Origin of the sequence: Mycolicibacterium holsaticum DSM 44478 = JCM 12374, from assembly GCF_019645835.1 — a bacterium.
Taxonomy (GTDB): Bacteria; Actinomycetota; Actinomycetes; order Mycobacteriales; family Mycobacteriaceae; genus Mycobacterium; species Mycobacterium holsaticum.
Genome location: NZ_CP080998.1, coordinates 1249724 through 1361540, shown reverse-complemented (window position 1 = coordinate 1361540; position 111817 = coordinate 1249724). Strand labels below are relative to the sequence as shown.

Sequence of the window (111817 nt, the reverse complement as noted above, 5' to 3'; positions counted from 1 at the left end):
CCGCCGCGCGTTACCTGTGCAGCGGCGGGATGAACCTGCGCGACCAGTCCCACGTGATGGCCGCGATCCTGCGCTACAACAACTCGGTGGCCTACGCCCGCAACGTGCTGGGCTGGGCCGCGGCCTACGCCACCGGCGTCGTCCCGATGGATCTGCCGCCGATCACCGGTTCGGTGCCCGCGCTGGGCGATAAGCACCTCGAGCACCTGGAAAACTACGAAGGGCTGGGGCCGGGGCTGCCGATCAACGCGCTGGCGCTGCCCGAGGGCGACCCGATGGCGCTGATGTCGCTGCTGCAGCGTGACGGCGTGGCCAACCAGATCTCCGGCGTGCCGGGCTTCGCTCCCGGCCAGCGGCTCGGACCGCTGCCGGGGCCGGTGCCCCAACTCGCCCCGACACCGCAGGCGCCCGCGCCGCCACCATGGGTGCCGCCGTGGATGCAGCAGAAGCCTGAGCCCGAGTGCGCGGTGTTCTGCATCGAGGACAACGTTCCGCCGCCTCCGTTGCAGCCCGCGCTCGGTGCGCCCGCCCAGGCGCAGCCGATGCTGCCGCCCGGACCGCCACTGCTGGGCCCGCCGCCACCGCCGGGCCCGCCGGCACCGATCGGTCCGCTGCCGCCCGCGCCGGGACCGCCGCCTGGGCCGGCTCCCGGACCCGTCGGCGCGCCTGCCGGGCCTGCGCCGGGGCCGGTGGCTTAAGCACCGTTTTCGGGTCGGCCTAGACTCGAAGGCGATGTCGGAATCTGAGCGTGAAACTGCGGTCCGTGCCGCGCTGACCAAGGTGATCGACCCCGAACTTCGGCGGCCGATCACCGAGCTCGGCATGGTGAAGAACGTCACCGTCGAAGCCGACGGCGGCGTACACGTCGAGGTGTATCTGACGACGGCCGCGTGTCCGAAGAAAACCGAGATCTCCGAAGAGGTCCGTCGCGCGGTCTCCGACGTCCCCGGCACCGGCGCAGTCAAGGTCAGCCTCGACGTGATGAGCGACGAGCAGCGCAGCGAACTGCGCAAGCAACTGCGCGGCGATTCGCGCGAGCCCGTCATCCCGTTCGCGCAGCCGGGCTCGCTGACCCGGGTCTACGCCGTGGCCTCCGGTAAGGGCGGGGTCGGCAAGTCCAGCGTCACGGTCAACATCGCCGCGGCCATGGCCGCGCGCGGGCTCTCGGTCGGTGTGCTCGACGCCGACATCTACGGCCACTCCGTACCGCGGATGATGGGCACCACCGACCGCCCGACCCAGGTCGAGTCGATGATCCTGCCGCCGGTGGCCCACGACGTCCGGGTGATCTCGATCGCGATGTTCACCCAGGGCAACACCCCGGTGGTGTGGCGCGGGCCGATGCTGCACCGTGCGCTGCAGCAGTTCCTGGCTGACGTCTACTGGGGCGATCTGGATGTGCTGCTGCTCGACCTGCCCCCGGGCACCGGGGACGTGGCCATCTCGGTGGCCCAGCTGATTCCGGGCGCGGAGATCCTGGTGGTCACCACCCCGCAGCTGGCGGCCGCCGAGGTCGCCGAGCGCGCCGGGGCGATCGCGCTACAGACCCGGCAGCGCATCGTCGGCGTCGTGGAGAACATGTCCGGGCTGTTGCTGCCCGACGGCACCACCATGCAGCTCTTCGGCGAGGGCGGCGGCAAGCAGGTGGCCGAGCGGCTGTCGCGGGCTGTCGGCGCCGATGTGCCGCTGCTGGGTCAGGTGCCGCTGGACCCCGCGCTGGTGACCGCGGGCGACTCCGGTGTGCCGCTGGTGCTTTCGGCGCCGGACTCCGCTGCCGGCAAGGAGCTGCGCAACGTCGCCGACGCGCTGTCGAGCCGCAAACGCGGCCTGGCCGGCATGTCGCTGGGTCTTGATCCCGCCGGCCGACAATAACGGTCGCGTGTCCGATGGCGAAGATCGCCACGGGCCGTTGAATGCGGCGTTACAGTGCTGTTCGTGCGTGAAGACCGGTTAGCCAGCGGCCGTGGCCGGTGGTTGGCGCTGGTCGCCTCTATCGCCCTGGCCGCCGGCCTGTTCTACGCCCAGACCGCCGAGCCCGCGCCGAAACCCCCGGCAGCACCCGTCCCGGCCGGGCAGGTGGCCAAACCCGCCGATGCGCCGCCGATCCGCACCCCCACCGAGGCCGAGCTGATGGCGGCAAGCGCGCCGGTGGCCACCGCCGCGGTCCCGTTCCAGTTGCCGCCGGGCGTCGCGCCCGAAAACGGCCTGCAGGTCAACACCATCCGGGTGGCCCGCGCGCTGAGCGTGCTGTTCCCGGAGATCACCACGATCGGCGGATACCGCCAGGATCCGCTGAAGTGGCATCCCAACGGGTTGGCCATCGACGTGATGATCCCCAACCACGGCAGCGAGAAGGGCATCGAGCTCGGCAACCAGATCGCCGGGTTCGCGTTGGCGAACGCGCAACGATGGGGCGTCATCCACGTGATCTGGCGGCAGGGCTTCTACCCGGGCGTCGGCGCGCCGAGCTGGACCGCGGACTACGGCAACGAAACCGCCAACCACTTCGACCACGTCCACATCGCCACCAACGGTGGTGGATATCCGACCGGGGACGAGAACTACGTCATCTGACGCGCGCTCAGGTGGCGTCGGTGTCGAACGGCGTCACCGCGGGCGGTTGCGGTGGGGCGCCGGCCGAGGGGGGCGCCACCTGCGGGGTGGGCGCCGGTGAGCTCACCGGCTTGTCGACCCGGGGGCCGTCGAATCTGCCCGTGAAGATCGAATCATCGCCGTCGAGCAGGTGTTTGGTGAGCGCGGCGCGCGGCGTCATACCGCGCAGCTTGTTCAGCTCGCCCAGCGGCTCGCGCAGATCGTCGAACTCCGGCCCGAGGTCTTCGCGCAACTGGCTGGTGGCGCCGCTGATGTAGTCGCGCGCCTGGCGCAGCGCCGTCGACGTCCAGCGGATCGCGCCGGGCAGCCGTTCGGGCCCGAGGATCACCAGACCGGCGATGACCAGGATCAGCATCTCGCCCCAGCCGACGTTGGCGAACATGTCAGACGGTGTTGTCGGGGATCGGCGTGATCGTCAGCGTGACGGGGCGACCGTCGCGCAGCACCTCGATCGGGGCGGGCTGGTCGACCTTGAGCTGGCGGACGGCGACGACGAACTCGTCGGCGTCGGCCACCTTGCGGTTACCCACCTTGACGACGACGTCGTTCTCCAGGATGCCTGCCCGCTCCGCGGGGCTGCCGGCTTTGACGTTGGCCACCTGCGCTCCGGACGCCAGCTCGTTGCTGACCGAGCGGGCCGTCAGCCCCAGCGTCGGATGCGCGATCTTGCCGTCGCGGATCAACGCCTCCACCACGGATTTCACTTCGTTGACCGGGATGGCGAACCCGAGCCCGCTGGCGCTCTCCGACAGCGACTTGCCCGCGGTGTTGATACCGATGACGTTGCCGTCCATGTCGATCAGCGGCCCGCCGGAGTTGCCGTGGTTGATCGGTGCGTCGGTCTGCAGACCGTCGATGACGGTGTCGGTGTCCGAACCGTCGCCCGACAGCGGCACCGGCCGGTTCAGCGCGCTGATGATGCCCGCGGTCACCGTGCTGCGCAGCCCCAGCGGGGCGCCGGCGGCGATCACCTCGTCACCGACGTTCAACTTGTCCGAATCGCCCATCCGGGCCACGCTGAGATTGTCGGCGTTGTCGACCTTCAACACGGCCAGGTCGGTCTTGGGGTCGCGCCCGACCAGGTTGGCGGGCACTTCCTTACCGTCGTTGAACACCACGGTCATCTTGTACTTGCTGGGGTTGTTGGCGGCCTCAGAGATGACGTGGTTGTTGGTGACGATGTAACCGCGGGGGTCGACGACGACCCCTGAGCCCTGCGAACCCTCCTGGTCGCTTTTCGCCTCGATCGTGACGACCGAATCAGCCACGGTGGCAGCGACTTTGGCGAACCGGCCCTCCGGCGGCTGCTCGGTGTCGCTGGTTTCCAGCGTCACCTTCGACGTCGTGAACGCTTCGACCACCTCGGCGGTGGTGCGGCCCACCCAGCCGCCGGCGAACCCGATGACGATGGCGGCGATCCCCAGGACCGCCAGCGCCACATAGGAGACCCTGCCGCCGAACAGCACGTCGCGCACGCTGAGCTTGCCGGTGCTGACGTTGACGGGCGCGCGCGGCGACTCGCGCAGCGCAGGTGTGCCCAACGCGACCGGGGCGCCCGGATCGCGCCACGGATCGGCGGCCGCGTCGGCGCCCTGTCCGTCGCGTTCGGCTTCCAGCGCGCCGGCGTCGGCGGGGTGACGTTGCAGCGAGTCCACCCCCGGGTGCGGTCTGGCGAACGCCTCGGCAAGCACCGGGTCCGGGGTGTGATCCCTGGGGGTGTACTCGGACTGATTGCGGTAGCGATCCAGGCCGACAAACGAGCCGTTGACCCCGTCGGGGCGGCCGAACGCGCGCCGCGCCGCCGGATCGACCGGCGGGCGCGAGACAGGGCGCGGTTCGAGGCGCTCACGGCCGGACTGGTCCAGATTGGTCACCCGTTTATCACCCTCTGTGGAAGCGCCCACGATCGCCGACGCAGGCCGCTGCTCATATCCGCACTACCCTACCGGCGTTTACGCCGTGATCGCGTCACGCCCTCAGCAAACTCTGGTGGGTCCGCCTCGGCGGGCGGCTGCGGCGACGCATGGTGGGGGATCTCCGATAACAGGCCCAACAACTCCGTCGGGACGACGATGGGGCACGACTCCCGCAACGCCGCGCGGGCCTGACGCTGGGCGTCGATCTCGGCCGCGCACTGCGGACACATCGACATGTGGCTGGCCGCGCGCAGGTGGGCGTTCATCCGCAGTTCCCCGTCGACGAAGGCCGCGATGGCCTCGGTGGAGAGGTGCTCGGTGGAGCTGAACTGGCGCGGGCCGACCGGTGCGTCGCTCTGCGAGGCGAACTGAGAAGGCAGCCAGGAAAACGCCCGACGGAACACATGTCCCCGGTCGACCATCACCGAGCTCCTCTCGTTTCGCACTGTCGCTGCTTACTGCCGGTGCTTACTCGAATGTAGCGCGGCGCGTGCGCCAAGACCTGCAAAGGTCAGGCTGTTTTTGCCGTCTCGTCGCTGTGCTTGGCCAAATACTCGCGCAATGCCTGGCGACCGCGGTGGATGCGGCTGCGGACGGTGCCCAGCTTGACGTCGAGCGTCGCGCCGATCTCCTCGTAGGACAGGCCCTCGATATCGCACAGGACGACCGCGGCGCGGAACTCCGGCGGCAGCGAGTCCAGCGCGGCCTGCAGGTCAGGACCCAACCGTGAGTCGTGGTAGATCTGCTCGGGGTTGGGGTCCTCGGCGGGCACCCGGTCGTAGTCCTCGGGCAGCGCTTCCATCCGGATGCGGCCGCGCCTGCGGACCATGTCGAGAAACAGGTTCGTGGTGATGCGGTGCAGCCAGCCCTCGAACGTGCCGGGCTGGTAGTTCTGCACGGACCGGAAGACGCGGATGAAGGTCTCCTGGGTCAGGTCCTCGGCGTCGTGCTGGTTGCCCGAGAGCCGGTAGGCCAGGCGGTACACCCGGTCGGCGTGCTGACGCACCAACTCGTCCCACGACGGCATGGTCGACTTGTCACCGGTGGCGTCGAACACCGCGGTGCCGGTCAACTCGTCGGACGGCTCAACCCAGGTCCCATCCGTGTACTGCTCGAGGTGGGCCATCGAAACCGGGGCGCTAGGGGCAGTTGAAATCGTCAGATCCTCCTGGTCACAGCCGCCATCACGGATCGACGGCTCGATGTCGGCGGAAACGCGAAAATCGCCGTCGTTATTCCCGGAATGCCAGCGTGTGCCGTCGTCCATGGGCAATACGGTCTCCGACCCTGGTGTGGTTGGCATATGAGCAAACTGAACATTTCCTGAGAATGCTGTCTACCCGTTTTCCACCTGCAGAAACTGCCCCACTTCCGGCCGATCCTGGCACACCGGCCCGGGCGTGTCGGGCTGTCGGGCTACGCGGGTTAGCTCTACGCTGCGGGCATGGCACGGTCCGATGACAGCAGCGGTCAGCAAAGCCGCGCTGAATCGATCGTCGGGCACGCCGAGCAGTCGATCTCCGAGGACGCGATCGTCGCCGCCGCCCGGGAACGCGCCGACGACATCGGCGCGGGCGCGGTCACCCCAGCGGTCGGTGCGTTGCTGTGCGTGTTGGCAAAGCTGACCGGCGCCAAGGCCGTCGTCGAGGTGGGCACCGGCGCCGGGGTCAGCGGGCTGTGGCTGTTGTCGGGCATGCGGGAGGACGGCGTGCTCACCACCATCGACGTCGAGCCCGAACATCAGCGCATCGCCAAGCAGGCGTTCACCGAGGCCGGCATCGGGCCCGGCCGCACGCGGCTGATCAGCGGCCGGGCGCAGGATGTGCTCACCCGGTTGGCCGATGAGTCCTACGACCTGGTGTTCATCGACGCCGACCCGGTCGATCAGCCGCAGTTCGTCGTCGAGGGCGTGCGGCTGCTGCGGTCCGGCGGCGCGATCGTCGTGCACCGGGCCGCGCTGGACGGCCGCGCCGGCGATGCCCGCGCCAACGACCCCGAGGTGACGGCGGTGCGCGAAGCCGCGCGGCTGATCGCCGAAGACGAGCGGCTCACGCCGGTGCTGATTCCGCTGGGCGACGGCCTGCTGGCCGCCGCCCGCGACTGATCCCCCTCCTCCTCGCGCGATCTGTGTGCGTTTTGTTGCGCTCAGCGCGCCTGAACGCACACAAACCTTGACCATCGGCTAAACGGGCGTTTAGTGTATTGAACATGCGTTCAGCTCCTGATGATCGCACCGCCATCGCCCGAATCCGCGATGCCGCGATCGACCAATGGGGCCAGCACGGGTTTCACGTCGGCCTTCGGACGGTCGCCGAGGCGGCCGGCGTCTCCGCGGGGCTGGTGATCCACCACTTCGGGTCCAAGGTGGGGCTGCGCAAAGCGTGTGACGACTACATCGCCGAACAGATCCGCAGCGGCAAGCTCGAGTCGATGCGAGCCAACGACCCGGCGACGTGGTTCGCGCAGATGGCCGAGATCGAGTCCTACGCCCCGCTGATGGCCTACCTCGTGCGCAGCATGCAGTCCGGCAGCGAGTTGGCCAAGACGTTGTGGCGCAAGATGATCGCCAACACCGAGGAGTACCTGGCCGAGGGTGTGCGCAACGGCGTCCTCAAACCCAGCCGCGACCCCGCGGCCCGGGCCAAATACATGGCGCTCACCGGCGGTGGCGGGTTCCTGCTGTACCTGCAGATGCACGACAACCCCACCGATCTGCGTGCGGTGCTGCGCGACTACAGCGATGAGATGGTGCTGCCCACCCTCGAGGTGTTCACCGAAGGACTGATGGTCGACTCCACCATGTACGACGCGTTTCTCGGTCAGCGCGAAGCCCAGCAAGCACCCGAGCAAGGAGAGACAGACATATGACGACGACGTCGCGGCCACGAGTTGACACCGTCCCTGCTGTCGAAATACGGGGGCTGAGAAAACGATTCGGGCACACCAAGGCGCTCGACGGACTGGACATGGTCGTCGAACCCGGCAGCATCGCGGGGTTCCTCGGACCGAACGGCGCGGGCAAATCGACCACCATCCGCGTCCTGCTCGGGTTGCTGCGCGCCGACGGCGGCACCGTGAAGCTGCTTGGCGCGGACCCGTGGCACGACGCGGTGGCACTGCACCGGCGGATCGCCTACGTGCCCGGCGATGTGACGTTGTGGCCCAACCTGACCGGCGGGCAGGCGATCGACTTTCTGGCCGGTCTGCGCGACGCCTTCGACACCAACCGGCGCGACGAGTTGATCGAGCGCTTCGAGCTGGACCCCGACAAGAAGGCGCGCACCTACTCCAAGGGCAACCGGCAGAAGGTCGCGCTGATCGCAGCGTTCAGCACCAACGCCGAACTCTACATACTCGACGAACCCACCTCGGGACTGGACCCGTTGATGGACAAGGCGTTTCAGCGGTGCGTACAGGAAGCTGCCGATAACGGCTCGTCGGTGCTGCTGTCCAGCCACATCCTCGCCGAGGTGGAGCGCCTCTGCGATTCGGTGACGATCATCCGCGCCGGCCGTACTGTGCGCGCCGGGCGCCTCGCTGAGTTGCGGCATCTGATGCGCACGACGGTGAAGGTGCGCACCCGGTCAACCATGGACGGGATGCGCTCGGCTCCGTTCGTGCACGACTTCGCCGCCGAAGACGGCGTGTGCACGTTCGCGGTCGACCGGGACGATCTCGACCGCGCCATGAGCCAGTTGAGCGCGCTGGGCATCGATGAACTGTCGGTGTCCCCGGCCTCCCTCGAGGACATGTTCCTTCGGGAATACCAAGGGGCCCAACGATGACCGCCACCACAACCAGCGTCACCGCGCGCCATACGCGTCAACCGGACTCCTCGATGACCGGCACGGGCCGGTTGATCGCGTTGGCTCTGCGCCGCGACCGTATCCGGCTGCCGGTCTGGATCGCGGCGTTGACGCTCACCATGTGGTACACGCCCACCGCGTTCGAACTGGCGTATCCAGAGGAGGCCGACCGCGTCGCGCGGGCGAACCTGATCAAGACGCCGGCCGGCATCATGTTCAGCGGTCCGATGTTCGGCCGCAACGAAACCGACATCGGCGCGATGTTCGCCAACGAGGTGATGCTCAGCGTCATCATCGCCGCCTCGATTCTGGCCATACTCACCGTGGTGCGACATACCCGCGCCGAAGAAGAGCGCGGCGCAGCCGAATTGGTGTTGGCAGCGCCGGTGGGCCGGTATGCACCCACCGGTGCGGCGATCGTCGTCGTGGCCGGGCTCAACGCCGTGCTCGCGGTCACGATGACCGTCGCGACCGCGGCGACCGGGCTGGACGTGATCGATTCGGCGGCGGTGAGCGTCGGGATCGCCGGTGTGGCAATGGTGTTCGGTGCTGTCGCCGCGGTGACCGCACAGTTGTGGCGCACGGCACGCCTTGCCACCGGGATGGCGATGGCGGTGCTGGGCGCCGCGGTGGTGGTGCGCGGGGTCGGCGATGTGATCGACCATTCGGGCAGCGCACTGAGCTGGTGCTCCCCCATCGCGTGGGCACAGCAGATGCGGGCCTTCGTCGATCTGCGGTGGTGGCCGTTGGCCATGCTCGTCGCGCTGGCCGCCGCGCTTCTGGTGACCACCGCCGTGCTGCAGCGTTCCCGCGAGTACGACGCGGGCAGGCTGCCGTCCGGAGGTGAGCATCCCGACGCTCCACCCATCCGCGGCGTGTTGGGGCTGTACCTGATCCAACAGCGCGGTCAGATCATCGGCTGGTCGGTCGGGCTGTTCCTGGCCGGCCTGTCGTTCGGGTCGCTGACCCAGTCGCTGTTGGACATGGCCGAAGAGAACGAGTTGGTCGCCCGCATGCTCTCCGCGCAGGGCAACGACGGCATCTACACCTCGATGACCCAGTTTCTGGCCGCCGCGGCCACCGCGTTCGTCGCGATCGCCGTGTTGCGGCTCAACGCTGACGAACAGTCCGGCATCGCCGAGGCGGTGCTGGCCGGCGCCGTATCGCGGTGGCGCTGGCTGCTTTCGGCGGTCGGGGCATCGCTGGTCGGGGCGTTGGTGCTGCTGTTCAGCGCGGGCCTGGGCAACGGCATCGGCGCCGCTGTCACCCTCGGTGAACCCGAGACCGTCATTCGTCTGACGCTCGCCGCGCTGGCGCACCTTCCGGCGATGGCGGTGATCGCGGGCATCGCAGCGGTCGCGTTCGCGCTGCGGCAGACCTGGATCGCCTGGCTTGTCGTCACGTTCGTGGTCGTGTCGCTGTATCTCGGTGCCCTGCTGCGACTTCCGCAGTGGCTGCTCGACCTCTCGCCGGTCGGCCGGACCACGGTGCCGTTGGATGTGCCCGTGACCGCGATGGGCGTGATGGTCGTCGTCGCCGCCGGACTGACGACGCTCGCGGGACTGGTGTTCCGGCGGCGCGACGCGATGTAGGAAGCCGGAGGTAACCATGAAGATCGCGTTACAGGTGATGGCATCTGCCGTCTTCGGGTTCGTGTTTTTCGGCCTGGCGTTGTTCTGGCCCGCCGGCACGTTCGACTACTGGCAGGCTTGGGTTTTCATCGCGGTGTTCATCGTGGGGACATTGGGTCCGACCGTCTATCTCGCGGTGCGGATGCCGGACGCGCTGCGCCGCCGCATGCGCGCGGGTCCGTTCGCCGAAAGCCGTGCGGTGCAGAAGCTCGCCATCGCCGGGACGGTCCTTGCCGTGGTGGCCGTTTTGGTGGTCAGCGCATTCGACCACCGGTTCGGCTGGTCCACCGTGCCGACCGCGGTGGTCATCCTCGGCAATGTGCTCGTGTGGTCAGGGCTCACCATGGCCCAAGCCGTGGTCATCCAGAACAACTACGCCGGGGCCACCATCACGGTGGAAGCCGAGCAGAAGCTCGTCTCGACGGGTCTGTACGCCCTGGTGCGCCATCCGATGTACCTCGGCACGACGATCATGATGATCGGCACCCCGCTTGCGCTCGACTCGTATTGGGGGCTGTTGCCGATCGCGCCGTCGCTGCTGATCCTCGCGGTCCGCGTGCTCGACGAGGAGTCGATGCTGCGTGCGGAGTTGGCCGGCTACCGGGAGTACACCGAGCAGGTGCGTTACCGGTTGGTGCCCGGCGTGTGGTGACGCGGTTGGCCTGTCGGCCCCCATACTGATCGCATGGAAGTGCTGACCGGCTTCGGGTTGGCCACCGCGGCGGGCCTCAACGCCTACATCCCCCTGCTGGCGCTCGGCCTGTTGTCGCGGTTCACGGATCTGGTGGCGCTGCCGCACGGCTGGGCATGGCTGGAGAACGGCTGGGTCATGCTGATCGTCGCGGTGCTGCTGGTCGTCGAGGTCGTCGCCGACAAGGTGCCCGCGCTCGACACCGTCAACGACGCCATCCAGACCTTCGTCCGCCCGACCGCGGGCGGCATCGTGTTCGGGTCGGGCACCGCGGCCCAGACCGCCGCGGTCACCGATCCCGGTGCGTTCGCCCAGTCCGGGCAATGGATACCGGTGGTCATCGGGGTCGTCGTCGCGTTGGTGGTGTCGCTGACCAAGTCGACGGTGCGTCCGGCCGCCAACGTTGCCACCGCCGGGGTGGCCGCACCCGTGCTCAGCACCGTCGAGGACGGCGTCAGCATCGGCCTGGTCTTCGTGGCGATCCTGGTTCCAGTGCTGGTGCTGGTGGCGGTCGCCGCGCTGGTGTGGGGGGCGCTGCGGTTACGGCGCCGACGCCGCCGAGTCGCGCCGAGATAGCACCTACGGCAGTCCACCCGGGCGATTTGCGACCCGGAATGCTATTTCGCGGCAAGCTGCGGTTAGATCCAGACGCCCTTGCCGACCGCGACCACACCGCCCGCGCTGATCGCGAACCGCTCCCGGTCCTTGTCCAGATCGACCCCCACCATCTCGCCCGGGCCGACCACGACGTTCTTGTCGAGGATCGCGTGGCGCACCACCGCGCCGCGGCCCACCCGGGTTCCCGGCATGATCACGCTGCCCTCCACGATGGCCCCGTCGTCGACGACGACGTTGGATGACAGCACCGAATTACGCACGGACGCAGCCGAAACGATGCTGCCCGCACCGACCACCGACTCCTGCGCCGAGCCACCGTTGACGAACTTCGCCGGCGCCAGCATCTCCATCTCGCCGCGGATCGGCCAGCGCTTGTTGTACAGGTTGAACACCGGGTGCACCGACACCAGATCCATGTGCGCGTCGTAGAACGCATCGAGGGTTCCCACATCACGCCAGTAGCCGTGATCGCGTTCTGTCGCGCCGGGAACCTCGTTGTTGTTGAAGTCGTACACGGCGGCCATCCCGTCGGCGACCAAGCGCGGGATGATGTCACCGCCCATGTCGTGGTCGGAGTGGTCGTCGTCGGCGTCGGCGCGGATCGCGTCGATGAGCACCTTGGTGGTGAAGATGTAGTTGCCCATCGACACGAACGCCTCGTCGGGATTGTCCGGCGTGCCCGGCGGATCGGCCGGCTTCTCGATGAAGCTGCGGATACGCCCCGACTCGTCGGCGTCGATCACCCCGAACGCGGTGGCCTCCGCGCGCGGGACCCGGATGCCCGCGACCGTCGCGCCCGCACCGCTTTCGATGTGGAACTGGACCATCTGCTCGGGGTCCATCCGGTAGACGTGGTCGGCACCGAACACGACGATGTAGTCGGGATCCTCGTCGTAGATGAGGTTCATCGACTGGTAGATGGCGTCGGCCGAACCGGTGTACCACCGCGGGCCGAGCCGCTGCTGGGCCGGCACCGGGGTGATGTATTCACCGGCCAGACCCGAGAGCCGCCAGTTCTGCGAGATATGGCGGTCAAGCGAATGCGATTTGTACTGGGTGAGCACGCAGATGCGCAGGTATCGGGCGTTGACCAGATTCGACAGCACGAAATCGATCAGCCGGTAGGCGCCGCCGAAGGGAACCGCCGGTTTCGCTCGGTCAGCGGTCAGCGGATACAACCGCTTGCCCTCCCCGCCGGCCAGGACGATGCCCAGCACGTGTGGCAATTCCCTCATATTTCAAACCTATCGGCCGGTTCTCCCGGCTGCCAGCCATTGACACCATCGTTTCGGCGGTCTCGCCCGCACGGAGGCTGCGACGGTCGGCGGTCGTCACTATCGTCGTGTCCATGCGGGTGGCGATGATGACCCGGGAATACCCACCCGAGGTTTACGGCGGCGCGGGGGTGCACGTCACTGAACTCGTCGCGCAACTGCGCCACCTGTGCGACGTCGACGTGCACTGTATGGGCGCGCCGCGTACGGATGCCTTCGTCGCGCAACCGGATCCGGCCCTGTTGGGCGCCAACCCGGCGCTGACGATGCTGTCGGCGGACCTGGCCATGGTCAACGCCGCCGCGCAGGCCACCGTCGCGCATTCGCACACCTGGTACACCGGGCTGGCCGGCCATCTGGCGGCGCTGCTGTACGGCGTCCCGCATGTGCTGACCGCGCATTCACTCGAGCCGATGCGGCCGTGGAAGGCCGAACAGCTCGGCGGCGGTTACCGGGTGTCATCGTGGGTGGAGAAGACCGCGGTGGAGGCTGCTGATGCCGTGATCGCGGTGAGCTCGGGCATGCGCGACGATGTCCTGCGCACCTATCCCGTCCTGGATCCCAACCGGGTGCATGTGGTGCGCAACGGCATCGACACCGAGGTGTGGTACCCGGCTGCGCCCGAACCGGATGAGTCGGTGCTGGCCGAGCTCGGCGTGGACCTGTCGCGTCCGATCGTGGCGTTCGTCGGGCGCATCACCCGGCAGAAAGGCGTCGCGCATCTGGTCGCCGCGGCGCACCGGTTCGCACCCGACGTCCAACTGGTGCTGTGTGCCGGTGCGCCCGACACCCCCGAGATCGCCGCCGAGGTGACCGAGGCCGTGCAGCAGCTGGCCCGCGCCCGCAGCGGCGTGTTCTGGGTCCGGGAAATGCTGCCGGTCGGCAAGATTCGCGAAATAGTCTCTGCTGCAATGGTTTTCGTGTGCCCATCGGTGTATGAACCGCTGGGGATCGTCAACCTGGAAGCGATGGCATGCGCGACGGCGGTGGTGGCCTCCGACGTCGGCGGGATCCCCGAGGTGGTGGCCGACGGCCAGACCGGCCTGCTGGTGGGCTATGCCCCGGAGGACCCAGCGGGGTTCGAGGAGCGGCTGGCTCAGGCGGTCAACGAGTTGATCGCCGATCCCGACACGGCACGGCGCTACGGTCAGGCGGGTCGGCAGCGGTGCATCCAGGAATTCGCCTGGTCGCACATCGCCGAGCAGACCCTGGAGATCTACCGCAAGGTGTGTTCGTAGCTCGCTGGTCTAGCTGGTGACGTTTTTGAGTTCGTCGCCCAGCGCCGCGGCTTCGTCAGGAGTCAATTCGACGACGAGACGCCCACCGCCCTCCAGTGGTACTCGCATCACGATGCCGCGCCCCTCCTTTGTCGCTTCCAGTGGACCGTCGCCGGTCCGGGGCTTCATCGCCGCCATCGAGTGCTCCCTCCACAATGAGCCGCCCGCCGGGGACTAGCCAGCGGGCTCGGTCGGGGCCGAGAGTGCCCACCGGTCGGCAGCTCCCGACGCTGAACTGCTACTGAACTCCCCCTATTCTTCCCTATCGCAGCCGGTCGGTGTGCAAAGACCCGGCTTAAGGCCGTACCGGCGGCCCCGCAGAGGTCGCCGGAACCCAGCAGTCGGCAGTGTGGTCGTCGACCATTCCGGTGGCCTGCATCAACGCGTATGCGGTCGTCGGGCCCACGAAGCGGAAGCCGCGACGCTTGAGTTCCTTGGCCATCGCGGTCGATTCCGGGGTCACCGCCGGGACGTGCGCGAGGTCGACCGGCCGGGCCCGCCGGGCAGGCGCGAACGACCACAGCAGCTCGGCCAGGTCCACCCCGTCATCGCCGAGATCGGCGACCGCGCGCGCGTTGGCGATGGTGGCCTCGATCTTCGCGCGGTTGCGCACGATTCCGGTGTCCGCCATCAACCTCTCGATGTCACGGTCGGTGTAGCGGGCGATGCGCGCCGCGTCGAAACCGTGGAAGGCACGCCGGAAGTTGTCCCGCTTGCGCAGGATGATCAGCCAGGACAGCCCGCTCTGGAACGCTTCGAGGCTGACGCGTTCGAACAACGCCGCCGGGTCGCGCAGCGGCCGGCCCCACTCGATGTCGTGGTAGTCGCGGTACAGCACGTAGTCGGCAGGTGCCAGGCGGGACTGGTCGATCCAGCCGCACCGGATTCGGCCGTCGTCAGTGGTCACGTTTCGTCCTGCGATGACGGCGCCGCATGCACGCCGCCGGCCTCGACGTCGTCATCTTGCGCACCGACGCCGTCGTCGTCGACCCCGTACGCCGCGCGCACGGCCGCCAACTGGCCGCGCACCAGATCCAGCTCCTGACCCAACCGGTCCAGCACCCAGTCCACTTCGCTGGTCTTGTAGCCGCGCAAGGTCTGGGTGAACTTGATCGCGTCGACGTCGGCGCCGGTGACCCCGGAGGCGGGCAACACGGTGGCCGTCGTGCCGCGCGGCAACGGCGGCAGCGGCTCACCGCGCCCGAACAGGACGCTGCCCAGCGCGAACAGCACAATCGCGATCAGAACCAGCACGAGCAGGTACACCAAAACGAGCGTCACGCTGTCGATACTGCCTGAACGCCCCGACAATCAGCCCTGCGGGCGCAACGTGGCCATCGGCGGCCGGTCGGTCAGCGAAACCGCGGACGTCCGCGACGTGTAGTCGTCGCCGTCGGCGAAGAACTGGGTCAGCCCCACCCCGGAATCCAGCACCCCGCAGCGCGACAGCAGGGTGGCGATGACCTGGCGGCTCATCGTGGCCAGCTCGGTCAGCGGCCGGTTGCGGTGGCTGCGCACCCCAAGGTTGACCTGCGCGATGGCGTCCAGCCCGAGCCGGTCGTAGGTGTCGATGAGCAGACCGATCTCCACGCCGTAGCCGGGTGCGAACGGCACCGACATCAGCAGTTCCCGGGTGGCGGCGTACTCCCCGCCCAACGGCTGGCACAGGCAGCTGAGCTCCGGGCGCAGCGCGGCCAGCAGCGGCCGTGCCACCAGTTCGGTGACGCGGCCTCCGCCGTTGGCGTCCTCGCTGCCGCTGACCTTGAGCGGGCGCCGGTAGAAGCCCTTCACCAGGTGCACGCCGTCGGCGGTGAGCAGCGGTCCCAGCAGCTTGGGCACGAACATCGGGTCGGGATCGATCAGGTCGGAGTCGACGAACACCAGGACATCGCCGGTGGCGGCGGCAAGCGAGCGCCACAGCACCTCGCCCTTGCCGGGCTGCGGTTCGACCTCGGGCAGCGCGGCCTCGCGGGTGATCACCCGGGCGCCCGCGGCGAGCGCGCGGATCTCGGTGTCGTCGGTGGACCCGGAGTCCAGCACGATCAGCTCGTCGACAAGCCCGCCGAGCAGCGGTGCGATGGTCTCGATGACGCCGCCGACGGTCTCCTCCTCGTTGAGCGCAGGCAGCACCACGGACACGGTGCGCTCGCCCTTGGCGGCCTCGAGGTCGGCGATGCTCCACGATGGCCGGTTCCAGCTGCGGTCGGCCAGCCACTGCGCGGTGCTGTCAGTCCCGGCCGTGTCCGGTGTCAACTGCGAGAGCAATGTCATGCCAATCCCCTCACCGTGCGCGTCGGTGGACGCGAGCCCTGAATCGACGCGACCATTTCGAGTACGCGTCGCGTGGGTCCCACCTCGTGCACTCGGAACATGGCAGCGCCTTCGGCGGCGGCAAGTGCCGTCGCGGCAAGCGTGCCCTCCAGGCGGTCGGTCAAACCCACACCCAGAGTCTCCCCGACGAAATCCTTGTTGCTCAGCGCCATCAGGACCGGCCACCCAGTGTTTACAAGGTCTTTTACATGGCGCAACAAACTAAGACCGTGGTAAGTGTTCTTGCCGAAATCGTGGGTCGGATCGATCAACACCGCGTCGCGTGCCACGCCCAGCTTCACCGCATGTTCGGCGGCGGCGGTCACCTCGGCGATGACGTCGTCGACGACGCCGCGCGCGGTGGTGCCGTAGTTGACCCGGAACGGGCGGGTCCGCGGCGCCGCGCCGCCGGTGTGCGAGCAGACCAGCCCCGCCCCGAATTCGGCGGCGACCTCCGGGAGCGCCGCGTCATGGCCGGCCCAGGTGTCGTTGATCAGATCGGCGCCGGCGGCGCAGGCCTGCTTGGCCACCGTCGAACGCCAGGTGTCGACGCTGATCAGCTGGTCGGGGTAGGCGCCGCGCAGCCATTCGATGAACGGCACCACCCGGGCGATTTCCTCGTCGGTGTCGACGGGTCCGCCCGGACCGGCTTTGACGCCGCCCACGTCGATGACGTCGGCGCCGTCGTTGATCGCGGCGTGCACGGCGGCCTTGGCCGCCTCGTCGGCGAAGGTGGCGCCGCGGTCGTAGAACGAGTCGGGCGTCCGGTTGACGATCGCCATGATCAGCGCTCGATCACCGGCGACCGGGCGGCCCAGAAACGTCGACTGCACCCTTCCAGGCTACGGTCCTGCGATTACTTGGGGCGCTTGCCGGCCTTCACGTGGTCGGGGTACTCCTCGTAGAACTCGATGTAGCCCTCTTCGCGGCTGGACAGCACGTAGATGGGGTCCTCGACGTCGGGGCCGTAGCCCTCCTTGCGCAGATCGACCTTCTGACTCTTGAACGTCGAGGTGTAGGCGAGCTCGGAGACCACCCGCACGAACAGCGGCACCGCGTAGCCGGGCAGCTTGTCGTAGACCGCCTTGGCCAACGCCTTACCGTCGAACTCCTGGCCGTCCTTGAGCTGGATCGCGGCCATGCCCGCCCGGCCGCCGGTACCGGGCACCTCGACGCCGAACACCGTGGCCTCCTCGACCTGCGGGTCGGTGGAGATGGCCGACTCCACCTCGGTGGTCGCGACGTTCTCCCCCTTCCAGCGGAAGGTGTCGCCGAGCCGGTCGATGAACGCCGCGTGGCCGAAACCCTGCGAGCGCATCAGGTCGCCGGTGTTGAACCACACGTCGCCGTCGCGAAATACGTTGCGCACCAACTTCTTTTCGCTGGCTTCCTTGTCGGTGTAGCCGTCGAACGGCTGGAAGCTGCTGATCTTCGACAGCAGCAGGCCCGGTTCGCCCTTGCGTACCTTGCGCACCCGGCCGTCGGCGCCGCGCGCGGGTTCGCCGGTGTCGGCGTCGTACTCGACGAACGCGACCGGCGACGGGCAGATCCCGGTGGTCTTGTCGATGTTGAACACGTTGACGAACGCGGTGTTGCCCTCGCTGGCCGCGTAGAACTCGCAGACCCGCGCGATGCCGAACCGTTCCGTGAACTGGTCCCAGATCGCCGGACGCAACCCGTTGCCGCAGATCACCCGGACCTTGTGCTGGCGGTCGACGGCGCGCGGCGGCTGGTTGAGCAGATAGGTGCAGATCTCACCGATGTAGACGAACGCGGTGGCGTCGAAGCGGATCACCTCGTCCCAGAACTTCGATGCCGAAAACGAGCGGCCCAGCGCCAGCGTCGCACCCGAGCTGAGCACCGAGGACAACGCCACCGTCAACGCGTTGTTGTGGTACAGCGGCAGACAGCAGTACAGGGTGTCGCGGCCGTGCAGCCGCATACCCAGCGCGCCGAACCCGGCCAGTGCGCGCAGCCACCGGTAGTGCGTCATCACACTGGCCTTGGGCATGCCGGTGGTGCCCGAGGTGAAGATGTAGAACGCCTTGTCCTTGGCGAGCACGGCCGCGGTGGTCGCCGGGTTGGTCGTCGGCGCGGTGGCAGCCAGACGCTTGAGCTCGTCGTCGGTCATCAGACCGCCGGTGTCGGCGCCGCTTTCGGTGATCGGGTCGACGAAGTCGGTCTCGGCGACGACGGCCTTGGCGCCCAGCAGCCCGAGGCTGTGCTTGAGGACGTCGCCGCGCTGGTGGTAGTTCAGCATTCCCGCGATCGCACCGCACTTGACGGCGGCCAGCATCACCAGCACGGCCTCCGGCGAGTTGCGCAGCATCATCCCGACGACGTCGCCGTGCCCCACCCCGCGCGCGGCCAGCACCGCCGCGTAGCGGTTGGCGGTCTCGTTGGCCTCGCGGTAGCTGATCTGCTCATCGCCGAACTTGATGAACACCTTGTCGCCGTACTTGGCCGCGCGGTCCTGAAACACCTTGCCGATCGACGTCTTGGCCGACGGACGGGCTCCGAAGCCGGTGATCACCCCGCGAAGGATCGTCGGCGCGTCGAGCAGCATGCTCGGCAACCGCCCGGCGATGTCCAGCAACCCGACGCTGGTGCGTGTTCCCGACGTGTCGTCAGTCATGCTCGACTCCCCTCACTTCCTGGTGTGCGCATCACCCTAGTTACCGGCACGTACCCTCACCCGCGGGGTGCGCACGCATCCAACGCCGCCTCGACGTCGTCGACGAACACCAGCCGATCCATCGCCTCCTGGGCGACGTATCCGCTGTCGACCAAGCCGTGCAGCCACGCGATCAGGCCGGCGTAGTGTCCGACGGGATCCAGCATCACCACCGGTTTTTCATGCATACCCAAATATCCCGCGGTCCAGGCAGCGAAGAACTCCTCGAGCGTGCCGATGCCGCCGGGCAACGCGATGAACGCGTCGGCGCGATCCTCCATGACCTGTTTGCGCTCACGCATGGTGTCGGTGACGATGAGCTCGTCGGCGTCGACGTCGGCTACCTCCCGGTGCACCAGCGCCTTGGGGATGACACCGACGGTGCAGCCGCCGCGCGCCCTGGCCCCGTTGGCCAGCGCCCCCATCGCCGACACGTTTCCGCCGCCGGACACCACGGTCCAGCCGCGCATGGCGATCGCCGCACCGACGCGCGCGGCCAGGTCGAGCAGTTCTGGATGCATCGGCCCTGCCGCGCAGTAGACACATACCGCCCATTGGCGGTCGGGTTCTGCGGACATGCGGACAAGCTGACCATATGATCCGGCCGTGCCAGTTGAGTGGGTCACCGCGCCGCCCGAGCCGATTCTGGACGCCGTCGACACCGGCGTGTCCGAGCGCGCCGGCGCGGTGTTGATCGGGCCCGCAGGGGTGGGTAAGACGACGCTGGCCCGCGCGGCCGCCGACCGGTTCGGTGCACGGTTCGACCGCGTCGACTGGGTCACCGCGACGACACCGATGTCGGCGGTTCCGTTCGCCGCGGTCAGCCATCTGATCGACATCCCCAGCGCGGGCAAGACCGCGGAGGTGCTGCGCACCGGCCGCGAAACGTTGGGCGACGGCCGGCTGCTGGTGGTCGACGACGCGCATCTGTTGGACCGGCTGTCCGCGGCGCTGATCTACCAGTTGGCGGTCAGCGCCGCCGCTACGCTGATCGTGACCGTCGCACCGAACGGTGTTGTCGCCGAGCAGATTTCGACGCTGTGGCAGGACGGGCTGCTCGAGCACGTCGAGTTGCAGCCGCCGGGCCACGACGAGCGCAGGCTGGCGACCGTGGTCGACGACTTCGTGCGTTCGTTGCCAGACGCCGGGCAACGGGCGCTGCGGTTCCTGGCCGTGGACGATCCGCTGCCGCTGACCTCGGTCGTGGCGCTGCTGGGCCGCGATGCGCTGGACGAGGCGCAGTCCTGCGGCGCGATCGTGATCGACCAGGACCGGGTGCGGCCGGCTCATCCGCTTTTCGTCGACGCGGTGCGCGACGCGTTGGGCGGGCCCGAACTGCGCCGGTTGCGCACCGAGGTGATCGACCGGTTGGCCGCCGCGCCGGATGACGGTGTGGTCGCCCGGTTGCGGCGCGCGGTGTTGGCGCTGGACTGCGACAGTCCACAGCCGCCCGCCGAGGTGGTCACCGCGGCCGAGGAGGCGCTGCGGCTCGGCGACCTGGTGCTGTCCGAACGGCTCGGCCGGGCCGCGCTGCGGCGTGCACCCGATCTGCGCACCCGCCTGACGCTGGGCTACGCGCTGGCGTGGCAGGGCAGGGGCCGCGACGCCGACGCGGTGTTGGACGAGGTGGATCCGTCGGCGCTGTCGGAGACCGAGTTGATGGCGTGGGCGTTGCCGCGGGCGGCCAACCAGTTCTGGATGCTGTCCGAACCGGAGCGGGCCACCGCGTTCCTGCAGGCCACCCGCAACCGGGTGACCTCCCCGTCGGCCAGGACCACGCTGGACGCGCTGTCGGCGACGTTCGCGATGAACGCGGGCAGCCCCGCGCGGGCCAAGCAGATCGCCGACGAGGTGCTGTCGTCGCAGGCGGCCGACGACACCGCCGTCGGCTGGGCGGCGGCCGCTGCCGCGTTGAGCGCCGCGCGGATGGGACGTTTCGGCGAGGTCGACACGCTGGCCGAACGCGCCATCGCCGCCGGACATCCCGGGTTGCTGCGGTTCACCAGCGGCTTCGGGCAAACCACTGCGCTGGCGATGACCGCCGCGCTGGACGACGCGCAGGCGCTGGGCCAACGGCTCGCCGACTTCGCGCAGTTGCAGCAGCCGGGCCGCGCGATCGGCGACGTACTGGTCGCCGATGTGCTGATCGCCAAGGGCGAGCTGGAGGAGGCGGTACGGCTGTTGCGTCCTGCCGCCGCCGCGCTGGCGCCGACCGGGTACTCCTGGGGCCCGCTGGCGTGGATGCTGCTTGCGCAAGCGTTGGGGCAGCTGGGCGCGACGGTCGAAGCGGGAAAGGCGTTGTCGCGCGCAGAATCCCGGCACGGGCTGAAGTCGATGCTGTTTGCGCCCGAACTCGCGCTTGCCCGGGCGTGGACGACGGCGGCCCGCCGCGACCAGCACGGCGCGGTGGCGGCGGCGCGCGATGCGGTGCGCAGCGCCGAACGTGGCGGACAGTGGGCGGTAGCGCTGCGGGCCCTGCTCGACGCGGTGCGCCTCGGCGACATGCGCGCCGTCGACGCGCTGACCCGGATCGGCGCCGAATGCGATTGCGCGGTGGCTCAGTTGGCGCTGGAGCATGCGCGCGCGCTGGTGGCCCGGAACGCGAACGCCTTGGCCGACGTGTCGGCGCGATACGCCACGATCGGGATGAAGCGGGCGGCCGAGGACGCATCGGCGCAGAGTCGCGCCCAGCGCTGAATCGGTGTCAGGGTAGGTGCCGCGACGGCTCTAGAATTTCAGGCATGAGCGGCGACCTGTACGTACAAACCGACGGTGTGCGGTCCTATGCCCAGATCCACGACCGCGTCGTCGAGGGGTTGTCGCAGTTGATGGGCTCGGGCGCGACCGAGGCCACCGGTGTGCAGACCACCCACGGGGCCATCGCGTCCGCGGTGAGCACCGCGCTGTCCGGGGTGCTCGGCACCCGCCACGGCACCATGCAGACGACGGCCACCTCCGGCAGCACCATCGCCGAACTTCTGCAGAAGGCTGCCCAGATGTACGACCAGGGCGACCAGAAGGGCGCCGAACGGCTCAGGGCGGCGACCGAGGCGCTGAACAGCTCCGCCGACTGATACCAAGTCTCGGAATTTTGCGCGGAGGGCTGCCGATCGCGGCCGGCGACGACCCTGAACGCAAAAACGCCGACGGTTACAGCCTGCGCGCGACGTCGTCGTCGCCGGTGTTGCCGGTGTCCGGGCGCTCCGGCGGTGTCACGGGCGCCGGGCCCGAACCCGCGCGGCTCTCGCCGGGCCCTGCGGCGTCGTCCTCGGCGCGCTGCAACGGTTCGCGCTGCAACGGTTCGCGTTCCTCGGCGGCGTTCTCGCGCGGTGGCGGCGGCGCACCCGCGCCCTGGCCTGCGCCCGTCGCGCCTGTGCCGCCGGTGCCTTGGCCTCCCTGCATGGCTTGCTGCATCAGCGACCCGAACATGCCGGTCTGCCCGCCGAGCGCCTGTACGGGCGCGCCCGCGGACTGCCCCATCTGGCCGGCCTGTTGGCCGAGTTGGCCCAGCATCCCGACGACCTGACCCACCGACTGCGAACCGGCGTCATCGGAGTTCGCATATGCCGCCTGGGCGGCCCCGACCTTGCCGGAGAACGTGTTCTCCTTGGCCGACAGCGCCGCCACGTTGGCGGCCAGCTGGGCGCCCAGCGTCGGCAGCACGGCGGCGATGGTCGAGCTCATCGCATCCTGTCCCGCGGGAATCGTTGGTACTTGCGGTAATTCGATCCCGGCCGCGTTCCAGCTGATGCCCTCGGGCTTTCTCAGCGGACTAGACATCGCGTATCTCCCCTACCGTCACCAGTCGTCGTCGACGTCGTCTTCGTCGAGGTCGTGTTCGAGCGGCGCGGGCGCCGACAACCCTGCCACGGTGCCACCGCTCGCGCCGCGCTGGCCCATCATCGGCGCCATCCCGCCCATTCCGCCTGCCCCAGCGGCCATCGGCGCAACGCCCCCTGCCACCGTGGATCCGGCCGCCGCACCCTCGGCAGGCGCGGTGCTCACCGGCTTGCTGCCGACCAGGTTGGCCATCTGTGGGGTCTGCAGCGGGACGCCGCCGGATCCCGGCAGCCCTGCCGCACGCACCATGCCCGAGCCCCCGCCGGCGCCGGAGCCACCCGCCAGCGGATGGTTGGAGAACGACGAGAACGGCAGCCCCGCCGCGCCCAGCGAGTCGGCCTTGCCGCCCTGCCCGAACATCGACATCAGCTGCTGCAACGGCTGCGACAGCTGCTGGCCCATCTGCTGCGGCACCGCCATCACGGCCTGACCGATCTGCATGGGCAGCTGGGCGGCCATCGAGCCCATCTGGCTGGCCATCTGCATCGCCTGCTGAGGGCCTTGACCGGCCTGTTTGGCGGCCTCGTCCGTGCTGTCTTGGGCTTCCTTGGCGCCGGGCACCGGCGGAGCGCCGATGAACGGGATGCTCGGCGGCACCGCCAGCGTGTTAGCCAGCTCCGTGGTGTTCGTCGTCACGTTGGCGATGTTCTGGGAGAGCCCCATCTTGACCCGGCTCTGCACCAGTTCCTGGGCGTTGCTGAACGGCATCGCCGCGATGGCCTCGCATTCGTGCTGAACCTCTTGGGCGATCGTGTTGGCCAGCATCTTGGTCTTGACGACGGTGGCCTCCATCGCGCGGAGTTTGGCCGCGATCGCCGCGGCCTGCGCGGCGTTGGCCTCGTGACCGCCGATGATCGTGCTGGCCTCCCCGGCCGCCGCCAGCGATCCGGCGCCCTCCCATGAGTCGGACAGCTGCATCAGCTGGCCCTGCTGTTGGGGCACCACGGTCCCGGTCAATTTCGCGGCAAACGCCTCATAGGCCGCCGCGGCCGCCGCCAGCACCGCTTCGTCGACGTTCGGCCAGCCAGGGCCGGTCACCGTCTGCGACCCGTAGGGGCTGACATCGGGCATGATCCCCATGACGTTCAAATTTACCGTGCCGGCGGTAGCTGTCGATCCGCGTAATTCCGCACCGAGCAGGGCCGACTATGCCGGCTGCACGCGGCCGCCGGACAGCCGAAACCAGCGCTGAACACCGATTTCGGCCAGGAATCGTTCGTCGTGGCTGACGACGATGAACGCCCCGCGGTAGGCGGTGAGCGCGGATTGAAGTTGCCCGACGCTGACCAGATCGAGGTTGTTGGTGGGTTCGTCGAGCAGCAGCAGGTGCGGGGCGGGTTCGCGGTGAAGCACACAGGCCAGCGTGGCGCGCAGCCGCTCGCCGCCGGAGAGCGCCCCGATCGGCAGGTGGATCCGGTCACCGCGGAACAGGAACTGTGCGAGCAGATGCCGACGCCGGGTGTCCGAGAGGCCGGGCGCGAACGTGGCGAGGCTCTCGGCGACCGAGTGCCGCGGATCGAGCAGGTCCAGACGCTGTGACAGGTAGGCCACCCGGACGTCGGCCCGGCGAACAGCGCCGGCGTCGGGAGCCTGCGTGCCGTCGATGACCCGCAGCAGGGTGGATTTACCGGCGCCGTTGTGCCCGGTGAGTGCGATGCGTTCGGGGCCGCGCACGCTCAGGTCGACGTCGGCGAACAGGGTGCGCCCGCCGCGACGCACAGCCACGCCCTCCAGCGTCAGCAGCGTGCGCCCGGCGGGCACGTCGGTCTGCGGGAGGTCCAGCACGATGGCGTCGTCGCTGCGCAGGCTGCGCTCGGCGTCGTCGAGGCGTGCCCTGGCGTCGCCGACCCGCGCGGCGTGCACGTCGTCGGCCCGCCCCGCCGACTCCTGGGCCCGGCGCTTCCTGGCGCCTGCGACGATCTTCGGCAGCCCGGCGTCCTTGAGGTTGCGTGCGGCGGTGGAGGCGCGTCGCGCCGCGCGTTCGCGGGCCACCTGCATGTCGCGCTTTTCGCGTTTGAGTTGTTGTTCAGCGCTGCGCAGGGTGCTCTCGGCGACCCGCTGCGCCTCGTTCACTGCCTCGGTGTACATCGTGAAATTGCCGCCGTACAAGAGTATTTCGCCGCGGCGCAGCTCGGCGATGCGGTCCATCCGGTCCAGCAGCACCCGGTCGTGGCTGACCAGCAGCAGGCATCCGGTGTAGTCGTCGAGCGCGTCGTAGAGCTTGTGGCGCGCGTCGGCGTCGAGGTTGTTGGTCGGCTCGTCGAGCAGCAGCACGTCGGGGCGCTTCAGCAGTTCACCGGCCAGCCCGACCGAAACCACCTCGCCGCCCGACAGCGAACCAAGCGCGCGGTCCAACGCGATGTGGCCCAGCCCGAGCCGGTCGAGTTGTGCCCTGGTGCGCTCCTCGATGTCCCAGTCCTCGCCGATCGCGGCGAACACGTCGTCGCCGGCCTCACCGGCGGCCAGGGCGTTCAGCGCGGCGATGATCGGGGCGACACCCAGCACTTCGGCCACGGTGCGGTCGGCGACGAACGGCAGCGTCTGCGGCAGGTAACCCAGCGTGCCGTCCACGGTGACCGTCCCGCTGGTGGGCCGGTATTCACCTGCGACGAGCTTGAGCAGCGTGCTCTTGCCCGCACCGTTGGGTGCGACGAGGCCGGTGCGGCCCGGCCCGACGGTGACCGACAGGTCGTCGAACAGCGGGGTGTCGTCCGGCCAGGCGAACGACAGGCGGGAACAGACGATGGAAGACATGCGAGAGAGCTCTCTGGACTGAGACGACTGGGGGCACCGGAGTCGTTGTCTCACCGCATACTTTCAGCGTACGGATCCGGTCAACCGGTTAAATACCGCCGCAGCGTCTCGGTGGCGGCGGTGATGGCCGCGGTGTCCACCCGTTCGTCGGCGCGGTGCGCCAGGTTCGGGTCGCCGGGTCCGTAGTTGACCGCCGGGATGCCCAGCGCGGCGAACCGTGCGACGTCGGTCCACCCGTATTTGGCCCGCACCTGTCCGCCTGCGGCCGCCACCAGCGCCGCGGCCGCCGGCTTGGTCAGGCCGGGCAGCGCGCCCGCCGCCGAGTCGGTCAGCGTGATCTGCACCTCGAGGCCGTCGAGCACCTCGTGCACATGATCGAGTGCCTGCCGCGGGCTGCGGTCGGGCGCGAAGCGGAAATTCACCGTCACCGACGCCGCGTCGGGGATGACGTTACCCGCGATCCCACCGTCGATGCCGACCGCCGAGAGCCCTTCGCGGTAGACGCAGCCGTCGATGTCGACGCTGCGGGCCCGATAGGTTTCCAGTCGCTCCAGCACAGCCCCGAGCTTGTGAATGGCGTTGTCGCCCAACCAGGATCGCGCGGAGTGCGCGCGGGTTCCCGCGGCGGTGACGACGACGCGCAGCGTGCCCTGGCAGCCGGCCTCGATGTATCCGCCCGACGGTTCGCCGAGCACCGCGACGTCGGCGGCCAGCCAGTCGGGCAGTTCGCGCTCGATGCGGCCCAAACCGTTTGCGCTCGCTTCGATTTCCTCGCAGTCATACATCACCAGCGTGATGTCGTGGCGCGGTTCGGGGACCGTCGCGGCCAGGTGCAGAAAGACCGCGTCGCCGGATTTCATGTCGGAGGTACCGCAACCGTAGAGATGCGGGCCTTCCCGCCGGCTGGGCAGGTTGTCGGCGGCGGGCACGGTGTCGGTGTGGCCGGCGAGCAGCACCCGCGACGGTCGGCCGTAGTCGGTGCGGGCCAGAACGGCGTTGCCGTTGCGGACGATCTCGAAGCCGGTGGTCTGCTCGCGCAGCGCGGCCTCGATCTCGTCGGCGATGCGTTGCTCGTTGCGCGACTCGCTGGGAATGTCCACCAGCGCCGCGGTCAACGCGATCGGATCAGCGTGTAAGTCCAGGCCCACACCGCTTGAGGCTAGTCGAGTAGCCTCTTGCCACGTGACTGCTGCTTCTGGCGTCGGCCTTGCGACCATCGCCGCCGACGGATCCGTCCTGGATACCTGGTTCCCGGCCCCCGAACTCAGCGGGGACGGCCCCGCCGGCACCACCCGGCTCTCGACGGCCGAGGTGCCCGAGGACCTCGGCGCGCTCACCGGCCGCGACACCGACCGCGGGGTGGAGACGGTCGCCGTGCGCACCGACATCGTGTCGCTGGACGACAAGGCGGTCGACGCCTACGACGTATATCTGCGGCTGCACCTGCTCTCGCACCGGCTGGTGGCCCCGCACGGGCTCAACGCCGACGGCTTCTTCGGGCTGCTGACCAACGTGGTGTGGACCAACCACGGCCCGTGCGCGGTGGAGGGGTTCGAGACGGTGCGGGCCCGGCTGCGCCGACGCGGGCCGGTCACCGTCTACGGCGTCGACAAGTTCCCGCGGATGGTCGACTACGTGCTGCCCTCCGGGGTGCGGGTGGCCGACGCCGACCGGGTGCGGCTGGGCGCACATCTGGCATCCGGCACTACCGTCATGCACGAGGGGTTCGTCAACTTCAACGCCGGCACGCTGGGCAGTTCAATGGTGGAGGGCCGGATCTCGGCGGGCGTGGTCGTGGACGACGGCTCCGACGTGGGCGGGGGCGCGTCGATCATGGGCACGCTGTCCGGCGGCGGCACCGAGGTGATCTCGGTGGGCAAGCGCTGCCTGCTGGGCGCCAATGCGGGCCTGGGTATCTCGCTGGGCGACGACTGTGTGGTCGAGGCGGGTCTGTACGTCACCGCGGGCACCAAGGTGCAGACCGGCGACGGCCAGACGGTCAAGGCGCGTGACCTGTCCGGCGCCAACAACCTGCTGTTCCGGCGCAATTCGGTCACCGGCGCGGTGGAGGTGGTCAACCGCGACGGCAGCGGCATCACGCTCAACGAAGCGCTGCACCAGAACTAGCTCACCTTTGCGCGAGCGTGCGTGTTCCCCGCGCTACGCGGTGGGCCCGGAGCGCGACACGCCGTCGAAAACCCGGAGTTCACGCACGCTCGCGAACCTTAACTTGCCGCGTTGGGCTTCAGCGGAGGGCAGCGCCCGTCGACCGCCGCGAGTTCGAAATGCCAAATCTCGTTGGCGTAGGTCTGGCACAGCCCGAACCGAGACCCGTTGTGGATCAACCACATGTCGGCCTGCACCGGTGAGATGTCGACGGCTTCACCGGTGACATGCTTCGACACCTCCGGTGCGGCGACGAACTCCCGGGCGGCCTCGACGCTTCCGTACTTCTGCACGCCGATCTCGAACAGGCGCTGCTGAAAGCCTGGTGTTCGCCAGCCGGAGGTGATCCGCATGTCGATGCGGTCGGCCGCGGCCGCACGGGCGGCGTCTTGAACGGCTTTGAGCAGCAACGGGTCGAGCCATCCCACGATCGGGTCGGATACGTCGAACGGGGACAGTGTCCTACCCGCGGGCAGCCAGCCGCCCACCGTGTCGGAGGCGGCGGCGCCGATGTGTAGCGGTTCGATGACGGGCGCAGGCCGCGGCGCAGGCGCGGGCGTGCCGCACGCGCACAGCAATATCGCCGCGACTGCCGCCGTCGCCAGAGTGGCGAGCGTGCGTAAACTCCCGACGTTCGGCGGGGTGTCGCCCTCTGGGCCCACCGCGTAGCGCGGGGAACACGCACGTCCCCAGCTTGCGCGTGGGCCCACGCGGGAGAAAAGGGGCGGGGTCAATCTTCGGCGGCCAGGATGCAGAACTCGTTGCCCTCCGGGTCGGCGAGCACCACCCAACTGGAGTCGCCCTGGCCGATGTCGACGTGCCGGGCACCCAAACCGATCACGCGCAGCACCTCGGCCCGCTGGTCGTCGGGCCGGAAGTCAAAGTGGATGCGGTTCTTGACCACCTTGGCGTCGGGCACCGCAAGGAACAACCAGTTCGGGCCCGCGCCGGGCGGGGCATCGAGCACGACGTCGCCGTCGTCGTCGACGTGGTGCGGCCAGCCCAACACCTTCGACCACCAGGACCCGAGCATGGTGGCGTCGTGCGCGTCGATACAGATCTCGTCGAACCTCAAACTCATTGCGCCAACTCTTTTTTCAATACCTTACCCATCGCGTTGCGCGGCAGCGCATCGACCAGTCGCACCTCACGCGGCCGCTTGTGCGCCGAAAGTTGCTGTGCCACATAGTCGGTCAGCGTCGACGGGTCGGCATCGCCGACGACGAACGCCACGATACGCTGACCCAGGTCGTCGTCGGGCACCCCGACGACGGCGGCCTCCCGCACTCCGGGATGCCCTAACAGCGCGGTCTCGATCTCGCCTGCGCCGACCCGGAACCCGCCGGTTTTGATCAGATCGACGGATTCGCGGCCGACGATGCGGTGCATCCCGGCTGCGTCGATCACCGCGACGTCGCCGGTCCGATACCAGCCGTCGTCGCCGAGCACCTCGGCGGTGGCATCCGGCCGGTTGAGGTACCCGTCGAACAGGGTGGGTCCTCGAACCTGCAATCGCCCAATGGTTTCGCCGTCGTGTGGCACGTCCGCACCGTGCTCGTCGACCAGCCGTGTCTGGATGCCTGCCAACGGCAACCCCACCCATCCGGGCCGACGCTCGCCGTCGACACGCGTGCTCAACGTGATCAACGACTCGGTGGCGCCGTACCGCTCGATCGCGCGGTGCCCGGTGACGGCGGCCAGCTTGTCGAACACCGGAACCGGTAGCGGTGCGCTGCCCGACACCAGCAGGCGCGCCGAGGCCAGCGCGCTCGCAGCGGCGTGGTCGTCGGCCACCCGCGACCACACCGTGGGCACCCCGAAGTACAGCGACCCGCCGGCCGCGGCATAGGACTGCGGCTTGGGTTTTCCGGTGTGTACGAAGCGGTTACCGATCCGCAACGAGCCCAGCAGACCCAGCACCAGCCCGTGCACGTGGTACAGCGGAAGGCCGTGCACCAGCGTGTCGTCCGGAGTCCACTGCCAGGCCTCGGCCAGCGCGTCGATGTCGGCGGCGACGGCGCGCCGGCTCACGATCACGCCCTTGGGCGGCCCGGTCGTGCCCGACGTGTAGATGATCAGCGCGGGTGCGTCGGCGGGCGGTTCGGCGTAGCGGTGCCACGACCGCGCGTGCATCCGCACCGGAACATGCTGCAGGCCGTCGTCGTCGGCCGGCTTCTCCCCCAGCCAGGCCTGCGCGCCCGAATCGGTGAGGATGTGTCGGCGTTCGGCGGCGCCGACGTCGGCGGGCACGGGGACGACGGGCACGCCGGCGATCAGGCATCCGGTGACCGCCAGCACGGTGGACGCGGTCGGGGCGGCCAGCACCGCGACGCGCTGCGCCCCCGCGATCCGTTCGGCCACCGAGGTCGCCGCACCGACCAGATCGCTGCGGCTCAGCACCGCACCGTCGATGCGGACGGCGTCACCGACATCGTGTCCGGCGGCGACGGCGGCGGGGTTCAGGGAGGCGAGCAACACGTGCGTGAGGATACTGGGCGCGTGACTTCCATCCAGACGATCTCGTCACGCGAGGTGTACCGCAACCACTGGCTGACGATGCGCGAGGACGCGATCCGCCACCCCGACGGCAGCGACGGCATCTACGCCGTCGTGGACAAGCCGTCATATGCGCTGGTGATGGCGTGCGACGATGACCGGTTCCATCTCGTCGAGCAGTTCCGCTATCCAATCGGGCTCCGACGCTGGGAGTTTCCTCAGGGCACCGCGCCCGACGCCGCAGAACTGCCGCCGGCCGAACTCGCTGCGCTGGAGTTGCGCCAGGAGACCGGGCTGCGGGCCGCCGATATGAGGGTGCTCGGTCAGCTCGACGTCGCTCCGGGCATGAGCAGCCAGCGCGGCTGGGTGTTCCTGGCGACGGGTATCACCGAGGGTGAACACGAGCGCGAGCACGAAGAGCAGGACATGCACAGCGAGTGGTTCACCCGCGCCGACGTGGAGCGGATGATCCGCGACGGAGAAATCACCGACGCGCAGTCGGTAGCGGCGTGGGCATTGCTGTTGCTCGCCGAGCAGACACCCGCTGACCGGACCGCAGGGTGACGCTGGATCGTCGCACACCAGCACCGCGGTTTCCTGCGGTGCGACCCGGTCGAGTCCGCACCGAGACGAACACGTGATCCTTTCGTCGCCAGTGTCATCCGTGTCTTGCCGGAGAGCTGGCGACGCGGCCAATTAGTCTGCCTGGCATGTCTGCCAGTCGGAAGTGGAGCGTGCTGGTTGCCGCTACTTCCGCGGTGGCCGCGTGTATTTCGGCGATGCCGAGCGCGTTGGCCGCCGACGCGCAGTGGAACGGGCGCTACCAGATCGTCACCTTCGCATCCAACAAGATCGGCACCAGTGTGGCCGCATCACAATCGGAACCGGACTTCGGCGCCCAGTACCTGCTGTCCACCGACTGTTCGAGCGGGTTGTGCGTGGCCACGGTCGTGGACGGTCCGGCGCCGAGCAATCCGAGTATCCCGCAACCGATCCGGTACACCTGGGACGGTGCGCGCTGGCACTACTCCTACAACTGGCAATGGGAGTGTTTCCGCGGAGAGGGGCTGCCCAAACAGTACGCACCCGCGCAGTCGCGCGTGTTCTACGCTCCCGACATCGACGGCTCGCTGTTCGGCACGTGGCGCACCGACATCCTGTCCGGCCCCTGCCGGGGCTTCGTCAGCATGCCGGTCGCCGCGTACCCGGTTTAGTGGCCCCGGTCGGCCAGCGCGCGCAGGAAGAACGTCAGGTTGGCCGGGCGTTCGGCGAGGCGACGCACGAAGTAGGCGTACCACTGCGTGCCGAACGGCACGTAGACCCGGACCGTGTTGTCGTCGTCGGTGAGCCGACGCTGTTCGATGTCCCGGATCCCGTAGAGCATCTGGTACTCGAAATCATCTCTGCCCCGGCCGTTGCGGGTGGCAAGGTCGGGTGCCGCGGCGATGATCGCCGGATCGTGTGAGGCGACCATGGGATAGCCGGCGCCGGCCATCAGTATCTGTAGGCAGCGCAGGTAGGAGGCGGTCACGTCGTCGCGGTCGCGGTACGCCACGGATGCGGGTTCGTCATAGGCGCCCTTGCACAACCGGATACGTGCACCGGCCACTGCGAAGTCGCGACAATCGCCCTCCGTGCGTTTGAGGTAGGCCTGTAACGCCGTGCCGAGCCAGTCGAATTCCACGCGCAGGTCTGCCACGATGGACAACGTCGAGTCGGTGGTGCGGTGGTCCTCGGCGTCCACGGTCACCCACGCCCCGACCTGCTGGGCGCGCAGGCAGACGATGCGGGCGTTCTCCAACGCGATCTTGTCGCCGTCGCGCGGCAGCGCCTGCCCGAGCGCCGACAACTTCACCGACACCTCCAGCGGCCGGACCGTGCCGTCGGGCTCGGTGCGGCCGCCGAGCGCGTCGAGCAGCGTGAGGTAAGCCCGGACCGTCTCGTCGGCCGTTTCGATCGCGGTGACGTCCTCACCCAGATAGTCGACCGACACCATGCGCCCCGAGTTACGCAGTTGCCCAACGGCATCAAGTGCGTGCCAGACCGTCTCGCCGGGGATGAAGCGGTGTACGACGTCCCGGGTGACGGGCAGCCGTTCGGCCGAGCGGCGCAGTCGCTCAGATCGGCTGACCGCCAGGATCGCCGGGCGAGCGACGCGGGTGAAGACGCCCATCAGCGGTCCATGTGCGGATAGCGGTGGTCGGTCGGCGGCACGAACGTCTCTTTGATCGACCTGGCCGATGTCCAGCGCAGCAGGTTCAGCATCGAGCCGGCCTTGTCGTTGGTGCCCGACGCTCGCGCACCGCCGAACGGTTGCTGGCCGACGACCGCCCCGGTCGGCTTGTCGTTGACGTAGAAGTTGCCCGCGGCATGGCGCAACCGATGCTCGGCCCGCAGCACCGCAGACCGGTCGTCGGCGATCACCGCGCCGGTCAGCGCGTATTTGGCGCCGGCATCGACGACGTCGAGGATGCGGTCGTACTCGTCGTCGGGATAGACGTGCACGGCCAGAATCGGCCCGAAGTACTCGGTGCTGAACGCCTCGTCGGTGGGGTCGTCGGACAGCAGCACGGTCGGGCGGACGAAATACCCGACGCTGTCGCCGTATTCGCCGCCGACCGCAATCGTGACGTTGGCGGCGCCCTTGGCTCGTTCGATCGCCTTGACGCTCTTGGCGAAGGCCCGCTCATCGATCAGCGCCCCGCCGAAGTTGCTCAGATCCGTCACGTCCCCGTACCGCAGATCTTCGGTGGCCGACAGGAAGTCGTCGCCCATCTGCTGCCACACCGAACGGGCGATGAAGGCCCGCGACGCCGCCGAACACTTCTGCCCTTGGTAGTCGAACGCGCCGCGAATCAGGGCCGTGCGCAACACGTCGGGACGGGCGCTGGAATGGGCGACGACGAAGTCCTTGCCGCCGGTTTCCCCGACCAGCCGCGGGTAGCTGCGGTACTGGCCGATGTTGGCGCCCACCGCACGCCACAGATGCTGAAACGTCGCCGTCGAACCGGTGAAATGGATACCGGCCAGCCGCGGATCAGCCAGCGCCACATCGGAAACCGCGATCCCACTTCCGGTCAGCAGGTTGATCACGCCCGGCGGCAAGCCAGCGGCCTCGAGCAACTGCATGGTCAGATACGCCGCGAACGTCTGCGTGGGCGAGGGCTTCCACACCACGGTGTTGCCCATCAGCGCGGGCGCCGTCGGCAGGTTGCCCGCGATCGCGGTGAAGTTGAACGGCGTGATCGCGTAGACGAAACCTTCCAGCGGACGGTAGTCGGTGCGGTTCCACACCCCGGTGACGCTGATCGGCTGTTGCGCGAGGATCTTTCGCGCGAACGCCACGTTGAACCGCCAGAAGTCGATCAGCTCGCACGCGGCGTCGATCTCGGCCTGGTAGGCCGATTTGGACTGGCCGAGCATGGTGGCCGCGCACAGCTTGGCCCGCCACGGTCCGGCCAGCAGGTCGGCAGCACGCAGGAACACCGCGGCGCGCTCGTCGAACGGGGTGGCCTCCCAGCCGGGTTGGGCGCCCGACGCGGCATCGATGGCGGCGACGGCATCGGCATGCGTGGCCTCGGAGAAGGTGCCCAGCCGGGCCGCATGCCGGTGCGGCTGCACCACATCGATTCGGTCGCCCTCGCCCATCCGGTGCGCGCCGCCGATCACATGCGGCAACTCGATCGGTTCGGTGGTGACCGTTCGCAGGGTTTCGGTGAGCCGGATGCGCTCCCCGGACCCGGGCGCGTAGTCGCGGACCGCCTCGTTGACCGGCAGGGGCACCTCGGTGATCGCATCCATGCGCCAAGGATGGTCGAAACCGGCGCGACATGGCTTAGCCGATCGGACAAACTGCATGCGCCTGACTAGTACGATCGACCAATATGCAGGCCATCGGTGTCAGTCTCGGCCAGCTGCTGCTCGCGCTGGACGCGACGGTGGTCCAGTTGGTCCGGGCCCCGCGCGGTTTGGACCTTCCGGTGGCTTCGGCGGCGCTGATCGATTCCGACGACGTGGCGCTGGGCCTGGCGGCCGGTGCCGGTGCCGCCGACGTCTTCTTTCTGCTGGGTATTCACGACGCCGACGCGGTGCGCTGGATCGACCGGCACGGCGCAGCGCCGACGGCGATCTTCCTCAAGGATCCGTCCGAGGCCGTCATCGCGCGCGCGGCCGCATCGGGCATCGCGGTGGTCCAGGTCGACCCGCAGGCCCGCTGGGAGCGGTTGTACCGGTTGGTCGACCACGTCCTCGAGCATCACGGCCGCCGCGCCGACTCCTGGTACGACTCGGGCACCGATCTGTTCGGGTTGGCGCAGGCGGTCGCCGACCGGGTGCACGGCATGGTGAGCATCGAGGACGCGCAGTCGCACGTGTTGGCCTACTCGGCAGCCAACGACGAGGCCGACGAACTGCGCAGGCTGTCGATCCTGGGCCGCGCCGGTCCGCCCGAGCACCTCCAATGGCTGAGCCAGTGGGGCATCTTCGACGCGTTGCGCACCGACGAGGGCGTGGTGTCGGTGGCCGCTCGCCCCGAACTGGGCCTGCGACCGCGGTTGGCGATCGGGATCCGTTCCGTCGCCGTCGACCAGCGCAGGCCCGCGGAGTTCGCAGGCACCATCTGGGTGCAACAAGGCTCCCGGCCGCTGTCTGAGGATGCCGAGGAGGTGCTGCGCGGGGCGGCGGTGTTGGCCGCCCGGATCATGTCCCGGCTGGCGGCGCGGCCGTCGACACATACGCTGCGCGTGCAAGAACTGCTGGGCCTGACCGAAACCGACGTCGACGTCGGGGCGCTCGCGCGCGAACTCGGCGTCGTCGCCGACGGCCGGGTCGCGGTGATCGGCTTCGACACCGCGTCCCATCACGGCAGGCTCACCGACGTTCTGGCGTTGAGCGCCAGCGCTTTCCGCAGCGACGCCTTGGTGGCGTCGAGCGGCTCACGCGTGTATGTGCTGTTGCCGCAGACCAGCCGCACCACGTCGGTGACCTCGTGGTTGCGCGGGACGGTCGCGGCCCTGCACGACGAGTCGGGGCTTTCGCTTCGGGCGGTGATTGCCGCTCCGGTGGCGGGTCTGGGCGCGGCGGCGTCGGCACGCGCCGAAGTGGACCGGGTGCTCGACAGCGCTGAACGCCACCCCGTCGCGTTCGGTGAAGTGACCTCGCTGGCGCAGGCGCGCACCGCGGTGCTGCTCGACGAGATCGTCACCATGATCAGCGCCGACGACCGCCTCTCCGATCCGCGGGTGCGCGAATTACGCGACCATGAGCCCGTTCTCGCCGAAACGCTGCATGCCTACCTGGACGGGTTCGGTGACGTCGCCGCGGTGGCGGCGCGATTACACGTACATCCCAACACCGTGCGGTACCGGGTGCGCCGCGCCGAGCAGTTGCTGTCGACGTCGCTGTCAGATCCCGATGTGCGGCTGCTGTTGTCGCTGAACCTGCGGGCCACCGCTCAACTGGCGGTCACGGACGCTGGACTGAAAGCCGCTGTGCGGCAGCGCTGATTCGTTCGTCGGAGGCGGTCAGGGCCACCCGCACATGGTGGGAGCCGCGCGCGCCGTAGAACTCGCCCGGGGCCACCAGGATCCCGCGCTGCGCCAGCCATGCGACGGTGTCTCGGCACGGCTCGCCGCGCGTCGCCCACAGGTACAGCCCGGCTTCCGAGTCGTCGACGGTGAACCCCGCCGCGCGCAACGCGGGCAGCAGCGCATCCCGTCGCCGCGCGTAGCGGGCGCGCTGTTCGCGTTCGTGCTCGTCGTCGTCGAGCGCGGCGACCATCGCGGCCTGCACCGGCGTGGGCACCATCATCCCGGCATGCTTGCGCACCGCCAACAACTCGGCGACGACCGCCGGATCCCCCGCCACGAAACCGGCCCGGTACCCGGCGAGCGACGAGGACTTGGACAACGAGTGCACCGCCAGCAGCCCGGTGTGGTCGCCCTCGCTGACCGACGGGTGCAGCACCGAAAGCGGTTCGGCGTCCCAGGCCAACCCCAGATAGCACTCGTCGGACGCGATCAGCACACCGCGCTCGCGTGCCCAGCCGACCACCTTGCGCAGATGATCGACGCCCAGCACCTTGCCGGTCGGATTGCTCGGCGAGTTGAGGTAGACGAGGGCCGGTGACTGCGGACCCAGCTGCGTCAGCGAGTCAGCCCGCAGCACCTGGGCACCCGCCAGTCGCGCGCCCACATCGTAAGTCGGGTATGCCAATTCGGGCACCACGACGGTGTCCTGCGGTCCGAGCCCCAGCAGTGTCGGCAGCCAGGCGATCAGCTCCTTGGTGCCGATCACCGGCAGCACCGCCGACTCCGGCAGTGCGGTGACGCCGTAGCGCCGCGCCAACGCCGCGACGGCCGATTCGCGCAACGCCGGGGTGCCGGCCGTCGCCGGATAACCGGGCGAGGCGCTGGCATCCGCCAACGCCTGCCGGATCACCGGCGCGACCGGGTCGATCGGGGTGCCGACCGACAAGTCGACGATGCCGTCAGGATGCGACCGGGCCAGCGCGGTGACGTCGGCCAGGGTGTCCCACGGGAACAGCGGCAGCGACGCCGAGCGGAGATTTCGCGCCGCCCCGCGCTGCTGCGCGGACATCATCTGCCCGCCCCGCTGACGAACCGTTATCAGTCCTCGCCTTGGGGCGGCAGATCCTTGACGACCTGCGGGTCGTTCTCGGTCATACCGACTTTGGACGCGCCGCCGGGCGATCCCAGCTCGACGAAGAAGTCGGCGTTGATCTGGGTGTACTCGCTCCACTGGTCGGGCACATCATCTTCGTAGTAGATGGCCTCGACCGGGCAGACCGGCTCGCATGCGCCGCAGTCGACGCATTCGTCCGGATGGATGTACAGCATGCGTGCGCCCTCGTAGATGCAGTCGACAGGGCATTCCTCGATGCACGCCTTGTCTTTGACGTCGACGCAGGGTTCGGCAATCGTGTACGTCACAGGTTGCTCCTCGATCTCCTGTCCAGCGGGGCTGTGTTTCTAGGACGGTTGTCTCAGTGTGCCCTATGGGCGCGCTCGCCCTTGGCTAAGGGTGGCCGCGCGGTTACTGATACTAAACGTTGCACATACAGGCCGCCTAGCGCGGCTCCCCTATGCACCCATCCTGGTGGCGCTCTGCGAGCTCGGCGAGCTCGCCGAAGTGGCCGCCTGATGTGATTTGTGTGCGTTTCAGAGCGCCCAGCGCAACAAAACGCACACAAATCGCGGGGCCTTGCTATACCTGCAAAATGACGCAGCGTTGCGCACCCATCCACAAACACGCCGTCGTGCACGTCCGTCAACTCACGGCCGACGAGTTGGACACGTTGCGCGCGGCGAAGAAGATCTTCAAGGAGAGCGCCTGGGACGAGTGGCGCACCACCCAGCCCCTGACCTTCGACGGCTTCAACCAAGACTTCGAGGTGCCGCAGGACTTCGCCACCGATCTGGTATCGGTGCCGGGCGTGGTCGCCTGGTTCATCCCGCGCGCCGGCCGCTATGCACGTGCGGCCGTCCTCCACGACTACCTGTGGCGCCATCCCGAGCGCACCGGCTGCGACCGCAGGCACGCCGACTACCGGTTCCGCCGTCAGATGCAACGCGACGGGGTCAGCCTGCTGCGGCGCTGGATCATGTGGGCCGCGGTGCGGATGTCGGCGATCCTGCAGGGCAAGGGCGGCGCCGGGTGGGGCAAGGACGTGCCGGGCGCGCTGGCACTGCTGGTGCTCGTCGCATTGCCCGTCGTCCTGCTCCCCGGCGCCGCGATCCTGACGTCGACCATCGTGTTCTGGGTTCTGGAGACGATCGTCGCCCTGGTGGTTCCCGACGAGAGCCCACCGCCGATGCAGCTGAAAACGTGACCCGCGGGCCGCGTTACTGCTGTTTGGTCGCCTCGATCTCCAGGGTGACGGTGACCTTGTCGCCGACCACCGCGCCACCGGTCTCGAGCGGCAGGTCGATGTCGATACCGAAGTCGCGGCGGTTCAAGACCACCACCGCCTCGAACCCGGCGACCTCGCCCTGGCCCATACCCGGGTTGACACCGTTGAACTCCAGCGCGAAGCTGACCGGCCGGGTGATGCCCTTGATCGTCAGGTCGCCGTCGAGGACGTAGTCGTCGCCGTCGCGGCGCACCCCGGTCGAGGTGAACGTCGCGGTCGGATACTTCTCGACGTCGAAGAAATCGGCCGCCCTCACGTGTGTGTCGCGCTGCTCGTTGCCGGTGTCCACCGACGCGGTGGAAACATCCGCGCTCACCGAAGGGGTGCCGTCGGCCGCGACGGTGATGGCGCCGCTGAAGTCCGCGAATCGGCCCCGCACCTTGCTCACCATCAGGTGGCGTACCGAAAAGCCCACGGTCGAGTGCACGGGGTCGATGGCCCAGGTGCCGGTGCTCAGGCCGGTGTTCACTGCAGTCGTCATGCTCAGGTTCTCCTTCGTCCGTATTGGCGGTAACGGGCACTGTCGCCCGCCCCGACCAGGTAAACGGACTACGGTCCGCTAGTATTCCCGACGAGCCGACGGCGCGAGGTGGCGCCGTGGCGTGTGCTCGCGAGAGGTGCGGACTAGGCCGCCAGCGGGTCGTAGGTCGTCGAGCGCTGCCGCGCCGGGCGGCCGATACCCTCGGCGATCGCCGTCAGTTCCGCGACGGTCTTGGCCGAGCCGAACTCCGAGCCGGCCATCCTCGAGATGGTTTCCTCCATCAGCGTGCCGCCGAGGTCGTTGGCCCCGCCGCGCAGCATCACCTGGGTCCGCTCGGTGCCGAGCTTGACCCAGCTGGTCTGGATGTTGGATATCCGGCCGTGCAGCATGATTCGGGCGAGCGCATGAACCGCGCGGTTGTCGCGGTGCGTCGGCCCCGGCCGTGCACCACCAGCCAGGTACAACGGCGAACTCTGGTGCACGAACGGCAGCGGTACGAACTCGGTGAATCCGCCGGTGCGGTCCTGGATCTCACGCAGCACCCGCAGATGGCCGACCCAGTGCCGCGGGGTGTCGACGTGGCCGTACATCATCGTCGAACTCGACTGCAGTCCGACTTCGTGTGCGGTGGAGACGATCTCGATCCACATCGACGTCGGCAGCTTGCCTTTGGTCAGAACCCAGCGCACCTCGTCGTCGAGGATCTCCGCGGCGGTCCCCGGGATACTTCCCAGACCGGCTTCCCGCAACGAGATCAGCCACTCGCGTATCGAAAGCCCGCTTCTGGTCACACCGTTGGCGATCTCCATCGGCGAAAAGGCGTGCACGTGCATCGACGGCACCCGGGCTTTGACGGCCCGTACGAGGTCGGCGTAGCCCGTCACCGGCAGTTCGGGGTCGATGCCGCCCTGCATGCAGACCTCGGTGGCACCGGCCACGTGCGCCTCCCACGCCCGGTCGGCGACCTCGTCGACGGACAGCGAGTACGCGTCGGCGTCGCCCTTGCGCTGGGCGAACGCGCAGAACCGGCACCCGGTGTAGCAGATGTTGGTGAAGTTGATGTTGCGGTTGACGACGAACGTGACGTCGTCGCCGACGGTATCTCGCCGCAGCGAATCCGCCAGGGCGGCAACGGCGTCCAGCGCCGGACCGTCGGCCATCGCGAGTGCCAGGTATTCGTCGTCGGACAGGCCTGCCGGATCCTGCTCGGCTGAGCGCAGCGCGGCCAGCACGTCGGTGTCGATGCGTTCCGGCGCACGCGCGGCGAGTTCGTTCACCTTCTCCCGGATCGACTCCCAGTCCCCGAAGGCGCTGCCCAGGTCGCTGCGGGTCTCGGTCAACCGGCCCGTGGAATCGATCGCTGAGTGGAGGTCGGTGCGGCCCAACGACTCCCATGCTTCATCGGGCTCCTGCCACGGCCGCCCGACCGGGTTGACATCCAGCGCCAACCCGGTGTCGGGATCGGCGAGCGCGTCGACGTGGCCGCGCACCCGCGGGTCGATCCACGCCGCGCCCGCCTGCACGTACTGCGGTTGCGCGGTCAGTCGCTGCACCAGGTCGTAGCCGGCCTCGGCGGTGACGGTGGACAACTCGTCCAACGCCGGCCACGGCCGCTCCGGGTTGACGTGATCGGGTGTCAGCGGCGACACGCCGCCCCAGTCGTCGACACCGGCGCCGACCAGTGCCAGACACTGCGGGCGCGACACCAGGTTCGGCGGCGCCTGAATGCGCATCTTGGGCCCCATCACCAGGCGGGTGACCGCCACGGTGGCGATGAAATCGTCGAAGGTCGCGTCCGGCGTCGACGCCATCGCGGTGTGGTCCTTGGCGCGGAAGTTCTGCACGATGACTTCCTGCACGTGCCCGAACTCTTTGTGGGAGCGCCGGATCGCGTGGATGGTTTCGGCGCGCTCGGTCAGGTTCTCGCCGATGCCGACGAGCAGACCGGTGGTGAACGGGATGGACAGCCGGCCGGCGTCGGCCAGCGTGCGCAGCCGAACCTCCGGATCCTTGTCCGGGCTGCCGTAGTGGGCCAGGCCCTTGGTTTCGAACAGTCGCCGCGACGTAGTCTCCAGCATCATGCCCATGGACGGGGCCACCGGCTTGAGCCGCGACAACTCCGACCAGCTCATCACGCCGGGGTTCAGGTGCGGCAGCAGGCCGGTCTCCTCCAGGACCCGGATCGCCATCGCCCGCACATAGTCCAGCGTCGAGTCGTAACCCCGTTCGTCGAGCCACTGCCGAGCTTCGTCCCAGCGCGTCTCCGGTCGGTCACCGAGGGTGAACAACGCTTCCTTACAGCCCAATTCGGCTCCGCGCCGTGCCACGTCGAGGATTTCGTCGGGTTCCATGTACATGCCCATGCCTGCGGCGCGCAGCTTGCCCGGAACGGTGACGAACGTGCAGTAGTGACAGGTGTCCCGGCACAGGTGCGTGACCGGGATGAACACTTTGCGGGAATAGGTCACCGGCAGGCGTCCGTCCGGCCCGCGCCGACCGGCGGCTTCGAGCCCGGCGTCACGCACACGCGCGGCGCTGGCGCACAGGTCGGCCAGATCGTCCCCGCGGGCGGTCATCGCGATCGCGGCCTCGTCGACGTTCAGCGCCACCCCGTCGCGGGCGCGCCGCAACACCCGTCGCAGGGCGGCAGAACTTGGGGCGTCTGGCTTGGGTGGGGCCACCGGGTCGGGCAGGTCGTCGGCCCCGCGCTGAGGGTTCAAAGCCACTTGCGTGTAACTCCGGCGATGGCGGGAATCATCCGCGTGTCTCACATACTGAAACGACTACGCCTGACATACCGGTCACAGTAGTCCGCTCGCTACGCCGTGGCGTGCACACCGTCTGCGCGCTGCGCCCCGTACATTGACAGCTACGTAAGTTCGGCCGACCATCGCGTCAAAGCACCAGAGGAGCTGCAATGGCTGTATCCGTCCGATCACTGCTGATGTCGGGGGTTTCCGTGGTCGGGGCCACCGCCATCGCGATAGCTCCCGTGCAGGCACCGCCACCGCAAATCACGGCGCACAGCAACGTCGCGCCGGTCCGTGTGGTCTCCGACGAATTCGTCCAATTACTCGCGTCGGTGCGACCGGCGGCCGAGCCCGGAGACCCGGTAGCGCTGAACTCCGCAGGCGACGCCGTGATCAACGCCTGGAACCGGGCGCTGCCCTGGATCGACTACTGGGTCGAACTCGCCGCGTACGTGGTCGACTTCATTCCGTTCGGATACTTCATTCCGATCGGCTTCGACCTCAGCGCGCAGATCGACATGTTCTATTTCACCCTGATCCGTCCCATCGCCAACAGCTTCGTGGTCGATCTGGTCGCGCCGGTGGTCGATGACCCGCTCAACCTCGACAGCTATATCACCGGGTTGCGGACGCTCGGGTCGGTGACGTGGAACTCGCTGCAGAACTTCGCCATCCAGGAGTTCAACTTCTTCTTCGGCTGGCTCATCCCGCCGCTTCCGCCGATTCCGCCGCTGCAATCGGCCGTCGAAGGACCCACGATGGCCAAGTCGCTGTCGGCCGGCCAGGACGAGGCCACGACGGTGCTTTCTGAAGGTGCCGGAGACACCGACGAAGCCGGGCAGGGTGAGGACACCGGGAAGACCGGGGAGGCGGCCCCGCAGGGCACCGAGAACACCGAAGGCACCGAGACATCCGAACAGATCGACGGGACCGCACCCACCGAGGAGGTCGACGAGACAGAGCAATTCGAGGAGACCGCAGAGGTCGACGAGACAGAAGAAGTCGACGAGGCCCCCGAGGTCGAGCCGACCAAGTCGACCAACGGCACGGTGGCCGCCCAAGGTGAGGTCCGCGGTTCGGGCGTCGAGGCTACCGATCCCACCGGCGAGACGACGGCGGGCGCCGATGACACGTCAACGGGCGACAACCAGGCTCAAGCCCCCGCCGACACTGCCGATACGCAAGCCCCGGCAGACAACGACGCCGATTCGGGCGACGACGGCGGCGCGGACGCCGGTGGCGGTGACCAGACCTAGGAGTTCACGTGGCGCCACAGCACCAGCGCGGGCGGCACCGCACCGAGCACGAGGAGCAGAAACACCGCGTACTCCATGGCCCCGGCGCCCCCGAAGACGATGTCGTCACCGGGTCCGCCCAGGGTCAGCACGGCCACCGTGGCCAGCCAGGTCCACAGTGGCAGCGCGGCAACCCGCGGCGCTGACGTCCAGTGCAGCGCTGCCCACACCAGCGCCGCGTTGACCAGGCCGGCGATGAGTGCGCTGACGGGAAACGGAATCGAGCCGATCCGAACGGGCAGGAAGAACGCCGCAGCGATCGCGCAGAGCACGCCGTCGAGCGCAAGCAACGTCAGAACCACCACCCGCAGAAAACCGGTGGTGGTGGTTGGTGCGGTCAGGTCGGAATGCTGTCGAGCAGCGAGACCATGGAACCCAGCACCCATTGGAAGTTGTCGAACCGGTCCTGCCAGTGCTGCAGGTTGGGATCGAGGTCCTGGTCCATGTGCCGTCCCTTTCACGCGCCGCCGATGTTGGCAGCGTACTCCCCCAGCTATCGAACGTTGAGCCCCGCGAGCAGATCGGTTTCCCAGCCCCGGGCGTCGCGCGCTCCGGCGGTGCCCGCGGCAAGGATGTAGTGCTCGATCGCGCCGATCGGCAGCGCGACGTTGTTCGACAGCGCGAACGATCGGCCGTCGGGTGCGACCGTGACCTGGGTGGTGTGCGCGCGCAGCGCGGCGACCTTGGCGGCCAGTTGTTCCTCGACATCGATGACCGCGTGGATGTCCTCGTCAGGGAATCCGAACCCGAGGTCGTCGGCGGACACCCGGATCCAGTCCGGCGGCGCGTCGCCCAGCGCGGCCAGGCCCTCGGTCATCGCGGACTTCGCGAACACCGACCAGTAGACCTTCGGCACGCTCCACGGTTCGCCCGGATAGTCGGAGCCCGCTGACGCGGCGACGGCGGCCATCGTCACCTCGTGGGTGTGGATGTGGTCGGGGTGGCCGTATCCGCCTTGGGGGTCGTAGGTGACGACGACGTGCGGGCGCAGCTCACGGATGTGCGCCACCAACTCGCCGACGGCCTCGCGCGGATCCGCGTCGATGAACCGCTGCCGGTGTCGCCGCGGCGTGCCCGCCATGCCGGAATCGCGCCACCGGCCCGCACCGCCGAGGTAGACGGGTTCGTCGAGGCCGAGCGCGCGCAGCGCCGCGGTCAGTTCGGCGACGCGGAATCCGCCGAGTTGGTCGGCCTGGTCGACGGCGAGCTGCGCCCACCGCTGGCCGATCACCTCGCCTTCCTCTCCCAGCGTGCACGTCACGACCCTGACCTGTGCTCCGCGGGCGACGTAGTGGGCGATCGTCGCGCCGGTGGCGATGGTCTCGTCGTCGGGATGGGCGTGGACGAACAGCAGCCGCGGAGTCTCCATTCCCACTAGCTTGCCCGGTGGCTCCGTGATCGGGCCAGCATCGTGGGTCGGATCAACGGTTCGGCCGGTCGCGGCCGCCGAGCCTGGCGCCCGTCGGCAAACCGAGCCGGCACCTGTCGCGGCGGCCCGAGTCGGGTGCCGGCGCCGCGTTTCATGCTTGCCGCCGCAACGGAGCGGTCCGTCGCGTTTGTCTCGGACAGCCAATCCACTGTCTGGTGCGGACGCAGTCATGTACAGGTGTTTTGGTCGTTCGGATCATGTTCAGCTACGTCCGTACGTTTCTGCACGATCTCATTTAGGTCAGTTTTATTGTTTGCTACATCGCGCCTGTGATTCGGGCGTGATCAGCCGAGAAGCCAAATAAGAAGCTGTCTTCGGCTTAGCTGCGCCACGTTCTGGCTAACTAGTGTGGGCGCAAAAGCGACGGAGCGGACCCTGCGGGGCCGCCGCAGGAATCCGTACTCCGCCGAAGTCGGTTCCCCCTCCCGCCGACCGGGAGGGGGACCGAATGTGTCGTGTGCGTGGCTACTCGTCGCCGCCCGAACCACCGGACTCCGAGCCACCGTCGGCGTTGCTGGCGTCACCGCCGTCATCGCCGCCGTCATCGCCGTCGTTGTCGCCGGAAGTGGTGTCGGCCGCGCCGCCCGCCTGGTCCTGCTCGGACGCCTCGGTGCCCTCGCCGGTCGCGCTGCCGGTGCTCAGACCGGTCTGGCCAGGAGTGGCCGTCAGGCTCTCGCGCACCTCTCCGCTGCCCGGCTTCTCGCCGGTCTGGTCAACATCCTCGAGGCCGGTTTCGTCCTCCTCCGACGAACCGTCGAGGGTCGCAGTTTCCTCGACTTCCCGCTCCTCGGCCTTCTGCTCGTCGGCCTCGGCTTCTTCGGCGAGCGCGGCTGCGGCGCCAGACCCGTCGGCGCCTCCGGTGGCGGCCACCGAGCTCGTGCCGTCGTCTTCGACCTCGACCGAGGACGCACCGACCACCTCTGCGCTCTTCGCCGAAGTGTCGAGCTTGAGGGTGAGGACGTTCGCCGCCGGTTCGGGCGCCTGGTTCGCCGCAAGCCCCGCGCCCGAGGGCACGGCGATCGGCTGCAACGTGTCCGCGATCACGTTGCGCAGGCCCAGCAATGCGCCGATAGGTCCTGCGGTGAACGGATTCAGTTGCGGGGTCAGCAATCCCGGAACGCCGTTGAAGCCGTTGAGGATCACGTCGGTCATGACGATGGGCGCGCTGATCAACGCGCCGGCGGCGGTGATGAAGTCACCGGCGCGAACGGCGTCCAGGATGGTCTGGCCGATATCGGCTCCGCCGTTGATGATCGAGTTCACCGGCGACAGAACCAGCGCCGAGAGTAGCGGGAACACCTGGTTCGGCAGCTCGGCGAAGATATTGGCGATGTTCTGCGTAGTGTTCTGCAAGATGGACAGCGGCGGCCCGATGAGGCCAAGCAGCGGAAGGCCCGCGATGATCAGCATCTGGTTCAGCGTCTGTCCCGCGCCGACGATGTCGCCGTCGGCCAGTTGCGCTCCCACCTGACGCAGATCATTTCCGATCTGCTCCACCAGGTCGGGAAGCAACACGCCGATCTGCTGCGCGGTCGCGAGAACCAGCTCGGCGTTCGCCCCCTGATTGACCAGCACCTGCGACAGGATCGGCGCCGGGGTTGCGAGGAACTGCTCGAACAGCCCGGTCGCATTGGTCACCGTGTTCCCGAAGAGCTGTGAGAACGCGATCAGCGGGTTGGACGTCGCGGTGAGTTGCATCGCCGCGCTGACGCTCGGCGTTGCTGAAACCTTCATATCCGGAACCGGCGGCGCCACCGGGCTGGCGGCGATCACGCTGGCTCCAACCAACGCCACCCCAGCGGTCACATAGGGGCGAAGGGCTCCCTGCATGGCTTCTCCTTTACGTAGACGTCAACCATGTCAAGAACAAGCTACCGGGAAGTCAGTTAACTGTTGACGGTTTAGTAAATTTTGCATTCAACGGCCTGTTTTGTTCGCTTCGGCAAAGTTTTCACCGCGCGGGCGCGCCTGTATCACATTTGCTACGTATACCGCTATCGGCGCTCCTGCCAGACCGCGCGGTGCGGTGGAACCCGGCTCCGTCCAGCGCCTGGCAGGCGCGCCTCCCCGCCGTCGGGGGCAAATGATTCCGCAACGAGAACTGTGGCCCCGACGCGGCCGCCAACCGCCGGCACCTTTGCTTATGCAAACAATCTCGCTCACGGGACAGATGAGCCAGCAAACAGCCATCGCTGCCTCAGAGCGCGCTTCGGGCATATCCGGCCCGCCGGTTCGCATCGGCCCCGGCCGGCGACTGGCATAGATTCACCTGGTGTCGCGGCGCACCGTGGAGTTCGGCTGCGCGATCGTCATCGTCGGCCTGCTGGCCGGTGCCGCGGGCGCCGCCACCACCCTGTTGCTGCACGGCGTCGAACACCTCACCTACCACTACTCGTTCGGCACGCTGCTGACCGGTATTGGCGGCAGCAGCCCCGTCCGGCGTGCGCTGGGCCCGACGATCGGTGGCGCGCTGGCCGGACTCGGCTGGTGGCTGCTGCGGCGACGTGCCGACGTGCCGTCGCTGTCCGCGGCGATCGCCAGCCCACGACGGCTGCCCCGGCTGCCGTTGTCCATCGACGCCGCGCTGCAGGTGCTGCTCGTCGGATCCGGCGCATCGCTGGGCCGCGAAGGCGCGCCACGCCAATTGGCCGCTGCGCTGAGTGACTTCGGCACGCAGCGGCTGTCCTTGACGCAGCGCGACCGCGAAATCCTGCTGGCATGCGCTGCCGGCGCCGGACTGGGCGCGGTGTACAGCGTGCCGCTGGGCGGCGCCGTGTTCTCGGCCAGGATCGTGCTCGGGACATGGCATCCCAGAGCGGTGGGCACCGCGCTGATCACGTCGAGCATCGCGGTGGCGGTGGCCGCGCCCGTCACTCATCTCGAGCATGCGCTGACTTGGCCGGACGCCGATCTGTCGTACCTGTTCGCGTTCCTGGCGCTGGCGGTCTCCCCGCTCGCGGCCGCGGTGGGCTTGGCGTTCGACAAGGTGATGGCAGCGGCTCGTCCGCGCAGTCCGCTGCGGTCCTGGCTGCTGATCCCGGCAATCGCGGCGGCCGGGCTGGTCATCGGGATCTGCTCGATTCGGTGGCCGGAGCTGCCCGGCAACGGCAGAAGCATCTTGACGGTGAGCGTCAACAGCTCCCTGACGTTGGGCTCGGCCGCGGTGATCCTTGCACTCAAGCCGCTTCTGACAGCGCTGTTCCTGCGAACAGGCGCGGTCGGCGGCATGCTCACCCCCGCCCTGGCGACCGGCGCGGCGGCCGGGTCGGTGGTCGTGCTTGCGCTCAACGGTTTGGCCGGCACCAGTATCGACGTGCCGGCAGTGTCGTTGACCTGCGCGGCCGGTGTCCTGGCCATCACCCAGCGTGCGCCGGGATTCGCCGCGCTGTTCGTCTGGGAGTTGGCGCATCCGCCGTACTGGCTGCTGATCGTGTTCGCAATCGCCGCCTACGCCGCCCACGGGTTGCGGCTTCTACGCGAGCGTCACGCGGCCGAGCAGCCGGCCCGGTCGTGAAAGCCCACCGGGCCGCGGTGACCAGACTACTGCGGTGTCTTTACCCAGTTGCCGGCGTCGCCCACGATGCCCACCGGTACGGCACCCGACAGGCTGACGTTGCGCACGCTGGGCCCGGCGGCGACGATCGTGGTGTCCTGCAGGATCGGTAGCACCGTCGCCATGTTCCACAGCCGCGGTTCGACGGCGGTGATCACGTCGGCGATGTCCTCCGTACCGTCCAGCCCCGCATCGATTTTGGGCTGGATGCTGCGATCGCAGATGCCGGTGATATTGCTGGGCGCCTGCACGAGCTCGCCGGATCCGGGCGCCGGGGCAGGCGAGGTGGTGGTCGCGGTCGGCGTGATCGAAGGCGGCTCGGCCGGCGGCGCCGGCGGCTCGCCCGCCGGGGCCGGTGCCGGCGAGGTGGCGGCAGTGGGGCTGGTTGCCACCGCGGTGGCCTCGAGCGCGCGGCAACCGTAGCGCGACGCCAGCGCGGTCGCGAGATCGCCACCGGCCTGCCGCCAGCCGATGACGGCGTCGACGCGGTTGTTGGCCAGCGCCTCGCCGTAGAGCACCACCGGGTCCAGCGCCGAAACCGATGCGGTGATGCCCACGTTGCGCAGCTGGTCGGCCGCGGTGTTGGCGACGGCCACCGACGTCGGATCGTTGGCGGCCACGCCGAGCACCATGGTCAGCGGCGCACCGTCCTTGGTGATGAGGCCACGGCCGTCTTCGGGGGCTGGGACGCCGGGGGCCGTCTGGCGCGGTTCGAGCTTGTACCCGGCGTCGAAGAGCAACTCCAGCGCCGCGTCCTGCGTCATCGCCGGCGGCGCGGTGGGCACGTAGCCGGGATCGGACGGCGAGCGGATCTGCGCCTGCGCCAGCGTCACCGTGTTGTCGTCACCGGCGCCCACCGAGGCCAGCAGGTCGACGTCGAGCAGACCCAGGATCGCTTTGCGCACTTGGGTATCGGCGAGCGCGGGCTGCTGGGCGCGCAGCGTCAACTGCATGACGCGGGGGGTGACGATGCGGGCGGTGCGCACGTCGGGGATCGCCGACAGTTGTGCGAACGCGGCCGCCCCGCCGTGCACCTGAGCCACCTGGGTGTCGCCGTTGCGGATCGAGTCGGCCAGCGCCGCGGAGTCGCCGCCGCGCCGCAACAGGATCTGGTCCGGTTTGGCGGGTTGAGCCCAGTAACGGTCGTTGCGCGCCAGCAGGATCTCGTCGCGTTGCGGGTCGATGGTCTCGACGCGGAACTGCCCGCCGGTGACGGGCAGTGCCCGCGCCAGCCCCGCCGCGAAACCACCCGGGATGTCCTTGACGATGTGGGCGGGCAGGATGTCGTTGAACAACTCGCGCCACGCCGGATACGGCTGGGAGAACGTCACCACCGCGGTCTTGCCGCCCTCCACCGACTGCACACCGGTGATCAGGTCGTAACCGGCGGGGTCGACCACGCCGGGATGGCTGACCATCTGCCGCCACAGATACCAGTAGTCGTCGGCGGCGATGGGGGCGTTATCGGTCCAGGACGCCTCCGGGCGGATCTTGTAGGTGACGGTGAACGGATCGTCGTTGGTGACCTGTGCGGAGTCCAGCAGGGTCGTGTCGAGTTCCCATCGCGACCCCGTCGGCGTCTTCGGATCCGGAATCGGGCGAAACGAACTTGGCAGCACCAGCGAGCTGATCGCGGCGTTGACCGGGGACTGATCGGAGAGCAAATGCGGGTTGAATCCCGGGCCGATCCAGTCGATCGCCAGGATGATCTGGGTCAGCCGTGGTGGTGGCGGGGCCACCACCTCGGTGGTGTCGGTGCTCTGTGGCGCCGGCGGCGGGCTGACCGTACAGGCCCCCAACAGCGTGACCAGCGCAAACATCGCGGCAATGACGCGTACGGGTCCCGGCACGGTGTTCAGGGTATCGGCATCGGGGGCTGCCCCCAGTTTCGGTGAGGTTGCGGCCTCACGATCGCACCGGCGATGAGAAACTTGCACATCGGGGTCGGCGGGGGGAAGAGTCAAAATGCCGAAGATCTACGGGGTGAAGGAAAAGGATCAGGTCGTTGAGCACATCATCGACTTGATCCTGAACGGGCGGCTGCGGACCGGGGACCGGATCGACCGCACCGAGATCACCAAGGAGTTGGGCCTGAGCCGGATCCCGGTTCAGGAAGCCATCTTGCAACTCGAACACGACGGAATACTCACGACGCGTTATCACCGCGGCGCGTTCGTCGAGCGGTTCGACGAGGCGACCATTCACGAGCATCACGAGTTGTACGGCATCCTCACCGGGATCGTCACGGGACGGGCGGCGACCAACCCCACCCCGCGAATCCTCGCGCACCTCGACTCCTCGCTGCGGGTCTTCGAGGCGGCGCAGGATTCGGTCCAGTTCCAGGACGCGTGTTGGGCTTATCGCACCGTCCTCAACGAGGAGTACGCCGGGCCGCGCCTGCAGGCGGCGATCCGCGCGCTGCAGAGCTTTGTGCCCAACCGTTTCTGGAATTATCCCGACAGCTCGACCGATTTCCGCCCCGTCTACGAAGAGGAGATCTCGGCCATCCGCCGGGGCGACGCCGATGCGGCACGATTGTCTTGCGTGAAACGCGCTGAGCTGATGGCGAAGATCATGCTCGACAAGCTGACAGACTCGGGCGTGCTCGGCGGGTAGCACACTACAAAGTGAACCGAACTACCTGACGAGTGCGCGGCAGGTGACGGAAGACGAGTAAGCGCGGCTATCCGCGGGCTTTGGCGCGAGCCTTGGCCCGCAGCCGCTGGGCGGCGTTGAGCTCGACTTTGCGCACCCGCACGACTTCCGGTGTGACCTCGACGCATTCGTCGGAGCCACAGAACTCCATCGCCTGCTCGAGGTCCAATTGGATTGGCTTGGCGAGGGTTTCCATCACGTCAGCGGTCGACGAGCGCATGTTCGTCAGCTTCTTCTCCCGGGTGACGTTGATGTCGAGATCCTCTGCGCGCGGGTTGATCCCGACGACCTGACCCTCATAAGTGGGCTCGCCGGGTTCGACGAAGAACTGGCCGCGGTCCGCGAGTTGGATCAGCGCGAACGGCGTGATCGACCCGGACCGGTCACTGACCAGCGAGCCGGTGTGCCTGGCGCGGATCTCCCCCGCCCACGGCCGGTAGCCGTCGAACACCGCGTTGGCGATCCCGGTGCCGCGCGTCAGAGTGAGAAAGTCGGTGCGGAACCCGATCAGCCCGCGGCTCGGCACGATGAAGTCCATCCGCACCCACCCCGCGGCGTGGTTGGCCATCTCCTCCATCCGGCCCTTGCGCGCGGCCATCAGCTGGGTGATGGCGCCGACGAACTCCTCTGGACAGTCGATGGTCAGCGCCTCGAACGGCTCGTGCAGCTTGCCGTCGATCGTCTTGGTGACCACTTGCGGCTTGCCCACGGTCAGCTCGAAACCCTCCCGGCGCATCTGCTCGACCAAGATGGCCAACGCCAGCTCACCGCGGCCCTGCACCTCCCAGGCGTCGGGTCGGCCGATGTCGACGACGCGGATCGACACGTTGCCGACCAGTTCCTGATCCAGCCGGTTGCGCACCATCCGCGCGGTGAGCTTGTGCCCGGAAACCTTGCCCGCCAACGGCGACGTATTGGTGCCGATGGTCACCGAGATCGCCGGCTCGTCGACGGTGATGCGCGGCAGCGCGTGCGCGTGCTCGGGGTCGGCCAGCGTGTCGCCGATCATGATCTCGGGCAGCCCGGCGACCGCGACGATGTCCCCGGCGACGGCCTCGTCGGTAGGGCTGCGTTCCACGCCGACGGTGGCGAGCAGCTCGGTGATCTTCGCGTTGGTGATGACCGGCGCGCCGTCGATCTGGCGCATCCACGCCACGGTCTGGCCCTTGCGCAACCGGCCGTTGTAGACCCGGATCAGTGCGAGGCGACCGAGGAACGCCGACGCGTCGAGGTTGGTGACGAGCGCCTGCAGCGGCGCGTCGGGATTCCCGCTCGGCGCCGGAATGTGTTCCAGCAGAACGTCGAACAGCGGGTCGAGGTTCTGACCGTCGGGAACCTGTCCGTCGGCCGGTGCCACGGTGCTGGCCACCCCGGCGCGACCCGACGCGTAGAGCGTGGGCAGGCCGAGCGCGTGTTCGGCGGCCTTCTGCGCTTCCGGGTCGCTGGCGGCGAGGTCGTCGGCCACGTCGAGAAGCAGGTCGTGGCTGGCGCTGACCACCTCGGCGATGCGCGCGTCGGGCCGATCGGTCTTGTTGACCACGAGGATGACCGGAAGGTGCGCGCCCAGCGCCTTGCGCAGCACGAACCGCGTCTGCGGTAGCGGCCCCTCGGACGCGTCGACCAGCAGCACCACACCGTCGACCATGGACAGCCCGCGCTCGACTTCGCCACCGAAGTCGGCGTGGCCGGGGGTGTCGATGACGTTGATGATCGTGACGGAGCCGTCGTCGTGGTGGCGATGCACGGCGGTGTTCTTGGCCAGGATCGTGATGCCTTTTTCCCGCTCGAGGTCACCGGAGTCCATGATGCGCTCGGTGGTGTCGTCGCCCCGATGCGTCAATGCCCCCGACTGCCGCAGCATCGCGTCGACCAGAGTCGTCTTGCCATGGTCGACGTGTGCCACGATGGCGACGTTCCGAAAATTCACGTCGTTCATTGTCGCAGGGCAAACCGTCTATCGCGAAAACGAGAGAGCCAGCTCACTTGAAGGCCAGCAAGTTCGCCGACCTCAAACCGAAGAAGAAGTGCTGCCGCAGCAAACCTCGCTGCAAACGCTGCCCGGTGGTGCTCGCCAAGGTGCGCAAGGCCGAACGGCACGGCCTGCGCGGTAAAGACCTGATGAAGGTGCACAAACGGGCCCGGCGAAGCTGACGAGGCGTTGACGCTGCGGTCAGGACACCAAAGCCGCGCGGATCGCGCCCGCAGCGCGGGGTCACCGCAGCGGCGTCAGCGCCTGCTTGAGCGCGGCGAGCCACGTCCGGTCGGCGGGCACCCACGCCACCCCGTTGAGTTCGTCGACGCCGACCCACCGCAACGCACGATGGTCGTTGGGATGCAGGGTGCCGCCGGTCTGTGTGACGCGGTAGGCCCGCAGCGTCGTCGTCGCATTGAGGGCGACGTCTGCGCCCAGCCGCGCACCAACCGTCACCTCGACACCCAGTTCCTCGCGCAGTTCACGGGCCAACGCGGCTTCGTCGGTCTCGCCCGCGGCGACCTTGCCGCCGGGCAGCTCCCACAGCCCCGCCAGTTCGGGCGGCCGGGCCCGCTGGGCGACCAGCAGCGACGCACCGGAGATCAGCGCACCTGCAACGACGACCTGGGTTGGCTTCTGGTTCGACACTGCTCGTGACGGTATACCGTAGAAACCCATGGCTGTGTTAACGGACGAACAAGTGGACGCCGCACTGGCCGACCTTCCCGGCTGGGAGCGTGCCGAGGGGGCGCTGCGCCGCTCGATCAAATTCCCGGCATTCCTCGACGGCATCGATGCGGTGCGCCGTGTCGGCGAGAAAGCCGAGCAGAAAGATCATCACCCCGACATCGACATCCGCTGGCGGACAGTGACTTTCGCGTTGGTGACCCATTCCGAAGGCGGCATCACCGACAAGGACGTCGAGATGGCCCGCGAGATCAACGGGATCGTCGACTAGCCGCGATCCACGCCAGCGTCGCCAGCGTCGCGACGATGTAAACCAGGCCCGCCCAGGCCAGGTACCACGGCCGGGGGATCACCCAGATGGTCGGCTGGGCGAAGCTCAACAGCCACGGCACCCCGACCAGGCTCAGCGCCAGCCAACCCCAGCCCAGGATCCGCGCGCCCAGCCGGTCGGCCAGCGGGCCGTGCAGCAGCCAGATCATCAGCGGGATCAACCACACCCAGTGATGGGTCCACGAGATCGGCGACAGCAGCAGCCCGAACAACTGCACGACGAGGATCGCGCCGAGCCGGTCCGACGCACCGCCGATCGCCCGCCACGCCAGGATCGCCAGCACCGCCGTCACCGCGATCGCGATCAGCACCGCAGGACCCAAGCCCGCGTCGTGACCGAGGATCCGCGAGATGCCGCCGCGCCAGGATTGGTTGAACGACGTCCCGATCGGCCCGACACGATCGGCGTCGCCGAGAAGTTCGGTGAAGTAGTACCGCGTCGGCCCGCCGATCACCAGCGCCGAAACACCCACGGTGGCAACGAAGACGACGGCCGAGAACACCGCGGCCGCCCACCGTCGCGCACCGAGGAAATACAGCCCCGAGATGGCCGGCGTCAGCTTCATCCCGGCCGCCAGACCGACCAGCACCCCCGACAGCCACCACCGCGTGCTGTAGACCGCGTACAGCACGGCCAACACCAGCAGCACGTTGATCTGTCCGTAGTCGAATGTGCTGCGCAACGGTTCGGTCCAGATGCCGACGGCCGTCCACAGCATCGCGACGCGCCGGTCCCCAGAACCCAACAGCCGCTGGCTGATTCGCACCACGCCGTACAACGCGGCGATGATGCCGAGCTGCCAGACAAACGCCACGACCCCGAACGGCACGAGATGCAACGGGAAGAACACCACCGCGGCGAACGGCGGATAGGTGAACGGCAACGGAAAGTCGGGGGTCTGCTCGGCGTAGACGTAGTCGTAGAGCGCGCCGGGGCCGTCCAGGGTTGCTGCGCCGCCGACGTACACGTGCAGATCGACGAAGTTCGCGCCGTTGGGCACCAGGTAGGTCCACGCCAGCCGCGCGGCGATGCTGAGCAGAAGGACGACGGGCGCCGCGGCGGCCACTCGGGCAGCGATGCGCGACGGGGTCGGAGCCGTTTCGATGTCAATCCGTCCGACTTTATCCAGCGCCGGTCCGTGGTCACCAAAACCCTTCGCATCCGTAACGGTTGAATAACCGCCCCACGTGTCACACGAGTCTCAGCAGTAACAGGCCTAGCTTCGGGCGGAGGCGTGCCCACAACGGATTGGATAAACCATGCACAAGATCGCAAAAGTATTCGCGACCTCGACGATCGCCGCTGCGGGGGCGGCTGCGGCGCTCGCGCTGAGCGCCACCGCCGGCGCCCAACCGGCGGCTCCCGCGCCCGCTCCGTCCGTGCCGGGCCTGCCGTTCATCCAACAGCTCGCCAGCAACCCGGCGATCGCCTCGCAGGTCATGCAGGGTGTCACGTCGCTGCTCGGCAGTGCGCAGGCGCCGGCCGCGACGGCGACCGCCCCGGCCGCGACGGCGCCGACGGCCACCGCCTCGGTCACCCTGCCCCAGCCGCCGTCGTCGCTGCCCGGTATGCCGGCCGCGCCCGTGGCCGCCCCGGCAGCCACCACGTCGACCGCGCCGCAGGACCTGCTGACGTCCATCCCCAACGGCCTGGCCTCCCTGCTGCCCGAGGGCACGCCGTTGGTGGGACTGCTGCCCGCCACGGGCTCCGCGGCGGCGCCTGCTGCCGTCGCACCCGCGGCCCCGGCACCCGCGGCGAGCATTCCGGTCCCCGGTACGAGCCTTCCGCCGGTGTTCAGCCCGCTCTCGGGTCTGCCCTGACGGCGAGGGCGACGGTAGCTCACGACCGGACCACGACCACCACACCCTGGGGGAGCCATGTCATCTAGGACAACGTTCGTCACCGTCGCCGCCGCGCTCGGCTCATCGGCCACGCTGCTGCTTGGCAGCGTGGCCGGTGTGGCCAACGCCCAACCCGCACCGCCCCCGCCGATCGACGGACTGCAGGCGCCCGGCCTGTCGGCGGTGCAGAGCATCGGCCCGGCCATTCAGCAGGCCGCCGCCGATCCGACCAACGCCGCGTCGACGTTGATGGCCGCGGCCGCGGTGTTCGCCGGCGACGCCGTGGTTCCGGCCGATTCCCGAAATGTCGCGACGGCGGTCAACCAGTTCGTCGCGCATGTTCCGGCCCCCGGCGCAGTACCCGGCGCCCAGGCGCATCTGCCCGCAGGCATCGACCCCGCACACGCGGTCGGGCCGGTGCCTGCCGCCGCCGAGGCGCCCGCGCCTGCTCCGACGCCGCTGGCCGCACCCGTACCTGCGCCCGCGCCGGAAGCCGCGCCCGCACCCGCACCCGCGCCGGAAGCCGCACCCGCGGCGGCGTCGGGTCCCGCACCTGCGCCCGCGCCGGAAGCCGCACCCGCACCCGCTCCGGGTCCGGCGTTCGGTCCGGACGCACCGCCGACGCAGGACTTCATGTACCCGTCGATCAGCAACAACTGCCTGAAGGACGGCGGCAACGTGCTGGCCACCGCCATCTCGGTGGCCGGTCCGGCCAAGATTCCGACGCCAGGTCCGGGGCCGGGCCAGACCGCCTACGTGTTCACCGCGGTCGGCACGCCGGGACCCGCGGCCAAGCAGGAGCTGCCGCTGAACGTCACCTGGGTGAACCTCAGCACCGGCAAGTCGGGCAGCGCCACGCTCACGCCGCGTTCGGACATCAACCCGGAGGGCCCGACCACGCTGACCGCGATCGTCGACACCGGCCCGGGCAGCATCATCTCGACGATCTTCGGCCAGGTCACCACCACCGAGAAGCAGTGTCAGTTCATGCCGACCATCGGCTCAACGGTCGTGCCGTAGATCCCTTCTTCGGCGAAGGCGTCAGTAGGCCATGAAGAGGATGGCGTCCCGGTCGTAATCGCGGCCGGGGTGCATCTCGGAAAGGTGCGCCTGCGCCTTCTCGACCAGATCGTCCTCGTCCTTGCCGGTGATCGCTTCGCCGCACGGGCAGTTCAGATGCGTCTTCATATGTTCACCATGGCATAGGTCGCCTGAATCGACGTATAGATGTAGGCCATGGACCTCTATAACGTCATGCGATCCACGTTCGCCGTCCGGGAGTTCACCGGCGATCCGCTGCCCGACCACGTGCTCGTCCGCATTCTGGACAACGCGCGGTTCGCGCCCAGCGGGGGCAACCGGCAGGGCAACCGCGTCATCGCCGTGCGCGACCACCAGACCCGCGAATCGCTGATCGAATGCACGATTCCGGGGACCAAGCGCTACATCGCCCAGCTGCGAAACGGTGAGAGCCCGTGGAACCCGTTGCAGCCGACCGCTGTTGACGAGGAGACGATCGCCGCGGTCGAGGTGCCGACGGCGTCGCCGTTGCGCGGGGCCGACGTGGTGCTGGTGGTCTGCGTCGACCTCGGTGTGGTCGCGGCGTTCGACCAGCACCTGGACCGCGTCGGCCTGATCGCAGGCGCATCGGTGTATCCGTTCGTCTGGAACATCCTGCTGGCGGCGCGCAACGAGGGTTACGGCGGCGTTCTCACCACCGCGGCGGTGGCGCAGGAACCACGCGTGCGCGAGCTGCTCGCCATTCCCGACCATTACGCGGTCGCCGCGCTGCTGCCCCTCGGCAAGCCGACGCGCCAGCTCACCAAGCTCAGCCGCAGGCCGGTGTCGGAGATCGCCACCAAGGAGCGCTTCGACGGGGAACCACTGCGCGCTTAGCCGGCAACGCGCAGGTCACGGTTCGGCCGCCGGCTCGACTCGATGGGTCGCGCCCCCTTTCCCATCGGCTGTCTGTCATGAGACCTTGGGTACGTGACCTGCACGCTGGGCTACGCCACAGCAAGCACCGTCGGGCAGAACCTCGAAGGTCAGCTCGCGGCGCTCAGCGACGCGGGCGTCGATCCCCGCCGGGTGTTCACTGACACGTTGTCCGATTCGGCCGACCGCATCCGCGCCGGTCTGCACGCCATGTTGAGCTACGCCCGCGCCGGGGACACCATCGTCGTCGTCGCGCTGGACCGGCTGGGCGTGTCGACCGCCGAGGTGACCCGCACGATCGCCAACCTCACCGACCGCGGGATCAGGTTGCGCACCCTTCGGGAGGGGTTGGACACCGGCACCACGACCGGACGCGTGGTGGCCAGCATCATCGCCACGCTGGCCGCGCTGGACTCCGAAACTGCGCACAGATCGTGACGTCGCCGCAGTCTCGGCGGGTCAGGGTCAGCCCTTTGCGACCTTCGCGGCGGCCTTGGCCTGCTTCTTGGCGGTGCGCACCTTCTCCAGCGAGCCGGCGTCGACGACGTCGGCGATCGACAGGTACGACCCGGCTCTGCCGTAATCGCCCGCGGCCTTGCGCCAGCCCTGCGGCGTCACACCGTATTGCTTGCCCAGCAGCGCCAGAAAGATCTTCGCCTTCTGCTCGCCGAAGCCCGGCAGGCTCTTGAGCCGGCTCAGTACCTCGGCACCGTCGGGATCGCCCGCCGTCCACAGCGCGGCCGCGTCACCGTCGTAGCGGTCGACGACCAGTTGCGCCAGCGCCTGGATCCGTTTGGCCATCGACCCCGGAAAGCGATGTATGGCAGGGGTTTTCGAGCACATCGCGGCGAACTTCTCGGGGTCGTACTCGGCGATCGCGTTCGGGTCGAGGTGCCCGCACATGCGGTCGGCGATCTTCTTCGGACCGGCGAACGCCGCCTCCATCGGGTACTGCTGGTCGAGCAGCATGCCGACCAGCAGCGCAAACGGGTTGGACTCCAGCAGCGCGTCGGCCGCAGGATCTTGAACTAGCTGCAGTTTCGCCACGCCGACCAGTCTAGGACGACCTAGGTCCGAGTGGTCGGCCGCAATGATCCGGCACCACATGTCACCGGGGTGTGCGCTCGTAGGCGATAACCGGTAGTACACCCCTAGCAGACGGACAGATTGCACCTATGGCCGCCGCGAGGGTGTGGAACGCAACGGCTATCACCTGAACGGCCTGGCGAGTTGCGCACCAGGCGGGGGCGGCCCACCCGGATAGCCCTGCCCCGTTCAGTAGCCGACCCGGCGCGGATCCCATTGGGCTGCCGCAGCTTTGACGATTTGCCGGTCGCTGCGCGGGCACCGGCCATCCGTCGTGCCGGAGTGGCCGATCACCCCGCTGCGAAGTTTGAGCTGCCAACTGCGCGGGAACCAGCCGATATGTGACGACCGTCTCATATGCTGGCGCACGCACATTTTTGCCCATCGAGGTCAGGAGCCGCCTTGTCCGAGACTCATCGTTCGCGAGTAGCACCGGTCAGCGGTCAGGAATACCTGGCTGTCCAGGCCAGCCCCGAGTTTCAGGACTTACGAAGTAGGCTGCGCCGCTTCGTCTTCCCGATGAGCGCACTGTTTCTCACCTGGTATTCGGCCTACGTGCTGCTGGGTGCGTTCGCCCATGACTTCATGGCGATCAAAGTGTGGGGCAACATCAACGTCGGCCTGCTGATCGGGTTGGGCCAGTTCGTGTCGACGTTCCTCATCACCTGGCTCTACGTCCGATTCGCCAACCGCGAGCTCGACCCGCGGGCCGAGGCGATCGCCGCCGAACTCGACGGCCGCGCCGCATGAGCGCCGAACTGCTGGCCCAGGACGGAGCCGTCGGCAACCCCGCCACCAACATCGGCATCTTCGCGCTGTTCGTCGCCGTGACGCTGTACATCGTGGTCCGGGCGAGTAAACGCAACGCCACCGCCACGGAGTTCTTCACCGCGGGCCGGGCGTTCACCGGGCCGCAGAACGGCATCGCGATCTCCGGCGACTACCTGTCGGCGGCCAGCTTCCTCGGCATCGCCGGAGCTATCGCGGTGTACGGCTACGACGGCTTCCTCTACTCCATCGGTTTCCTGGTCGCCTGGCTGGTGGCACTGCTTCTGGTGGCCGAATTGCTGCGCAACGCAGGCAAATTCACCATGGCCGACGTGCTCAGCTTCCGGCTCAAACAACGGCCCGTGCGGATGGCCGCGGCCATCACCACCCTGGCCGTCTGTCTGTTCTATCTGCTGGCGCAGATGGCGGGCGCAGGCGGGTTGGTGGCGCTGCTGCTCGACGTGTCCAGCGACTTCGGCCAGGCCGTGGTGATCGCCGTCGTCGGCGTGCTGATGATCCTCTACGTGCTCATCGGCGGGATGAAGGGCACCACCTGGGTGCAGATCATCAAGGCCGTCCTGCTGATCGGGGGCGCCGCGCTGATGACGGTGATGGTGCTGACCAAGTTCGGGGTGAACCTCTCCGAGATTCTGGGCGCCGCCCAGTCGGCGGTGTCGGCGTCGGGCAACGAGGCCGTCGCCAGCCGCGACGTGCTGGCCCCCGGCGCCCAGTACGGCGCCTCGCTGACGTCGCAGATCAACTTCATCTCGCTGGCGCTGGCCCTGGTGCTCGGCACGGCCGGCCTACCGCACGTGTTGATGCGCTTCTACACGGTGCCGTCGGCGAAAGAGGCGCGCCGCTCGGTGGTGTGGGCGATCTGGTTGATCGGGGCGTTCTATCTGTTCACCCTGGCCCTGGGCTACGGCGCGGCGGCGCTGGTCGGGCCCGACGTCATCCTGGCGGCCCCGGGCGCGCAGAACTCGGCCGCGCCGCTGCTGGCCTTCGAACTGGGCGGGGTGGTCCTGCTCAGCGTCATCTCGGCGGTCGCGTTCGCCACGATCCTGGCGGTGGTCGCCGGGCTGACGATCACGGCCGCGACGTCGTTCGCGCACGACATCTACGCCAACGTGCTGCGCCGGCCCGAGGGGAAGGAGGCGGTCTCGGAGAGTGAGCAGGTCCGGGTTTCGCGTATCACCGTGGTGGTGCTGGGCATCCTGGCGATCGGCCTCGGTGTGCTGGCCGCCGAACAGAACATCGCGTTCCTGGTGGCGCTGGCGTTCGCGATCGCCGCCGCGGCCAACCTGCCGACGATCCTGTACTCGCTGTACTGGCCGCGGTTCAACACCCGCGGCGCGCTGTGGAGCATGTACGGCGGGTTGGTCTCGACCATCGTGTTGATCGTCTTCTCCCCCGCGGTGTCAGGCGCCAAGACGGCGATGCTCGCCAGCGTGGACTTCGCCTGGTTCCCGCTGGCCAACCCCGGCATCGTGTCGATTCCGCTGGCGTTCGCGCTCGGCATCATCGGCACGCTCACCTCGCCGGACCGCGGCGATCCGGAGATCAACGCCGAGTTCGAGGTTCGCGCGCTGACCGGCGTCGGCGCGGAGAAGGCGGTGACGCACTAGGCCGGAATAGCGTCCCGGCGAACGAAGTTGCACCCCGGCGTGGTCAGGTCCCGGTTCGCCTTCCCGCTGCTGGCCTATGCGTTCGCGGCGATCATGCTCGGCACCACCGTGCCGACCCCGATGTATGCGCTGTACGCCGAGCAGATGGATTTCGGGGTGGTGACCACCACGGTCATCTACGCGATGTACGCCGGTGGTGTGCTGTTCGCGCTGGTGGCGTTCGGCCGATGGTCCGATGTCATCGGGCGACGACCGATCCTGCTTGCCGGTGTGGTGGCGGCGGTGGCCAGCGCGGCGGTGTTCCTCACGGCCGACTCGGTGGCTGTGCTCTCGGTCGGCCGGGTGTTGTCGGGGCTGTCGGCGGGGTTGTTCACCGGAACGGCGACCGCGGCGGTGATCGAAGCCGCCCCGCCGAGCTGGCGGACCAGGGCCGCGGCCGTCGCGACCATCGCCAACATCGGCGGGTTGGGCGCCGGACCGCTGGTGGCCGGCCTGTTGGTGCAGTACGCGCCGCGGCCGTTGCAGCTGAGCTTCGTGGTGCACATCGTGCTCGCGCTGCTGGCGGGCGCCGCCGTGCTGCTCGCGCCCGAGACGTCGGAGCGCACCGGCCGGATCGGGGTGCAACGGTTGTCCGTGCCCGCCGAGGTGCGCGCGGTGTTCGTCATCGCCGCGATCGCAGGCTTCGCGGGCTTCGCGGTGACCGGGCTGTTCATGGCGGTGGCGCCGTCCTTTGTCGCCGACGTCGCAGGCATCGGCAACCACGCCGTGGCCGGTCTGGTCGCCAGCTCGATCTTCCTCGCGTCGGCGGTGACCCAGGTGGCTGTCGGCGGCATGGAGCCGCAGCGAGCGGTCGCGGTCGGCTGCGCGATACTCATCGCGGGTATGGTGATTCTGGCTGCGGCGCTTGTCTTTACGTCACTTATCGGGCTGATCGCCGCCGGGCTGGTATCCGGTGTCGGACACGGCATCGCGTTCAGCCGCGGCCTCGCGGCGATCGCCGAGCGAACCCCGGCCGAACGTCGCGCCGAGGTGAACTCGACCTATTTCGTCATCGGCTACGTCGCGATCTCGCTGCCCGTGATCGGCGAGGGACTGGCCGCCCAAACGTGGGGATTGCGCGCCGCGGGGGTGAGCTTTGCGGTCGCGGTCGCGGTGCTCGCGGGTATCTGCCTGGCCGCGATCCTGGTGCGCGAGTCGCGGGAATCGGGTCGCGCCGCACGGACTTGAGCGCTTCTATTCATGCGCGACACCGGCCTGCGCAGCACGGCGCACCCCGGCGCGCGGAGGGGCTTAGCCGCTCTTGCGACGGAACTCCCGCCGATGCTCGACCGGGCCGTGCGCCCGCGGCTGCTTAGCGCCGGCGTCCTTGTGATTGCCGCCGTCGCCCGCCTTGGCGTTCTTGCGTTCCAGCGCTTCGCGGAACTTGCGTTTGGTGTCGTCTTCCTGCGGCGAGTCAGCCATGACTGGCAGCCTACGCGGCCGCGCGACCGTCGTCGCCTGCTTATCGCCTGCCGGGCGGCATACCGTAGACGTGCGAGATCGGCAGCGTCATCACCACGCGCCGGTCGTCGACCATCGCGCGGCGATAGTCGTCCCAGTCCGGATGTTCACCGGCGATGTTGCGGTACAACGCGATCAACGCCTCGACGGTGTCGTCGTCGGGCTCGGCGGCCGGCGGGGTGAGCTCGGCGTCGCCCTCGGCCACGGCGTAGGCCCAGCCGTCATCGGAGGTGACGTGGATCGACGCCCTGGGGTCGCGGCGCAGGTTGCGCGTCTTGGCCCGCGGTTCGGTGATCGACACCTGAATCGTCAACGCGCGCGGATCGAAGTAGTAGGACACGTTCGACAGCTGTGGCCGACCGTCGCGCTTGATCGTGGCCAGCACCCCCAGCGAGTTCCCACCGATCAGCGCCAACAGCTTGTCGTCGAACACGCCACGTCCCATGGTTCGAGCCTACGTCTCTACCATCGAGGGTGATGACTTGTTCAGTCGACGGCAACCTTCTCGACGGGGTCTCGGCCACCGCGCTGTGGACGCTGCACTTCCGCGCCAACGAGGCCAAGCGCTCCGACGGCGTGATCCGCGATCCGTGGGCGGTGGCGCTGTTCGACGCCATCGACTACGACTACCTCAAGTTCGGCAGGCCCAACCCGTCGCACGCGTTGCGCGCCGTGGCCTTCGATGCGGCCGCGCGCGACTACCTCGCCACCCACCCCAAGGCGTCGGTGGTGGCGCTCGCCGAGGGGCTGCAGACCAGCTTCTGGCGACTGGACCGAACCGGGCTGATCGACGAAACAACCTGGTATTCCATCGATTTGCCGCAGGTGATCGCGCTGCGGGAGAAGCTGCTGCCCTCCGACGAACGTATCGTGGCGCTGGCCCAGTCGGCGCTGGACCGCAGCTGGATGGACCGCGTCGACGCCGAGCACGGCGTGTTCATCACCGCCGAGGGCCTGCTGATGTACCTGCAGCCCGAGGAGGCGCTGGGGTTGATCGCGGACTGCGCCAAGCGGTTCCCCGGCGGGCAGATGGTATTCGATTCGGTGCCGGCGTGGCTGAGTCGACGCACGCTGGCCGGGTTGAAGCTCTCCGACCGCTACGTGGCGCCGCCGATGCCGTTCGGGCTCAGCCTCGACGACGCCGTCGCCCTTGCCGGGCGCATTCCCGGTGTCCGCGTCGCCCGCGATCTCCGGATGCCGCCCGCGCGGGGCCTGTGGAAACTGGCCGGCTCACCCGTGTGGGACCGGCTGCCGGCGTTCCGGCGCCGACGGCCGTCGTTCACGCTGCTGGAGTTCGGGCCGTGACACGCTACGCGGCCTTCCTGCGCGGGGTGAACGTCGGCGGCGTCAACCTTAAGATGGCCGACGTCGCCGAGGCGTTCCAGGACGCCGGATTCAGCAATGTCCGAACAATTTTGGCGACCGGCAACGTGCTGCTCGACAGCCCCGCCAAGGAGGCGACGGTGCGGCGGCGAGCCGAGAAGGCGCTGCGCGAGCGATTCGGCTACGACGCCTGGGTGTTGGCCTACGACCTCGACACCGTGCGGGCGATCTCGGAGGCGTATCCGTTCGAGCGTGAGGTCGACGGCCACCACTCCTACGTCACCTTCGTCACCGACCCACAGGTGCTCGACGAGTTGGTCGGCCTGGCCGAGGACGCCGGAAAACACGAGAAGATCCGGCGCGGCGACGGCGTCGTCTACTGGCAGGTGGCCAAGTCCGCCACCCTGGACTCGGTCATGGGTAAGACCATGGGCAAGAAGCGCTACAAGTCGTCGACGACCACCCGCAACCTGCGCACCGTCGAGAAAGTGCTGCGGTAGGTAGATTCGGACGGGTGAGTTCCACACCCACCGCGAAGGCCGACGGCACCGTGTTGACCGGCGTCTCCGAAACCGCACTGCTGACCCTGCAGGTCCGCGCGACCGAGGCGCGCCGGCCCGACTCGATCCTCGACGACCCGATGGCCGTGCAACTGGTCGATTCCATCGACTTCGACTTCGCCAAGTTCGGGCCGTCCCGGCGCCAGGACATGGCGGTGCGGGCGCTGGCCTTCGACAGGCACGCCCGCCGCTACCTGCGTGACCACCCCAAGGCGACGGTGGTGGCGTTGGCCGAGGGACTGCAGACCAGCTTCTATCGGCTCGACGCCGCCGACGTCGGACAGGAATTTCGTTGGCTCACCGTCGATCTCGCACCGATGATCGAGCTGCGTCGCAAGCTGCTGCCCGCCTCCGACCGGGTGCAGATGGTCGCCCAGTCGGCATTGGACTTCACCTGGATGGACAAGGTCGACACCGGGCACGGCGTGTTCATCACCGCCGAGGGCCTGCTGATGTACCTGCAACCCGAGGAAGCGCTCGGGCTGATCGCCGAATGCGCCAAGCGGTTCCCCGGCGCGCAGATGATGTTCGACCTGCCGCCGGCCTGGTTCGCGGCCGCTACCACCCGCGGCGTGCTGCGGCCCTCGCTGCGCTATCGGGTGCCGCCCATGCCGTTCAGCCTGACGCCGTCACAGGTGGCAAACTTGGTGCACGAAATCCCCGGCATCCGTGCCGTGCACGATGTGCCCATACCGCCCGGTCGCGGCAAAGTCTTCAACACGCTGCTGTGGACTGCCCAGCGGCTTCCGGTGTTCGACGCGGTGCGGCCGGTGTTCGTGCTGCTGGAGTTCGGCTGACAGGTCAGCCGAAGGCGGCCTCGACGTAGCGCAGGGCCTCGGCCTTCCCCACGCCCATCGCCTTGGCCGCCGACACGAAGTTGTGCGCCGCGCTGGCCATCGCCGCATCCGCGGGATCGACCCTGGCCACGAAAGTGCCGAACCTCCCCCGGGTTTCGAGTATTCCGCTCGACTCCAGCTCACGGTAGGCACGCGCGACCGTGTTGACGGCCAGCCCGAGTTGTCCGGCGAGTTCCCGCACCGTCGGCAGCCGGGTGCCCGGCGGCAGCCTGCCGTCGCGGACCCCGTCGATGATCTGCGTTCTCAGCTGATCGAACAGGGCGCCGGATGCACGTTGATCGATGCGTACCCACTCCGCCAACCCCGCCACGTGCTTCAGTATGCCCAAAGCGGCTACTTTGGATGTGTGCAGGTTACGGTCGTCAGCGGTGCGGGCATCTCGGCGGAGAGCGGGGTGCCCACGTTCCGGGATGCCGAGACCGGGCTGTGGGCCAACGTCGACCCGTATGAGATTTCCAGTTCCGAGGGCTGGCGGGCGAACCCGGAGAAGGTGTGGGCGTGGTACCTGTGGCGCCATTACATGATGGGCTCGGTGCAGCCGAACAACGGCCACCTGGCCGTCGCGGCCTGGCAGGACTACGCCGACGTGCACGTCGTCACCCAGAACGTCGACGATCTGCACGAACGGGCGGGCAGCACGCAGGTCTACCATCTGCACGGCAGCCTGTTCGAATTCCATTGCGACGCTTGTCGATCGGCCTTTGAAGGCGATCTGCCTGCGATGCCCGAGCCGGTGGACGCCGTCGAACCGCCGCTGTGTGCGTGCGGCGGGCTGATCCGGCCCAATGTGGTGTGGTTCGGCGAGTCGCTGCCCGACGAGGCGTGGCAACGCTCGGTGGAGGCGGTCATCGGCGCCGACGTCGTGATCGTGGTCGGCACCTCCTCGATCGTCTACCCCGCCGCCGGGCTGCCCGAGATGGCGGTGGCGAAGGGCACCGTCGTCATCGAGGTGAACCCCGAGCGCACCCCGCTGTCGGACGCTGCCACGGTGTCGCTGCGCGAGACCGCGGTCGAGGCGTTGCCCGGCCTGCTGCAGCGACTGCCCGCCCTCCTCGGCTAACCGTGCGATTTGTGTGCGTTTTGTTGCGCTGACCGCGCCTGAACGCACACAAATCGCCAGGGATGGAACCGGATGACCTTCCGGCGCGTCGATTCCTAATGTGGTCGACGACTATTTGCGCTGCCAAGACGGGATCATCACCCTTGCCCAGGCACAGCGGGCGGGGCTGAGCAGGCATGCGGTCGCCCGCCGGGTCCGCGCCGGGCGTTGGCGGCGCTGCTCACCAGGGGTGTTCTTCGTCGACGACCGCCCGTTCACCGACGCGGCGCGGCTGCGTGCCGCGGTGTGGGGTTACGGGCCCGAGGCCGTGGCCAGCGGCAGGGCCGCGGCGTGGTGGCATGGCGTGACCCGATACGTTCCGCCCGTCATCGAGGTCACGGTCCCCAGGGCCAGTCACCACCCACACCGCCAAGACGTACGAATGCGGCGACGCGACCTGGCGCCAGCCGATGTCATCGAGCGAAACGGGTTGCGGGTCACGGCCTTGGCGCTGACGGTCCTCGAGGCGGCCGTTCGTTTTCGCGAGGGCGCCGTCTTACTGGATTCGGCCCTGCAGCGCCATGTCGACCTTCGCGAGCTATGGCGTGCGCACCTGCGCAACAAGGGCAGGCACGGGTCACCGGCTGCCAGACGACTGCTGCAAGCGGCGTCCGACGGCGCCCGCTCGGAAGCCGAACGCCTACTCGGGAAACTTCTACGAGAAGCGGGCATCACGGGGTGGCGGACGAACTTTCCGGTCAGCGGCTACCTGGTGGACGTCGCGTTTCCCAAGCAGAAGGTGGCCATTGAAGTCGACGGCCTGGCGTTTCACAGCGACGCGCAGGATTTCGTCGAAGACCGTCAACGCCAGAACACAATCATGCTGCGCGGCTGGAAAGTGCTGCGCTTCACCTGGCTGGACCTCACCGCGTATCCGCAGCGCGTCATCGCCGAGATACAGCACGCGCTGCGTTCTTGACGATTTGTGTGCGTCTTGTTGCGGTGGCCGCGCCTCAACGCACACAAATCACCGTTATTTGACGGCGCGGCCCAGCGCGAACTCGGCCACCGGGATCGGCGCCCAGGACGGCAGGGTCCACTCGCGGCGCGCCCCGCTCACCTGGAAACCGGCGCCGGCGATGGACTGCTCGGTGTACCGGTGGGTGTGGCAGTTACCGAACAAACGGGGCCACAGCGTCGCGTCCGCGAGCTTCTGCATCCGCGCACGCGCACCGGTGCTGGCGATGTGCTCGAGGTAGCGCAGTTCACCGCCGGGGCGCAGCAACGAATGCAGTTGGCGCAGCACGGTTTCGGGCTCATCGACCGAGCAGAGCACCAGTGAGCACACCACCGCGTCGAACGGCTCGGCGCCGACGGCGTAGTGCTCGACGGTGTCGGAGGTGACGGTCACCGGCACCGCAGCGGCGGCGGCGGCGCGTTGCGCCTGTTCGGCCAGGCGGCGCTCGGGTTCGACGGCCACCACCTCGGTCACGGTGTCCGGATAGAACTCGAAGTTGGTGCCGGTACCCGCGCCGACCTCGAGCACCCGTCCGGTCAGGCCGGCGAGGTTCTCGCGGCGCAACCGCTGAATCGCCTCCGTCTCATGCCGCGACATGAACATCCACAGCCGCGCGAAAAACGGATTGTCAACGGTGTTGCTCATCAAGGATTCCTCTCAACATGGTTATCGCTTCCTGCGGGTTGACCTTGGGATCGACTGCGCCCGAGACGATCTCCCCCACCACCACCGCACGCAGCACTCGGTCGGTGAACTCCTCGGCGTCGCCCCACGGCAGATACGGCCGCGAGATCAGCATCGCAGACACCCCGTGGGTGACCGTCCACAGCCGCAGCGCGATCGCGGTCGGATCACCGGACGGGAAGACACCGTCAGCCATCAACGTCTCAACCGAGCTGCGCAGGTGCACGAACGCCGACGTGTTCAGCATCATGTCGACGTCGCTGCCGGGCCGGCCCTCACCCATCGTCGCGATCCGGTACAGCTCAGGGGTTTTCACGGCGAACCGCACGTAGGCCATGCCCTGGGCGTGCAGCACCTCGATCGCCGAGGGAGCCCCGGCGGACAGGCTCTGCATCTCCTCGTCGAGCTTTTCGAAGTAGCGCGCGCACACCGCATCCAGCAGCGCGTCCTTGTCGGCGAAGTGCAGATAGATCGACGGCGATGTCACCCCTACCCGCTGCGCGACCGACCGGATCGACACCGCCTTGGCGTGCCCGGTCTCCAGCAGCAGATCGGTGGTGGCGTCGAGGATCTCCTCGCGCAGCTGCTCACCGGACCCGCGCGGCGCGCGCCGCCGTTTCATCGCGATCCGACCACCTCGGCCGATGATCCCGGCAACCGCTCTTCGGCAGACTCGCTGATCCCGATCCGCGCATGCAGGCGGGCCAGCGGTTTGGGCGCCCACCAGTTCCATCGGCCGAGCACGTGCATGAACGCGGGAACCAGCGCCATGCGGACCAGTGTCGCATCCGCGAGGATCGCCAGCGTCAGGCCGACGCCCATCATCCGCATGAACGACACTTCGGCGGCGATCAGCGCGGCGAACGAAATCGACATGAGCAGCGCCGCGGCGGTGACGACCCGGCCGGTGCGGGCAAGCCCGAGTGCGACGCTCTCGTCGTTGTCGGCCCGGGTGCGGCCGGACTGCAGCCAGTACTCCCGGATCCGCGACACCAGGAACACCTCGTAGTCCATCGACAGCCCGAACGCGATGCAGAACAACAGCACCGGCATGTTGGCCACCAGGGTGCCCGTCGGCGTGGTGCCCAGCGCGCCCAGATGGCCGTCCTGGAAGATCCACACCAACGCGCCGAACGCCGCGGTCAGCGATAACACGTTGAGGATCAACGCTTTCAGCGGCAGCACCACGCTGCCGGTCAGCAAGAACAGCAGCATGAAGGTGATGGCGGCGATCACGCCGAGCACCAAGGGCAGCCGCGACGTGATCGCCGACGAGCTGTCGCGGTTGGTCTGCGCGACACCGGTCAACTGCACCTCGGCGCCGGCCGGCGTGCTCACCTCCCGCAGCGCGTCGAGCTGGGCCTCCGAGGCCGGGGTGAACAGCGGCGCGGTGCTGGCCACCGTGAGGAACGCGCTGCCGTCCGTGACGCCGGTCGCCGCCGAGGGCGGGCCGACCGGCGCGCCGTCGACGAACGTGCCGCCCGGCGCCGACACCGAGGACACGTCGGCCACCTGCGACAAGGCGCGCGCGTAGCGGTCGAGGTCCGCGGCCGAGACGGCCTGCGCGTCCGGTATGACGACGGTGACGTTGCGGGCGGAGTCGACGGCGAAGTCGGTGCGCAGTTCGTCTCCGACCTGCCGCGCCGACGCCGACGCCGGCAACACCCGGTCGTCGGGAAAGCCCCAGTTGGCGCCGAGGAACGGCGCGCCGAGCACCAGCAGCAGCGCCACGATCGCCACACCGATCGGCACCGCGCGGGCCATGACGAACTTCGTGCAGCGGTACCAGAACATCTGCTCGACGGGCTGGCGCACCGGCTCGGGCCTGCCCAGCAGCCGACGCGCGAACCGGCGCACGTCGTACGCGTCGAGCCGATCGCCGGCCAGCACGATGGCCGCGGGCGCGACGATGATCGCGGCCAGCGCCGCGAACGTCACCACCGCCACACCGGCGTAGGCGAAGGACTTCAGGAAGTACATCGGAAACAGCACCATCGCGACCATCGACAGCGCGACGGTCAACGCCGAGAACAACACCGTGCGCCCGGCGGTAGCCATGGTGCGGATCAGCGCGCGGTCACGATCCGCCGGGCGGACCGATCGGCCAGAGTCCGCCGGGCGGACCGATCGGCCGGAGTCGGCGCCGTCGGCCAGCTCGTCGCGGTACCGGCTGATGATCAACAGCGTGTAGTCGATGGCGAGGGCCAACCCCATGGCCACGGTGAGGTTCAGCGCGAAGATCGACACGTCGGTGACCAGGGCGATGGCTCTCAGCACGGCCATCGAACCCAGGATCGCGAACCCCCCGACGGCAAGCGGCAGCCCGGCGGCCACCAGCCCGCCGAACACCCACACCAGCACGACGAAGCTCAGCGGGATCGCGATCGACTCCATCAACAGCAGGTCCCGTTCGGTCTGCCCGTTGATCTGGACGTAGATCATCGCCTCGCCCCCGGCCCGCACGCTGACCCCGTCGCGGTCGCGCACCAGCCGGTCGGTGAGTTCCTTGGCGTATTTCTGGGCGTCGTTCTCGCCGCCGGTGATCCCGGCGACGATCAGCGCGGTCTTGCCGTCCGCGCTGAGCAACGCCGGGGTCGCGGAGTCCGGCGCGGTCCATGCCGTGACGACCTGTACGACGTTCGGGCTTGCCTGCAGTTGGGCGGCGATGTCGGTGCCGACTGAACGCGCGGCGGGACTCCGCGCACCGTCGTCGGCGGTGACGCTGATCAGCAGCTCCATGTCGCCCTGACCGAACTTGTCCACCAGCAGCCGGTTGGCCTGGGCCGATTCCGACGTCGGATCGGCGAAGCCGCCCGCGGACAGGTGTTTGACCACCGGAATGCCGAAGATGCCGCAGGCCACCATGACGAGCACCGCGACGGCGATGATGCGGCGCGGCGCGGCCAGCGCCAGGCGCGCGATTCGGTGCAGCACGCTCGCGTCCCTCCGATCATCCGGATAACGCGGGTAACTTAACAACGGTAACCAACGCGGGTCAATGGGTTGCAGGTGACACGGTGGACTACCCGGATTCGTTCACCGCGACAGCCCGCGATGAGTTTCGTCAGCTCAGGTAGTCGTATCCGGCATGACAACCACGGATGTGATCGCGCCAACCCGGGCCACCGCCGGCGATGTCGGCCTGTTGATCCTGCGGATCGGGATCGGCGCGGCGATGCTTCAGGCCGGTCTGATCAAAGCGTTCGACTTCGGCACGACGGTGGAGTTCATGGCGGCCGGCGGGTGGCGGATGCCCACGCTGGCCGCGCTGATGGTCACCACCGCCGAAACGCTGGGCGGGGTCGGGCTGATCCTGGGCGTGCTCACTCCGCTGGCCGCGTTCGCGGTGATCGCGGCGATGTTCGACGCCTGGGCGGTCAACGTCGCGGCGGCGGCGTTCTGGTCAATGCCGTTCAACGCGCCGTTCCTGATCGGTCTCGGCGCGACGACGGTGTTGTTCGCCGGGGCGGGGGCGTACTCGATCGACGCGCGGATCGTCGGCCGCTCCACCTGGTCACCGCGGATCGCGGTGGGTGTGCTGGTCGCGGCGGCCGCGGCGGCCGCCTTGACCTGGGTCGCGCTCAACGACACGAACCCGATCCACTTCACGACGCCCGCCTAGCTCCGGCGTGATGGCGTATCGGCCCAGGAACCTACCCGGCGGTAAGAATTGCCACGATATTGCGAATCGTGACTCAATGATTCCTTAATGGTGATGGTTACTCTTCAGTACATGTGGATCGACGACACCAGTGCTGATGTCATCAAGGTTGATTTCGAGGCGCTCTACCACGGCGATGTCCTGGTAGAGGGCGACACCTCCGAACAACTCGACGACGAGCAGCCGCTGCGCACCGCGGTTTGACGCCAAGCGCCCCGAGTAAGGGGCGCGGTCAGCCGTGACGGTTTGCCCACCGCGGGCCCCTTCTCGTTGATACCTGCTTTACGCCACGTTCTCTTCTTCGTCGGATTCGATCATGTCGGTCAGTCGACCGGTGATGATCTCCTCGGCCTCGGCCACCATGCGCGACACCAGCTCGCCACAGGTCGGGATGTCGTTGATCAGGCCCATCGCCGTGCCGACACTCCAGATGCCCGCGTCCAGGTCGCCGACCTCGAAGACCTTCACGCCGCGGGTGCCTGCGACCAGGTTCTTGACATCTTCGAACTGCCCGCCGCGGTTGAGGATCTCCACCACCTCACGCGACACCGCGTTGCTCGCGACGCGGGCGGTGTTGCGCAGCGGCCGGAAGATCAGCTCGGTGTCGAGCTCGGTGCCCGCCACGATGGCTTCCTTGACGTTCTGGTGAATCGCCGACTCGACGGTGCACATGAACCGCGACCCCATGTTGATGCCGTCGGCCCCCAACGCCAGCGCGGCCACCAGACCGCGCGCGTCGGCGAAGCCGCCGGAGGCGATCATCGGGATGTCGATCTTGGCCGCCGCCGCCGGGATCAGCACCAGCCCGGGAATGTCGTCCTCACCGGGGTGCCCGGCGCATTCGAAACCGTCGATGCTGATGCCGTCGACGCCGAGGCTCTGCGCCTTGACCGCGTGGCGCACCGAGGTGCACTTGTGCAGCACCTTGATCCCGTTGTCGTGGAACATCGGCAGGTGCGGTGCCGGGTTGGAGCCCGCGGTCTCGACGATCTTGATGCCGGAGTCGACGATCACCTGCCGGTACTCGTCATAAGGCGGCGGGTTGATCGTCGGCAGGATCGTCAGGTTCACCCCGAACGGCTTGTCGGTGAGCTCGCGGCACCGCTCGATCTCCTTCGCCAAATCCGCAGGCGTCGGCTGGGTCAGCGCGGTGATGAAGCCCAGCGCGCCCGCATTGGCCACCGCCGCAACCAGTTCCGCGCGCCCGACCCACTGCATACCGCCCTGCACGATGGGGTGCTCGACCCCGAACGTTTCGGTGAACTTCGTCGACAGGGTCATCGTCACATCACCTCGGGGCCATCCGGATCGCGCCGTCCAGGCGGATCACTTCACCGTTGAGCATGGGGTTCTCGACGATGTGCACGGCCAGCGCGCCGTACTCGTCGGGGTCGCCGAGGCGAGCGGGGTGCGGCACCTGCTTGCCCAACGAGTTCTGGGCCTCCTCGGGCAGCGAACCCAGCAGCGGGGTCTTGAACAGGCCCGGTGCGATGGTGACGACGCGGATCAACTCGCGGGACAGATCGCGCGCGATGGGCAGCGTCATGCCGACCACCCCGCCCTTGGACGCCGAGTACGCGGCCTGCCCGATCTGGCCTTCGAACGCCGCCACCGAAGCGGTGTTGACGATGACGCCGCGCTCACCGTTGACGGGTTCGGTGCGGGCGATCCGCTCGGCCGACAGCCGCAGCACGTTGAAGGTGCCGATCAGGTTGACCTCGATCACCTTCTTGAAGGCGTCCAGCGGGAACGGGCCGTCCTTGGACAACGTCTTGATCGCCGCGCCGATGCCCGCGCAGTTGACGTTGATGCGCAACGGGCCCATCTTCTCGGCCTCGTCCAGCGCCGCGGTCACCGCCTCGGGGTCGGTCACGTTGGCCTCGACGAACTTGGCGCGCTCACCGAGTGCCGAGACGGCATCGCCGCCCTTGAGGTCGATGACGACGACCGACGCGCCCCGGTCGAGCAGTCGCTTCGTCGTCGCCAGGCCGAGCCCGGAGGCACCGCCGGTGACGACGGCTACGGCGTCTTTGATCTCCACTGAAATGAATCCCTTCTCTAGGTCCAGTCCCGCAGGACGGCTTCGGTGTCCGCGCCGGCCTGGCCGGGCGGGGTCGGTGGCGGCGGCACACTGCGGGAGAACCGCGGCGCGGGCATGGGCTGCAGGTAGTCACCATCCCGGTAGAAGGTGTCGCGCTCGGTGACGTGCGGTTCGGACTCCACCTCGCCGAACGCCAACACCGGCGTCACGCAGGCGTCGCTGCCTGCGAACACCTTCGCCCAGTGGTCGCGGTCCTTGCCGCCGATGACCTCGGTGAAGCGGGCCCGCAGCTCGGGCCAGCGGCTGATGTCGTTCTGGTCGGGCAGCTCTTCCCCGTCGATGCCGAGGCCCTTGAGGAACTCCGCGTAGAACTGCGGCTCGATGCAGCCGACGGCGATGTAGCGCCCGTCCGCGCAGGTGTAGGTGTCGTAGTACGGGGCGCCGCCGTCGAGCATGTTCACGCCACGCTCGTCGGACCACAGCCCGTCTTGGCGGAAGCCCCAGATCATCTGGGCCAGCACGCTGGATCCGTCGATCATCGCGGCGTCCACCACCTGGCCCTTGCCGGAGGTCTGCCGTTCCCACAGCGCCGAGAGGATGCCGACGAGCAGGAACATCGACCCGCCGCCGAAGTCGCCGGTGAGGTTCAGCGGCGGTACGGGCCGCTCTCCCGCCCGCCCGATGCTGTGCAGCACCCCGTTGAGCGAGATGTAGTTGATGTCGTGGCCGGCCTGCAGCCGGCGGGGACCGGTCTGACCCCAGCCGGTCATCCGGCCGTAGATGAGGCGTTCGTTGACTTTCGCACAGTCCTCGGGGCCCAGGCCCAGCCGTTCGGTCACACCCGGGCGCAGGCCTTCGATGAGCACGTCGGCCTTGGCGACGAGCCGCAGCACCAGTTCGCGGCCCTCGTCGGACTTGAGGTCGGCGGTCACTGACCGGCGGTTGCGCAGGGTGGCTTCGCGGCTCTTGCTCGGGATGCCGCCCAGCTTGCCCGGCCGCTCGACGCGCACCACGTCGGCACCCAGGTCACCGAGGATCATCGCGGCGTGCGGGCCAGGCCCGATGCTGGCCAACTCGATGACCCGAAGTCCGTGCAGAGGTCCAGCCATGATCCAACCGCCCTTCATCCTGCGAACGCTGCCGACCGCCGACATAGCTTACTTGTATAACCAAGTGGGACGGATCTAGGGTGCAGCCATGACAACCGCGGATTCCAGCGCGCACACCTACACCGGCATCGACGATCTACTCGTCGAGTTATCCGACGGTGTGTTGTCGGTGACGTTGAACCGGCCCGACAGCCTCAACTCGCTGACCTTCCCGATGTTGTCGGGTATTGCCGACGCCCTCGAGGCCGCGGCCTCTGATTCGCGTGTCAAAGCGGTCCGGCTGGGCGGCGCGGGTCGCGGGTTCTGCTCCGGCGCCGGCATCGGCGACGACGACCAGGCGCAGAAGAACGTCGACGGCCCGGCCTCGGTGCTCGATGCGGCCAACCGCGCGGTCCGCTCGATCGTCAACCTGCCCCAGCCGGTCGTCGCGGCGGTGCACGGCCCGGCGGCCGGTGTCGGCGTGTCGCTCGCGCTGGCCTGCGACGTCGTCCTCGCTTCGGAGAAGGCCTATTTCATGCTGGCGTTCACCAAGATCGGGCTGATGCCCGACGGCGGTGCCTCGGCGCTGGTGGCCGCGGCGATCGGCCGTATCCGCGCGTTCCGGATGGCGCTGCTGGCCGAGCGGATCTCCGCGGCCGACGCCTACGACTGGGGGCTGGTGACGGCGGTGCACCCGGCCGATGAGTTCGACGCCAAGGTCGACGAGATGGTCACGACGCTGGTGTCGGGGCCCGCGGTGGCGCTGCGAAAGACCAAGCACGCCATCAACGCCGCGACGCTGACCGAGTTCGAAGGGGCGCTCGGGCGTGAGCGGGAAGGCCAGCTGACGCTGCTGAGCTCGCCGGACTTCCTGGAGGGCATCACGGCGTTCCACCAGCGCCGCCCCGCCAAATTCTCCGACTCCTAAGCGATTTGTGCGCGTTTAGGAGCGCTCACCGCAACAAAACGCACACAAATCGCCAGCGGAAAATCAGTGGACGTCACGGTGACACATCCGCGACCATCTGTGAGTGAGTACGCAATTCGACATCGAACGGCGGGTCCGCAACGCCGGCCGCTGGCGTGTGCTCGCACCTTTCCACATCCGCGAGTACCGGCTGCTGATCACCGCGGTCTCGCTGTTCATCTTCGCCGAGGGCATGTGGGCGGTGGCGATGGCGTTGCAGGTCATCGAGCTGTCCAACGATCCGGCGTCGCTGTCGCTGGTCGCGACGTGTATGGGCGTCGGCCTGGTCGCGTTCGTGTTGGTCGGCGGCATAGCGGCCGACCGGCTCAGCCAGCGCGCCGTCATCATCGCCGTCCAGACCGTCAACGTGATCACGGTTTCGGTCATCGCCGCCTTGGGTCTTGCTGGCGCACTGCATATTTGGCACATGGCGGTAGCGGCGGCGCTGCTCGGTGCCGCGGCCGCGTTCTTCTTCCCGGCCTACAGTGCGATCCTGCCGCGGATTCTGCCTGCCGAACAACTGCTGGCGGCCAACGGCGTCGAGGGCGTCGTGCGACCGGTGTTCCAACGTGCCGTCGGCCCTGCGATCGCCGGGATGGTGGTCGGTGCGACGTTTCCCGCGCTGGGCACCGTATGTGTGGCCGTGCTGTTCGCCGTGGGTCTGCTGCTGCTGCTGGCCACCCGGCCGGTCCCCAGAGACCCTGAGCCGCATCAGCAATCCCCGCATGTGCTGCGTGATCTGCGGGACGGTTTCGTGTTCGTGCTCGGCACGCCGTGGCTGCTGTGGACGCTGCTGTTCGCCAGCATGTTCGTGCTGGTGGTGATCGGGCCGATCGAGGTGCTGCTGCCGTTCATCGCCAACGGCCGCTTCGCCGACGGCGCCCGCAAGTACGGCTTCATCCTGGCGTTCTTCGGTATCGGCAGCGCCCTTGGCGCGCTGGCGGTTTCGTCGGGGCGGCTGCCGCGCCGCTACCTGACGGTGATGATGGCCATGTGGGGCCTCGGATCCGTCCCGCTGGTGGTCGTCGGCTTCACATCGTCGTTCGCGTTGATGGCGGCGGCGACGTTCGTCATCGGCGTCACCGACGGGGCGGGCATGGTCATCTGGGGCACACTGCTGCAGCGACGAGTGCCGAGGGCGATGCTGGGCCGGGTGTCCAGCCTGGACTTCTTCGTGTCGCTGGCGTTCATGCCGGTGTCGTTCGCGATCGTCGGCCCGCTGTCGAAAATCGTTTCCATGCAGACGATCTTCCTGATCGCCGGTATCGCGCCACCGCTTCTGGCGGCGGTCGCGATGTGGGCGGCCCGGATGCGCCGCGACGAACTCGCATATCCGCTGCGGTGAACTACACGCCGAAGATCGGCGGCAGCGCGAGCACCATGACCAGCCCCCAGAAGAAGTGGGTGAGCATCGGTGCGAGCACGCCGCCGGTCGCTCGGCGTTCCAGCGCGCAGACGGTGCCGAGGACGATCGCGGCGAAACCCAGCATCGGGTTTCCGGTGGTGGCCGACGTCGCGATGACATAGAGAACGGTGGACACCAGCACCGGGTGGAAGCGGCCCAGCGCGGTGTAGAGCGCGCCGCGGAAGTACATCTCCTCGGCCAGACCGTTGATCACCGTGATGAACACGACCAGCACCAGCGGCCCGTAGTCGGCGAATTCGAGTACCCGCGTGATGTATTCGCGCACTCCGGGAATCTCGCGTGCGATCAGGCCACCGGCCACGAACGCACCGCCCAGCGCCAACCCGACGGCCGTGCCGGTGATCACCGGACGTTGGTTGCGCCCGCGAAACCGCACACAGCCCAGATGCAGCGGACCCGACAGCAGCGCACCGAGCGCCCACACCCCGGCCAGCGCCAGCGTCAACCAGTAGAAGGACTCGTCGCCTGGCGGTCGGGTCAGCGAATAGCCAAGCAGCACAGCGCCGACCACCAGCACCACGGCCACGACGATGCGCCGACGGCGGATCACCCCCGGCGGCTCGTTGTGCGGGACGGCGACGGTGGTGGCGATCTCGCGCGCCTCACTGAGAAGTCCACCGGAGCCGGTCATGCGATGTGGGCCTTCGGCACCAACCCCAGCAAGGTGTCCAGGCCGGTGCGCACGGCGCCCGCGACGGGCCCTGGCACCGCGCCGATCAGCCCGAGTGCCGGGCGCGCGATCGACGGTGTCACCGCGCGGGCCAGTTGGCGGATGCGCAGCGTATCCCCGCCGGCCCACACCGGATCGGTGTCGGCCAGATGATGCGGATCGGTCAACTCGTCGACCGGCAACGGCCGCCGACTCGAAAGCGCCCGGGTGATGGCTTCGTCGATGCCGATCAGCCCGCCGGGCGGTTCACCGACGATGTCGCGCAGCCCCGACTCCGCGGCCATCATCGGATGGTCAAGCGAGGCAACGAGGTCGGCGGCCAGCCCGCCAGGCACCGGCAGCACCGCGGCCGTCATCCAGGACACCACGCTGACGTCCACACCGACCGGTAGTTCGGCGCGCCACTTGCCGGCGATGCGCGCGTAGGTGCGCATCAGGTCGCCGTACGACGTCGTCTCCGGACCGCAGATGTCATACGCGCCTGCGGGCACCCGCTCGGTGTCGGCGGCAGCGGCCAAGTAGTACAGCACATCTCGGATCGAGATCGGGTCGATCGGGTTCACCGACCAGGCAGGCAGCGGGATGACCACGAACCGGTCGCCGACGTAACGCAGCATCTCAAACGATGTCGAGCCGGCCCCGATGATCATCGCGGCCCCCAGCCACACCAGATCGGCTCCGCCGTCGACGCGCAACGCCTCGGCGACTTCCGCGCGGCTGGTCAGATGCTCGGACAGATCGTATTCGTCGGGGACGAAGCCGCCCAGATACACGATCCGGCGTACGCCGGCGTCCTTGGCGGCGTTGGCCACGTTGGCGGCGGCGCGGTTGTCTGCCTCGCGGAAATCGGGTTCGCCGATGCCGTGGACGAGGTAGTACACGACGTCGATCGGGCCCGCGTCGGTGAAGGCCTGCCGCGCGGACGCCGCGTCATGGGCGTCCAGCGCCACCGCGGTGACGCGCTCGTGCCAGCCGAAAGCGGCCAGCCGGGCCGGGTTTCGGCTGGCGGCGACGACGTCATGGCCGTCGTCGAGCAGGGTGGTGACAAGGCGTGAACCGACATAGCCGGTTGCGCCGGTGACCAGGATCCGCACAGTGTTCACAGTAGGGCTGTACCCGATCGGCTGGCCGAGAATCTAACCGGTCGCCTCGCGGTGCAATTCGATGAGCCGTTGGTAGGCCTGCGCGCTGTGCCGGTTGTTGGCGACCTCGACGTCGCTGAGCTCACGGCGCACGGTGCCGGGCACCCCGGTGACCAGCGAACGCGGCGGCACCACGATCCCCTGCGGTACCAACGCCCCCGCCGCGATCAGCGAACCCTTCCCGATCCGCGCGCCGTTGAGAACGACCGCGCCCATGCCGATGAGCACGTCGTCCTCGATGACGCAGCCGTGCAGGACGGCGTTGTGGCCGACGGTCACGCCGGCGCCGATGAGCGCCGGGAACTCGGGGTCGACGTGCACGGTCACCCCGTCCTGCAGGTTCGAACCGAACCCGACCTCGATGGGCTCGGCCTCGGCGCGCAGCGTCGCGCCGTACCAGACGCTGGCCCGCGCACCGAGGCTGACCTGCCCGATCACCGCCGCGTTGGGCGCCACCCACGACTCGGCGTGCAGTTGCGGGGCTCGGCCGCGAATGGGCAGGATCAGCGGTTCAGGCATGCGCGTCATCGTATGCGCGGCCCGTTCACCTAACGTGAGCAGCCATGAACACGGCGATGGACGTGGTCGATGGCGTCGACCTGACCGGCAGGACCTGTTTGATCACCGGCGCCACCTCCGGTCTGGGCAGGGAGTCGGCTCGGGCGCTGGCCTCGACGGGCGCGCACGTCGTGCTGACGGGCCGCAACGCCGCCGCACTCGCCGACGTCGACACGTGGGTGCGCGGCGAGGTGCCGCACGCGCAGACCTCGACGGTGGTGCTCGACCTGACCTCGCTGCAAAGCGTTCGCGCCGCCGCCAACCAGATCCAGCAGCTCGCACCGGCGCTGCACGTGTTGATGAACAACGCCGGGGTGATGTTCACGCCGTTCGGCAGAACCGCCGATGGGTTCGAAATACAGTTCGGCACAAACCATCTCGGCCACTTCGAGTTGACCCGGCTGCTCACCCCGCAGCTGGTGGCCGCCGAGGGTGCGCGCATCGTCACGTTGTCGTCGGACGGGCACCGGCTGGGCGATGTCGACCTGGACGATCCGAACTGGGAGCGCCGCGAGTACGACAAGTTCGTCGCATACGGCGCGTCGAAGACGGCGAACATCCTTCACGTCGTCGAGTTGGACCGGCGGCTGCGCGACCATCAGGTCCGGGCCTACGCGGTGCATCCCGGGATCGTCGCGACGTCGCTGGCCCGGCATATGTCATCCGACGACTTCGCCGGCCTGGGCCGGCTGGCGAAGGCAACCGCCGATCCGCGCGCCGAGAAGGTCGACGTCCGACGGGACTTCACCACGCCCGAGCACGGGGCGGCCACCCAGGTGTGGGCGGCGGTCAGCGCCGAACTGGCCGGGGTCGGCGGGGTGTACCTGGTGGGTTGCCGGATCCGGGACGACCGGGACGACGTTGCCCCGCACGCGCTGGACGCTGCGCATGCCGCCGCATTGTGGGAGTTGTCGGGCAGGCTGTGCGACGGCTGAGACGTCGCTGTGTGACCGGACCGTAAACGGCCACGAAACCGCAGGTCAGCGTGGCTGTCGTGCGGATAGTGCGAGGTCACCGCTTTGGTATTGCCGCGCCGGTGGCCTTAACATGCGTTGCGACGTGAACCGAGCTGAGGAGCTGTAAGTGAAGACTCGCACCAGCAGGGCCCTTGGTGCCGCCGCCGGAATTGCGGCGATTGCCCTTTCCGTGCCGTTGGCGGTGACCGCGTACGCCGACCCGGAGCCGACGCCGGCCGCCGAGATTCCCAATCCGGAGGGCCCGAAGTGCGACGCGTTCAAGGAGGCGGTGCCGGACTGGAAGTCGCTGGCTGATCTGCCCGTCGGCCAGGCGCTGGGGGCCATCCCCGACGCCAGCACGTTCTACGCGGCGGTTTCGGGTGGGCTCAACCCCGCCGTCAACGTCGTGCCGGTCCTGGAGAACGGCCCGTACGTGGTGTTCGCGCCGACCAACGAGGCGTTCGCCGCGCTGCCGCCCGCACAGCTCGACGCGCTCAAGGCCGATCCGGCCGCGCTGACCGACCTGGACTACTACCACGTGTTCCTCGGCATTCTCGGCCCCAACGACGTCAAGGGTCAGCGCCCCACCCAGCAGGGTGCGGAGATCGCGGTGAGCGGTTCGGGCGGTGACATCACCGTCAACGACACCGCCAAGGTGCTGTGCGGCGGCATCCAGGCCGCCAACGCCCGCATCTACCTGATCGACAAGGTGCTGGATCCGGCCAGCCCGCCGGAGGCGCTCACCGCGACGACGTCGGCAACCTCGGAGACGTCAGCCACCGAGACGACCACGGAAACGACGACGCCTGAGGCGACGCCGGCCGCGGACGCCCCGATCGGCTGACCCGGTATCGCCGAGACGGACGTTTTGGCGGAGATCGGGAATTACAGACCGAGGTCGCGGCCGATGATCTCCTTCATGATCTCGGTCGTGCCGCCGAAGATCGTCTGGATGCGCACGTCGACGTAGTCGCGGGCGACCTTGTACTCGTTCATGTAGCCGTAGCCGCCGTGCAGCTGCACACAGTTGTCGACGACACGCTTACCGAGCTCGGTGCACCACCACTTGGCCTTGGAGGCCTGCACGGCGGTCAGCTCACCGTCGACGACCGCCCGCAGGCAGCGGTCGATGTACTGCTCGGCGATCTCGAGTTCGGTGTCCATGTCGGCCATCACGAACCGGTTGTGCTGGAAGCTGCCGATCGGCTGCCCGAAAGCCTTGCGGTCCTTGACGTATTGCAGCGTCTCGTCGAACGTCGCGCGCGCACCGGCGATGGCGGCCACGGCGATCGACAGCCGCTCCGAGGGCAGGTTGGTCATCAGGTGGTAGAAACCGCGGCCCTCCTTGCCGAGCAGGTTACTGGCGGGCACCCGGACGTTGTCGAAGTGCAGCTCGGCCGTGTCGGCGGCGTGCAACCCCATCTTGTCGAGCTTGCGGCCGCGCTCGAAACCTTCCATACCGCGTTCGACGACCAGCAGCGAGAAGCCCTTGTGCCCGGCCTCGGGGGCGGTGCGGGCCACCACGATGACCAGGTCGGAGTTGATGCCCGCGGAGATGAAGGTCTTGGAGCCGTTGAGGATCCAGTCGTCACCGTCGCGCACGGCGGTGGTCTTGATGCCTGCGAGGTCGCTGCCCGCGCCGGGCTCGGTCATCGCGATGGCGCCGATGAGCTCACCGGTGATGTACCCGGGCAGCCAGCGCTGCTTCTGCTCCTCGTTGGCCAGCGACGCGAAGTAGGGCCCGACGATGTCGTTCTGCAGGCTCAACCCCGGGGTGGCCGGGCCGAACTTCGCGAACTCCTCGACGATGACGGCGTTGAACCGGAAGTCGTCGACACCGCCGCCGCCGTACTCCTCGGGCATGTTGAACCCGATGAGCCCGTATTTGCCTGCGGCAGCGTACGCTTCGCGCGCCACCAGCCGGTCCTGTTCCCACTTCTCGACGTGCGGCGCGCATTCCTTCTCCAGGAACTGGCGCGCCGTCTCACGCAACTGCTCGTGCTCGGGTTCGAAAACCAGTCGTTTCATTACTGTGCTTACTTTGCTTTCCATACGGGCTGGCGCTTCTCGGCGAAGGCCAGCGGTCCTTCTTTGGCGTCCTCGGAGCGGATCACGGTGGCGATCTCGCGCATGGTCCTGGTCCAGCCGGGTTCGTCACCGACGATCACCCCGTCGTCGACGCCCATCGCGACGCGCTTGCTTGCCCACACCGCCAGCGGTGCGTTGCAGGTAATCCGTTCGGCCAGCGCCAACGCCGCGTCGACGGCGGTGCCGTCGGGCACGACCTGGTTGATCAGGCCCCACTTCAGCGCATCGGCCGAGGTTATCGGTTCACCGGTGAACAGCAACTCCATCGCGACCTTGCGGGGCAGATGGTCGACGATCCGGAAAACCCCGCCCGCCGCGGCGATCAGCCCGCGCTTGACCTCGGGTAGGCCGAACTTCGCCCGTTCCTCGGCCACCACCAGATCGCTGGCCAGCGCGAGCTCGGTGCCCCCGCCCAGCGCGGTGCCGTTGACCGCGGCGATCGTCGGCTTGTCGATGTAGTGGTGGACGTAGCCGGCGAAACCCCATTCGGCATGGTCGGGGTGAAAAAGGTTCTCCCGACGCGAGATCGCCTTGAGATCGGCCCCGGCGCAGAACGATTCGCCTGCACCGGTGAGCACCACCGCGCGCACCTCGGGATCGTCCTGCGCAGCCTGCAGCGCGTCGCCGACGGCGGTGCTCACCGCGCTGTTGACGGCGTTGCGCGCCTCGGGCCGGTTGATGGTGATCAGTAGGACGTCATCATTCCTGCCCCGCCGCTCGCTGAGAGCGGCTGGGGCCGTTACCTGTTCGGTCACAGCAACTCGAGGATGGTGGCGTTGGCCTGGCCGCCGCCCTCACACATGGTCTGCAGACCGTACTGAAGGCCCTTGTCCCGCATGTGGTACAGCATCGTCGTCATGATGCGGGCACCGGAGCCGCCGAGCGGATGCCCCAGCGCGATCGCACCGCCGTTGGGGTTGAGCTTCTTCTCGTCGGCGCCGATCTCCTTCAGCCACGCCAGCGGCACCGGCGCGAACGCCTCGTTGACCTCGAAGACGCCGATGTCGTCGACGGAAAGACCGGACCGCTTGAGCGCCTTCTGGGTGGCCGGAATCGGCGCGGTCAGCATGATGACCGGATCGGCACCGGCCAGCGTCGCGGTGTGCACGCGCGCGATCGGCTTGAGGCCCAACGACTTGGCCTTCTCGGCCGACATGAACAGCAGGGCGGCCGAGCCGTCGGAGATCTGCGAGGAGTTACCGGCGTGGATCACGCCGTCCTCCTTGAACGCCGGTTTGAGCTGCCCCATCTTCTCCAGCGTGGTACCGCGGCGGATGCCCTCGTCCTTCAGTATGGCGTTGCCGTCCTGGTCCTTGATCGCGACGATCTGGTCGTCGAACGCGCCCGCATCCTGTGCGACGGCGGCCTTCTCGTGGGAGTCCAACGAGAACTGATCGAGCGCGGTGCGGTCGAAGCCCCACTGCTCGGCGATCATCTCGGCGCCGATGCCCTGGTTGGGGGTCTGGGTGTAGCGGTTACGGAACGCATCGGGATAGGGGTGTCCGCCGTTGGCCAGCGAGGAGCCCATCGGCGTGCGCGACATGGACTCCACGCCGCCCGCGACCACCACGTCGTAATGGCCTGCGACCACGCCCGCCGCGGCGAAGTGCACGGACTGCTGGCTCGAGCCGCACTGGCGGTCGACGGTCACACCGGGCACGCTCTCGGGCCAGCCGGCCGCGAGTACCGCGGTGCGGGCGATGTCGAGCGCCTGCTCGCCGGCCTGCATGACGCAGCCCCAGATGACGTCGTCGACCAGGGCGGGATCGATACCCGCGCGCTCGACCAGACCGTTGAGCACCTGCGCCGACAGTTCGCCGGGATGCACGCCGGACAATCCGCCGTTGCGCTTGCCGACCGGCGACCGTACTGCCTCGACGATGACGGCTTCAGCCATGACCTTCTCCTTCGAAGTTCGATGTGGTTCCCACGCAGGGCTCACCCCTGAACCGGGTCACCCTTGAACGTAAACGAACAAGGTTTACTAGGTCAACCTACTCGGTGAGGGGCGGAGTCGAGCGGAGATCCCGGCCCGGCGTTGTCGCACATGGTTTACTGAGTTGCATAGCTGGCCGTCCGGCCGGTGGGAATCGTCTTTGGAGTGGGAGTGGCTGGGAGTACCCCGTTGGCGCCGATGATGGGCCCGGACGGAATGGGCGCGGCCTCGGCCGTCCGGTCGCCCAAGACGGCCGAACTCGTCGCGGGCACCCTGCGCCGCATGGTGGTCGACGGTCAGCTCAAGGAGGGCGACTTCCTGCCCAACGAGGCCGAGTTGATGGCCCACTTCGGGGTCAGCCGGCCCACGCTGCGCGAGGCGGTACGGGTACTGGAATCCGAACGCCTCGTCGAAGTCCGTCGTGGCTCGCGCACCGGTGCCCGCGTGCGCGTGCCCGGGCCCGAGATCGTCGCCCGCCCCGCAGGTCTGCTGCTCGAACTGTCCGGCGCGACGATCGCCGACGTCAGCGTGGCAAGGTCGGGTATCGAGCCGATGGCCGCCCGGCTGCTCGCCGAGGTGGGGACTGCGGCGGATTTCGAAGAGCTGGAGAAGATGCTGGCCGATGACATTCCCGCGGGATGGCAGTCCGACCGGTTCGCAGAAACCACTCAGGCGTTTCACCTTCGGCTGGTCCAATTGTCGGGCAATGCGACGCTGGCGATCATCGCGGGCATGCTGCACGAGATCACCGTGCGCCACACCGCGTTCGTCTTCAAAGAAGGCCGTCCGGTGTCGAAGGCCGATTACGAGAAGCTGATGCGCTCGTACCGGAAGCTGATGCAGATTCTGCGTTCCCGCGACGGCGCTGCGGCCGAATCGCATTGGCGCAAACATCTGGACGTGGCACGCGAACTGTCGCTGCAGGGCCTCGAGGACGTCAAGGTCCGCGACGTCATGGGCTGACCGCTTCCCACGTGACGTGCACGGGGATGTTGTCGTCCCATGGCTGGCGCGTCACCATGTCGGCGACGCGGATGAAGCCTCGTTCGAACTCGCCGGTCGCCGCGTCGACCAACCGGTACTGCTGGGTCTGGCGGTGGATGGGTTGCCCGTCGATCAACACGACGCGAACCTCGCCGGGTTCGAAGCGGCAGCGCTCCTGCAGCGCGGCGATGAGCTGTTCGTTGTGCATGTGGCCGTCACCGAAGTTCCAGCCGATCGCTGTCGAGCAGATACGCTCGCCGTCGGTCAGCACGTAGTCGTCCTCGTTGTGTCCGGCCATCGCGCGGTGCGCCAGCGTGAACATCGCCCGGCCGTGAGTGTTGAAGGCGCGGAACGCATATCCCATGTAGAGGTACATCTGCGCGGTCTCGGGGCTGCCGTAATAACGTTCCATCTGCGCCTGCGGCATGCTGGCGATCGAAACGATGCCCTTCTCGAGCTTCTCGGCCGCCGATGGCTTCATGCACCACAGCCCGGTGTCCCAGTTACCCGCGTAGTAGCGCATGCCCGGCAGGAAGGACACCTTGCGCGGGAACAGGTTTCCGGCCACCACGGTGCCCGCCAGCACGGCGAACAACACGATCGGCCACGGGCTCTGCAGATCACCCAGCCCGATCCCGGGGTGTCCGACGAACAGCGCCAGCACCGAGAACATCATGAAGACGTTCCATTCCAGCGGTACCCCCATCGGGATGGACGACAGGATGCCGAAGTGGAAGCACAGCATGATGACCGCGGCGATCGCCGTCGGCCAGCCGCCGTGGGAGAAGAACAGCACGAGCGGCACCAGGCCCTCCACGGCGGTGCTGAAGTGGGCCAGCCAGCGTGACAGCCGGCCCGGCCGCAGATCGTCCGGAAAGCGTTCGAAGAACCGGCGTTTGATCCACTTCGGGCGGAACACCGGGTTGTTGCTCATCATCGTCGAGATGACGAACGGGAAGTGCTTGTTGAGTTTGGACGTGGCAGCGCCCAGCCAGATCATCAGGCAGACCAGCTTGGCGGCCAGGATGATGTCGGCACCCGCGAACAAGAAGCACACCGCCAGCGCGGCATACACCTCGCCGCGGGCGGCCAGGAAGATCACCTTGTCCCGCAGGCCCAGCACCGCGAGGATGCCCAGGATCGCCCAGATCTGCCACCCGGGCAGCACACCCACCGTCGTCCCGAGTTCGGGGATCGGGCCGGTGCCGTCGGAGAACAGGGCCACCACGAGCATCACCAGCAGCGCGGCGTAGAGCAGCGCGTCAAACGGTGTGCGGCTGGTGCCCTTGGTCAGCGGGATCCGCTGCGGCCAGGGTGGCAACCGAATGGTGTTGGGCCGCAACCAGTACAGCACCGAGCCCATCGGTGGGAAGAACCGGTTGTTCAGCGGTCCGAACCCGCATCCGAGCCCGACGACCTCGAACAGCATCGTGTAGAGCACGACCTTCTCGAACACGATCGGTTCGGCGTACCAGGACGTGACGTTGGTGAACCCGTCGATGCCGTCGGTGGTGAGCACCACCAACCACGCGCCGAGGATGTAGAGCAGGATCTTGACGACGTAGAACAGGTGCAGGACCACGGGTGTCCCGAATCCCACCTCGGCCCAGTGCCGGGCCATCGGCACGATCCTCTCGGCCCGGGTGCCTTTGCTCCACTGTTCGTAATCGACGACCGGCGCGTCCTGTTTCAAGAACCCCATGGCTCAAAGACTAGAACGTGTTCTAGCTACGCGGTGAGCAACAGCTCACGCGTCGGTTTTGGCCGGCGGGCGGTAGAAGATCACCAGCTGACCGATGCCGCCCGCCAGCCCCAGCCCCAGTGCGATCACCAGACCGCACCAGCCGTGCAGCAGGTCGGCAATGCCGGCATCGCGGAACAGCAGGTAGTCCAGGCTGTACTTGCCGGCGCCGATGGTCGCAATGGCCACCGCCGTCGTGGCCAGGATCAGGTTGTACTCCCAGCCCTCCTTGACGATGAAAAAGCCGTTGGCCCGGTGCACCGTCCAGGCCGCGACCAGCATCAAGGCGACGAAGCCCGCGGCGGGTACGGGCGTCAACAGCCCGACGGCCAGGCCGATACCGGCCGCCATCTCGGTGGCAGCGGCGACGCGGGCGTGGAATGTGCCCGGCTTCATCCCGATGCTCTCGAACCAGCCGGCGGTGCCGGGGATGCGCCCACCGCCGAAGAACTTGTTGTAGCCGTGCGCGGCCATCGTCACGCCCAGCACCACCCGCAGGAACAACAATCCGAAATCCAGGGCCGAGTCGTAAGCAGTCATGTAGCAGAATTTAGGCCATCTGTTAATCGGCCGCCCAGGCATACCGACTTATCGGCGTGTGCGCAAAACCGCAGACAACCGCTCCACGTAGGCATCGATGTCACCGATCGACGATTCCGCGGCGTGCACGCTGATCGCGACGGTGTCGCCGATCCCGTGTACGCCGTGGGTCACGCCCATCATCGGCGACAGGGCCGGATAGCCGGCCGTCAGCGCCACCGGGACGTCCCCGAAGCGCAGGTCGGCGGGACCGCGGTTGACGCTGGACACCACCGTGTTGCCGGTGACCGTCGGCGAGCGCAGCGTCGGATCGAACTGCCGAACGCCCCATCGCAGCAGCGCGGCGGGCAGCGCCGCGGAGGCGCGGCTCGCCGCCAGCATCGCCGGATGCACGCTGCGACGACGGCGCTGCTCCAATTCGGCGGCGATCCGCGCGGTGCGCTCGCCGTACGTCGCCTCGGGATGCAGGTCGACGCCGACGTTGCCAAAGTGGTTGTGCGCGGTGCGGATCCAGCCGGTTGCCATCGGCACCTCGGCACCCAACCGGGACGGGTCGTCGCCGAGTTCGCGCAGATGCGCCGACAGCGCGCCCGACACCGCTGCGAGTACCCCGACCGTCACCGTCGGGCCCGGTATCTGCGAACGGTGCCGGATCACCGTGCGCACACTTCGGACCCCCTCGGGCCGGGTGTTGCTGCGCAACGCCGGACGCGGCTGTGCCTGCGGGGCGACGACTCCGGCCTCTGTGTCGCGGACCAGGTCACGGTGGCTTCGCGCGGCCCGGTACATGCGCCACGGCAGCGTGGCGCTCTGCCATGGCGGCGGCGACGCGAGCGCGGGCACCGCCGCGGCGCGGCCGAACAGCAGCGCCGCCAACGCCGAGCACCGAACGCCGTCGCCGAGCACGTGCGCGGCCTGCAGCACCGCCACCGTGGCCACGCCGTCGCCGGCCATGCCGGTCACACCGGGAAAGACATGGAGCCGCCAGGCCATCGTCCGCGGGTCGAGCTGGTCGCCGGCCAGCGCGCCCACCGCGCGCAGACAATCCGGCCACGCTTCGGGAGATGGGTGCACCACGAACTGATCGGCTGCCACTTCGGCGCTGACCCATTCGGGATAGCCGACGGGCCGGTCACGCACCCGCAGTCGCAGTTCGGGACAGCCCTCGGCCCTGGTGCGGATCTGCTGCAACGCGCGCCCGATGTCGGCGGGCGCCCCGGCGAAGCCGTACAGCAGGAACTGATCGTTGGGGATCCGTGCCGACATCCAATAGGTCTGCGCGTCGACGGTGGCGAGTCGGCGGGCGCCCACGGGCGCAGGCTTAGGCCCGGCCCACGAAGTCGACGATGTGACGCGCGACGACCTCGGGCTGTTCCAGCTGCAGGAAATGACCGGCGCGTTCGACCAACGCCACCGCGCTGCCCTCGGGCAGCACCCGTTCGACCCAGTGGGCGTAATCGGCTGAGGCGCAACCGTCATCCAAACCGTGCAGGTACAGCGTCGGCATCTGCGGGGGTGCCAACCAGTGGCTGTGCAGTCCGGCGTACTGCGCGGGCGGCTTGGAGTTGCGCACCGCGGCGCGGTAGTACCCGAGCGCCGCGCGCCAGCGGTCCGGGTCGCCGATGGCGGCCTCGACGTGGCGCAGATCCTCGTCGGCCCGATATCCCGGCGACCACTGCCGCCACAGCCGGCGCAGCACCCACGACGTGGAACGCTCAGGCAGCCAAGGCAATTGGAAGTACATGATGTACCAGCTGCGCAACAGCTGGTGCGGTATCTGCGCGGCGAGACGTCCGGCGTCGGGCACCCGGCCCAACGGCCGGAACGACGCGGGCATCGGCACCGACATGATCACGGCCTTGGTGAACGGGCTGTCGGGCATCGCGGCCAGTCCCGCGCCGGCGATCGCACCCCAGTCGTGCCCGATGAACACGTCACGGCCGGTGGGTCCCGCGGCGGCCAGCACCCGAAGCGCGTCGTCCGCCAGCGCGCCGATGTGGTAGCTGCCGTCCGACGGCAGCGACGACGGCGCGTAGCCGCGCAGAAACGGCGCCACCACCCGCCAGCCCGCATCCACCAACAGCGGCGCGACCTTGCGCCACCCGTGCGCGCTGTCGGGAAAGCCGTGCAGGCACAGCGCGATCGGCGCATCCGCAGGTCCCCAGGTCAACGCCCGCAGCGTCACGTTGGGCGCCGCGACCTCGAGAAGCCCGGGCTCGTCCACTAGACCGGGTCGAACTGCGAGATCAGCCAGCGATCCCCGACCTTGTCCAACCCGACGCGCACGCTAGAGGCCGTGTCGGTGGGTGCGTCCTGGCCGACGACCACGGTCTGGTTGACGAACACCAACACCACGGCGTGGTTCGGGTCGGCCGACACCGACGCCGCGGCAGGAACCGTGGCGACCGCGGAGATCTGCTTCTCCTTGGCGCCCGGAATCACCACGTCGTTGATCAACGACGTGTAGGAGTCGCGGAACTCTCCGCTCAACAGATCGCGTGCGCCGTTGAGTTGTTGGTCGACGGTGTCGGGCTTGTAGGACAACATCGCGATCGTGCTGTCTTTGGCCGCTTGCACCGACTCGATGCGCGCAGTGTCGGCGTTGGCGACGGAATCGTGCTGCCACTTGAGGTAACCCGCGGCCATGGCGAGCACCAGGGCGAGCCCGGGCAGGATGCCGTATGCCAGCACGCGCGACCAGTTGATCCGCCCCTTGTCTTCGGCGACGGCCTCCGGTTCGTCGGTGATCTGCGGCTCCTCGGCCGCAACCGTCTCCTCGGCGGCGTCCGTCGGAACCTCGGCGTTCTCCTCAGCCGTTTCGGTGATGGCCGCCTCCTGGGTTTCGGTGGTCTCCTCCGGCGTCTCGCCGGCCGCCTCGTCGGCGGGTTCTGCGCCGCGGCTGCCCCTGGGCATGCTGTGCCGGCTCACGGGACGAACTCCACGTTGGACACCTTGGCTTGGTCCTCGATCTTCTGCACCGTGATCCGCATCCGCCAGGCCCGTGGCTGCTGTTCGGGCGCGCCCGCGTTGCTGGTGTTGACGGTCACCGCCACCAGCACCTGACCCTCGTTGTCCGACTCGGACTCCAGGCCCGCCTCGGTGACGGTACCCACCGACTTGGACTGTGCCTGCTTGACGACCTCCACGAACGGCTGCGAACGCTGCTGGAAGTCGTCGTAGAACGTGCCGGTGGCCGAGTCGAGGATGCGTTGTACGTCGGCCTCGGCGGTCTCCCAGTTGATCGTCGTGAGGTTCAGCGCACCCTGCCTGCCCACCTGCACGAACAGGTTGCGCTGGTCGTCGGCCTGCTGCGACTTGTAGGCCTGAAAACCCAGCCACCCGGTCAACCCGCCCAGCGCCAGGACCAGCACCACACCGATGATCGTGGCCATCCGCACATGCGACATCCGCCGCTTGGCGACGGGGGCCTCTACGACGTCGTCCTCGCCGGCCGCGGCGTCGTAATCCTCCTCTTCTGCGGCCCCTTCTGCTGCGACGACGTCAGCTTCCTCCGTCACCGACCCGTGTCCGGCCGTGGTGTCTTCGGCTGGTTCTGGTGCCGTGGGATCATCCGGTTTCCCGGCGGTGGGCTCAGCATCGTCTGCCATCAGGTTCCTCTACGGCCCCTGCGGGCCTGGTCGGGTGGGTCACAGGTCGGGTCCAACTTACGTGCTCGACACCATATCGTCGGAGCCCGGTCGCTCAGGGACGGTTTCCACGCTTTCGGCGCCGACCCGCGTTCCGGCCGGCCATCAACGCGAGCGGTGCTGCTAACCCCCCGGCGGAGTGAGCAGCGACTGCCACGGCCGCTCACCGGCCGCACCGTCGGCGAGGTTGGACTGGGTGTACACCTTCCCATCGGGTCCGACGTACTTGCCGGACGCGGGGTCGTATTCGGCGGCCGCGACCGGCAGCGGTGGGGTTCCCGGCGGTGGCGGCGTCACCTTGACCGGAATGTCCGGCGGCACATGCGGGATGGGTTGCCCGGACAGCGTGGCGTTGGGATCGCCCTTCCAGTTGTAGCCGTCGTTGAGCGGCACGTACTGCTCGTCGCTCTCGCACATCTGCCACGTCGGGGCGCGCTTGCCGGGCACGGTGACACAGGGCAGGTTGCGCGCGCCGCGCACGTTGAACGGCGCATCCTGCGGTGTGCGGCAGTAGAGGTCGCCCTCCGGCCGGTCCGGGTAGTCCTCGAAGGTCGGTACCCGCAGCTGCTGGGCCGGCAGGAACCCGGTCATACACGGCGGCGGCAGGTTCTGCGGCGGCAGCGGCAGCGGCGCCGGAAGGGCAGGCAGGATCGCGTTGAGATTGAAGATCAACGCATCGCCCATGTAGTCCTGCTTGGTGTTGCGCTTGTGCACACCCACGGCCTGGGTGACCGCGGTGCCCTGCGGCAGCAACACCAGAATCTGCTCGAGGCTGGGCTGATAGGCGACCGCCACCTCCCCGATGCTGACCAGGTTGGCCAGCACGATCGGCAGCGTGGGCTGCAGCCGCTCGAACAGGGAGCGCACCTCGTCGGCGGCCCCCGGACCCTTGGCCAGAATTCCCCCGACGGCCGGGTCCTGGCTCTGCAACTGACCGCTGATGTTCGCCAGGTTCGCCGCCCACGCCTGAATCGAGCCCGCGGTGTCGGTCTGGGTGTCCAGCACCGGCTTGGACTGGTCGATCAGCGTGAGCAGCGGGTCGAGATTCTTGCGGGCGTCGATGGCCAGCGTGGCGCTTCCGGTGACCAGCCTGCGCAACTCGGGCCCGAGCCCGCCCACCGCGAGATAAGCCTCGTCGACCACGGTCCTCAGGTTCTCCTGCGGAATCGCCTGTAGGCCGCGAGCCGTATCGTCGAGGACCGCATTGATATCCGTCGGAACCGTCGTGCGCGCCAGCGGGATAACGTCGCCGTCCGTCAACTCCGGACCTTCGCCGCTGCGCGGGAGCAACTGGACAAACTGCTCGCCGACGGCGGACACGCTGTGCACCTCGGCTTCGAGGTCCGCGGGAATCCTGACGTCAGAGTTCAGCGACAGCACCGCCTCGACACCGCGGTCGGTCAAGTCGACGCTCTTCACCTCGCCGACCTGCACACCGCGGTAGGTGACATTGCTCCTGGGGTACAGCCCGCCCGTCTCGGGCAATTCCAGGGTCACGCGGTACTGCCCGACGCCCAGGAGGGTGGGCAGCCGCATGTACCCCAAAACCATGACGGCCAGCGCAGTGGTCGCGATGACGGAGAAGACCGCCATCTGAATGAGTATCTGCCGGGTCATTCGCATGCTACGGCCCCTGGTCCCAGCGGTACGGAACGACCAACGGGTTGCCGCCCGGTGCCGGCACGTTGTGGTTGCACGGGCTGGGGAACTGGCCGATGGTTCGGCCCCACTGCAGCTCCAGCCAGGTCAGGTTGCACTCGAACCGCGTTCCGGTGAAGATCGCCGAATCGAGTCGGCTCAACGTCAGGTCGACGACCAACGTCAGGTTCGCGTAATCGCCGCGCATCCAATTGGTCAGCGTCTCTTTGGGGAACGGGAAGGTCGGCAGGAAGCTCAGCGCGCGGGTCAACGCCGGACCGGCGTCGGCCAACTCCTCCAGCACCACGCCGAGGTCCTTGAGTTCTTTCACCAGAGCGTCCTTGGTCTGGTCGACGGAGTCGGCAGCCAGCGCGCTGAACCTGCCCAGCTGGGTCAGCGCCTCGGCGAGGTTCTGCCGCTGATCCCTGAGCACGGCAAGGGCGTCGGGAACGGTTCGTAACGCCTTGTCCACCACCGGCTTCTGCTCGGCGATCTGACCCATCAGGTTGTTCAGGCTCTCGCTAGCGGCGATGATGTCCTGCTTCTGGTCATCGAGGTGGCCGATCGCGATATCGAGCTGCTCGATCAGGCTGCGCAGGTCGTTCTCCCGACCGGTGAAAGCCACGCTGAGGGCCTCGGTGATGTCGTGAATGTTGCCGATGCCGCCGCCGTTGAGCAGCAGCGCGACAGCGGCCAGTGCCTGCTCGGTGCTGGGATAAGCACTGGACGACTTCAACGGGATCAGCGAGCCCTCTTTGAGCTTGCCCGTCGGCGGCACGTCGGTCGGCGGCGCCAACTCGATATGCAAGGAACCCAACAGGCTCGTCAGGCCGAGTTTGGCCGTCGCATTCGCGGGCAACTCGACGTCACCGTTGAGTTCCATCGTCACCAGCGCGTGCCAGCCCTGACGCTCGATCTTCTTCACGGTGCCGACGTTCACATCGGCAACCCGGACGCGGGAATTCGGCTCGATGTTGTCCACGTCGGGCATCTGCGCCTGAATGGTGAACGCGCCCGGCCCGGTGCCCTCGACGCCGGGCAGCGGCAGCGAATTCAGCCCTTGCCAATCGGCACAGCCCGACAACAGCCCGGCCGACATGACCACGACGGCTATCCGGCGAAAGATCCTGCGCCGCAGCATCATGGCCCCACCCCCTGAGGCACCATCAGCCCGTGCAGGCCGTCGGCCGGATTCGGCGCGACCGGAGCCTCGGCCGCCAACGGCGGACCCGCGGGCGGCGGACCCGCCCCCGGTGACGGACCCGCGGGCGGAACAGGTTGCGGCGGTATGTAATCCGGCCGCAGCCAGTCCTCACTGTAGGTCAGCTCATTCGGCCGCGTCGTGGCACCGGAGAAGACGTTCTGCATGATGGGCAGGAAGTTGTACTGGCGGTTCTTGAGGATCGGGGCCAGGTACTGCACGCACAGCTTCGCCGACTGCTCGGCGCCCAGCCGAGACGCCGCCTGAATTCCCCCGCACAGGAACGAAATCGGATTGGCGAAGTTGTTGAGCATCGGCAAGCTGCTCGCCGCCCCCTGGGCGGGCTGCCAGACGTTCACGTAGTTCTGCAGGGTGTTGGGCGCCACGTGCAGGAACTGCTTGACGTCGGCGAGGCTGTCGGTCAGCGCCTGGGTCACCCCGGCCAGCTTGTCCGACGTGGTGCCCAGCGCTTCGCGGTTGTCGGCCACGAATGTCTGGACTTCTCCGACGACGTTGTTGAGGTCGCGAACCGCGGCGGCGACCTCGTCGGGATCGTTGGCGAGCAGGCCTGTCACGGTCGCCAGGTTCTGGTTGAGCTGGCGCATCACATCGGTGCTGTCCTGCAGTGCCGAGACCAGGATCGCCAAATTCTTGACGGTGGAGAAGATGTCGGTGCTGTGATCGCCCAGCGCCGTCACGGCCTGCGACAGCTTGATGACGGTGTCACGAATGTTGGCGCCTTCGCCACGCAGGTTGTCCGCGGTGGTGTTGATGACCGACCCCAGTGGGCTCACGCCGCCGGGCTCGGTCGGCTGCAGCGTGTCGGCCAGCTTCTCCAACTGTTGGCGGACCTCGTCCCATTCCACCGGAACGGCGGTGCGGTCCTGCGGAATGACCGCGTCGTCTTTCATCGCCGGTCCGCCGGTGTAGGCCGGGGTCAGTTGAATGCTGCGCGCGGTCACCAGCGTCGGCGACAGGATCGCGGCCTTGGCGTCGGCTGGGACCTTGTACTTGTTGTCGTACCAGAACGAGATCTTGACCCGCTCGGGCTGCGGCTCGATGGACTCGATCTTGCCCACGGCCACACCGACGATGTTGACATCGTCGCCGGGGTAGATGCCGTTGGCGTTGTCGAAGTACGCGACGACGTGTGTGCGGTTGACGCGTTCGGTGTTGCGCAACAGCACAATCGCACCGCCGGCCAGTATCACGACCAGCGCCACGGCCAGCAGGTTGCGAGCAGAGCGCGTCATCGTCCGGCCTCCGCGGGGGCAAGGTGGGCCACCCCACCGGGAGCGGGCACCGCGACCGGAGACGGTGTCGGGTCCGGGGTCGACTGCAGCCCCGGCGGCGCCGCGGCGGGCGCACCCGGCGGAGGCCCTCCGGGCGGCGGCGCCGGCGGCGGCTCACGGAACGGATAGCAGCCGGGGCCGGGCAACGGCAAGCCGGGCAACCCGCACGGCTGGTCGCCGGGCTTGCCGGTGATGGCGTCGGGAATGGTCAGGCGCGGGTCGCCGCCCTGACCGGTCCGCGGGAACGGCACCGGCAGGGCAGGTGTCCCTGGCTGGCCGACCTGCGGGTCGCTGAGCTCCGACGGCAGCTTCACGTTGGGATCCAGGCCGAGGTCGGAGAACGCCGCGTCGATGAACGGCTGCAGGAACTGACCCGGCAGCAGGTTGGCGACGTAGTTCTTGAAGAACGGGCCGCCCGAAACCGATTCGCCCAGCGACATCACGTAATCGGCCAGCAGACCCAGCGACTTCTGCAGGCGTTCCTTGCGGTTGTCGATGATCGTCAGCACGCCGTTGAGCTTGTCCAGGGCCGGACGGAGGGTTTCGCGGTTCTCGGCGATGAAACCCTGCAACTGCCCGCTGAGCGCCGAGATGTTGCCGGAGACCTCATCGAGTGCGGCGCTTTGGTTTTCCAGCTCGGCCAGCAGCGCGTTGGTGTTGGCGACCAGACTCACGATCTGGTTGCTGCGCTCGGCCAGCACCGTGGTGGCCTTGTCGGCGTTGCCCAGCAGACCGCGCAGCTGCGCATCACGTTCATTCAGCGTCTCGGAGAACCGCGCCACCCCCTCGACCGCGATCCGCAGCTCCGGCGGAGTGTCCGAGAACGTATCGGCCAACACCCTCAGCGAATCCGACAACTGGTCGGTGTTCAAGCCGCTGATCGCCGTAGCCAACTCGCCCAGCGCATCCGGAAGTTGATACGGCGACGTCGTGCGATCGAGGGGAATCGTGCCCTCCTGTTGACCGTCGCCGTGGGAGGTGACTTCCAGGATCCTCGTACCGAGCAGACCCTTGGTCTTGATCGCCGCCTCGGTGCGGTCCCCCAACCGGATGTCCCTGTCGACGGTGAACGTCACCAGAGCCCGCGGCAGGTCCAAGTCGATGGACTTGACCTGACCGACCTCGAACCCCGAGACCTGAACTGCCTCACCGGCTTTCAGTCCACCCACTTCGGCAAAATAGGCCGAGTACTCCTTGCCCTGCAGGAAGGGCAGCCGATCGTAGTTCAACGCCCCGAGCACAATGCCAATCGTCAATGCCAGCCCGATGGCACCGATGACGGTCTGGTTCCGTTCCGAGAAGGACTTCACCTCGGCGCGCACCTCCCGGTGGACTGGCCGGCAACTTTCACATACACCGGTTGGCCGCCCTTGCCGTTGAGTTTGAGCACGATGTCGCAAAGGTAGAAGTTGAAGAAGTCGCCGTAAAGACCTTGCCGCGCGAGCGCTTGATGGGCGTCCGGCAGTGTGTTCAGCAGGTTGTCGAAGTACTCATGGTCGGCCACCACGATCCCCGCAGCGCGGTCTGTCTCCTGGATCGTCTTGGTGAACGGCGGACGGGCCTGCGACAAGAGGTCCGCGACGCTTCCGGCCGCGGCGTTGGTGTACGCCAACCCGTTGCTGATGTCCGCTCTGCGCTCCGCCAGCGTCGCCACCAGTTCGGAGAGCGCGTCGACGGCCTTGGCGAACTGGTCGTTTTGGTCACCGAGTGATCCCAGCACGACGTCGAGGTTGATGATGACGTCCCCGATCAGCCGGTCACGGTCCGCCAGCGTGCTCGTCAGGGTCGCGGTCTGGGCCAAAAACGAGTTGATCGTCGCGCCCTGCCCCTGTAGGGCCGAGATCAGCTGGCTCGACAACGCGTTGACCTGGTCTGGATCCAGCGCCCGGAACAGCGGCCGGAACCCGCCGATCAGTGCGTCGAGGTCCAGCGCAGGTGACGTGCGCGCCAAAGGAATCGTGCCGCCGGGCTCAAGCTTCTCGACACCGCCCGCACCCTCTTCGATCGCCAGGTAGCGGCCGCCGATGAGGTCGTCATATCGGATGACGGTCCTGCTGCCGTCGGTCAGCACCACGGATTCATCTGCGGTGAACTCGACCCGCGCCGTGGTATCGGGTTGGATCGCAACCTTTTTGACCTTGCCGACCTCGACCCCGGCGATGCGAACGAAGTCGCCGTTCTCCAGCCCGGTGACATTGGTGAACTCGGCAACGTAGCTGTTGGTGGCTTCCCCGAAGCGCAGCTCACCGAAGACCGCGAACAGTCCGAACACCCCGAGCAGGCACACCGCCAAGAACACGGCGAGACGCACCGCGTCGTGGCGGATCTTGGCTGTCATGCCCGGCACGGCTGGTCTCCTTTCCTGGCGTTCGCGGTTGGCGGTCGTTTGGCGATCATGGGAACGGCGGGCCCGGCCGCGCCGGGGTCGGCAGGGGTGTCGGTCGTAGCGGTGTGGGCTGCATCTGGGCCGGCGAATGAACGATGAACGGCTCCGAACCCGGTGTGGGGCCGGGATCCCGCGGCGCCATCGGCGGCGGTGCGGCCGGCAGGCCCGGCCACAGCGGTGTGCCGTCGTCTGCGTACAGGTCCGCACCGTAGGCCGGAGCTCCCGGGTACGGGATCGGGCCTATCGCAGGCCCGCCGAAGAGGTTCCGGACGCTCGGCGGCTCGGGCACAGCACGGGTTGTCGGCAGGTAGTTGGCGTACCCGGGGAAGCCGATGCCAGGATTGGGCCGCCAGTCGAGCCCAGTGCCGAATCCGGTGTTCGTGACGAGGTTGCGCACCGGCCAGTTCTGCGCGACGTCCGGTAGTGAGCCGCAACTGGGTTTGCCTCCCGGGCCGCCCTTGGCGCCGACGATCGGCAGGTTGTTGGGGTACCGATACGCGTCGTCGCCGATCCCCAAGGCCACGTCCAGCACCAGCGTCCTGCCGTTGCCGCCCGGCGCGTCGTACCCGCCGGTGTCCAGCAGCGTCTTCGCGCCGGTCAGCAGGCAGGTGTACTCCGGGCTGTACTTGTGGAGCAGGTTCGTCGTCGGCTCGAGCACGTTGATGCCCTTGACGAGGTTGGCCTGGTTCGGTGCGAGCAGGTTGATTCCGCTGTTGGAAAATCCGATGGTGGCCAGCAGCAACGCGTCCAGTTGGCCGGCGTGGCTGGTGATCGTGGTGCTTGTGGTGCTGAGCGCGTCCAGGGTGCTCAGGATGTCCTGTGCGGCAACGCTGTACGTGTCGTTGAAGTCCCTGAGTGCGCGCAGGTCTTCAGTCACCGTTTCGTGGCGCGGATTGAGTTCCAGCAGAACCTGATTCGCGTCGGTGGTGGCCTGACCGATCAGTTCACCCTGACCTCGGACACCTTGGGCAAGCGCGTACAACGTGCTGTTGAGCTTGGCCGGGTCGATATTCTCGAGCACGTCGACGACGTTCTGGAACACCGTGTTCGCTTCGACGGTGACATTGCGCGACTCAATCACCTGACCGGCCGCCAGTCGCTGTGAGCTGGGCTCGCTTGGATAGATCAGATCGACGAACTTGGCGCCGAACACCGTGGTCGCCCGGATCTGCGCCTCGACGTTCGAAGGTATGTAGTCGATCTTGTCCTTGTCGATCTCGAGTTTCAACGCCACCGGCGCGCTGCCACCCTGGATCGCGGAGACCCGCCCCACCTGCACGCCGCGCAGCTTCACCTTGGCGTTGGTCTCCATCACCAGACCCGCGCGCTCGGATGTCAAGGTGACCGTCTCGGTGGACCTGAAGGAGCCGACGAAAAGGGCATAGGTCAGCCAGATGGCGACCGCGATGACGACCACGAGGATCAACGTCCACCACGCGGGGTGCAGGCCTTCGTCTTCTACGTCCATGATCAGCCGGCCAGGTTGAAGTTGCCGGATTGACCGTAGACCGCAAGCGACAGCATCACCAGCACGAAGGCCGAGACGATCAGCGAGGTGCGCACCGCACGCCCGACGGCCTCACCGACCCCCGCCGGCCCCCCTCGTGCCGTGTAGCCGTAGTAGGTGTGCACGAGCATGATCATCACCGACAGCGCGATGGTCTGACCGAACGACCACATCAGGTCGGTGGGGTTGAGAAACGTTCTGAAGTAATGGTCGTACACGCCGGTCGACTGACCGTAAAGCACCGTCGTGCCGAACCGTGCCGCCCAGAACGCGGCGATCACACCGACGCAGTACAGCGGGATCACCACGAGGAACCCGGCCACCACCCGGGTGGAGGCGAGATAGGCGACGCTGCGGATGCCCATCACCTCGAGTGCGTCGATCTCCTCGTTGATCCGCATGGCGCCGAGTTGTGCGGTGGCTCCCGCACCGATCGTCGCAGACAGGGCCACCGCCGTGGTGGCCGGCGCGATCAGGCGCACGTTGAAGAACGCCGACGCGAAACCGGTCAATGCCTCGACACCGATCTCCGAAAAGTCGGTGTAGCCCTGCACCGCCACCAACGCGCCGGTCGTCACGGTCAGGAAGCCGACGATCGCTACCGTGCCGCCGATGATGATGAGCGCCCCGGCGCCAAGCCCCATTTGAGCGATGATCCGAATCAACTCGACCTGGTAATGCAGGACGGTGTAGCGGATGGAACTCAGGGTGCGGCCGAAGAACTTGGTCTGCATTCCGACGCGGTTCCATGGGTCAGCCAGGCTGCGGAACCGGCTTTTCAGCCAGGGGAACTGGGAATGCGGCCTCGAAACAGTCACATCGTCACCTTCACCGCGACGGCCGTCGCGACGATGTTGATCGCGAACAGCGCCATGAAGGTGAAGACCACGGTCTCGTTCACCGCGTTGCCGACACCCGCTGGGCCGCCGCCTACGGAAATGCCCTTGTAGCAAGCGATCATGCCGGCGGACAACCCGAACAACGCGGCCTTGAGCAACGCGATGATGACATCGGTGGTCCCGATGAGCAACGTGAGACCAGCAGCAAACGCACCCGGCGAGACGTTCTGGATGTAGACGGTGAAGAAGTATGCGCCGGCCAGCCCGACGAGAATCACCGTCGCAGACAGCGCGAGCGACACCAAGGTAGCTGCCAGCACACGCGGAACGACCAGCGCCTGAATGGGATTCACGCCCATCACCCGCAACGCATCGAGTTCTTCGCGGATGGTGCGCGCGCCGAGATCAGCGCACATGGCGGTGGCGCCTGCGCCCGCCACCACCAGCACTGTCACGATCGGTCCGATCTGGCGCACCGTCCCGAGCGCGGCACCGGTGCCCGAGAAGTCCGCGGCGCCGAACTCGACCAACAGGATGTTGAACGTGAAGGTCAGCAACACCGTGTACGGGACGGTCAGCATCAGCGTCGGCAGAATCGACACCCGCGCGACGAACCACGCCTGTGAGATGAACTCACGCCAAGCGAAGGGCGGCCGGAACATCCACACGAAGGTGTCGAGCGCCATCGAATAGAAACCACCGAAGGCGCGCACCGGCTTGGCAAATGCGTTGACAGCGACCATCAGTCGGCTCCCAACCCAGGCGTACTCTGCACTGCCATCTGCACTGCCATAGCCCGCCGACCTTCCCTGACACCAACAACACGCGCCCGTGATGGCTGTGGCGCAAGGGTACACAGGGGCGGACGCCCGGGAACCGTATATCAGCAATTTGCGGGCGAACAACTCACAAACCCAAATGGGATCGCTGTCACATGGCGTCAGCTGCCGCGCACTGCGTCCTCCACCTCGGCGATGATGATCTTGCGCATGCCGAGCATGGCGGTGGTCGCCGCGGCGGCGCGGGCCGGGTCGGGGTCGTCGAGCAGTTCGTAGAGGCGGTCGGGGACGATTTGCCAGCTGAGCCCGAATCGGTCCTTCAGCCAGCCGCAATGCGATTCCACCCCGCCGTCGCTCAGCCGGTCCCAGTAGTAGTCGACCTCTGGCTGATCTTTACACCTGACAAGGAAGGACACCGCCTCGGTGAAGGCGAATGCCGGCCCCCCGTTGATGGCGACGAACCGGTTGCCGTCGAGCACGAACGTGCCCGACACCACCTCACCGGGCGTGCCGGGGCCGGCCTCGGTGTAGCGGCTGAGCTTTTCGATCGACGAGTTCGGGAAGACCGACAGGTAGAACTGCGCGGCCTCCTCGAGGTTGTTGTCGAACCAGAGGGACGGTGTGATCGTCGGCATGCCGGTACAGACCCGGGGGGCGCGCAAAAGTCATCGGCTCACAAGCGCCGCCCGGTCAGCACCCAGCGCACGCAGCGCAAAGTCGAGTACACACGCCTTGGACTCGTTGACGCGTTCGACGTCGCGGAAAGACTGGTGCGTCATCACCCTGCTCACGATCGCGTTGATCGAGACCGCGTCGTGCTCGGGAACAGCCAGCGGGAACGTGCCGTCGTCGCGGCCCCGCTGCAGGATCGCCACCAGGGACCGTTCCCGGTCGGCATGGGCCTTCTCGCGGGTCGCGCGGTATCCCCTCGCCGCACGGACCTCGTCGGAGTCGATCACCGTGAAGTGCGTACGCGCGCGCGTGTCGGTGATCACCGCGAACATGGCGTCGATCCACGCCTGCAGCTGCGTGACCGGCCCGCCGCGGGGTTCTGCCGAGATCCGGTCCAGCCGTTCGGCCAGCGCGTCGGTTTCCCGACGCAGCATCGCCAGAAACAGTTCGTCCTTGGACTGAAAATGGCGGTAGAACGCGCGCGTCGACACCCCGGCGCGGGCGAGGATCGCGGCCACCGGGACCGCACCCCGATGCGGCTGGGCCAGGCAGTGGTAGGCCGCCTCGAGGATGCATCCGCGGTCGTCGTCGCCGGAGTCGGGCTGCACACGGCGGATTCTAGGGAGCCGCGCACTTTGCGGGCCACGATTCGCGGCAAATCGGCCCTGGGTAACGTGTGCGCTCGGAGCCAGCCGAGAGGATGTCCGTGAGCACTAGCCGCAGCGAACCGCGCACGGTGGAGTTTGGTGGCAGCGATGGCGTCACCCTGGTCGCCGACGAATGGAACCACGACGCGCCGCCGGCTGACCGGCCCACCGTCCTGTTGCTGCACGGCGGCGGCCAGAACCGCTTCTCGTGGAAGAACACCGGGCAGGTGCTGGCCGATCACGGGCTGCACGTGGTGGCGTTGGACAGCCGCGGCCACGGCGACAGCGACCGGGCGCCCAACGCGAACTACACGGTCGACGCGCTGTGCGCCGACACGCTCGCGGTGCTGGAGCAGATCGGCCGACCGGTGGCGCTGATCGGAGCGAGCATGGGCGGGATGACCGGGATGCTGGTCGCCGACGCCGCGGGCCCGCAGAAGGTGACCAACCTCGTGCTGGTCGATGTGGTGCCCCATTACGAAAAGGACGGCAGCGCCCGCATCCGCGACTTCATGGCAAGCGGCATGGACGGCTTCGAGACGCTGGACGAGGCCGCCGACGCGGTGGCGGCATATCTGCCGTACCGCACCAGGCCGCGCAATCCGGAGGGGCTGAAGAAGAACCTGCGGCTGCGCGACGGGCGTTGGTACTGGCACTGGGATCCGGCGTTTTTGACCGCCCCCATGGACGATCCGTTCGTGCGGGTGGAGAAACTCGACCGCGCCGTGATGAACCTGACCATTCCCATTCTGCTCATCCGCGGCAAGCTTTCCGACGTGGTCAGCCCCGAAGGCGTCTCGGACTTTCTGCGTAAGGTGCCGCGCGCGGAGTTCGTGGAACTCTCCGAGGCCGGCCACACCGCGGCGGGCGATGACAACGACGCGTTCTCCGATGTCGTCGTGCAGTTCGTCTGCCGGTGACCCTTTCTGCCGCGAGCAGCATGACCGGCTAGGTGAGCAGCGGGATCCCGTCTTGCGGGGTGTCGGTGAGGATTTCGAACATCGCGCGGCGTTCGGCGCGCAACTCGGCCCGCTCGAATGCCTTGCCCGCCACCTGCATACGACACGTCGCGAGAGCCGAGTTGTAGCAGTACTTGGACCGGCCGTCGGTGTCGGTGTAGGTCAGGCCGATGACGTCGGACGATTCGGCGATGAGTTCGCCCTCGATCATGCGCTCGCCCACCCTGCCGCCGAACGTCCACGTGAACGGCCGGTAGCGCCCATGGCTCTGCAGGCTGTCCAGCACCGAACGCACCGCGAACTCCTCTCCGGCATGGCGGAACACGAACAGCGTCACCGCAGGGGTCAGCAGCGGCCCGACGGCCGCGCGTGCGGTGACGATCTCCAGCGTCGAGTCGGGTGCGTTGTCGAACCCGCAGATCTGCCCGTACGCGTACGCGGGCGTGTGCCTGGTGCCCCAGTTGTGGTTGACGCTGCCGGTCCAGCCGTCCAGAACGACGCGCATGTCGTCGAGTTCGAGTTGACCGTCGAACTGCGCCAGCGGATTTCGCACCGTCGTCTTGGCCGTCGGGAACCGCGCCGCATATGCCCGCTCGGTGAGCAGCCTGACCGGCTGGGCGGACCCGGGTGTGATCCGCAGGTCCCATCGCGCCGACCGGCCTCCGCCGGTGACGACGCCGTGTGCGGACCGGTCGTCGAGAACGGCGGATCCGATGCGCGCTGTCCACGGCTCGTCGTCGTAGGCGGCCTGGTGGATCGGATACGGCTCTTTGAGCGCACGGTTGGCCGACCCGTCCGGGTCGAACACCATCACCCATACGTCGGCGACCGGTTCTGCCGTGGTGGAGCGCAGCAGGGTTTCGCGCAGCCATACCGCCTGCGCGAGGTCGGGATGGTTGGCGCGGATGTAGCGACTCTCGTAATAGGGGGCCTTCGCGGATGTCACGGGTTCAGCATCCAATACTTGTTCGGTGATGACAGCCCAGATCGTCGCTTACGTGCTCGGCGCGGTCGCCGCGGTGCAAGCCGTCGCGCTCGTCGTGCTGTGGCGGCAGAACCGGCGCCAGCAGCTGGAGCTGGACGACGCGCGCCGACGGGTCGACACCAAGAACATGCTGCTCTCCGGCGGCCGGGAGGCGGTCAAGCAGGTCTGGCAGACCGCCAACATCCTGCGCAAGGACGGGTTGGGCGCCGCGGTGCGGTCGTCGATCGAGGACCTGGCCGATTGGGCCGAGGTCGAACGCCCCGACCTGGCCCGCCTCGCCACCAGCGGGGTGGTGGTCATCTTGTTCTCCGACATCGAGGAGTCCACCGCGCTCAACGAGCGCATCGGTGACCGCGCGTGGGTCCGGCTGATCGGCCGCCACGACAAGATGGTGCGCAGGCACGTACACACGCACTCGGGGCATGTGGTGAAGAGCCAGGGCGACGGCTTCATGGTGGCCTTCGCCCGGCCCGAGCAGGCGGTGCGCTGCGGTATCGACATCCAACGCTCACTTCACCGTCAGCACAACGGAATTCGGGTGCGCATCGGCATCCACATGGGTAAGTCGGTGCGCCGCGGCGACGACTTGTTCGGGCGCAACGTGGCGATGGCCGCGCGGGTGGCCGGGGAGGCCGGCGGCGGTGAGATCCTGGTGAGCCAGGTGGTGCGCGACGCCCTCGCCGACGCCGATATCGATTTCGACGACGGCAGCGACGCCGAACTCAAGGGGTTCAGCGGGTCCCACCGGCTCTACGCCGTCGGGTCCTGATCGTTCTGTTGGCCGGCTTCGGCCACGCGTTGGTGCAGCCGGGCGCGGATGTCATCAGGCGTATAGGAATTTCGGCGGCGCTGATCGCGGGCGACCAACACCCCGCCGGCCACCACCCCGGCGACACCAGCCAGCCCGACCCACTTCCATATCCGGCGCATGGCAAGAGTCTGCCTAAGCTGCCAGGGTGAGGCCAACCACGGTGTCGCTGCAGCAGGCGCTCGACGAGACCCGCACCGGGGATCTGTGGCTGTTCCGCGGGCGTTCGGGACCCGACCGCGCGATTCAGTCATTGACGAACAGCCCGGTCAACCACGTGGGCATGACGATCGCGATCGAGGACCTGCCGCCGTTGATCTGGCACGCCGAACTGGGCGACAAGCTGACCGACATGTGGACCGGTGACAAGCATCGCGGGGTGCAGCTCAACGATGCGCGCGAGGTGGTCGAACGCTGGGCGCACAACTATCACCAGCGCTGCTGGCTGCGTGAGCTGACGCCGCACGCCACCCGCGAGCAGGAGGACCGCGCGCTGAAGGTGGTGGCGCGGATGGACGGCACGCCGTTTCCCAGCACCGCGCGATTGACCGGCCGGTGGTTCCGCGGACGGCTGGCGGTGTCGGACCTGACGCGCGGCATCCCGTTCCTACACAAGAAGGTCAGCGAGGCCAGCCGCCGAAAGAAGGCCGAGAAGCTCGACGTCGGGCTGGAAACCGCCTATTGCGCTGAGACGGTCGCCATCACCTACGAGGAGATGGGGTTGTTGTCGACCGAGAAGCACTACAACTGGTTCGACCCGGGGTCGTTCTGGAGCGGTGACACGCTGCCGTTGGCGCCGGGATATCGGCTCAGCGACGAAATTGCCGTCCTGCCATAGCCTTCGGGCGCTCAGGTGCAGCAGTCGGGATCCAGCACGACGCACAACGCCGCAAGGGCGCCACGGTGCGCGCGGTGATAGACGTTCATGCCGCGCCGCTCGGATTCGACCAGACCGGCCTTGCGGAGCTGGGCCAGATGGTGGCTGACGGTGGACTCGGTGAGGTCCAACGCGGCGGCGAGCTCACCGCTGTTCTGCTCACGGTCGGCGGAGGCGAACAACAACGAGATGATCCTGACCCTCGCGGGGTCCGCCAGCGCCTTGAGCCGCAGCGCCACCTCGAGCGCGGCCGCATCCGTCATCGGCCCCGCTGCCACGGGGGCGCAGCACACCGGCGCAGACATGTCGATGGTCGGCAGTGCTTTGGGCATGAAACCCACTATAGACAGTTTCTTGACATATATCGAAAAGGAGGAGCATTCTGTAACCGGCGCCAGTTCGATATATGTCACATAACCGGAAGGTTCATCATGTCCCGCATCCAACTCGCCCTCAACGTCGACGACCTCGACCAGGCGATCACCTTCTACTCGAAGCTGTTCAACACCGCGCCGAACAAGGTCAAGGACGGTTACGCGAACTTCGCCGTCGCCGATCCACCGCTCAAGCTGGTACTACTGCAGAACCCCGGCCAGGGCGGCACCATCAACCACCTCGGGGTGGAGGTGCACAGCAGCGAGCAGGTTCACGCGGAGATCGCGCGGTTGTCGACCGAAGGTCTGTTCACCGCCGAGGAACTCGGCACCACATGCTGTTTCGCCACCCAGGACAAGGTCTGGGTGACGGGTCCGGCCGGTGAGAAATGGGAGGTCTATACCGTGCTCGCCGATTCGGACACGTTCGGCGACACCGCGCAGGAGTCCTGCGCATGCGCCGACCAACCGGTGCAAGCGTAGGGAAACACCCGATTCATCTGCAGCGGGCAGACCCTACTTTTGTCCGTGGGTGGTTTTCAACGACTGAGCACCACCTCCTCGGCCGCCACCGCTTGACCTCCGGTGGCGGCCGATTTCTATGCCGCGGTACCTGCGATGTTTCAACATCACCGATCGGGGGGTACACCGCCGTCACCAGGTTCAGACCCGAGCCGCCGAATTCGCTTTATTGAACGGGGATTGCCGCGATGGCTCGGTTTTCTGGCGATTATAAAGATGTGACGGACATGTTCCGTCGGCTCAAAACACTCCCCGAGGGATCGGCGCAATTCCGGCGTCAGCGCGACGCGATCATCGAGCGGTGCCTGCCGCTGGCCGATCACATCGCCTTCCGTTACCGCGACCGCGGCGAACCGCTTGACGATCTCATTCAGGTGGCACGTGTCGGCCTGCTCAACGCGGTCAACCGCTACGACGTGGACACTGGCGCGGAGTTCCTGTCGTTCGCCGTGCCCACGCTGATGGGTGAGGTGCGCCGCCACTTCCGCGATCACGGATGGGCGGTCAAGGTGCCCAGACGATGCAAGGACATCCAGGCACAGCTGGTGCGGGCGCGCGCAGAGTTGACCCAGGAGCTGGGTCGCGCGCCGAACGCCTCGGAGATCGCCAAACATCTCGACGTGCCCCGTGAATTAGTGGTCGACGCGACGATCGCCAGCAGCAACTACTCGACATTGTCGACAGACGTGCAGGCCGGGCCCAACGACGACTCACGCGCGGTCATGGACACGCTCGGCGACGTCGACCCCGGGATGGACAAGGTGCTGGACCTCGAGACGATCCGCCCGCTGATCGCCGCACTGCCGGAACGCCAGCGCACACTTCTGACGCTGCGGTTCTTCGAGGACCTGACCCAGACGCAGATCGCCGAGCGCATGGGGATCTCGCAGATGCACGTCTCGCGGCTGCTGTCCAAGTCGATCAACACCCTGCGACGGCAGGTGCAACTGCCCGAATTGGCAGCTGCCGGTTAGCTTCAATCCAGCGCACGCGCGAATATCAGCACGGTCGCCGTTTCTCCTGACGGTGTGACTTGCGGCTGCGGCTCACCCTTCTGGACGAAGCCGGCTCCCTCCAACACGCGGCGCGATCCAGCGTTTTCCGGGACGGTCCTGGCCGTCAAGTGGGTCAACCCGTCAGCGGCAGCGATGCGCGCGACCGCAGCCAGGGCCTGCTGTGCGGCGCCGCGGCCGCGCGCCTGCGGAGAAAGCCAGAACCCCACCTCGGCATGGGTTTCGCCGATGCCGAACAGCACGATGCTGCCGAGAAACTCATCAGAGGCGGCGTCGGCGATAGCGAGCACCGCCAGCGAGCCGTCGGCCAGACCGTCTGCAATGACGCCGTCGATCTGGTCGCGCACGGTCTGCGCTGAGTACTGCGGCAGCGGAAGGTGCCCGTAGCGGCGAACGGCAGGATCCTGGGTGCCTGCGGCGAAGGGCTGGGCGTCGTCGTGGCGCAGTCGACGAACGGTCACGTCGCCCTCGGTGCGGGGCAGGCGATCGGCGATCGGAAGAGGACGGGACATGCTGGGCACGGCCGCGAACCCTAGCAGCGAATAGCCCGCCCGAAGGCGCAGCACCCGGCCATAGACGAGGCAGGACCTGGTTAGGCGGCGTGCAGGTTGGCGAGTTCGATGCTGATGTGCATTTCGAGCTCGCTGACCTCAATCGGTGGTGGACCCGGTGGCGGTGGCGCCGTGGAGTGATACGTCGCCCCGGTCGGGGTGATGAACTCGGCCTGATGCACACCGTCGACCTCACCGGTGGTGGCCTGCCAGCCCGGGGCTTCCTTGACGTAGTTGCACCGCTCACACGATCCCGACCCGTTGACCCTGCTTGTGGGTCCACCACGGTGATGAGGCACCGCGTGATCGGTGTGGCGAATCGGGGCATCACAGTAGGGGGTGCGGCAACGCTGATCACGCAACCGGATAAACAGCGCCAACGCCTTGGGGAACCGCCGCGCGCGTGACTCCATCGCCACCAACGCCCCCGACTTGGGGTGCCGATACAGTCGCCGCAACGACGCCGCCGATTTCTTGTCGGCGATGGAGGCCAACACCAGCTTGCGTGCGACGGCCGCCGGGATCGGCCCATAACCGTCCACCACCGCCGGATGCTCATCATCCCCGAGCAGGCTCTGATCACTCATGATCAAGTTGACCGCGACCGGCTCAGGCTGCTCGGCAGGCCGGCCAGTGACCCGCTCGACCAGGGTGTCGGCCATCACCTGACCCCGCGAACGCTCATCAAAGGTCGTATCGGCGCTGCGTTTGAGCGCCGCATACACCCCCACCCCCTGACTCACCGGCAACAACGCCGTCACATAGGTCATCGCATCCGGGGCCGGGCGCACGGTGACGGTGCGGTCTTTTTCGGCCTTGGCCATCTGATCGACCACCGCCTGCGGATCCAGCCGATACGCGATCCTTTTCGCCTCGGCCTCGATGCGCTTATCCCCCACGCCCTCCAGGCCGGCCAGATCCGCACACATCTCTTCATCCAACGTGCGTCGATCCTCGATGCTCAAACACGCCGATTCACGCACGATCACCGTCGCGCGCCACTCCGACAGCGCCCCACACTCCAAGGCCGCCAACGTATACGGCATCTCATACACCAACGCCTTGGCAAAACCCACATGCCGGCCCCCACACGAAGGCGCCTCGCGCCGGGCCAAGGCCACCTCACTAGCCAACCCCTGACCCCGCCGCGACCTGGGCACCCCAGCCGCAGCCTCAGCCGCCTGACGTTTGGCCTCCAACAACGCCGCAGCACGCGCCTGCCCCGCCGCCGCAGCCGACTTCAGCCGCTCCAACAACCCAATCCGCTCGACCAACCCAGCCTCATCAGCATGCAGATCCACCGCCGCCAACTCGGTCACATCGAACATGACCCGACGATATAACCGGCCACCGACAAATCTCGGACTCGCGTCGCGCCTACACGTTGAACCGGAACTCCACCACGTCGCCGTCGGCCATGACGTAGTCCTTGCCCTCCATCCGCACCTTGCCGGCCGCCTTCGCGGCGGCCATCGAACCGGCCTCGACGAGGTCGTCGAACGACACGATCTCGGCCTTGATGAAGCCCTTCTCGAAGTCGGTGTGGATCACGCCCGCCGCCTTCGGCGCGGTGTCGCCCTGGCGGATGGTCCACGCGCGCGCCTCTTTCGGCCCCGCGGTCAGGAACGTCTGCAGCTTCAACGTGTGAAACCCCGCCCGCGCCAAGGCGTCCAGACCACGTTCGGTCTGGCCGATCGACTCCAGAAGTTCGGCGGCCGACTCGTCGTCGAGCTCCTGCAACTCGGCCTCGATCTTCGCGTCCAGGAACACCGCGTCGGCCGGGGCGACCAGCTTGCGCAGTTCGGCTTTGCGCGTCTCGTCGGTGAGCACCGCCTCGTCGGCGTTGAACACGTACAGGAACGGTTTGGTGGTCAGCAGGTTCAGCTCGCGCAGCAGTGCGGCGTCGAAGCCCGCCCCGAACAGCGTCGTGCCGCCGTTGAGGATCTCCTGGGCGGCCCCCGCGGCGTCGTAAACCGGGCGGCGGTCCTTGTGGGTGCGCGCCTCCTTTTCCAGCCGCGGTAACGCCCGGTCAAGCGTCTGCAGGTCGGCGAGGATCAACTCGGTCTCGATCACCTCGATGTCGGACTTGGGGTCGACGCGGCCGTCGACGTGGGCGACATCGTCGTCGGTGAAAACCCGCACCACCTGGCAGATCGCGTCGCACTCGCGAATGTTTGCCAGAAACTTGTTGCCGAGGCCCGCGCCCTCGGACGCGCCTTTGACGATGCCGGCGATGTCGACGAACGTGACCGGCGCATGGATGATCTTTTCCGATCCGAAGATCTTCGCGAGTTCGGTCAACCGCGGGTCGGGCAGCGGAACGACGCCCTCGTTGGGTTCGATCGTCGCGAACGGGTAGTTCGCCGCCAGCACGTCGTTGCGCGTCAGCGCGTTGAACAGCGTCGATTTACCGACGTTTGGCAGTCCGACGATTCCAAGATTCAGGCCCACAGGGTCCAGAGTGTAGGAGAATGTGACGGGCACGCCAGCACCGCGCTGACTGCCCCACTCAGCAAGAGCCGGTACGGTCTACCTGTGTCAGCACAGCGCGCACGGTCGGCGGTGACCGCCGACCATCGTTCCGTGCATCCCAACGTTCCAGGTGTTCCGTGGTGGGGTGCCTTGCTGATTGCGATCACGGCAACCACGATCGGCTTTGCGTTCGACGCGGGATCGGGCAGCAAAGAACTGAGCGGGGTGTTCGCGGGCGCGTACGTCCTGGGGTGCCTGGCCGCGGTGCTCGCGGTGCGTCAGGCCGGGCTGTTCACCGCCATAATCCAGCCGCCGCTGATCTTGTTCGGCGCCGTGCCCACGGCGTATTTCCTGTTCCACAACGCGCAGATCACCAGCATCAAAGACGCGCTGATCAACTGCGGCTATCCGCTCATCGAGCGCTTTCCGCTGATGTTCTTCACGTCGGCGGCGGTGCTGCTGATCGGCGGCGCGCGCTGGTACTACGGCGTGGTGACGCGCCGCTCGGCGCCACGGACCGAGACCACGCAGGCCGAGGGCCAGGGCCTGGTGTCGACGCTGAGCGCGAAGCTGTCCGCCTTGCTGGCCCGCCCGCACGCCGACGACGTCCCGGTCGACGAGGCCGGCGAAGCACCGCGCAGACGCCGCGCCGCAGAGCGTCCAAGCCGTCCCCAGCGCGCCGAGCGCCCCGACCGGCCCCGCCGCCCCGCCAGGACGCCGGCGGGCGCGTCAGGGCGCAGCGCGAAGCCGGTGCGTGGCGCGACGCCGCCGCGATCGCGCCATGTCCGGCCGCCGGAGGCCGAATCCTTCGATCCCCTCGCGGAGCGCCCGCGCCGGCGCAGGCCCGGCCCTGCCGACCCGCCGCCGCCAGAACCGCGGCGCCGTCCGCGCAAGGCGGCCAACCCACGCCAGGCCGCCAACCCGCGTCAGCCCGGCCCGCCGCCGGTCGACCGGCGCGGCGCATATGACCGCCCCGAACGTCGCCGCCGCTACGACGACTACGAACCCCGTGAACCGCACACCACGAACGGAAACGGGACCCATCACCCGATCTCGCGGGTGCGTTACCGCGGGGCAGACGACAGCGACGACCGCGCGAACTACCGCACCCGGCGGCGCCCAACTCAGGGCTGGGAAGCCGAACGCTGGGAGTACGACATCTAGCCCTGCGCGCGCAGGAAGCTGCCCGCGGCCTGCACCGCGGGGGCAGAGCTGCCCGCGTCGCTGACGAACACCGCGAATGCCAGGTCGCCGCTGATCCCGACGAACCAGCCGTGCGCGTGGGTGTCGTCGATGTACTCGGCGGTCCCGGTCTTGCCCAGCAGGCCCGGAATGTCTTGCAGCGCAGTGGCAGTCCCGTCTGTGACGGTTTCGCGCATCATCGCCTTGACCTGGTCGGCGACCGTTGTCGCCAGCGGCTCGGGGGTCCGGTCCGGCGTGCCGGGCTGACCGGTCACGATCGTCG

At 68.1% G+C, this 111817-nt stretch carries 119 protein-coding genes (2 of these 119 cut by a window edge); 47 read left to right on the top strand and 72 right to left on the bottom strand.

Annotated features, from left to right (window positions below):
• The 3 genes in view from K3U96_RS06645 to K3U96_RS06635 are tightly spaced (at most 54 nt apart) and all read left to right on the top strand, a layout consistent with a single transcriptional unit that may run on beyond the window.
• On the top strand, positions 1–698 hold the end of the coding sequence (locus tag K3U96_RS06645) for a lytic transglycosylase domain-containing protein (RefSeq protein ID WP_230982386.1). Its footprint begins 721 nt before the window's first position; only the last 698 of its 1419 coding nucleotides appear in the window; its start codon lies off the left edge, out of view; it ends in the stop codon at positions 696–698.
• A gap of 34 nt (positions 699–732) precedes the next feature.
• Positions 733–1872 (top strand): Mrp/NBP35 family ATP-binding protein, encoded by a 1140-nt coding sequence (locus tag K3U96_RS06640; RefSeq protein WP_069404706.1) that lies wholly within the window; start codon positions 733–735, stop codon positions 1870–1872.
• A 54-nt stretch (positions 1873–1926) separates the two neighbouring features.
• Positions 1927–2574 (top strand): VldE C-terminal domain-containing protein, encoded by a 648-nt coding sequence (locus K3U96_RS06635; RefSeq protein WP_069404707.1) that lies wholly within the window; start codon positions 1927–1929, stop codon positions 2572–2574.
• Positions 2575–2581: 7 nt separating this feature from the next.
• On the opposite strand, the gene tatB is transcribed toward K3U96_RS06635, so the two are convergent.
• From tatB to sigE, 4 genes are all read right to left on the bottom strand, one after another.
• Positions 2582–2995: a Sec-independent protein translocase protein TatB gene (tatB, locus tag K3U96_RS06630; RefSeq protein ID WP_069404708.1), complete on the bottom strand. Its 414-nt coding sequence runs from the start codon at positions 2993–2995 to the stop codon at positions 2582–2584.
• Between the two features lies 1 nt (position 2996).
• Positions 2997–4487, bottom strand: coding sequence for a serine protease HtrA (gene htrA, locus K3U96_RS06625; protein ID WP_220692461.1), 1491 nt, complete (start codon positions 4485–4487; stop codon positions 2997–2999).
• Between the two features lie 68 nt (positions 4488–4555).
• The gene (gene rseA, locus K3U96_RS06620) at positions 4556–4951 is read right to left on the bottom strand and encodes an anti-sigma E factor RseA (RefSeq protein WP_220693423.1); all 396 of its coding nucleotides are present in this window, start codon (positions 4949–4951) and stop codon (positions 4556–4558) included.
• 89 nt (positions 4952–5040) lie between these two features.
• A complete protein-coding gene (gene sigE / locus K3U96_RS06615; protein ID WP_069404710.1) occupies positions 5041–5796 on the bottom strand; it encodes an RNA polymerase sigma factor SigE in 756 nt (251 codons plus the stop codon).
• Between the two features lie 177 nt (positions 5797–5973).
• Here sigE and K3U96_RS06610 point away from each other — a divergent pair, with 177 nt between their 5' ends.
• The 6 genes from K3U96_RS06610 (at position 5974) to K3U96_RS06585 (ending at position 11233) form a co-directional block, all read left to right on the top strand.
• Positions 5974–6633 carry an O-methyltransferase gene (locus K3U96_RS06610; protein ID WP_069404711.1) on the top strand — a complete coding sequence of 220 codons (660 nt, stop codon included), beginning with the start codon at positions 5974–5976 and terminating at the stop codon, positions 6631–6633.
• A gap of 104 nt (positions 6634–6737) precedes the next feature.
• The gene (locus tag K3U96_RS06605; RefSeq protein WP_220692460.1) at positions 6738–7397 is read left to right on the top strand and encodes a TetR/AcrR family transcriptional regulator; all 660 of its coding nucleotides are present in this window, start codon (positions 6738–6740) and stop codon (positions 7395–7397) included.
• Entirely contained in the window at positions 7394–8314 is a 921-nt protein-coding gene (locus tag K3U96_RS06600) for an ABC transporter ATP-binding protein (protein WP_220692459.1), read from the top strand. Before K3U96_RS06605 ends, K3U96_RS06600 begins: the two co-directional genes overlap by 4 nt.
• Positions 8311–9927 carry an ABC transporter permease gene (locus tag K3U96_RS06595; RefSeq protein ID WP_220692458.1) on the top strand — a complete coding sequence of 539 codons (1617 nt, stop codon included), beginning with the start codon at positions 8311–8313 and terminating at the stop codon, positions 9925–9927. Before K3U96_RS06600 ends, K3U96_RS06595 begins: the two co-directional genes overlap by 4 nt.
• Positions 9928–9943: 16 nt before the next feature.
• Positions 9944–10618 carry a methyltransferase family protein gene (locus K3U96_RS06590; protein WP_069404715.1) on the top strand — a complete coding sequence of 225 codons (675 nt, stop codon included), beginning with the start codon at positions 9944–9946 and terminating at the stop codon, positions 10616–10618.
• A 33-nt stretch (positions 10619–10651) separates the two neighbouring features.
• Positions 10652–11233 (top strand): DUF4126 domain-containing protein, encoded by a 582-nt coding sequence (locus tag K3U96_RS06585; protein ID WP_220692457.1) that lies wholly within the window; start codon positions 10652–10654, stop codon positions 11231–11233.
• Between the two features lie 62 nt (positions 11234–11295).
• On the opposite strand, the gene glgC is transcribed toward K3U96_RS06585, so the two are convergent.
• Entirely contained in the window at positions 11296–12510 is a 1215-nt protein-coding gene (glgC, locus tag K3U96_RS06580; protein ID WP_069404717.1) for a glucose-1-phosphate adenylyltransferase, read from the bottom strand.
• Between the two features lie 113 nt (positions 12511–12623).
• Here glgC and glgA point away from each other — a divergent pair, with 113 nt between their 5' ends.
• Positions 12624–13787, top strand: coding sequence for a glycogen synthase (gene glgA, locus K3U96_RS06575; protein ID WP_220692456.1), 1164 nt, complete (start codon positions 12624–12626; stop codon positions 13785–13787).
• A 9-nt stretch (positions 13788–13796) separates the two neighbouring features.
• Here the strand turns inward: glgA and K3U96_RS06570 are convergent, their stop codons facing one another.
• The 7 genes from K3U96_RS06570 to log all read right to left on the bottom strand — a co-directional run bounded on the left by K3U96_RS06570 (position 13797) and on the right by log (position 19388).
• Complete coding sequence (locus K3U96_RS06570; protein ID WP_005059648.1) at positions 13797–13964, bottom strand: DUF3117 domain-containing protein; 168 nt, start codon at positions 13962–13964, stop codon at positions 13797–13799.
• Positions 13965–14121: 157 nt separating this feature from the next.
• Positions 14122–14733 carry a DNA-3-methyladenine glycosylase I gene (locus K3U96_RS06565; RefSeq protein ID WP_271035557.1) on the bottom strand — a complete coding sequence of 204 codons (612 nt, stop codon included), beginning with the start codon at positions 14731–14733 and terminating at the stop codon, positions 14122–14124.
• On the bottom strand, positions 14730–15107 hold the full coding sequence (locus tag K3U96_RS06560; protein ID WP_069404720.1) for a DivIVA domain-containing protein: 378 nt from the start codon (positions 15105–15107) through the stop codon (positions 14730–14732). The genes K3U96_RS06565 and K3U96_RS06560 overlap by 4 nt, the downstream gene beginning before the upstream one ends.
• A 30-nt stretch (positions 15108–15137) precedes the next feature.
• Positions 15138–16097 (bottom strand): glucosyl-3-phosphoglycerate synthase, encoded by a 960-nt coding sequence (locus tag K3U96_RS06555; RefSeq protein ID WP_220692455.1) that lies wholly within the window; start codon positions 16095–16097, stop codon positions 15138–15140.
• Complete coding sequence (gene folP, locus K3U96_RS06550; RefSeq protein WP_069404722.1) at positions 16094–16969, bottom strand: dihydropteroate synthase; 876 nt, start codon at positions 16967–16969, stop codon at positions 16094–16096. The genes K3U96_RS06555 and folP overlap by 4 nt, the downstream gene beginning before the upstream one ends.
• A gap of 23 nt (positions 16970–16992) precedes the next feature.
• The gene (gene fadD6, locus K3U96_RS06545) at positions 16993–18771 is read right to left on the bottom strand and encodes a long-chain-acyl-CoA synthetase FadD6 (RefSeq protein ID WP_069404723.1); all 1779 of its coding nucleotides are present in this window, start codon (positions 18769–18771) and stop codon (positions 16993–16995) included.
• A 56-nt stretch (positions 18772–18827) separates the two neighbouring features.
• Positions 18828–19388, bottom strand: a complete 561-nt coding sequence (gene log, locus K3U96_RS06540; protein ID WP_220692454.1) for a cytokinin riboside 5'-monophosphate phosphoribohydrolase — start codon at positions 19386–19388, stop codon at positions 18828–18830.
• Between the two features lie 28 nt (positions 19389–19416).
• On the opposite strand from log, the gene K3U96_RS06535 reads away from it, so the two are divergent.
• Together K3U96_RS06535 and K3U96_RS06530 are read left to right on the top strand one after the other, a co-directional pair.
• Entirely contained in the window at positions 19417–21507 is a 2091-nt protein-coding gene (locus K3U96_RS06535) for an ATP-binding protein (protein WP_220692453.1), read from the top strand.
• Between the two features lie 44 nt (positions 21508–21551).
• On the top strand, positions 21552–21884 hold the full coding sequence (locus K3U96_RS06530) for an ESX-1 secretion-associated protein (protein WP_220692452.1): 333 nt from the start codon (positions 21552–21554) through the stop codon (positions 21882–21884).
• A 76-nt stretch (positions 21885–21960) separates the two neighbouring features.
• On the opposite strand, the gene K3U96_RS06525 is transcribed toward K3U96_RS06530, so the two are convergent.
• The 4 genes from K3U96_RS06525 to dapE all read right to left on the bottom strand — a co-directional run bounded on the left by K3U96_RS06525 (position 21961) and on the right by dapE (position 26552).
• Positions 21961–22590: a hypothetical protein gene (locus tag K3U96_RS06525; protein WP_220692451.1), complete on the bottom strand. Its 630-nt coding sequence runs from the start codon at positions 22588–22590 to the stop codon at positions 21961–21963.
• An 18-nt stretch (positions 22591–22608) separates the two neighbouring features.
• A complete protein-coding gene (locus K3U96_RS06520; protein ID WP_220692450.1) occupies positions 22609–23730 on the bottom strand; it encodes a hypothetical protein in 1122 nt (373 codons plus the stop codon).
• Between the two features lie 66 nt (positions 23731–23796).
• The gene (locus tag K3U96_RS06515; RefSeq protein ID WP_220692449.1) at positions 23797–25404 is read right to left on the bottom strand and encodes an ABC-F family ATP-binding cassette domain-containing protein; all 1608 of its coding nucleotides are present in this window, start codon (positions 25402–25404) and stop codon (positions 23797–23799) included.
• An 80-nt stretch (positions 25405–25484) separates the two neighbouring features.
• Entirely contained in the window at positions 25485–26552 is a 1068-nt protein-coding gene (gene dapE, locus K3U96_RS06510) for a succinyl-diaminopimelate desuccinylase (RefSeq protein WP_230982385.1), read from the bottom strand.
• 34 nt (positions 26553–26586) lie between these two features.
• Here dapE and dapD point away from each other — a divergent pair, with 34 nt between their 5' ends.
• Positions 26587–27531, top strand: coding sequence for a 2,3,4,5-tetrahydropyridine-2,6-dicarboxylate N-succinyltransferase (dapD, locus tag K3U96_RS06505; protein WP_220692447.1), 945 nt, complete (start codon positions 26587–26589; stop codon positions 27529–27531).
• A gap of 98 nt (positions 27532–27629) precedes the next feature.
• Here dapD and K3U96_RS06500 read toward each other — a convergent pair whose 3' ends face one another.
• The 3 genes from K3U96_RS06500 to K3U96_RS06490 form a co-directional block, all read right to left on the bottom strand.
• Positions 27630–28232 (bottom strand): M15 family metallopeptidase, encoded by a 603-nt coding sequence (locus tag K3U96_RS06500; protein ID WP_372514877.1) that lies wholly within the window; start codon positions 28230–28232, stop codon positions 27630–27632.
• Positions 28233–28300: 68 nt separating this feature from the next.
• Entirely contained in the window at positions 28301–28651 is a 351-nt protein-coding gene (locus K3U96_RS06495; RefSeq protein WP_220692446.1) for a VOC family protein, read from the bottom strand.
• The gene (locus tag K3U96_RS06490; RefSeq protein WP_220692445.1) at positions 28648–30048 is read right to left on the bottom strand and encodes an acyl-CoA synthetase; all 1401 of its coding nucleotides are present in this window, start codon (positions 30046–30048) and stop codon (positions 28648–28650) included. The genes K3U96_RS06495 and K3U96_RS06490 overlap by 4 nt, the downstream gene beginning before the upstream one ends.
• A gap of 78 nt (positions 30049–30126) precedes the next feature.
• Here K3U96_RS06490 and K3U96_RS06485 point away from each other — a divergent pair, with 78 nt between their 5' ends.
• Together K3U96_RS06485 and K3U96_RS06480 are read left to right on the top strand one after the other, a co-directional pair.
• Positions 30127–30630 (top strand): NUDIX domain-containing protein, encoded by a 504-nt coding sequence (locus K3U96_RS06485; protein WP_275085192.1) that lies wholly within the window; start codon positions 30127–30129, stop codon positions 30628–30630.
• Positions 30631–30776: 146 nt separating this feature from the next.
• The gene (locus K3U96_RS06480) at positions 30777–31280 is read left to right on the top strand and encodes an Rv2253 family sensor-like surface protein (RefSeq protein WP_220692443.1); all 504 of its coding nucleotides are present in this window, start codon (positions 30777–30779) and stop codon (positions 31278–31280) included.
• On the opposite strand, the gene K3U96_RS06475 is transcribed toward K3U96_RS06480, so the two are convergent.
• Together K3U96_RS06475 and pruA are read right to left on the bottom strand one after the other, a co-directional pair.
• A complete protein-coding gene (locus K3U96_RS06475; RefSeq protein ID WP_220692442.1) occupies positions 31277–32239 on the bottom strand; it encodes a proline dehydrogenase family protein in 963 nt (320 codons plus the stop codon). The genes K3U96_RS06480 and K3U96_RS06475 overlap by 4 nt on opposite strands.
• Positions 32239–33867: an L-glutamate gamma-semialdehyde dehydrogenase gene (gene pruA, locus K3U96_RS06470; RefSeq protein WP_220692441.1), complete on the bottom strand. Its 1629-nt coding sequence runs from the start codon at positions 33865–33867 to the stop codon at positions 32239–32241. Before pruA ends, K3U96_RS06475 begins: the two co-directional genes overlap by 1 nt.
• A gap of 83 nt (positions 33868–33950) precedes the next feature.
• On the opposite strand from pruA, the gene K3U96_RS06465 reads away from it, so the two are divergent.
• On the top strand, positions 33951–35570 hold the full coding sequence (locus K3U96_RS06465) for a PucR family transcriptional regulator (RefSeq protein WP_220692440.1): 1620 nt from the start codon (positions 33951–33953) through the stop codon (positions 35568–35570).
• Here the strand turns inward: K3U96_RS06465 and dapC are convergent.
• Positions 35530–36663 (bottom strand): succinyldiaminopimelate transaminase, encoded by a 1134-nt coding sequence (dapC, locus tag K3U96_RS06460; RefSeq protein WP_220693420.1) that lies wholly within the window; start codon positions 36661–36663, stop codon positions 35530–35532. The genes K3U96_RS06465 and dapC overlap by 41 nt on opposite strands.
• Before the next feature lie 29 nt (positions 36664–36692).
• On the bottom strand, positions 36693–37016 hold the full coding sequence (fdxA, locus tag K3U96_RS06455; protein WP_069407480.1) for a ferredoxin: 324 nt from the start codon (positions 37014–37016) through the stop codon (positions 36693–36695).
• A gap of 287 nt (positions 37017–37303) precedes the next feature.
• On the opposite strand from fdxA, the gene K3U96_RS06450 reads away from it, so the two are divergent.
• Positions 37304–37915 carry a DUF1353 domain-containing protein gene (locus K3U96_RS06450; protein ID WP_220692439.1) on the top strand — a complete coding sequence of 204 codons (612 nt, stop codon included), beginning with the start codon at positions 37304–37306 and terminating at the stop codon, positions 37913–37915.
• 13 nt (positions 37916–37928) lie between these two features.
• Here K3U96_RS06450 and K3U96_RS06445 read toward each other — a convergent pair whose 3' ends face one another.
• Positions 37929–38477 (bottom strand): YceI family protein, encoded by a 549-nt coding sequence (locus K3U96_RS06445; RefSeq protein ID WP_220692438.1) that lies wholly within the window; start codon positions 38475–38477, stop codon positions 37929–37931.
• A gap of 143 nt (positions 38478–38620) precedes the next feature.
• On the bottom strand, positions 38621–41203 hold the full coding sequence (locus K3U96_RS06440; protein ID WP_220692437.1) for a bifunctional FO biosynthesis protein CofGH: 2583 nt from the start codon (positions 41201–41203) through the stop codon (positions 38621–38623).
• A gap of 191 nt (positions 41204–41394) precedes the next feature.
• Between K3U96_RS06440 and K3U96_RS06435 the strand changes: the two genes are divergently transcribed.
• A complete protein-coding gene (locus tag K3U96_RS06435) occupies positions 41395–42483 on the top strand; it encodes an ICP22 family protein (protein ID WP_220692436.1) in 1089 nt (362 codons plus the stop codon).
• Here the strand turns inward: K3U96_RS06435 and K3U96_RS06430 are convergent.
• From K3U96_RS06430 to K3U96_RS06420, 3 genes are all read right to left on the bottom strand, one after another.
• Positions 42480–42908 carry a hypothetical protein gene (locus tag K3U96_RS06430; RefSeq protein WP_205871136.1) on the bottom strand — a complete coding sequence of 143 codons (429 nt, stop codon included), beginning with the start codon at positions 42906–42908 and terminating at the stop codon, positions 42480–42482. The genes K3U96_RS06435 and K3U96_RS06430 overlap by 4 nt on opposite strands.
• Positions 42909–43015: 107 nt before the next feature.
• Complete coding sequence (gene mshB, locus K3U96_RS06425) at positions 43016–43891, bottom strand: N-acetyl-1-D-myo-inositol-2-amino-2-deoxy-alpha-D-glucopyranoside deacetylase (protein WP_069407475.1); 876 nt, start codon at positions 43889–43891, stop codon at positions 43016–43018.
• Between the two features lie 525 nt (positions 43892–44416).
• Positions 44417–45781: a hypothetical protein gene (locus K3U96_RS06420; protein ID WP_220692435.1), complete on the bottom strand. Its 1365-nt coding sequence runs from the start codon at positions 45779–45781 to the stop codon at positions 44417–44419.
• Positions 45782–46223: 442 nt separating this feature from the next.
• On the opposite strand from K3U96_RS06420, the gene K3U96_RS06415 reads away from it, so the two are divergent.
• The gene (locus K3U96_RS06415; RefSeq protein ID WP_220692434.1) at positions 46224–47465 is read left to right on the top strand and encodes a chloride channel protein; all 1242 of its coding nucleotides are present in this window, start codon (positions 46224–46226) and stop codon (positions 47463–47465) included.
• Positions 47466–47491: 26 nt separating this feature from the next.
• Here K3U96_RS06415 and K3U96_RS06410 read toward each other — a convergent pair whose 3' ends face one another.
• Positions 47492–49324 carry an ABC transporter family substrate-binding protein gene (locus tag K3U96_RS06410; RefSeq protein WP_069406438.1) on the bottom strand — a complete coding sequence of 611 codons (1833 nt, stop codon included), beginning with the start codon at positions 49322–49324 and terminating at the stop codon, positions 47492–47494.
• Between the two features lie 145 nt (positions 49325–49469).
• On the opposite strand from K3U96_RS06410, the gene K3U96_RS06405 reads away from it, so the two are divergent.
• A complete protein-coding gene (locus K3U96_RS06405) occupies positions 49470–50120 on the top strand; it encodes a GntR family transcriptional regulator (RefSeq protein WP_069406437.1) in 651 nt (216 codons plus the stop codon).
• Positions 50121–50187: 67 nt separating this feature from the next.
• Here K3U96_RS06405 and typA read toward each other — a convergent pair whose 3' ends face one another.
• Positions 50188–52086 (bottom strand): translational GTPase TypA, encoded by a 1899-nt coding sequence (gene typA, locus K3U96_RS06400; protein ID WP_220692433.1) that lies wholly within the window; start codon positions 52084–52086, stop codon positions 50188–50190.
• Between the two features lie 56 nt (positions 52087–52142).
• On the opposite strand from typA, the gene K3U96_RS06395 reads away from it, so the two are divergent.
• Positions 52143–52310 (top strand): hypothetical protein, encoded by a 168-nt coding sequence (locus tag K3U96_RS06395; RefSeq protein ID WP_110917374.1) that lies wholly within the window; start codon positions 52143–52145, stop codon positions 52308–52310.
• A gap of 61 nt (positions 52311–52371) precedes the next feature.
• Here K3U96_RS06395 and K3U96_RS06390 read toward each other — a convergent pair whose 3' ends face one another.
• Positions 52372–52779: a (deoxy)nucleoside triphosphate pyrophosphohydrolase gene (locus K3U96_RS06390; protein ID WP_230982384.1), complete on the bottom strand. Its 408-nt coding sequence runs from the start codon at positions 52777–52779 to the stop codon at positions 52372–52374.
• Positions 52780–52807: 28 nt separating this feature from the next.
• Between K3U96_RS06390 and K3U96_RS06385 the strand changes: the two genes are divergently transcribed.
• On the top strand, positions 52808–53089 hold the full coding sequence (locus K3U96_RS06385) for a 4a-hydroxytetrahydrobiopterin dehydratase (RefSeq protein WP_069406434.1): 282 nt from the start codon (positions 52808–52810) through the stop codon (positions 53087–53089).
• Here K3U96_RS06385 and K3U96_RS06380 read toward each other — a convergent pair.
• A complete protein-coding gene (locus K3U96_RS06380; RefSeq protein ID WP_275085195.1) occupies positions 53070–54278 on the bottom strand; it encodes a mannosyltransferase in 1209 nt (402 codons plus the stop codon). The genes K3U96_RS06385 and K3U96_RS06380 overlap by 20 nt on opposite strands.
• A gap of 130 nt (positions 54279–54408) precedes the next feature.
• On the opposite strand from K3U96_RS06380, the gene K3U96_RS06375 reads away from it, so the two are divergent.
• Positions 54409–54969 (top strand): hypothetical protein, encoded by a 561-nt coding sequence (locus K3U96_RS06375; RefSeq protein WP_069406433.1) that lies wholly within the window; start codon positions 54409–54411, stop codon positions 54967–54969.
• Between the two features lie 57 nt (positions 54970–55026).
• Positions 55027–56010, top strand: coding sequence for an Rv1157c family protein (locus K3U96_RS06370; protein WP_220692432.1), 984 nt, complete (start codon positions 55027–55029; stop codon positions 56008–56010).
• Positions 56011–56031: 21 nt separating this feature from the next.
• On the opposite strand, the gene K3U96_RS06365 is transcribed toward K3U96_RS06370, so the two are convergent.
• Complete coding sequence (locus tag K3U96_RS06365; protein WP_069406431.1) at positions 56032–56178, bottom strand: DUF1059 domain-containing protein; 147 nt, start codon at positions 56176–56178, stop codon at positions 56032–56034.
• Positions 56179–56226: 48 nt separating this feature from the next.
• Here K3U96_RS06365 and K3U96_RS06360 point away from each other — a divergent pair, with 48 nt between their 5' ends.
• The gene (locus K3U96_RS06360) at positions 56227–56886 is read left to right on the top strand and encodes a nitroreductase family protein (RefSeq protein WP_069406430.1); all 660 of its coding nucleotides are present in this window, start codon (positions 56227–56229) and stop codon (positions 56884–56886) included.
• 93 nt (positions 56887–56979) lie between these two features.
• Positions 56980–57363 (top strand): recombinase family protein, encoded by a 384-nt coding sequence (locus K3U96_RS06355; RefSeq protein WP_069406429.1) that lies wholly within the window; start codon positions 56980–56982, stop codon positions 57361–57363.
• Positions 57364–57390: 27 nt separating this feature from the next.
• Here the strand turns inward: K3U96_RS06355 and K3U96_RS06350 are convergent, their stop codons facing one another.
• Positions 57391–57972, bottom strand: a complete 582-nt coding sequence (locus K3U96_RS06350) for an HhH-GPD-type base excision DNA repair protein (RefSeq protein ID WP_220692431.1) — start codon at positions 57970–57972, stop codon at positions 57391–57393.
• Between the two features lie 441 nt (positions 57973–58413).
• Between K3U96_RS06350 and K3U96_RS06345 the strand changes: the two genes are divergently transcribed.
• From K3U96_RS06345 to K3U96_RS06335, 3 genes are read left to right on the top strand one after another with little or no spacing between them, the layout of a single operon-like run.
• Complete coding sequence (locus K3U96_RS06345) at positions 58414–58761, top strand: DUF485 domain-containing protein (RefSeq protein WP_230982383.1); 348 nt, start codon at positions 58414–58416, stop codon at positions 58759–58761.
• Entirely contained in the window at positions 58758–60404 is a 1647-nt protein-coding gene (locus tag K3U96_RS06340) for a monocarboxylic acid transporter (protein WP_220692429.1), read from the top strand. The genes K3U96_RS06345 and K3U96_RS06340 overlap by 4 nt, the downstream gene beginning before the upstream one ends.
• A gap of 39 nt (positions 60405–60443) precedes the next feature.
• Positions 60444–61631 carry an MFS transporter gene (locus K3U96_RS06335; protein ID WP_372514878.1) on the top strand — a complete coding sequence of 396 codons (1188 nt, stop codon included), beginning with the start codon at positions 60444–60446 and terminating at the stop codon, positions 61629–61631.
• A gap of 63 nt (positions 61632–61694) precedes the next feature.
• Here the strand turns inward: K3U96_RS06335 and K3U96_RS06330 are convergent, their stop codons facing one another.
• The gene (locus tag K3U96_RS06330; RefSeq protein WP_220692428.1) at positions 61695–61865 is read right to left on the bottom strand and encodes a DUF5302 domain-containing protein; all 171 of its coding nucleotides are present in this window, start codon (positions 61863–61865) and stop codon (positions 61695–61697) included.
• Between the two features lie 40 nt (positions 61866–61905).
• Positions 61906–62349, bottom strand: coding sequence for a PPOX class F420-dependent oxidoreductase (locus K3U96_RS06325; RefSeq protein WP_069404521.1), 444 nt, complete (start codon positions 62347–62349; stop codon positions 61906–61908).
• 32 nt (positions 62350–62381) lie between these two features.
• Between K3U96_RS06325 and K3U96_RS06320 the strand changes: the two genes are divergently transcribed.
• The 3 genes from K3U96_RS06320 to K3U96_RS06310 are packed head-to-tail and all read left to right on the top strand — an operon-like array spanning position 62382 to position 64584.
• On the top strand, positions 62382–63209 hold the full coding sequence (locus K3U96_RS06320; RefSeq protein WP_220692427.1) for a class I SAM-dependent methyltransferase: 828 nt from the start codon (positions 62382–62384) through the stop codon (positions 63207–63209).
• On the top strand, positions 63206–63727 hold the full coding sequence (locus K3U96_RS06315; protein ID WP_220692426.1) for a DUF1697 domain-containing protein: 522 nt from the start codon (positions 63206–63208) through the stop codon (positions 63725–63727). The genes K3U96_RS06320 and K3U96_RS06315 overlap by 4 nt, the downstream gene beginning before the upstream one ends.
• A 14-nt stretch (positions 63728–63741) precedes the next feature.
• Entirely contained in the window at positions 63742–64584 is an 843-nt protein-coding gene (locus tag K3U96_RS06310; protein WP_069404518.1) for a class I SAM-dependent methyltransferase, read from the top strand.
• A 4-nt stretch (positions 64585–64588) separates the two neighbouring features.
• Here the strand turns inward: K3U96_RS06310 and K3U96_RS06305 are convergent, their stop codons facing one another.
• Positions 64589–64954: an Rv1152 family transcriptional regulator gene (locus tag K3U96_RS06305; RefSeq protein WP_220693417.1), complete on the bottom strand. Its 366-nt coding sequence runs from the start codon at positions 64952–64954 to the stop codon at positions 64589–64591.
• A 36-nt stretch (positions 64955–64990) separates the two neighbouring features.
• On the opposite strand from K3U96_RS06305, the gene K3U96_RS06300 reads away from it, so the two are divergent.
• Both K3U96_RS06300 and K3U96_RS06295 read left to right on the top strand, forming a co-directional pair.
• Positions 64991–65704, top strand: a complete 714-nt coding sequence (locus tag K3U96_RS06300) for an NAD-dependent deacylase (RefSeq protein WP_069404528.1) — start codon at positions 64991–64993, stop codon at positions 65702–65704.
• 100 nt (positions 65705–65804) lie between these two features.
• The gene (locus tag K3U96_RS06295) at positions 65805–66662 is read left to right on the top strand and encodes a DUF559 domain-containing protein (RefSeq protein ID WP_220692425.1); all 858 of its coding nucleotides are present in this window, start codon (positions 65805–65807) and stop codon (positions 66660–66662) included.
• 54 nt (positions 66663–66716) lie between these two features.
• Here the strand turns inward: K3U96_RS06295 and K3U96_RS06290 are convergent, their stop codons facing one another.
• Genes K3U96_RS06290 through K3U96_RS06280 form a run of 3 tightly spaced genes read right to left on the bottom strand, consistent with a single transcriptional unit; the run spans position 66717 to position 70319 of the window.
• Positions 66717–67346 (bottom strand): class I SAM-dependent methyltransferase, encoded by a 630-nt coding sequence (locus K3U96_RS06290; RefSeq protein WP_220692424.1) that lies wholly within the window; start codon positions 67344–67346, stop codon positions 66717–66719.
• The gene (locus K3U96_RS06285; protein WP_069404514.1) at positions 67330–68007 is read right to left on the bottom strand and encodes a TetR/AcrR family transcriptional regulator; all 678 of its coding nucleotides are present in this window, start codon (positions 68005–68007) and stop codon (positions 67330–67332) included. The genes K3U96_RS06290 and K3U96_RS06285 overlap by 17 nt, the downstream gene beginning before the upstream one ends.
• Positions 68004–70319: an MMPL family transporter gene (locus tag K3U96_RS06280; protein WP_220692423.1), complete on the bottom strand. Its 2316-nt coding sequence runs from the start codon at positions 70317–70319 to the stop codon at positions 68004–68006. The genes K3U96_RS06285 and K3U96_RS06280 overlap by 4 nt, the downstream gene beginning before the upstream one ends.
• Positions 70320–70473: 154 nt before the next feature.
• Between K3U96_RS06280 and K3U96_RS06275 the strand changes: the two genes are divergently transcribed.
• Positions 70474–71007, top strand: a complete 534-nt coding sequence (locus K3U96_RS06275; RefSeq protein WP_220692422.1) for a DoxX family protein — start codon at positions 70474–70476, stop codon at positions 71005–71007.
• Between the two features lie 111 nt (positions 71008–71118).
• A complete protein-coding gene (locus tag K3U96_RS27040) occupies positions 71119–71250 on the top strand; it encodes a hypothetical protein (RefSeq protein ID WP_110917275.1) in 132 nt (43 codons plus the stop codon).
• A gap of 78 nt (positions 71251–71328) precedes the next feature.
• On the opposite strand, the gene K3U96_RS06270 is transcribed toward K3U96_RS27040, so the two are convergent.
• The 3 genes from K3U96_RS06270 to K3U96_RS06260 are packed head-to-tail and all read right to left on the bottom strand — an operon-like array spanning position 71329 to position 74196.
• A complete protein-coding gene (locus K3U96_RS06270; RefSeq protein ID WP_220692421.1) occupies positions 71329–72327 on the bottom strand; it encodes an NAD(P)H-dependent flavin oxidoreductase in 999 nt (332 codons plus the stop codon).
• A 7-nt stretch (positions 72328–72334) separates the two neighbouring features.
• Positions 72335–73087: a 3-hydroxyacyl-CoA dehydrogenase gene (locus tag K3U96_RS06265; RefSeq protein WP_069404511.1), complete on the bottom strand. Its 753-nt coding sequence runs from the start codon at positions 73085–73087 to the stop codon at positions 72335–72337.
• A gap of 17 nt (positions 73088–73104) precedes the next feature.
• Positions 73105–74196, bottom strand: a complete 1092-nt coding sequence (locus K3U96_RS06260) for a CaiB/BaiF CoA transferase family protein (protein WP_069404526.1) — start codon at positions 74194–74196, stop codon at positions 73105–73107.
• Positions 74197–74284: 88 nt separating this feature from the next.
• Here K3U96_RS06260 and K3U96_RS06255 point away from each other — a divergent pair, with 88 nt between their 5' ends.
• Positions 74285–75103, top strand: a complete 819-nt coding sequence (locus tag K3U96_RS06255) for an enoyl-CoA hydratase (RefSeq protein ID WP_069404510.1) — start codon at positions 74285–74287, stop codon at positions 75101–75103.
• A 121-nt stretch (positions 75104–75224) separates the two neighbouring features.
• On the top strand, positions 75225–76487 hold the full coding sequence (tet(V), locus tag K3U96_RS06250) for a tetracycline efflux MFS transporter Tet(V) (RefSeq protein WP_220693416.1): 1263 nt from the start codon (positions 75225–75227) through the stop codon (positions 76485–76487).
• Between the two features lies 1 nt (position 76488).
• On the opposite strand, the gene K3U96_RS06245 is transcribed toward tet(V), so the two are convergent.
• Genes K3U96_RS06245 through K3U96_RS06235 form a run of 3 tightly spaced genes read right to left on the bottom strand, consistent with a single transcriptional unit; the run spans position 76489 to position 78899 of the window.
• Positions 76489–77199 carry a CPBP family intramembrane glutamic endopeptidase gene (locus K3U96_RS06245; RefSeq protein ID WP_069404508.1) on the bottom strand — a complete coding sequence of 237 codons (711 nt, stop codon included), beginning with the start codon at positions 77197–77199 and terminating at the stop codon, positions 76489–76491.
• A complete protein-coding gene (locus K3U96_RS06240; RefSeq protein ID WP_220692420.1) occupies positions 77196–78341 on the bottom strand; it encodes an NAD(P)H-binding protein in 1146 nt (381 codons plus the stop codon). Before K3U96_RS06240 ends, K3U96_RS06245 begins: the two co-directional genes overlap by 4 nt.
• Positions 78342–78374: 33 nt before the next feature.
• Positions 78375–78899, bottom strand: a complete 525-nt coding sequence (locus K3U96_RS06235; RefSeq protein WP_069404506.1) for a gamma carbonic anhydrase family protein — start codon at positions 78897–78899, stop codon at positions 78375–78377.
• A 44-nt stretch (positions 78900–78943) separates the two neighbouring features.
• On the opposite strand from K3U96_RS06235, the gene K3U96_RS06230 reads away from it, so the two are divergent.
• Together K3U96_RS06230 and K3U96_RS06225 are read left to right on the top strand one after the other, a co-directional pair.
• On the top strand, positions 78944–79873 hold the full coding sequence (locus K3U96_RS06230) for an SDR family NAD(P)-dependent oxidoreductase (protein WP_220692419.1): 930 nt from the start codon (positions 78944–78946) through the stop codon (positions 79871–79873).
• A gap of 148 nt (positions 79874–80021) precedes the next feature.
• Complete coding sequence (locus K3U96_RS06225) at positions 80022–80738, top strand: fasciclin domain-containing protein (protein WP_069404504.1); 717 nt, start codon at positions 80022–80024, stop codon at positions 80736–80738.
• A 41-nt stretch (positions 80739–80779) separates the two neighbouring features.
• Here K3U96_RS06225 and K3U96_RS06220 read toward each other — a convergent pair whose 3' ends face one another.
• The 3 genes from K3U96_RS06220 to K3U96_RS06210 are packed head-to-tail and all read right to left on the bottom strand — an operon-like array spanning position 80780 to position 83879.
• A complete protein-coding gene (locus K3U96_RS06220; protein WP_220692418.1) occupies positions 80780–81922 on the bottom strand; it encodes an acyl-CoA dehydrogenase family protein in 1143 nt (380 codons plus the stop codon).
• 8 nt (positions 81923–81930) lie between these two features.
• Positions 81931–82737, bottom strand: a complete 807-nt coding sequence (locus K3U96_RS06215) for a crotonase/enoyl-CoA hydratase family protein (RefSeq protein ID WP_069404502.1) — start codon at positions 82735–82737, stop codon at positions 81931–81933.
• Positions 82734–83879, bottom strand: coding sequence for a thiolase family protein (locus K3U96_RS06210; RefSeq protein WP_220692417.1), 1146 nt, complete (start codon positions 83877–83879; stop codon positions 82734–82736). Before K3U96_RS06210 ends, K3U96_RS06215 begins: the two co-directional genes overlap by 4 nt.
• Positions 83880–84089: 210 nt before the next feature.
• On the opposite strand from K3U96_RS06210, the gene K3U96_RS06205 reads away from it, so the two are divergent.
• Entirely contained in the window at positions 84090–84881 is a 792-nt protein-coding gene (locus K3U96_RS06205) for a FadR/GntR family transcriptional regulator (protein ID WP_069404500.1), read from the top strand.
• Here K3U96_RS06205 and K3U96_RS06200 read toward each other — a convergent pair.
• The 16 genes from K3U96_RS06200 to K3U96_RS06125 all read right to left on the bottom strand — a co-directional run bounded on the left by K3U96_RS06200 (position 84871) and on the right by K3U96_RS06125 (position 101752).
• Complete coding sequence (locus K3U96_RS06200) at positions 84871–86604, bottom strand: DUF3556 domain-containing protein (RefSeq protein WP_220692416.1); 1734 nt, start codon at positions 86602–86604, stop codon at positions 84871–84873. The genes K3U96_RS06205 and K3U96_RS06200 overlap by 11 nt on opposite strands.
• Positions 86605–86649: 45 nt before the next feature.
• Positions 86650–87183 carry a DoxX family protein gene (locus K3U96_RS06195; protein WP_069404498.1) on the bottom strand — a complete coding sequence of 178 codons (534 nt, stop codon included), beginning with the start codon at positions 87181–87183 and terminating at the stop codon, positions 86650–86652.
• A gap of 48 nt (positions 87184–87231) precedes the next feature.
• Positions 87232–88494, bottom strand: a complete 1263-nt coding sequence (locus tag K3U96_RS06190; RefSeq protein ID WP_220692415.1) for a DUF1298 domain-containing protein — start codon at positions 88492–88494, stop codon at positions 87232–87234.
• Between the two features lie 10 nt (positions 88495–88504).
• On the bottom strand, positions 88505–89407 hold the full coding sequence (locus K3U96_RS06185) for an alpha/beta fold hydrolase (protein ID WP_220692414.1): 903 nt from the start codon (positions 89405–89407) through the stop codon (positions 88505–88507).
• A complete protein-coding gene (locus tag K3U96_RS06180) occupies positions 89407–90111 on the bottom strand; it encodes an Rv1363c family protein (protein WP_230982382.1) in 705 nt (234 codons plus the stop codon). The genes K3U96_RS06185 and K3U96_RS06180 overlap by 1 nt, the downstream gene beginning before the upstream one ends.
• Positions 90108–90791: an Rv1363c family protein gene (locus K3U96_RS06175; RefSeq protein WP_220692413.1), complete on the bottom strand. Its 684-nt coding sequence runs from the start codon at positions 90789–90791 to the stop codon at positions 90108–90110. Before K3U96_RS06175 ends, K3U96_RS06180 begins: the two co-directional genes overlap by 4 nt.
• Before the next feature lie 162 nt (positions 90792–90953).
• Positions 90954–92453, bottom strand: a complete 1500-nt coding sequence (locus K3U96_RS06170; protein ID WP_069404494.1) for an MCE family protein — start codon at positions 92451–92453, stop codon at positions 90954–90956.
• Between the two features lies 1 nt (position 92454).
• Complete coding sequence (locus K3U96_RS06165) at positions 92455–93609, bottom strand: MCE family protein (protein ID WP_220693414.1); 1155 nt, start codon at positions 93607–93609, stop codon at positions 92455–92457.
• Positions 93609–94922, bottom strand: coding sequence for an MCE family protein (locus tag K3U96_RS06160; RefSeq protein ID WP_220692412.1), 1314 nt, complete (start codon positions 94920–94922; stop codon positions 93609–93611). Before K3U96_RS06160 ends, K3U96_RS06165 begins: the two co-directional genes overlap by 1 nt.
• Positions 94919–96271, bottom strand: a complete 1353-nt coding sequence (locus tag K3U96_RS06155) for an MCE family protein (RefSeq protein ID WP_069404524.1) — start codon at positions 96269–96271, stop codon at positions 94919–94921. Before K3U96_RS06155 ends, K3U96_RS06160 begins: the two co-directional genes overlap by 4 nt.
• Positions 96268–97299 (bottom strand): virulence factor Mce family protein, encoded by a 1032-nt coding sequence (locus K3U96_RS06150; protein ID WP_220693413.1) that lies wholly within the window; start codon positions 97297–97299, stop codon positions 96268–96270. Before K3U96_RS06150 ends, K3U96_RS06155 begins: the two co-directional genes overlap by 4 nt.
• 55 nt (positions 97300–97354) lie before the next feature.
• The gene (locus K3U96_RS06145) at positions 97355–98815 is read right to left on the bottom strand and encodes an MCE family protein (protein WP_069404492.1); all 1461 of its coding nucleotides are present in this window, start codon (positions 98813–98815) and stop codon (positions 97355–97357) included.
• A gap of 2 nt (positions 98816–98817) precedes the next feature.
• Positions 98818–99672: an ABC transporter permease gene (locus K3U96_RS06140; protein WP_069404491.1), complete on the bottom strand. Its 855-nt coding sequence runs from the start codon at positions 99670–99672 to the stop codon at positions 98818–98820.
• Positions 99669–100436 (bottom strand): MlaE family ABC transporter permease, encoded by a 768-nt coding sequence (locus K3U96_RS06135; protein WP_069404490.1) that lies wholly within the window; start codon positions 100434–100436, stop codon positions 99669–99671. The genes K3U96_RS06140 and K3U96_RS06135 overlap by 4 nt, the downstream gene beginning before the upstream one ends.
• Before the next feature lie 197 nt (positions 100437–100633).
• On the bottom strand, positions 100634–101107 hold the full coding sequence (locus tag K3U96_RS06130) for a VOC family protein (protein ID WP_220692411.1): 474 nt from the start codon (positions 101105–101107) through the stop codon (positions 100634–100636).
• Positions 101108–101137: 30 nt separating this feature from the next.
• On the bottom strand, positions 101138–101752 hold the full coding sequence (locus tag K3U96_RS06125; protein WP_220692410.1) for a TetR/AcrR family transcriptional regulator: 615 nt from the start codon (positions 101750–101752) through the stop codon (positions 101138–101140).
• A 98-nt stretch (positions 101753–101850) separates the two neighbouring features.
• Here K3U96_RS06125 and K3U96_RS06120 point away from each other — a divergent pair, with 98 nt between their 5' ends.
• Positions 101851–102711: an alpha/beta fold hydrolase gene (locus tag K3U96_RS06120; RefSeq protein WP_220692409.1), complete on the top strand. Its 861-nt coding sequence runs from the start codon at positions 101851–101853 to the stop codon at positions 102709–102711.
• A 28-nt stretch (positions 102712–102739) separates the two neighbouring features.
• On the opposite strand, the gene K3U96_RS06115 is transcribed toward K3U96_RS06120, so the two are convergent.
• Positions 102740–103696, bottom strand: a complete 957-nt coding sequence (locus K3U96_RS06115) for a hypothetical protein (RefSeq protein WP_220692408.1) — start codon at positions 103694–103696, stop codon at positions 102740–102742.
• A gap of 28 nt (positions 103697–103724) precedes the next feature.
• Between K3U96_RS06115 and K3U96_RS06110 the strand changes: the two genes are divergently transcribed.
• Complete coding sequence (locus tag K3U96_RS06110) at positions 103725–104504, top strand: adenylate/guanylate cyclase domain-containing protein (protein ID WP_220692407.1); 780 nt, start codon at positions 103725–103727, stop codon at positions 104502–104504.
• On the opposite strand, the gene K3U96_RS06105 is transcribed toward K3U96_RS06110, so the two are convergent.
• Complete coding sequence (locus K3U96_RS06105) at positions 104486–104665, bottom strand: hypothetical protein (RefSeq protein ID WP_069408033.1); 180 nt, start codon at positions 104663–104665, stop codon at positions 104486–104488. The genes K3U96_RS06110 and K3U96_RS06105 overlap by 19 nt on opposite strands.
• A 41-nt stretch (positions 104666–104706) precedes the next feature.
• Between K3U96_RS06105 and K3U96_RS06100 the strand changes: the two genes are divergently transcribed.
• The gene (locus tag K3U96_RS06100) at positions 104707–105381 is read left to right on the top strand and encodes a guanylate cyclase (protein ID WP_069408032.1); all 675 of its coding nucleotides are present in this window, start codon (positions 104707–104709) and stop codon (positions 105379–105381) included.
• 11 nt (positions 105382–105392) lie between these two features.
• Here K3U96_RS06100 and K3U96_RS06095 read toward each other — a convergent pair whose 3' ends face one another.
• Positions 105393–105752, bottom strand: coding sequence for an Rv2640c family ArsR-like transcriptional regulator (locus K3U96_RS06095; RefSeq protein WP_069408031.1), 360 nt, complete (start codon positions 105750–105752; stop codon positions 105393–105395).
• A 99-nt stretch (positions 105753–105851) separates the two neighbouring features.
• On the opposite strand from K3U96_RS06095, the gene K3U96_RS06090 reads away from it, so the two are divergent.
• The gene (locus K3U96_RS06090) at positions 105852–106277 is read left to right on the top strand and encodes an ArsI/CadI family heavy metal resistance metalloenzyme (RefSeq protein WP_069408030.1); all 426 of its coding nucleotides are present in this window, start codon (positions 105852–105854) and stop codon (positions 106275–106277) included.
• 227 nt (positions 106278–106504) lie between these two features.
• A complete protein-coding gene (locus K3U96_RS06085; protein ID WP_069408029.1) occupies positions 106505–107290 on the top strand; it encodes a SigB/SigF/SigG family RNA polymerase sigma factor in 786 nt (261 codons plus the stop codon).
• A gap of 2 nt (positions 107291–107292) precedes the next feature.
• Here K3U96_RS06085 and K3U96_RS06080 read toward each other — a convergent pair whose 3' ends face one another.
• From K3U96_RS06080 to ychF, 3 genes are all read right to left on the bottom strand, one after another.
• The gene (locus K3U96_RS06080) at positions 107293–107841 is read right to left on the bottom strand and encodes a GNAT family N-acetyltransferase (protein ID WP_220692406.1); all 549 of its coding nucleotides are present in this window, start codon (positions 107839–107841) and stop codon (positions 107293–107295) included.
• Positions 107842–107921: 80 nt separating this feature from the next.
• Positions 107922–109208: an HNH endonuclease gene (locus K3U96_RS06075; protein ID WP_220692405.1), complete on the bottom strand. Its 1287-nt coding sequence runs from the start codon at positions 109206–109208 to the stop codon at positions 107922–107924.
• A 49-nt stretch (positions 109209–109257) separates the two neighbouring features.
• Positions 109258–110331: a redox-regulated ATPase YchF gene (gene ychF / locus K3U96_RS06070; protein WP_220692404.1), complete on the bottom strand. Its 1074-nt coding sequence runs from the start codon at positions 110329–110331 to the stop codon at positions 109258–109260.
• An 84-nt stretch (positions 110332–110415) separates the two neighbouring features.
• Between ychF and K3U96_RS06065 the strand changes: the two genes are divergently transcribed.
• Positions 110416–111516 (top strand): DUF6542 domain-containing protein, encoded by a 1101-nt coding sequence (locus K3U96_RS06065; RefSeq protein WP_220692403.1) that lies wholly within the window; start codon positions 110416–110418, stop codon positions 111514–111516.
• On the opposite strand, the gene K3U96_RS06060 is transcribed toward K3U96_RS06065, so the two are convergent.
• On the bottom strand, positions 111513–111817 hold the final stretch of the coding sequence (locus K3U96_RS06060) for a penicillin-binding transpeptidase domain-containing protein (protein ID WP_230982381.1). 1423 nt of this gene lie beyond the right edge of the window; only the last 305 of its 1728 coding nucleotides appear in the window; its start codon lies beyond the right edge, outside the window; it ends in the stop codon at positions 111513–111515. The two genes, K3U96_RS06065 and K3U96_RS06060, sit on opposite strands and share 4 nt — an antisense overlap.

Bases quoted from the DNA above. Each gene is read 5' to 3' on its own strand.
- K3U96_RS06640 (WP_069404706.1), top strand. From the start codon at position 733: ATGTCGGAATCTGAGCGTGAAACTGCGGTCCGTGCCGCGCTGACCAAG.
- tatB (WP_069404708.1), bottom strand. From the start codon at position 2,995: ATGTTCGCCAACGTCGGCTGGGGCGAGATGCTGATCCTGGTCATCGCC.
- rseA (WP_220693423.1), bottom strand. From the start codon at position 4,951: ATGGTCGACCGGGGACATGTGTTCCGTCGGGCGTTTTCCTGGCTGCCT.
- sigE (WP_069404710.1), bottom strand. From the start codon at position 5,796: ATGGACGACGGCACACGCTGGCATTCCGGGAATAACGACGGCGATTTT.
- K3U96_RS06610 (WP_069404711.1), top strand. From the start codon at position 5,974: ATGGCACGGTCCGATGACAGCAGCGGTCAGCAAAGCCGCGCTGAATCG.
- K3U96_RS06605 (WP_220692460.1), top strand. From the start codon at position 6,738: ATGCGTTCAGCTCCTGATGATCGCACCGCCATCGCCCGAATCCGCGAT.
- K3U96_RS06600 (WP_220692459.1), top strand. From the start codon at position 7,394: ATGACGACGACGTCGCGGCCACGAGTTGACACCGTCCCTGCTGTCGAA.
- K3U96_RS06595 (WP_220692458.1), top strand. From the start codon at position 8,311: ATGACCGCCACCACAACCAGCGTCACCGCGCGCCATACGCGTCAACCG.
- K3U96_RS06590 (WP_069404715.1), top strand. From the start codon at position 9,944: ATGAAGATCGCGTTACAGGTGATGGCATCTGCCGTCTTCGGGTTCGTG.
- K3U96_RS06585 (WP_220692457.1), top strand. From the start codon at position 10,652: ATGGAAGTGCTGACCGGCTTCGGGTTGGCCACCGCGGCGGGCCTCAAC.
- glgC (WP_069404717.1), bottom strand. From the start codon at position 12,510: ATGAGGGAATTGCCACACGTGCTGGGCATCGTCCTGGCCGGCGGGGAG.
- glgA (WP_220692456.1), top strand. From the start codon at position 12,624: ATGCGGGTGGCGATGATGACCCGGGAATACCCACCCGAGGTTTACGGC.
- K3U96_RS06570 (WP_005059648.1), bottom strand. From the start codon at position 13,964: ATGGCGGCGATGAAGCCCCGGACCGGCGACGGTCCACTGGAAGCGACA.
- K3U96_RS06555 (WP_220692455.1), bottom strand. From the start codon at position 16,097: ATGACATTGCTCTCGCAGTTGACACCGGACACGGCCGGGACTGACAGC.
- fadD6 (WP_069404723.1), bottom strand. From the start codon at position 18,771: ATGACTGACGACACGTCGGGAACACGCACCAGCGTCGGGTTGCTGGAC.
- log (WP_220692454.1), bottom strand. From the start codon at position 19,388: ATGTCCGCAGAACCCGACCGCCAATGGGCGGTATGTGTCTACTGCGCG.
- K3U96_RS06530 (WP_220692452.1), top strand. From the start codon at position 21,552: ATGAGCGGCGACCTGTACGTACAAACCGACGGTGTGCGGTCCTATGCC.
- K3U96_RS06525 (WP_220692451.1), bottom strand. From the start codon at position 22,590: ATGTCTAGTCCGCTGAGAAAGCCCGAGGGCATCAGCTGGAACGCGGCC.
- K3U96_RS06520 (WP_220692450.1), bottom strand. From the start codon at position 23,730: ATGGGGATCATGCCCGATGTCAGCCCCTACGGGTCGCAGACGGTGACC.
- K3U96_RS06515 (WP_220692449.1), bottom strand. From the start codon at position 25,404: ATGTCTTCCATCGTCTGTTCCCGCCTGTCGTTCGCCTGGCCGGACGAC.
- K3U96_RS06495 (WP_220692446.1), bottom strand. From the start codon at position 28,651: ATGAGTTTGAGGTTCGACGAGATCTGTATCGACGCGCACGACGCCACC.
- K3U96_RS06485 (WP_275085192.1), top strand. From the start codon at position 30,127: ATGCGCGAGGACGCGATCCGCCACCCCGACGGCAGCGACGGCATCTAC.
- K3U96_RS06480 (WP_220692443.1), top strand. From the start codon at position 30,777: ATGTCTGCCAGTCGGAAGTGGAGCGTGCTGGTTGCCGCTACTTCCGCG.
- K3U96_RS06475 (WP_220692442.1), bottom strand. From the start codon at position 32,239: ATGGGCGTCTTCACCCGCGTCGCTCGCCCGGCGATCCTGGCGGTCAGC.
- pruA (WP_220692441.1), bottom strand. From the start codon at position 33,867: ATGGATGCGATCACCGAGGTGCCCCTGCCGGTCAACGAGGCGGTCCGC.
- K3U96_RS06465 (WP_220692440.1), top strand. From the start codon at position 33,951: ATGCAGGCCATCGGTGTCAGTCTCGGCCAGCTGCTGCTCGCGCTGGAC.
- dapC (WP_220693420.1), bottom strand. From the start codon at position 36,663: ATGTCCGCGCAGCAGCGCGGGGCGGCGCGAAATCTCCGCTCGGCGTCG.
- K3U96_RS06450 (WP_220692439.1), top strand. From the start codon at position 37,304: ATGACGCAGCGTTGCGCACCCATCCACAAACACGCCGTCGTGCACGTC.
- K3U96_RS06445 (WP_220692438.1), bottom strand. From the start codon at position 38,477: ATGACGACTGCAGTGAACACCGGCCTGAGCACCGGCACCTGGGCCATC.
- K3U96_RS06435 (WP_220692436.1), top strand. From the start codon at position 41,395: ATGGCTGTATCCGTCCGATCACTGCTGATGTCGGGGGTTTCCGTGGTC.
- K3U96_RS06430 (WP_205871136.1), bottom strand. From the start codon at position 42,908: ATGGGTGCTGGGTTCCATGGTCTCGCTGCTCGACAGCATTCCGACCTG.
- mshB (WP_069407475.1), bottom strand. From the start codon at position 43,891: ATGGAGACTCCGCGGCTGCTGTTCGTCCACGCCCATCCCGACGACGAG.
- K3U96_RS06420 (WP_220692435.1), bottom strand. From the start codon at position 45,781: ATGCAGGGAGCCCTTCGCCCCTATGTGACCGCTGGGGTGGCGTTGGTT.
- K3U96_RS06410 (WP_069406438.1), bottom strand. From the start codon at position 49,324: ATGTTTGCGCTGGTCACGCTGTTGGGGGCCTGTACGGTCAGCCCGCCG.
- K3U96_RS06405 (WP_069406437.1), top strand. From the start codon at position 49,470: ATGCCGAAGATCTACGGGGTGAAGGAAAAGGATCAGGTCGTTGAGCAC.
- K3U96_RS06385 (WP_069406434.1), top strand. From the start codon at position 52,808: ATGGCTGTGTTAACGGACGAACAAGTGGACGCCGCACTGGCCGACCTT.
- K3U96_RS06375 (WP_069406433.1), top strand. From the start codon at position 54,409: ATGCACAAGATCGCAAAAGTATTCGCGACCTCGACGATCGCCGCTGCG.
- K3U96_RS06370 (WP_220692432.1), top strand. From the start codon at position 55,027: ATGTCATCTAGGACAACGTTCGTCACCGTCGCCGCCGCGCTCGGCTCA.
- K3U96_RS06365 (WP_069406431.1), bottom strand. From the start codon at position 56,178: ATGAAGACGCATCTGAACTGCCCGTGCGGCGAAGCGATCACCGGCAAG.
- K3U96_RS06360 (WP_069406430.1), top strand. From the start codon at position 56,227: ATGGACCTCTATAACGTCATGCGATCCACGTTCGCCGTCCGGGAGTTC.
- K3U96_RS06340 (WP_220692429.1), top strand. From the start codon at position 58,758: ATGAGCGCCGAACTGCTGGCCCAGGACGGAGCCGTCGGCAACCCCGCC.
- K3U96_RS06330 (WP_220692428.1), bottom strand. From the start codon at position 61,865: ATGGCTGACTCGCCGCAGGAAGACGACACCAAACGCAAGTTCCGCGAA.
- K3U96_RS06325 (WP_069404521.1), bottom strand. From the start codon at position 62,349: ATGGGACGTGGCGTGTTCGACGACAAGCTGTTGGCGCTGATCGGTGGG.
- K3U96_RS06320 (WP_220692427.1), top strand. From the start codon at position 62,382: ATGACTTGTTCAGTCGACGGCAACCTTCTCGACGGGGTCTCGGCCACC.
- K3U96_RS06290 (WP_220692424.1), bottom strand. From the start codon at position 67,346: ATGAGCAACACCGTTGACAATCCGTTTTTCGCGCGGCTGTGGATGTTC.
- K3U96_RS06285 (WP_069404514.1), bottom strand. From the start codon at position 68,007: ATGAAACGGCGGCGCGCGCCGCGCGGGTCCGGTGAGCAGCTGCGCGAG.
- K3U96_RS06275 (WP_220692422.1), top strand. From the start codon at position 70,474: ATGACAACCACGGATGTGATCGCGCCAACCCGGGCCACCGCCGGCGAT.
- K3U96_RS27040 (WP_110917275.1), top strand. From the start codon at position 71,119: ATGTGGATCGACGACACCAGTGCTGATGTCATCAAGGTTGATTTCGAG.
- K3U96_RS06270 (WP_220692421.1), bottom strand. From the start codon at position 72,327: ATGACCCTGTCGACGAAGTTCACCGAAACGTTCGGGGTCGAGCACCCC.
- K3U96_RS06260 (WP_069404526.1), bottom strand. From the start codon at position 74,196: ATGGCTGGACCTCTGCACGGACTTCGGGTCATCGAGTTGGCCAGCATC.
- K3U96_RS06255 (WP_069404510.1), top strand. From the start codon at position 74,285: ATGACAACCGCGGATTCCAGCGCGCACACCTACACCGGCATCGACGAT.
- K3U96_RS06245 (WP_069404508.1), bottom strand. From the start codon at position 77,199: ATGACCGGCTCCGGTGGACTTCTCAGTGAGGCGCGCGAGATCGCCACC.
- K3U96_RS06235 (WP_069404506.1), bottom strand. From the start codon at position 78,899: ATGCCTGAACCGCTGATCCTGCCCATTCGCGGCCGAGCCCCGCAACTG.
- K3U96_RS06230 (WP_220692419.1), top strand. From the start codon at position 78,944: ATGAACACGGCGATGGACGTGGTCGATGGCGTCGACCTGACCGGCAGG.
- K3U96_RS06220 (WP_220692418.1), bottom strand. From the start codon at position 81,922: ATGAAACGACTGGTTTTCGAACCCGAGCACGAGCAGTTGCGTGAGACG.
- K3U96_RS06210 (WP_220692417.1), bottom strand. From the start codon at position 83,879: ATGGCTGAAGCCGTCATCGTCGAGGCAGTACGGTCGCCGGTCGGCAAG.
- K3U96_RS06200 (WP_220692416.1), bottom strand. From the start codon at position 86,604: ATGGGGTTCTTGAAACAGGACGCGCCGGTCGTCGATTACGAACAGTGG.
- K3U96_RS06195 (WP_069404498.1), bottom strand. From the start codon at position 87,183: ATGACTGCTTACGACTCGGCCCTGGATTTCGGATTGTTGTTCCTGCGG.
- K3U96_RS06175 (WP_220692413.1), bottom strand. From the start codon at position 90,791: ATGGCAGACGATGCTGAGCCCACCGCCGGGAAACCGGATGATCCCACG.
- K3U96_RS06170 (WP_069404494.1), bottom strand. From the start codon at position 92,453: ATGCGAATGACCCGGCAGATACTCATTCAGATGGCGGTCTTCTCCGTC.
- K3U96_RS06165 (WP_220693414.1), bottom strand. From the start codon at position 93,609: ATGCTGCGGCGCAGGATCTTTCGCCGGATAGCCGTCGTGGTCATGTCG.
- K3U96_RS06160 (WP_220692412.1), bottom strand. From the start codon at position 94,922: ATGACGCGCTCTGCTCGCAACCTGCTGGCCGTGGCGCTGGTCGTGATA.
- K3U96_RS06150 (WP_220693413.1), bottom strand. From the start codon at position 97,299: ATGACAGCCAAGATCCGCCACGACGCGGTGCGTCTCGCCGTGTTCTTG.
- K3U96_RS06145 (WP_069404492.1), bottom strand. From the start codon at position 98,815: ATGGACGTAGAAGACGAAGGCCTGCACCCCGCGTGGTGGACGTTGATC.
- K3U96_RS06135 (WP_069404490.1), bottom strand. From the start codon at position 100,436: ATGGTCGCTGTCAACGCATTTGCCAAGCCGGTGCGCGCCTTCGGTGGT.
- K3U96_RS06130 (WP_220692411.1), bottom strand. From the start codon at position 101,107: ATGCCGACGATCACACCGTCCCTCTGGTTCGACAACAACCTCGAGGAG.
- K3U96_RS06110 (WP_220692407.1), top strand. From the start codon at position 103,725: ATGACAGCCCAGATCGTCGCTTACGTGCTCGGCGCGGTCGCCGCGGTG.
- K3U96_RS06105 (WP_069408033.1), bottom strand. From the start codon at position 104,665: ATGCGCCGGATATGGAAGTGGGTCGGGCTGGCTGGTGTCGCCGGGGTG.
- K3U96_RS06095 (WP_069408031.1), bottom strand. From the start codon at position 105,752: ATGCCCAAAGCACTGCCGACCATCGACATGTCTGCGCCGGTGTGCTGC.
- K3U96_RS06090 (WP_069408030.1), top strand. From the start codon at position 105,852: ATGTCCCGCATCCAACTCGCCCTCAACGTCGACGACCTCGACCAGGCG.
- K3U96_RS06085 (WP_069408029.1), top strand. From the start codon at position 106,505: ATGGCTCGGTTTTCTGGCGATTATAAAGATGTGACGGACATGTTCCGT.
- K3U96_RS06080 (WP_220692406.1), bottom strand. From the start codon at position 107,841: ATGTCCCGTCCTCTTCCGATCGCCGATCGCCTGCCCCGCACCGAGGGC.
- K3U96_RS06075 (WP_220692405.1), bottom strand. From the start codon at position 109,208: ATGTTCGATGTGACCGAGTTGGCGGCGGTGGATCTGCATGCTGATGAG.